Source organism: Williamsia sp. SKLECPSW1, from assembly GCF_054332755.1.
In genome coordinates this window covers 1,149,415-1,264,757 of record NZ_JBTGLI010000001.1, presented here as the reverse complement: position 1 = coordinate 1,264,757, position 115,343 = coordinate 1,149,415, and the positions used below count along the sequence as shown (strand labels likewise).

97 protein-coding genes, 1 tRNA gene, 1 pseudogene and 1 riboswitch (2 of these 100 only partly in view) are annotated in these 115,343 nt (G+C 69.8%); of the genes and pseudogenes, 47 read left to right on the top strand and 52 right to left on the bottom strand.

What is annotated here, in order from left to right; genetic code table 11:
* Positions 1–1,559 carry the 3' portion of an ABC transporter ATP-binding protein gene (locus tag ACXVUM_RS05665; RefSeq protein WP_458520863.1) on the top strand. The gene continues 202 nt to the left of window position 1, outside the view, so the window shows 1,559 of its 1,761 coding nt (coding positions 203–1,761); the start codon falls outside the window, past its left edge; its stop codon occupies positions 1,557–1,559.
* 9 nt (positions 1,560–1,568) lie between these two features.
* On the opposite strand, the gene ACXVUM_RS05660 is transcribed toward ACXVUM_RS05665, so the two are convergent.
* Positions 1,569–2,213 carry a VWA domain-containing protein gene (locus ACXVUM_RS05660; protein ID WP_458520862.1) on the bottom strand — a complete coding sequence of 215 codons (645 nt, stop codon included), beginning with the start codon at positions 2,211–2,213 and terminating at the stop codon, positions 1,569–1,571.
* Positions 2,214–2,312: 99 nt separating this feature from the next.
* Between ACXVUM_RS05660 and ACXVUM_RS05655 the strand changes: the two genes are divergently transcribed.
* A complete protein-coding gene (locus tag ACXVUM_RS05655; RefSeq protein ID WP_458520861.1) occupies positions 2,313–3,197 on the top strand; it encodes a polysaccharide deacetylase family protein in 885 nt (294 codons plus the stop codon).
* Between the two features lie 7 nt (positions 3,198–3,204).
* On the opposite strand, the gene ACXVUM_RS05650 is transcribed toward ACXVUM_RS05655, so the two are convergent.
* Entirely contained in the window at positions 3,205–3,420 is a 216-nt protein-coding gene (locus ACXVUM_RS05650; RefSeq protein WP_458520860.1) for a hypothetical protein, read from the bottom strand.
* 77 nt (positions 3,421–3,497) lie between these two features.
* Between ACXVUM_RS05650 and ACXVUM_RS05645 the strand changes: the two genes are divergently transcribed.
* Positions 3,498–4,337 carry an S-methyl-5'-thioadenosine phosphorylase gene (locus ACXVUM_RS05645; RefSeq protein WP_458520859.1) on the top strand — a complete coding sequence of 280 codons (840 nt, stop codon included), beginning with the start codon at positions 3,498–3,500 and terminating at the stop codon, positions 4,335–4,337.
* A complete protein-coding gene (locus ACXVUM_RS05640) occupies positions 4,337–5,362 on the top strand; it encodes an NAD-dependent epimerase/dehydratase family protein (protein ID WP_458520858.1) in 1,026 nt (341 codons plus the stop codon). The genes ACXVUM_RS05645 and ACXVUM_RS05640 overlap by 1 nt, the downstream gene beginning before the upstream one ends.
* A 441-nt stretch (positions 5,363–5,803) precedes the next feature.
* On the opposite strand, the gene ACXVUM_RS05635 is transcribed toward ACXVUM_RS05640, so the two are convergent.
* On the bottom strand, positions 5,804–7,159 hold the full coding sequence (locus tag ACXVUM_RS05635) for a hypothetical protein (protein WP_458522790.1): 1,356 nt from the start codon (positions 7,157–7,159) through the stop codon (positions 5,804–5,806).
* A 170-nt stretch (positions 7,160–7,329) separates the two neighbouring features.
* Here ACXVUM_RS05635 and ACXVUM_RS05630 point away from each other — a divergent pair, with 170 nt between their 5' ends.
* From ACXVUM_RS05630 to ACXVUM_RS05620, 3 genes are read left to right on the top strand one after another with little or no spacing between them, the layout of a single operon-like run.
* A complete protein-coding gene (locus ACXVUM_RS05630; RefSeq protein ID WP_458520857.1) occupies positions 7,330–7,998 on the top strand; it encodes a glycosyltransferase family 2 protein in 669 nt (222 codons plus the stop codon).
* Positions 7,995–8,675 (top strand): TIGR04282 family arsenosugar biosynthesis glycosyltransferase, encoded by a 681-nt coding sequence (locus ACXVUM_RS05625; RefSeq protein WP_458520856.1) that lies wholly within the window; start codon positions 7,995–7,997, stop codon positions 8,673–8,675. The genes ACXVUM_RS05630 and ACXVUM_RS05625 overlap by 4 nt, the downstream gene beginning before the upstream one ends.
* Positions 8,672–9,364, top strand: a complete 693-nt coding sequence (locus ACXVUM_RS05620) for a class I SAM-dependent methyltransferase (RefSeq protein ID WP_458520855.1) — start codon at positions 8,672–8,674, stop codon at positions 9,362–9,364. Before ACXVUM_RS05625 ends, ACXVUM_RS05620 begins: the two co-directional genes overlap by 4 nt.
* A gap of 37 nt (positions 9,365–9,401) precedes the next feature.
* Here ACXVUM_RS05620 and ACXVUM_RS05615 read toward each other — a convergent pair whose 3' ends face one another.
* Positions 9,402–9,719 (bottom strand): hypothetical protein, encoded by a 318-nt coding sequence (locus tag ACXVUM_RS05615; protein WP_458520854.1) that lies wholly within the window; start codon positions 9,717–9,719, stop codon positions 9,402–9,404.
* 5 nt (positions 9,720–9,724) lie between these two features.
* Complete coding sequence (locus ACXVUM_RS05610) at positions 9,725–10,042, bottom strand: hypothetical protein (protein WP_458520853.1); 318 nt, start codon at positions 10,040–10,042, stop codon at positions 9,725–9,727.
* A 275-nt stretch (positions 10,043–10,317) separates the two neighbouring features.
* On the opposite strand from ACXVUM_RS05610, the gene ACXVUM_RS05605 reads away from it, so the two are divergent.
* The 3 genes from ACXVUM_RS05605 to ACXVUM_RS05595 all read left to right on the top strand — a co-directional run bounded on the left by ACXVUM_RS05605 (position 10,318) and on the right by ACXVUM_RS05595 (position 12,893).
* A complete protein-coding gene (locus ACXVUM_RS05605) occupies positions 10,318–11,574 on the top strand; it encodes a hypothetical protein (protein WP_458520852.1) in 1,257 nt (418 codons plus the stop codon).
* 53 nt (positions 11,575–11,627) lie between these two features.
* Positions 11,628–12,404, top strand: a complete 777-nt coding sequence (locus tag ACXVUM_RS05600) for an SDR family NAD(P)-dependent oxidoreductase (RefSeq protein ID WP_458520851.1) — start codon at positions 11,628–11,630, stop codon at positions 12,402–12,404.
* Between the two features lie 114 nt (positions 12,405–12,518).
* Positions 12,519–12,893: a DUF1330 domain-containing protein gene (locus tag ACXVUM_RS05595; protein ID WP_458520850.1), complete on the top strand. Its 375-nt coding sequence runs from the start codon at positions 12,519–12,521 to the stop codon at positions 12,891–12,893.
* A 36-nt stretch (positions 12,894–12,929) separates the two neighbouring features.
* Here the strand turns inward: ACXVUM_RS05595 and ACXVUM_RS05590 are convergent, their stop codons facing one another.
* The 6 genes from ACXVUM_RS05590 to ACXVUM_RS05565 form a co-directional block, all read right to left on the bottom strand.
* Positions 12,930–13,319, bottom strand: a complete 390-nt coding sequence (locus ACXVUM_RS05590; protein WP_458520849.1) for a PPOX class F420-dependent oxidoreductase — start codon at positions 13,317–13,319, stop codon at positions 12,930–12,932.
* A gap of 355 nt (positions 13,320–13,674) precedes the next feature.
* Positions 13,675–15,507: an acyl-CoA dehydrogenase gene (locus ACXVUM_RS05585; RefSeq protein WP_458520848.1), complete on the bottom strand. Its 1,833-nt coding sequence runs from the start codon at positions 15,505–15,507 to the stop codon at positions 13,675–13,677.
* 197 nt (positions 15,508–15,704) lie between these two features.
* Positions 15,705–16,280 carry a NifU family protein gene (locus ACXVUM_RS05580; RefSeq protein ID WP_458520847.1) on the bottom strand — a complete coding sequence of 192 codons (576 nt, stop codon included), beginning with the start codon at positions 16,278–16,280 and terminating at the stop codon, positions 15,705–15,707.
* A 2-nt stretch (positions 16,281–16,282) separates the two neighbouring features.
* Positions 16,283–18,172 carry a ferrous iron transporter B gene (gene feoB, locus ACXVUM_RS05575; protein ID WP_458520846.1) on the bottom strand — a complete coding sequence of 630 codons (1,890 nt, stop codon included), beginning with the start codon at positions 18,170–18,172 and terminating at the stop codon, positions 16,283–16,285.
* Between the two features lie 65 nt (positions 18,173–18,237).
* On the bottom strand, positions 18,238–18,543 hold the full coding sequence (locus ACXVUM_RS05570) for a FeoA family protein (protein ID WP_458520845.1): 306 nt from the start codon (positions 18,541–18,543) through the stop codon (positions 18,238–18,240).
* Between the two features lie 112 nt (positions 18,544–18,655).
* On the bottom strand, positions 18,656–19,432 hold the full coding sequence (locus tag ACXVUM_RS05565) for a deoxyribonuclease IV (RefSeq protein ID WP_458520844.1): 777 nt from the start codon (positions 19,430–19,432) through the stop codon (positions 18,656–18,658).
* Positions 19,433–19,555: 123 nt separating this feature from the next.
* Here ACXVUM_RS05565 and ACXVUM_RS05560 point away from each other — a divergent pair, with 123 nt between their 5' ends.
* Entirely contained in the window at positions 19,556–20,959 is a 1,404-nt protein-coding gene (locus ACXVUM_RS05560) for a WS/DGAT/MGAT family O-acyltransferase (RefSeq protein ID WP_458520843.1), read from the top strand.
* 25 nt (positions 20,960–20,984) lie between these two features.
* Here ACXVUM_RS05560 and ACXVUM_RS05555 read toward each other — a convergent pair whose 3' ends face one another.
* The gene (locus tag ACXVUM_RS05555; protein ID WP_458520842.1) at positions 20,985–21,917 is read right to left on the bottom strand and encodes an alpha/beta fold hydrolase; all 933 of its coding nucleotides are present in this window, start codon (positions 21,915–21,917) and stop codon (positions 20,985–20,987) included.
* A gap of 122 nt (positions 21,918–22,039) precedes the next feature.
* On the opposite strand from ACXVUM_RS05555, the gene ACXVUM_RS05550 reads away from it, so the two are divergent.
* Positions 22,040–23,161: a phosphatase PAP2 family protein gene (locus ACXVUM_RS05550; protein ID WP_458522789.1), complete on the top strand. Its 1,122-nt coding sequence runs from the start codon at positions 22,040–22,042 to the stop codon at positions 23,159–23,161.
* Here ACXVUM_RS05550 and ACXVUM_RS05545 read toward each other — a convergent pair.
* Both ACXVUM_RS05545 and ACXVUM_RS05540 read right to left on the bottom strand, forming a co-directional pair.
* Entirely contained in the window at positions 23,116–24,177 is a 1,062-nt protein-coding gene (locus ACXVUM_RS05545) for a DUF4185 domain-containing protein (protein WP_458520841.1), read from the bottom strand. The genes ACXVUM_RS05550 and ACXVUM_RS05545 overlap by 46 nt on opposite strands.
* A 166-nt stretch (positions 24,178–24,343) precedes the next feature.
* On the bottom strand, positions 24,344–25,366 hold the full coding sequence (locus tag ACXVUM_RS05540) for an EamA/RhaT family transporter (RefSeq protein WP_458520840.1): 1,023 nt from the start codon (positions 25,364–25,366) through the stop codon (positions 24,344–24,346).
* Between the two features lie 137 nt (positions 25,367–25,503).
* On the opposite strand from ACXVUM_RS05540, the gene ACXVUM_RS05535 reads away from it, so the two are divergent.
* Positions 25,504–26,676: an ATP-grasp domain-containing protein gene (locus ACXVUM_RS05535; protein WP_458520839.1), complete on the top strand. Its 1,173-nt coding sequence runs from the start codon at positions 25,504–25,506 to the stop codon at positions 26,674–26,676.
* A gap of 15 nt (positions 26,677–26,691) precedes the next feature.
* On the opposite strand, the gene ACXVUM_RS05530 is transcribed toward ACXVUM_RS05535, so the two are convergent.
* From ACXVUM_RS05530 to ACXVUM_RS05520, 3 genes are read right to left on the bottom strand one after another with little or no spacing between them, the layout of a single operon-like run.
* Entirely contained in the window at positions 26,692–27,549 is an 858-nt protein-coding gene (locus ACXVUM_RS05530) for an alpha/beta fold hydrolase (RefSeq protein WP_458520838.1), read from the bottom strand.
* Positions 27,546–28,328 carry an acyl-CoA thioesterase domain-containing protein gene (locus tag ACXVUM_RS05525; protein WP_458520837.1) on the bottom strand — a complete coding sequence of 261 codons (783 nt, stop codon included), beginning with the start codon at positions 28,326–28,328 and terminating at the stop codon, positions 27,546–27,548. The genes ACXVUM_RS05530 and ACXVUM_RS05525 overlap by 4 nt, the downstream gene beginning before the upstream one ends.
* Positions 28,325–29,605 carry an MFS transporter gene (locus tag ACXVUM_RS05520; RefSeq protein WP_458520836.1) on the bottom strand — a complete coding sequence of 427 codons (1,281 nt, stop codon included), beginning with the start codon at positions 29,603–29,605 and terminating at the stop codon, positions 28,325–28,327. The genes ACXVUM_RS05525 and ACXVUM_RS05520 overlap by 4 nt, the downstream gene beginning before the upstream one ends.
* A gap of 35 nt (positions 29,606–29,640) precedes the next feature.
* On the opposite strand from ACXVUM_RS05520, the gene ACXVUM_RS05515 reads away from it, so the two are divergent.
* Positions 29,641–30,099 carry a GNAT family N-acetyltransferase gene (locus tag ACXVUM_RS05515; RefSeq protein ID WP_458520835.1) on the top strand — a complete coding sequence of 153 codons (459 nt, stop codon included), beginning with the start codon at positions 29,641–29,643 and terminating at the stop codon, positions 30,097–30,099.
* On the opposite strand, the gene ACXVUM_RS05510 is transcribed toward ACXVUM_RS05515, so the two are convergent.
* A complete protein-coding gene (locus ACXVUM_RS05510; RefSeq protein WP_458520834.1) occupies positions 30,081–30,626 on the bottom strand; it encodes a hypothetical protein in 546 nt (181 codons plus the stop codon). The two genes, ACXVUM_RS05515 and ACXVUM_RS05510, sit on opposite strands and share 19 nt — an antisense overlap.
* Before the next feature lie 155 nt (positions 30,627–30,781).
* Here ACXVUM_RS05510 and ACXVUM_RS05505 point away from each other — a divergent pair, with 155 nt between their 5' ends.
* Complete coding sequence (locus tag ACXVUM_RS05505; RefSeq protein ID WP_458522788.1) at positions 30,782–32,095, top strand: YibE/F family protein; 1,314 nt, start codon at positions 30,782–30,784, stop codon at positions 32,093–32,095.
* Positions 32,096–32,421: 326 nt separating this feature from the next.
* Here the strand turns inward: ACXVUM_RS05505 and ACXVUM_RS05500 are convergent, their stop codons facing one another.
* Together ACXVUM_RS05500 and ACXVUM_RS05495 are read right to left on the bottom strand one after the other, a co-directional pair.
* Positions 32,422–32,838, bottom strand: coding sequence for a PPOX class F420-dependent oxidoreductase (locus ACXVUM_RS05500; protein ID WP_458520833.1), 417 nt, complete (start codon positions 32,836–32,838; stop codon positions 32,422–32,424).
* 19 nt (positions 32,839–32,857) lie between these two features.
* Positions 32,858–33,061, bottom strand: a complete 204-nt coding sequence (locus ACXVUM_RS05495; protein WP_458520832.1) for a DUF2945 domain-containing protein — start codon at positions 33,059–33,061, stop codon at positions 32,858–32,860.
* Positions 33,062–33,103: 42 nt separating this feature from the next.
* On the opposite strand from ACXVUM_RS05495, the gene ACXVUM_RS05490 reads away from it, so the two are divergent.
* From ACXVUM_RS05490 to ACXVUM_RS05480, 3 genes are read left to right on the top strand one after another with little or no spacing between them, the layout of a single operon-like run.
* Positions 33,104–33,997, top strand: coding sequence for an aldo/keto reductase (locus ACXVUM_RS05490; RefSeq protein ID WP_458520831.1), 894 nt, complete (start codon positions 33,104–33,106; stop codon positions 33,995–33,997).
* Complete coding sequence (locus tag ACXVUM_RS05485) at positions 33,997–34,533, top strand: SRPBCC family protein (RefSeq protein WP_458520830.1); 537 nt, start codon at positions 33,997–33,999, stop codon at positions 34,531–34,533. Before ACXVUM_RS05490 ends, ACXVUM_RS05485 begins: the two co-directional genes overlap by 1 nt.
* A 10-nt stretch (positions 34,534–34,543) precedes the next feature.
* On the top strand, positions 34,544–35,092 hold the full coding sequence (locus ACXVUM_RS05480) for an HdeD family acid-resistance protein (RefSeq protein WP_458520829.1): 549 nt from the start codon (positions 34,544–34,546) through the stop codon (positions 35,090–35,092).
* A gap of 10 nt (positions 35,093–35,102) precedes the next feature.
* On the opposite strand, the gene ACXVUM_RS05475 is transcribed toward ACXVUM_RS05480, so the two are convergent.
* Entirely contained in the window at positions 35,103–36,056 is a 954-nt protein-coding gene (locus ACXVUM_RS05475; protein WP_458522787.1) for an alpha/beta hydrolase, read from the bottom strand.
* A 510-nt stretch (positions 36,057–36,566) separates the two neighbouring features.
* Here ACXVUM_RS05475 and ACXVUM_RS05470 point away from each other — a divergent pair.
* Positions 36,567–38,324 (top strand): beta-galactosidase, encoded by a 1,758-nt coding sequence (locus tag ACXVUM_RS05470; RefSeq protein WP_458520828.1) that lies wholly within the window; start codon positions 36,567–36,569, stop codon positions 38,322–38,324.
* A gap of 75 nt (positions 38,325–38,399) precedes the next feature.
* Here the strand turns inward: ACXVUM_RS05470 and ACXVUM_RS05465 are convergent, their stop codons facing one another.
* A complete protein-coding gene (locus tag ACXVUM_RS05465; RefSeq protein ID WP_458520827.1) occupies positions 38,400–39,803 on the bottom strand; it encodes a cation:dicarboxylate symporter family transporter in 1,404 nt (467 codons plus the stop codon).
* A gap of 114 nt (positions 39,804–39,917) precedes the next feature.
* Here ACXVUM_RS05465 and ACXVUM_RS05460 point away from each other — a divergent pair, with 114 nt between their 5' ends.
* Positions 39,918–41,501 (top strand): sensor histidine kinase, encoded by a 1,584-nt coding sequence (locus tag ACXVUM_RS05460; protein WP_458522786.1) that lies wholly within the window; start codon positions 39,918–39,920, stop codon positions 41,499–41,501.
* The gene (locus ACXVUM_RS05455) at positions 41,498–42,208 is read left to right on the top strand and encodes a response regulator (RefSeq protein ID WP_458520826.1); all 711 of its coding nucleotides are present in this window, start codon (positions 41,498–41,500) and stop codon (positions 42,206–42,208) included. The genes ACXVUM_RS05460 and ACXVUM_RS05455 overlap by 4 nt, the downstream gene beginning before the upstream one ends.
* Before the next feature lie 107 nt (positions 42,209–42,315).
* On the opposite strand, the gene ACXVUM_RS05450 is transcribed toward ACXVUM_RS05455, so the two are convergent.
* Complete coding sequence (locus ACXVUM_RS05450) at positions 42,316–43,515, bottom strand: lipase family protein (protein WP_458520825.1); 1,200 nt, start codon at positions 43,513–43,515, stop codon at positions 42,316–42,318.
* 373 nt (positions 43,516–43,888) lie between these two features.
* Positions 43,889–44,050, bottom strand: coding sequence for a calcium-binding protein (locus ACXVUM_RS05445; protein ID WP_458520824.1), 162 nt, complete (start codon positions 44,048–44,050; stop codon positions 43,889–43,891).
* Positions 44,051–44,099: 49 nt separating this feature from the next.
* On the opposite strand from ACXVUM_RS05445, the gene ACXVUM_RS05440 reads away from it, so the two are divergent.
* On the top strand, positions 44,100–45,140 hold the full coding sequence (locus ACXVUM_RS05440) for a tyrosine-type recombinase/integrase (protein WP_458520823.1): 1,041 nt from the start codon (positions 44,100–44,102) through the stop codon (positions 45,138–45,140).
* Between the two features lie 70 nt (positions 45,141–45,210).
* Here the strand turns inward: ACXVUM_RS05440 and ACXVUM_RS05435 are convergent, their stop codons facing one another.
* The 4 genes from ACXVUM_RS05435 to ACXVUM_RS05420 all read right to left on the bottom strand — a co-directional run bounded on the left by ACXVUM_RS05435 (position 45,211) and on the right by ACXVUM_RS05420 (position 48,471).
* A complete protein-coding gene (locus ACXVUM_RS05435) occupies positions 45,211–46,569 on the bottom strand; it encodes an SEFIR domain-containing protein (RefSeq protein WP_458520822.1) in 1,359 nt (452 codons plus the stop codon).
* A 54-nt stretch (positions 46,570–46,623) separates the two neighbouring features.
* The gene (locus ACXVUM_RS05430; RefSeq protein ID WP_458520821.1) at positions 46,624–47,175 is read right to left on the bottom strand and encodes a hypothetical protein; all 552 of its coding nucleotides are present in this window, start codon (positions 47,173–47,175) and stop codon (positions 46,624–46,626) included.
* A gap of 44 nt (positions 47,176–47,219) precedes the next feature.
* On the bottom strand, positions 47,220–48,197 hold the full coding sequence (locus tag ACXVUM_RS05425; protein ID WP_458520820.1) for a hypothetical protein: 978 nt from the start codon (positions 48,195–48,197) through the stop codon (positions 47,220–47,222).
* A 200-nt stretch (positions 48,198–48,397) separates the two neighbouring features.
* Positions 48,398–48,471: transfer RNA gene (locus ACXVUM_RS05420), tRNA-Gly, on the bottom strand.
* A gap of 80 nt (positions 48,472–48,551) precedes the next feature.
* On the opposite strand from ACXVUM_RS05420, the gene ACXVUM_RS05415 reads away from it, so the two are divergent.
* The 3 genes from ACXVUM_RS05415 to ACXVUM_RS05405 all read left to right on the top strand — a co-directional run bounded on the left by ACXVUM_RS05415 (position 48,552) and on the right by ACXVUM_RS05405 (position 51,921).
* A complete protein-coding gene (locus ACXVUM_RS05415; protein WP_458520819.1) occupies positions 48,552–49,598 on the top strand; it encodes a PHP domain-containing protein in 1,047 nt (348 codons plus the stop codon).
* A gap of 295 nt (positions 49,599–49,893) precedes the next feature.
* Positions 49,894–50,463: a dCTP deaminase gene (dcd, locus tag ACXVUM_RS05410; RefSeq protein ID WP_458520818.1), complete on the top strand. Its 570-nt coding sequence runs from the start codon at positions 49,894–49,896 to the stop codon at positions 50,461–50,463.
* A 123-nt stretch (positions 50,464–50,586) separates the two neighbouring features.
* Positions 50,587–51,921: a UDP-glucose dehydrogenase family protein gene (locus tag ACXVUM_RS05405; RefSeq protein WP_458520817.1), complete on the top strand. Its 1,335-nt coding sequence runs from the start codon at positions 50,587–50,589 to the stop codon at positions 51,919–51,921.
* A gap of 9 nt (positions 51,922–51,930) precedes the next feature.
* Here the strand turns inward: ACXVUM_RS05405 and ACXVUM_RS05400 are convergent, their stop codons facing one another.
* Complete coding sequence (locus ACXVUM_RS05400) at positions 51,931–52,731, bottom strand: MerR family transcriptional regulator (protein WP_458520816.1); 801 nt, start codon at positions 52,729–52,731, stop codon at positions 51,931–51,933.
* A gap of 34 nt (positions 52,732–52,765) precedes the next feature.
* Here ACXVUM_RS05400 and ACXVUM_RS05395 point away from each other — a divergent pair, with 34 nt between their 5' ends.
* From ACXVUM_RS05395 to ACXVUM_RS05375, 5 genes are all read left to right on the top strand, one after another.
* Positions 52,766–53,737, top strand: coding sequence for an alpha/beta hydrolase (locus ACXVUM_RS05395; RefSeq protein WP_458520815.1), 972 nt, complete (start codon positions 52,766–52,768; stop codon positions 53,735–53,737).
* Positions 53,718–54,602: an SDR family NAD(P)-dependent oxidoreductase gene (locus ACXVUM_RS05390; protein WP_458520814.1), complete on the top strand. Its 885-nt coding sequence runs from the start codon at positions 53,718–53,720 to the stop codon at positions 54,600–54,602. The genes ACXVUM_RS05395 and ACXVUM_RS05390 overlap by 20 nt, the downstream gene beginning before the upstream one ends.
* A 2-nt stretch (positions 54,603–54,604) precedes the next feature.
* The gene (locus tag ACXVUM_RS05385) at positions 54,605–55,522 is read left to right on the top strand and encodes a ferritin-like domain-containing protein (protein WP_458520813.1); all 918 of its coding nucleotides are present in this window, start codon (positions 54,605–54,607) and stop codon (positions 55,520–55,522) included.
* A complete protein-coding gene (locus tag ACXVUM_RS05380; protein ID WP_458520812.1) occupies positions 55,519–57,012 on the top strand; it encodes a flavin-containing monooxygenase in 1,494 nt (497 codons plus the stop codon). The genes ACXVUM_RS05385 and ACXVUM_RS05380 overlap by 4 nt, the downstream gene beginning before the upstream one ends.
* A gap of 75 nt (positions 57,013–57,087) precedes the next feature.
* Positions 57,088–58,671, top strand: a complete 1,584-nt coding sequence (locus ACXVUM_RS05375) for a hypothetical protein (RefSeq protein WP_458520811.1) — start codon at positions 57,088–57,090, stop codon at positions 58,669–58,671.
* A gap of 22 nt (positions 58,672–58,693) precedes the next feature.
* On the opposite strand, the gene ACXVUM_RS05370 is transcribed toward ACXVUM_RS05375, so the two are convergent.
* Complete coding sequence (locus tag ACXVUM_RS05370) at positions 58,694–59,269, bottom strand: TetR/AcrR family transcriptional regulator (protein WP_458520810.1); 576 nt, start codon at positions 59,267–59,269, stop codon at positions 58,694–58,696.
* 105 nt (positions 59,270–59,374) lie between these two features.
* Between ACXVUM_RS05370 and ACXVUM_RS05365 the strand changes: the two genes are divergently transcribed.
* Positions 59,375–60,979, top strand: a complete 1,605-nt coding sequence (locus ACXVUM_RS05365; protein ID WP_458520809.1) for an MFS transporter — start codon at positions 59,375–59,377, stop codon at positions 60,977–60,979.
* Here the strand turns inward: ACXVUM_RS05365 and ACXVUM_RS05360 are convergent.
* The 4 genes and pseudogenes from ACXVUM_RS05360 to ACXVUM_RS05345 all read right to left on the bottom strand — a co-directional run bounded on the left by ACXVUM_RS05360 (position 60,880) and on the right by ACXVUM_RS05345 (position 65,494).
* Entirely contained in the window at positions 60,880–62,031 is a 1,152-nt protein-coding gene (locus ACXVUM_RS05360) for a PDR/VanB family oxidoreductase (RefSeq protein WP_458520808.1), read from the bottom strand. The genes ACXVUM_RS05365 and ACXVUM_RS05360 overlap by 100 nt on opposite strands.
* Complete coding sequence (locus ACXVUM_RS05355) at positions 62,028–62,942, bottom strand: metal-dependent hydrolase (RefSeq protein WP_458520807.1); 915 nt, start codon at positions 62,940–62,942, stop codon at positions 62,028–62,030. The genes ACXVUM_RS05360 and ACXVUM_RS05355 overlap by 4 nt, the downstream gene beginning before the upstream one ends.
* Before the next feature lie 11 nt (positions 62,943–62,953).
* On the bottom strand, positions 62,954–64,720 hold the full coding sequence (locus tag ACXVUM_RS05350; RefSeq protein WP_458520806.1) for an SDR family oxidoreductase: 1,767 nt from the start codon (positions 64,718–64,720) through the stop codon (positions 62,954–62,956).
* A gap of 62 nt (positions 64,721–64,782) precedes the next feature.
* A pseudogene (locus ACXVUM_RS05345) lies at positions 64,783–65,494 on the bottom strand (MgtC/SapB family protein).
* A gap of 52 nt (positions 65,495–65,546) precedes the next feature.
* Positions 65,547–65,721, bottom strand: a riboswitch (M-box (ykoK) riboswitch).
* 238 nt (positions 65,722–65,959) lie between these two features.
* Here ACXVUM_RS05345 and ACXVUM_RS05340 point away from each other — a divergent pair.
* From ACXVUM_RS05340 to ACXVUM_RS05325, 4 genes are all read left to right on the top strand, one after another.
* Positions 65,960–67,576: a hypothetical protein gene (locus ACXVUM_RS05340; protein ID WP_458520805.1), complete on the top strand. Its 1,617-nt coding sequence runs from the start codon at positions 65,960–65,962 to the stop codon at positions 67,574–67,576.
* A 142-nt stretch (positions 67,577–67,718) separates the two neighbouring features.
* A complete protein-coding gene (locus ACXVUM_RS05335) occupies positions 67,719–71,135 on the top strand; it encodes a hypothetical protein (RefSeq protein ID WP_458520804.1) in 3,417 nt (1,138 codons plus the stop codon).
* Positions 71,132–72,658, top strand: a complete 1,527-nt coding sequence (locus ACXVUM_RS05330) for an O-antigen ligase family protein (RefSeq protein WP_458520803.1) — start codon at positions 71,132–71,134, stop codon at positions 72,656–72,658. Before ACXVUM_RS05335 ends, ACXVUM_RS05330 begins: the two co-directional genes overlap by 4 nt.
* Positions 72,655–74,031 (top strand): hypothetical protein, encoded by a 1,377-nt coding sequence (locus ACXVUM_RS05325; protein ID WP_458520802.1) that lies wholly within the window; start codon positions 72,655–72,657, stop codon positions 74,029–74,031. Before ACXVUM_RS05330 ends, ACXVUM_RS05325 begins: the two co-directional genes overlap by 4 nt.
* Here the strand turns inward: ACXVUM_RS05325 and ACXVUM_RS05320 are convergent.
* Genes ACXVUM_RS05320 through ACXVUM_RS05310 form a run of 3 tightly spaced genes read right to left on the bottom strand, consistent with a single transcriptional unit; the run spans position 73,997 to position 78,391 of the window.
* Positions 73,997–75,310: a GNAT family N-acetyltransferase gene (locus ACXVUM_RS05320; protein WP_458520801.1), complete on the bottom strand. Its 1,314-nt coding sequence runs from the start codon at positions 75,308–75,310 to the stop codon at positions 73,997–73,999. The two genes, ACXVUM_RS05325 and ACXVUM_RS05320, sit on opposite strands and share 35 nt — an antisense overlap.
* 4 nt (positions 75,311–75,314) lie before the next feature.
* Entirely contained in the window at positions 75,315–76,940 is a 1,626-nt protein-coding gene (locus ACXVUM_RS05315) for an oligosaccharide flippase family protein (protein WP_458520800.1), read from the bottom strand.
* Positions 76,937–78,391 carry a polysaccharide pyruvyl transferase family protein gene (locus tag ACXVUM_RS05310; protein WP_458520799.1) on the bottom strand — a complete coding sequence of 485 codons (1,455 nt, stop codon included), beginning with the start codon at positions 78,389–78,391 and terminating at the stop codon, positions 76,937–76,939. Before ACXVUM_RS05310 ends, ACXVUM_RS05315 begins: the two co-directional genes overlap by 4 nt.
* 113 nt (positions 78,392–78,504) lie before the next feature.
* On the opposite strand from ACXVUM_RS05310, the gene ACXVUM_RS05305 reads away from it, so the two are divergent.
* The gene (locus ACXVUM_RS05305) at positions 78,505–81,879 is read left to right on the top strand and encodes a glycosyltransferase family 4 protein (RefSeq protein ID WP_458520798.1); all 3,375 of its coding nucleotides are present in this window, start codon (positions 78,505–78,507) and stop codon (positions 81,877–81,879) included.
* Here the strand turns inward: ACXVUM_RS05305 and ACXVUM_RS05300 are convergent.
* Positions 81,861–83,174, bottom strand: coding sequence for a phenylacetate--CoA ligase family protein (locus tag ACXVUM_RS05300; protein WP_458520797.1), 1,314 nt, complete (start codon positions 83,172–83,174; stop codon positions 81,861–81,863). The two genes, ACXVUM_RS05305 and ACXVUM_RS05300, sit on opposite strands and share 19 nt — an antisense overlap.
* A gap of 80 nt (positions 83,175–83,254) precedes the next feature.
* Between ACXVUM_RS05300 and ACXVUM_RS05295 the strand changes: the two genes are divergently transcribed.
* Genes ACXVUM_RS05295 through ACXVUM_RS05280 form a run of 4 tightly spaced genes read left to right on the top strand, consistent with a single transcriptional unit; the run spans position 83,255 to position 89,674 of the window.
* Positions 83,255–85,402: an alginate lyase family protein gene (locus tag ACXVUM_RS05295; protein ID WP_458520796.1), complete on the top strand. Its 2,148-nt coding sequence runs from the start codon at positions 83,255–83,257 to the stop codon at positions 85,400–85,402.
* 42 nt (positions 85,403–85,444) lie between these two features.
* Positions 85,445–86,890, top strand: a complete 1,446-nt coding sequence (locus ACXVUM_RS05290) for a nucleotide sugar dehydrogenase (protein WP_458520795.1) — start codon at positions 85,445–85,447, stop codon at positions 86,888–86,890.
* 34 nt (positions 86,891–86,924) lie between these two features.
* Positions 86,925–89,141: a glycosyltransferase gene (locus ACXVUM_RS05285; RefSeq protein WP_458520794.1), complete on the top strand. Its 2,217-nt coding sequence runs from the start codon at positions 86,925–86,927 to the stop codon at positions 89,139–89,141.
* Positions 89,138–89,674, top strand: a complete 537-nt coding sequence (locus ACXVUM_RS05280) for a YdcF family protein (protein WP_458520793.1) — start codon at positions 89,138–89,140, stop codon at positions 89,672–89,674. Before ACXVUM_RS05285 ends, ACXVUM_RS05280 begins: the two co-directional genes overlap by 4 nt.
* A 42-nt stretch (positions 89,675–89,716) precedes the next feature.
* Here ACXVUM_RS05280 and ACXVUM_RS05275 read toward each other — a convergent pair whose 3' ends face one another.
* The 3 genes from ACXVUM_RS05275 to ACXVUM_RS05265 form a co-directional block, all read right to left on the bottom strand.
* Complete coding sequence (locus ACXVUM_RS05275) at positions 89,717–90,166, bottom strand: hypothetical protein (protein ID WP_458520792.1); 450 nt, start codon at positions 90,164–90,166, stop codon at positions 89,717–89,719.
* Between the two features lie 195 nt (positions 90,167–90,361).
* Positions 90,362–91,720: a glutamate-1-semialdehyde 2,1-aminomutase gene (locus ACXVUM_RS05270; protein ID WP_458520791.1), complete on the bottom strand. Its 1,359-nt coding sequence runs from the start codon at positions 91,718–91,720 to the stop codon at positions 90,362–90,364.
* Positions 91,717–92,814 carry a transferase gene (locus ACXVUM_RS05265; RefSeq protein ID WP_458520790.1) on the bottom strand — a complete coding sequence of 366 codons (1,098 nt, stop codon included), beginning with the start codon at positions 92,812–92,814 and terminating at the stop codon, positions 91,717–91,719. Before ACXVUM_RS05265 ends, ACXVUM_RS05270 begins: the two co-directional genes overlap by 4 nt.
* A gap of 56 nt (positions 92,815–92,870) precedes the next feature.
* Here ACXVUM_RS05265 and rfbC point away from each other — a divergent pair, with 56 nt between their 5' ends.
* Positions 92,871–93,428 carry a dTDP-4-dehydrorhamnose 3,5-epimerase gene (gene rfbC / locus ACXVUM_RS05260; protein ID WP_458520789.1) on the top strand — a complete coding sequence of 186 codons (558 nt, stop codon included), beginning with the start codon at positions 92,871–92,873 and terminating at the stop codon, positions 93,426–93,428.
* 39 nt (positions 93,429–93,467) lie between these two features.
* On the opposite strand, the gene ACXVUM_RS05255 is transcribed toward rfbC, so the two are convergent.
* From ACXVUM_RS05255 to ACXVUM_RS05240, 4 genes are read right to left on the bottom strand one after another with little or no spacing between them, the layout of a single operon-like run.
* Positions 93,468–94,496: an NAD-dependent epimerase/dehydratase family protein gene (locus ACXVUM_RS05255; protein ID WP_458520788.1), complete on the bottom strand. Its 1,029-nt coding sequence runs from the start codon at positions 94,494–94,496 to the stop codon at positions 93,468–93,470.
* Complete coding sequence (locus tag ACXVUM_RS05250; RefSeq protein WP_458520787.1) at positions 94,493–95,176, bottom strand: PIG-L deacetylase family protein; 684 nt, start codon at positions 95,174–95,176, stop codon at positions 94,493–94,495. The genes ACXVUM_RS05255 and ACXVUM_RS05250 overlap by 4 nt, the downstream gene beginning before the upstream one ends.
* Entirely contained in the window at positions 95,173–96,000 is an 828-nt protein-coding gene (locus ACXVUM_RS05245; protein ID WP_458520786.1) for a glucose-1-phosphate cytidylyltransferase, read from the bottom strand. Before ACXVUM_RS05245 ends, ACXVUM_RS05250 begins: the two co-directional genes overlap by 4 nt.
* Positions 95,997–97,253, bottom strand: a complete 1,257-nt coding sequence (locus ACXVUM_RS05240) for a methyltransferase domain-containing protein (RefSeq protein WP_458520785.1) — start codon at positions 97,251–97,253, stop codon at positions 95,997–95,999. The genes ACXVUM_RS05245 and ACXVUM_RS05240 overlap by 4 nt, the downstream gene beginning before the upstream one ends.
* 252 nt (positions 97,254–97,505) lie before the next feature.
* Between ACXVUM_RS05240 and ACXVUM_RS05235 the strand changes: the two genes are divergently transcribed.
* Positions 97,506–98,660, top strand: a complete 1,155-nt coding sequence (locus ACXVUM_RS05235) for an acyltransferase family protein (RefSeq protein ID WP_458520784.1) — start codon at positions 97,506–97,508, stop codon at positions 98,658–98,660.
* Positions 98,661–98,706: 46 nt separating this feature from the next.
* Here ACXVUM_RS05235 and ACXVUM_RS05230 read toward each other — a convergent pair whose 3' ends face one another.
* From ACXVUM_RS05230 to ACXVUM_RS05205, 6 genes are all read right to left on the bottom strand, one after another.
* Positions 98,707–100,350 carry a DUF222 domain-containing protein gene (locus ACXVUM_RS05230; protein WP_458520783.1) on the bottom strand — a complete coding sequence of 548 codons (1,644 nt, stop codon included), beginning with the start codon at positions 100,348–100,350 and terminating at the stop codon, positions 98,707–98,709.
* 80 nt (positions 100,351–100,430) lie between these two features.
* Entirely contained in the window at positions 100,431–101,684 is a 1,254-nt protein-coding gene (locus ACXVUM_RS05225; protein ID WP_458520782.1) for a pyridoxal phosphate-dependent aminotransferase, read from the bottom strand.
* Between the two features lie 34 nt (positions 101,685–101,718).
* A complete protein-coding gene (locus ACXVUM_RS05220; protein WP_458520781.1) occupies positions 101,719–102,948 on the bottom strand; it encodes an EAL domain-containing protein in 1,230 nt (409 codons plus the stop codon).
* Positions 102,949–103,102: 154 nt separating this feature from the next.
* Positions 103,103–106,399: a heterodisulfide reductase-related iron-sulfur binding cluster gene (locus tag ACXVUM_RS05215; RefSeq protein ID WP_458520780.1), complete on the bottom strand. Its 3,297-nt coding sequence runs from the start codon at positions 106,397–106,399 to the stop codon at positions 103,103–103,105.
* 116 nt (positions 106,400–106,515) lie between these two features.
* Positions 106,516–107,724 carry an acyltransferase gene (locus ACXVUM_RS05210; protein WP_458520779.1) on the bottom strand — a complete coding sequence of 403 codons (1,209 nt, stop codon included), beginning with the start codon at positions 107,722–107,724 and terminating at the stop codon, positions 106,516–106,518.
* Positions 107,725–107,904: 180 nt separating this feature from the next.
* A complete protein-coding gene (locus tag ACXVUM_RS05205; protein WP_458520778.1) occupies positions 107,905–108,972 on the bottom strand; it encodes an alpha/beta hydrolase family protein in 1,068 nt (355 codons plus the stop codon).
* Between the two features lie 247 nt (positions 108,973–109,219).
* Here ACXVUM_RS05205 and dnaK point away from each other — a divergent pair, with 247 nt between their 5' ends.
* From dnaK to ACXVUM_RS05180, 5 genes are all read left to right on the top strand, one after another.
* Complete coding sequence (gene dnaK, locus ACXVUM_RS05200; RefSeq protein ID WP_458520777.1) at positions 109,220–111,070, top strand: molecular chaperone DnaK; 1,851 nt, start codon at positions 109,220–109,222, stop codon at positions 111,068–111,070.
* The gene (gene grpE / locus ACXVUM_RS05195; protein WP_458520776.1) at positions 111,067–111,702 is read left to right on the top strand and encodes a nucleotide exchange factor GrpE; all 636 of its coding nucleotides are present in this window, start codon (positions 111,067–111,069) and stop codon (positions 111,700–111,702) included. Before dnaK ends, grpE begins: the two co-directional genes overlap by 4 nt.
* 119 nt (positions 111,703–111,821) lie before the next feature.
* On the top strand, positions 111,822–113,003 hold the full coding sequence (gene dnaJ, locus ACXVUM_RS05190) for a molecular chaperone DnaJ (RefSeq protein ID WP_458520775.1): 1,182 nt from the start codon (positions 111,822–111,824) through the stop codon (positions 113,001–113,003).
* Entirely contained in the window at positions 113,003–113,416 is a 414-nt protein-coding gene (locus ACXVUM_RS05185; RefSeq protein WP_458520774.1) for a heat shock protein transcriptional repressor HspR, read from the top strand. Before dnaJ ends, ACXVUM_RS05185 begins: the two co-directional genes overlap by 1 nt.
* Positions 113,417–113,533: 117 nt before the next feature.
* Entirely contained in the window at positions 113,534–114,790 is a 1,257-nt protein-coding gene (locus ACXVUM_RS05180) for a hypothetical protein (protein WP_458520773.1), read from the top strand.
* On the opposite strand, the gene ACXVUM_RS05175 is transcribed toward ACXVUM_RS05180, so the two are convergent.
* Positions 114,769–115,343 carry the 3' end of a LuxR C-terminal-related transcriptional regulator gene (locus ACXVUM_RS05175; protein WP_458520772.1) on the bottom strand. 1,861 nt of this gene lie beyond the right edge of the window, so the window shows 575 of its 2,436 coding nt (coding positions 1,862–2,436); its start codon lies beyond the right edge, outside the window — the gene reads right to left on this strand; its stop codon occupies positions 114,769–114,771. The two genes, ACXVUM_RS05180 and ACXVUM_RS05175, sit on opposite strands and share 22 nt — an antisense overlap.

Below are 115,343 nucleotides of genomic sequence, written 5' to 3'. Positions count from 1 at the left end.
CCGACGTCGTCGTGCCGGCCATCGTCATCGCCGTCACCGTGGTGCTCGGCGGACTCGGTACCGGCGTGGCGGGCTACCTCGTCCAACGCCTCGGCGAGACGTCTCTGGCCGACCTGCGCGAGACGGTGATGGACCGCGCGGTGCGACTACCCGTCGGCATGGTGGACGCCGCGGGTCGCGGCGACCTGCTCTCCCGGGTCGGCGCGGATGTGGCCGCGGTGACGCAGGCGGTCTCGCAGGTGCTCCCGACGATGATCAACGGGATCTTCCTCGGACTTCTCACGCTGACGTCGATGACCGGGGTCGACTGGCGACTGGGCCTCGCCGCGGCGCTGAGCATCCCGGCCTACGTGGCGGCCGCCCGGTGGTACCTGCCCCGGTCGGCGCCGATGTACGCCGACGAGCGGCGGGCGATCGGGACCCGCGCACAGTCGGTGGTGGAGGCGTTGCAGGGTCTGCCGACGATCGCCGCCTACGAGCGTCTCGACCATCACCGCAGGGAGATCCACACGTCGTCGGCGGCGGCCCGCGACATCTCGGTCGGTGTGTTCCGGCTGTTCACCCGCTTCGTCGGTCGCGTGAACCGGGCCGAGTTCATCGGCCTCGGCGCGATCCTGGTCGTCGGTTTCGTCCTGGTCCGCGACGACGCGGTGTCGGTCGGCGCGGTCACCGCGGCCGCCCTGTTGTTCCACCGGCTGTTCAACCCCATCGGCGCCGTGCTCTACGACTTCGACGAGATCCAGTCGGCGTCGGCGAGCCTGTCGCGGCTGGTCGGCGTCTGCGACCTCCCGGACCCGCCGCCACCGAGCGGAGCGCTCCCGGCCGACGCGACGGTGGAGCTGGACGGGGTCTTTCACTCGTACGTTCCCGGGCGCCCGGTGCTGCAGGACATCTCGCTCACGCTCGAACCGGGGACGACCACCGCCCTCGTCGGGTCGACCGGTGCCGGCAAGACGACCCTCGCGGCGATCGTCGCGGGCACGCTGACCCCGTCGAGCGGTGCCGTGCGCGTCGGCGGCGTCGCGCCGGACGCTGTGCCCCTCGACGGGCGGGGCGGTCACGTCGCCACCGTCACGCAGGAGGTCCACGTCTTCGCCGGACCCCTGGTCGACGACCTCCGGCTCGCGGCACCGGAAGCCGGCCTCGAGCAGGTGTGGGAAGCGCTGGACGTCGTCGGCGCTCGCGGCTGGGTGTCGGCACTGCCCGACGGTCTCGACACCGTCGTCGGGGAGGGCGGACACCCCCTCACCGCCGCCCAGGGCCAACACCTGGCACTGACACGGGTGGTGCTGGCCGATCCCGCGGTGGTGGTCCTCGACGAGGCGACGGCCGAGGCGGGCAGCGCCGACTCCCGCGGACTCGAGGACGCCGCCCGTGCCGCGACCGCGGGGCGTACCACGCTGGTGGTGGCCCACCGCCTCACACAGGCGGCCATCGCCGACGTCGTCCTCGTGATGGAGGACGGCCGGATCGTCGAGGCGGGACCGCACGCCCAGCTGGCGAACCGGCCCGGCGGACGCTACGCACGACTGTGGTCGGCGTGGATCATGCGGTCGTGAGCGCGGCGATCAGCGCGGCGCGGTGCTGTCGCGTTCGCCCGTGGTGAAGCCCTCGACCGGACGGCCGGTGCGGCGTGACTCCCGGCCGCGCGACTGCAGTCCGGCCACGGCCTCGTAGGCGTTGCGCACCTGGTCGGGCGCGGCCGCATATGTCAACGACCGATCGGCCGAGAAGCCCATGCTGGTGCCCACGTCGACGGCGTCCATGTTCGCGCCGAGGAACACGAAGGTCCATGCGTACTGCTCCTCCTGCTGCCGGATCAGGGCGCGGACGGCGTCGATCGTCCACTCGCGGCTGGAGTTCTCCATGCCGTCGGTCATGACGAGCACCGTGACGGCACCGGGCCGCTCGTCCTCGGGACGTGCGGCCAGGTCCTCGCCGATCGAGGTCACGAACCGACCGATGGCGTCGAGGAGGGCGGTCATCCCGCGGGGCTCCAGCGAGAGTGGAGGCACGTCGGCGATCGGCCGGTGGGTGTAGACGGTCTCGAACTCGGTGTCGAACCGGGCCAGCGACACCACCGACTCGACGTCGGCGTCGCGCTCGGTCGCGATGAAAGCGTCGAAGCCGCCGCAGGTGTCGTCGACGATGGACTGCATCGAGCCCGACCGGTCGAGCAGGGCGGCGACCAGGGAGAGATTCGGGTCGGTCATGGTGGGCTCCTCGGGGGTGCGTCGGACGGGGAGCCCGACCGTACAGGCGTCCACCGACAACATCGCGGGGAGACGAGACGCCGTCGGCATCATGGGCGCATGGCCCTCCCCACCCACGGCAGGTTCGATCACTCGGCGATCACCGACCGCCCCGACTTCGACTGGCCCGGCGGCGCGCGGCTCGCCGTCTACGTCGCGGTCAACTGCGAGCACTTCGCCTACGACGACGGTTCCACCGACCTCGGCTTCACACCCGGCATGACGCAACCGGACTCGTACAACTTCGGCTGGCGCGAGTACGGAAACCGCGTGGGCGCCTTCCGCGTCGCCGACACCCTGGAGCGCGTGGGCATCACGCCGACGGTGCTGGTGAACTCCGAGATCTACGAGCACGCCCCCGACGTGCCGGCGGCGTTCCGGGCGCTGGGCGCGGAGTTCGTCGCCCACGGCCGCACCAACTCGGTCCAGCCCAACACCCAGACCGCCGACGCCGAACGCGCCACCATCGACCGGGTCCACCGCACCATCGCCGACGCGGAGGGGTCACCGCCGCGCGGGTGGATGAGCCCGGGCGCCAACCCCAGTCGCATCACCGAGGACCTGCTGGCCGAGCGCGGGTTCACCTACACGCTCGACTGGCCGATCGACGACCAGCCGGTGTGGTTGTCCACCCGCGGCGGGCCGCTGCTGTCGGTGCCGTACCCGCACGAGGTGAACGACCTGCCGGTGTTCGTCCACCACCATCAGACCGCGGAGACGTTCGCACAGATGATCACCGACTCGTTCGACGAGCTGCGGGCGGACTCCGTGCACCAGCCGCTCGTCCTGTCGATCTCGCTGCACACTTTCCTCGCGGGCCAGCCGTACCGCCTGCGCCGGGTGCGCGCCGCGCTCGAGCATCTGCGCGCGCACGCCGACGGGGTCTGGTTCACCACCCCGGGGGCGATCGCCGAGCACTACGCGTCGGTGGTGCCGCCCTGCTGACCCACGCTCAGGGGATGCCGATGTCGCGGACGTCCTGCGCCGCAGCGCGTTCCTCCGCACTCAGGCCCTCGGGGTCGACGGGACGTGCGCGCTCCCAGCGATGGTGCACCGGGCAGCGTTGCAGACGGGACGTCCCGAGCCGCACGGCCTTGAACGACGCCATCGGGATCCAGATGGTCGAGTAGAGCGCGCCCGAGTCGCATCGGACGATCGTTCGTTTCACCCCGTCGATCTTTCGCCTCACGAACGGTTCTGGCAAGGGTCGGCGACCCGGAGAGGCGACCACCTAGTGTTGGCGCGGTGAGCAGCACCCCTCAGGACGACGCCCCCGCGATCGGTGTCATCGGTGGCACCGGCTTCTACTCCTTCTTCGACGACGAGGCGCGCGACGTCGTCGTCGACACCCCGTTCGGCGCCCCGAGCGCCCCGATCTCGATCGGGACGGTGAACGGCGTGCGCGTGGCGTTCGTCCCGCGCCACGGCCGCGACCACGAGTACCCGCCGCACAAGGTGCCCTACCGCGCCACCATGTGGGCGCTCCGGTCGCTGGGCGTCCGCCGGGTGCTCGCGCCCTGCGCGGTCGGCAGCCTCACACCCGACATCGGCCCGGGGGCCGTCGTCGTCCCCGACCAACTCGTCGACCGGACGTCCGGGCGCGAGCACACCGTCTTCGACACCAGCGCGGTCCACGTCAGCTTCGCCGACCCCTACTGCCCGGTCCTGCGCGGCCACGCCCGGGACGCCGCGAACGCGGCCGAGGCGAAGCCTCCCGTCGTCGACGGCGGCACCATGGTCGTCGTCGAGGGCCCCCGGTTCTCGACCCGCGCGGAGAGTCACTGGTTCGCGGCCCAGGGGTGGACGCTGGTGAACATGACCGGTCACCCCGAGGCCGTCCTGGCCCGGGAGCTCCAGATGTGTTACTCGGCAATCGCTCTCGTCACCGACCTGGATGCCGGTGTCACCGAGGGTGAGGGTGTGTCCGAGGCGGAGGTGTACGCGGTCTTCAAGGAGAGCCTGCAGATGCTGAAAGGCCTTCTGTCGCACGCCGTCGCACTCGTCGACGCCGATCCGGCCGCCGCCGACTGCGACTGCGCCGCCGGCGGACACGATCTCGAGGCGCTGATGGCGGGTTCCCGCTGATGCGCGTGTTGCTCACCGGCGCGGCCGGTTTCATCGGCACCGCGATCCGGCGACAGCTGGTCGAGCGCGATCATGAGGTCATCTGCGTCGACGGGATGATCCCCGCCGCGCACGGTCCCGACGCCACGCCGCCGGCAGGGGTGCGCGTGGAACAGTTGCGTGACGCCGACATCGACGCGCTGCTCGACGGCGTCGACGTGGTCTGTCACCAGGCTGCGCGCGTCGGTGCCGGTGTCGACGCCAACGACGCCCCCGACTACGCCGCCGACAACGATCTCGTCACGGCCCGGCTCCTCGCCGCGATGTATCGCACGGGCGTGACTCGCCTGGTGTTCGCCTCGTCGATGGTGGTGTACGGCGACGGCACCTACGTCGACGTGACCGGCGCCGTCGTCGATCCGCCGGAACGCACGCGAGAGGCGCTGGAAGACCGCCGTTTCGAGCGCTATCTCGCCGACGGCGCGGCTGCGCGATGGGCACTGACGCCCGAGGGGGCGGCGCTCGCACCGCGCAGCTACTACGCCGCGAGCAAGGCTGCGCAGGAGGGTTTCGCGAAGGCGTGGACGCTCGAGACGGGCGGTTCGGTGACGGCGTTGCGCTACCACAACGTGTACGGGCCGCACATGCCGAAAGACACCCCGTACGCGGGGGTCGCGGCGATCTTCCGGTCGCAGCTCGAGGCGGGGAAAGCTCCGACGGTGTACGAGGACGGTGGGCAGATGCGGGACTTCGTCCACGTCGACGACATCGCGCGCGCCAACGTCGCGGCACTGGAGAACACCCCCGAGGGTTTCGTCCCGCTCAACGTGTGCTCGGGACAACCGATCTCGATCGGCGAGGTGGCGGGCGTGTTGAGCCGCACCGTCGCCGGTCCCGAGCCGGTGACCACCGGGGCGTTCCGGCCCGGCGACGTGCGGCACATCGTGGCCGATCCGGCCCGGGCGCGTGAGGTCCTCGGTTTCCAGGCGCAGATCATGCCCTCCGAGGGCCTGGCCGAGTTCGCGACGGCACCGCTGCGCGACTGACGTGGCAACGTCGACGGCTCGCGCACGCTGCACGAACAACGGTCGCCGCGCGACTACGTTCCCTCCCGATAGCTGGTACCGCCACAGGCGGTGAGGGTTTCCCGGAGTCGGTGAACGTCTCAGACCGAATTGAAAGGTCGAAAGAGGCGTTTCCGCCGGCTGCGGGCATCTACGCTGCGCTGTGAGACGCTGTCCATCCAGGTATCGAGGCGCGTGCCACCCTCTGATCCCCGCCCGAACCCGCCGAAAAGAACTCTGCTCGTGCGGTTCTGGACAGATGACGTTCGAATGCGATCATCCCCGCCCACCTGCCTTGAAGCTGGCGGATCTCCTCAGACGGAGGTCCACAACCCACACGGATAGCCTGGACCGTGTGCACATTGCACGCGCCGCACTCAATAGGTGTCGGTTGTGGACGCAGGGCAGGAGATCACCCGCGTTCTACCAGTGCGTCCGCACGATGCTGTTGATGAGCAGGGCGGTGAGAACCTGTGCGGCGAGCCAGAACCGGGCCTGTCGGGGCGGCAGGAGCGCGGTGGTCGTGAGGATCCACGCGCCGAAGGGCATCCAGATGCGTTCGGTCTCGGCCTTGCTCAGGCCGCTCAGGTCGGCGAACAGCATCGCGAGGAACCCGGCGAGACCGAGCAGCACGACGGCCTCGCGTCGCCGGATGGCCCGCAGACGCAGCGTCCTGCCGAGACCCACCACGGCCGCCGGGCCGATCGCGCACATCGACGCCGCGAAGTTCGCCCACACCCAGTACGAGTAGGGCCGTTTGCTGGCGATGCCCTGGTAGTAGCGCTCGTAGACGAGGTGATAGCCGTCGACCCACCAGAACCCGGCGAGCGCGAAGGCGCCCACCACGACCAGCGCGGCGGGAACGGCCCACAGCAGGGGGCGCCAGCGGCGGGCGACGATGAGCGTGGCCAGGGCGACCACACCCATCAGCGTCAGCCCGTAGTTGCAGAAGATGCCCCATGCGAGCAGCGCCCCCGCGCCGATCCCGGTGATGGCGCGGACCCGCCCCGAGGTCGTCGTGGCGGAGATCGCGAGCAACGCGATGCCCCACGCCACCACACCGAGGAAGTAGCCGTCGGCCGAGACGCCGATCCACACGGCGGCGGGCGTGACCGCCGCGAACGGGGCGATCCGGCGGGCCGTCTCCTGCCCGGCCAGTGCGCGGACCGCCAGGAGGAGCGCGACCGCGGCACTCGTCCCGACGACGATGCAGAACACCCCCGCGCGGGTCCCGGTGCCCAGACCGACGCGGTCCAGCAGGACGAAGCTCAGCAACGCGCCTGCGGGGTGGCCGGACACGTGGGTCGGCCACGAGTTCGGCTGGAAGTCGAGGATGCGGGAGGAGAAGGTGTCCAGCATGCGGCCGATGTCAGAGACGCCCCGAGCGGTCGGCAGGTACTCGTCGGGGCGGTCGAGCTGCACCGAGATCCCGCGCGTCCACCCGTCGATGAATGCCAGGCTGAACGTCCAGGCGATGCCGACGATCCAGGTGACGGCCAGCAGGGGTCCCCAGCGCAGCGTGCGTGCGGCCCACGGGCCGAGAACGATTACCAGCAACCCGATCGCGACGGCGACGGCGGTGCTGTAGTTGTGATGCGGGTCGACGGTGCCGAACAGCGGCGGTGCCAGCACGAAGATGTTGAGCTTCAGTTCGGGCGACCCGTAGAACGGCACCAGGATCGACGTCAGCAACAACGCCGCAGCGACGAGGATCGAGGCGGTGTCGCGGAACCACCGCGCCTCGCCCGGCGGGGAGGCGGCGCCCGCGACGTCCGACATGTCCGACTGCTGGTCTGCGTCCGTCCGCGTGCCCGTCACGCGCACCACGGTAAGCAACCGGGATGGCGGGGGGCTGTCGACCCGCTCGGGCATTGCGACCGACGCCCTCGGGCTAGGGTTTGCGTTCATGAGCTTGACGCGATGCACCCGCGGGGGAGCGCACGACACCCGTGGCTGACGACACCCCTGCACGCGGGGTCACCGTCGTGATCCCGTGCCGAGACGAGGCGCAGGCCCTCCCCGGCGTCCTCGCGCGTGTCCCGGACGAGTACGAGGCACTCGTCGTGGACAACGGCAGCACCGACGGCACCGGCGACGTGGCCCGCGCACACGGCGCGACCGTCGTCGTGGAGACCGTGCCCGGATACGGCAGTGCCGTCGACGCCGGGGTCCGCGCCGCCTCCGGCGAGATCGTCTGCACCATCGACGGTGACGGATCCATGGATCCCGAGGATCTGCGGGACCTCGTCGACGAGGTCCGTCGCGGCGCCGACCTCGCCGTCGGTCGCCGACGCCCCTCGCGGCGCGGTGTGTGGCCACTGCACTCGCGGATCGGCAGCGGTCTCGTCGCGCGCCGCATCCGCCGCCTGCACGGCCTCGACGTCCACGACATCGGACCCATGCGCGCCGCGCGCCGCTCCCGGCTGCTGGAGCTGTCGGTGCGTGACATGCGCTTCGGCTACCCGGTCGAACTGCTGGTCCGCGCCGGTCAGGCGAACTGGTTGGTCGTCGAACGCGACGTCGTCTACAACCCCCGCGCGGCCGGGGAGTCCAAGGTGTCGGGCTCGATGATGGGGTCGGTCCGCGCGACCCGCGACTTCCTGGTGGCGCTGCGATGACGGCCGCTCGGGTGGTGCTGGTGGTCGCGAAGGCGCCTGTGCCGGGCCGTGTGAAGACCCGTCTGATGACGGTTCACACCGCCGAGGACGCGGCCGCCCTGGCGTCGGCGGCCCTGATCGACACCCTCGACACCGCGCTGTCCGTGCCGGACGCGACCGTGGTCGTGTCGCTGGCCGGTGTGATCGACGACGCGGTCGGTGCCGACGATCTGCACGAGCGTCTGTCACGAACCACCGTCGTGGATCAGCACGGCGACACACTCGGCGATCGTCTCGACCGCGCCCATCGGGACGCGGTCGCGGCGGCCGGTGCCGACGCCCTGGTCATGCAGGTCGGGATGGACACACCGCACCTGTCCGTCGAGCACCTCGAGGCCGGTCTCGACGCGGTCGTCGACGGTGGGGCCGCTCTCGGTCACGCCACCGACGGCGGGTGGTGGGGTCTCGCTCTGCGCGGCGCCGTCGGTTCGTCGACGCTGCCGGCGGTGCCCATGTCTCGGCCCGACACCGGCATCCGCACCGAGGAGGCGCTGCGTGCCGCCGGCCTGTCGGTGACGGTGCTCCCCGTCGTCGCCGACGTCGACCATCCCGAGGACGTCGCCGCCGCAGCCGCGCTGTGTCCGCCGACGAGCGCCTTCGCGCGTCTGTCGGCCCGACTGCTCCCGGCGGTCTCATGAGTGCCCCGGAGGGCCTGGAGCCCGAGGCCGGGCTCGAGGCCGACGAACGCACCCACTTCGACGAGGCGTTCCACGACGCACTGCGCGGGCAGAACAGCTGGCTGCGTCTCGCCGACGGCACGCGTACGCGCCTCCCGGTCACGCGGTGGCTCGGGACGAGCGGCGAGACCGACGACGCCGCGTTCGATCGGCACGTAGCGGAGATGTGCACCGGACCCACCGTCGACCTCGGATGCGGTCCCGGCCGCCTCGTCAGCGAGCTGATCGACCACGGCGTGTGCGCGCTCGGGGTCGACCGCAGCGCGCGAGCCGTCGACATGACCCGCAGTCGCGGCGGTATCGCCATGCGCCGCAGCATGTTCGAGGAACTGCCCGCCGAAGGTCAGTGGGGGCACGCCCTGCTCATCGACGGCAACGTCGGGATCGGTGGGGACCCCTTCGCCACCGTCGACCGGGCCGCGCGGCTCGTCGCACCCGGCGGCAGCGTCGTCGTCGAACTGGAGGCGGGTGTGCACGGCATCTGGACGGGCACGGTGCGGGTGGAGTCACCGTCGGTGATCGGCCCGTGGTTCCCGTGGGCGCGCGCGGGTGTCGGAGCGGCACGCGACCTCGCCGACCGCACCGGACTGGTCGTGGGGACGGCCCATGTGATCTCGGGTCGGCACCTGTTGGAGCTGCACCGCCCCTGACCCGCCTGGCGCCTCGCGTCGCCGCGCGGCGAACGGGTCACAGTGGTTCCCACTCGTCCCAGGCGATCGCGATGTCGGCGGCGTCGACGAGCGTCCACATCGCGAGAACGGCCTCGCGCCACGCGTCGATGGAGGGGAAGTCGATCAGGTTGGGGATGGAGACCGCACTGTCCGACCAGCGATGCACGAACCGGGTGGTGAGCAGTTCGACGACGGCGGCGCGGGCGCCGTTCTCGTCGACGTAGACGCCGTGGACGTGACGGGGGTCGGACGCGGTCTCGAGTTCGACGATCCACACCGGACTCGGCCGAGCCTGTACCGACGGCGTGTCGCGGCGGTGGGGATCGGTCTCCACCGCCGTCATCCCTCCGCCGGCCAGTCGGTCCGGGTGGGACGCGACAGTTCGAGCCAGCTGTCGACGAGCCGCTGGTGGTCGCCGAGCCCGTCGCCCACGGTGCCGATCGCCGCCACATTTCCGACGGCGTCGACGGTGACCGATGCGAACACGGGGACCCCGTCGACCGGGAACAGCTCGAGCAGCAGAGCCATCGCGGCGTCGGCGGAGTCGCGCCGGGCGTCCGGGAGATTCGCCGCCCGCCCGTGTATGACGCGCACGTCCGCGGGATCGCCGGCGGAGAACGCTGCGGTGGTCCACCGCACCACCGGGCTGGAGAACATCAGGGCGTTCCGTTCTTCGCGCGGCGCGGCGCGCCTCGCGGGGAGTCGGGAGGGAAGGCCCCGGGGACCGCTGCACCCAGGGGATGGGGGTTGGGTGCAGCGGTCACCCGGGACCGGACCGGGGAGTCGCGGCCGTGCGACACGGCCTGTCAACTGCCCCCAATCCACCGCCGACCTGCACTGTCACGCAACACCTGACGTGTGTACGCCGCGTGTTAACACGGCTTGTGCACCTCGTTTACACTGCGTCGCCGGTGCAACGAAGGAGCTGCCGCATGCCTGACGGTGACATGGATCACAAGCTGCTCGAGCATCTGGCGTCCGCTCGCGCCCGCAACGGGGCGCCGAGTTTACGAGCGATCGCCGAACGCACCGACTACAGCCACACCACCGTGGCCAAGGCGTTCACCCCGGCGGCCACCTCACTGTCCTGGCCGGTGGTCGAGCAGGTCGCCGTCGCGGTCGGTGCGGACGTCGCGGTCGCGCGGCGGCTGTGGACCGCCGACGGCCCGATGTCGGCGGTCGCGGGCCCGCAGGCACGGTCGCAGTGGCAGATGTCGGTGTTGGTGGTCTGGTGCGGGTTGCTGCTCAGCGGGGGCGTGGCAATCGCGGTCATGCAGTCGGTCGACCGCGACACCGCGCGCTCGACGATGATCACCGATCTGGTCCTCAGCATCGTCGCCGCGGTCGCGGCGGTGGCCTTCGTGATCCGGGCCCGCCGCGCCGCCGAGACCCGCACACGGCGCTACTTCCTCTGTCTGTCGGCGGGGATGGGCGCCTGGACCGTCGCGCAGGTGCTGTGGTTCGTCGAACGCGACGTCGCCGATCAACCGCTGCCGGCGAGCCATCTCCACGACGTCTTCTGGCTCGCGGCCCCCGTCGCCATCGGGATCGGGCTGCACATGCGCGCCGGCGACTACGGCCTCGCCCGGACCTACCGGATGTGGCAACGCGCGATGTCCCTGATCTGCCTGGCCGGCGCGAGCTACGCCGCGGTGACCCTGCTCCTCGTCACCGTCGGGTTCACGGTGCGCGGTGAGGTGCTCGTCTTCCTGCTCTACCCCGCCGCGGATCTCACGCTCGCGGCGATGGCGCTCATCCCGCTCGTCTGCGGTCATCGCGTGATCGGATCGATGCTGCTGGTGACCGCGTTCCTCGCCGCAGCGGCCTCCGACATCGGCTACGTGATGTTGCGCGCCGAGCCGAGCACCACCGACATCCCCGCGCCGACCGCGTTGGGATACATCGCTTTCGCGATCGTCATCACCATCTACGCCATCATCGCGCAGCCACTGCCCGATCCACCTCGGATCGCCATCCGGCGCTGGATACCCGCCCTGGAGGTCGCCGCGCTGCTCGACATCGCCACCGCCGGATGTGCTCTCACCGCCGTCGGATGTGGCCTCGCGATCCTGTGGACGCAACCCGACACGGTCCTCGCCGCACTCGCGGCGACGGTCGTCGCCCTGGCCGCCGGCGCCCTCGCCGTCAGGACGGTGGTCAGCTCGACGGCGTCCACCTCGCCGGGATGACGTCCCGGACCGGCTCAACCGAACGATCACTCGGTGCGTTGTAGGCTGCCCCCGTGGACATCACCGGAGCAAGTGCAATCGTCACGGGCGGCGCGTCGGGCATCGGCGCCGCGGTCGCCCGCCAGCTGGCAGCCAAGGGCGCGAAGGTCGTCGTCGCCGACCTGCAGGAGGACAAGGGGACCGAACTCGCCACCGAGATCGGCGGCGTCTTCGCCAAGGTCGACGTCACCGACACCGCGCAGATCACCGCCGCCGTGGACAAGGCCCTCGAGCTGGGTCCGCTGCGCGTGCTGGTGAACTCCGCCGGCATCGGCTCGGCGCAGCGCACGATCGGCCGCGACGGGTCCTACGACTCGGCCTTCGACCTGGACACCTACAAGAAGGTCATCGCGATCAACCTGATCGGCACCTTCGACGCGATCCGTCTGGCGGCCACCGCGATGAGCCGCGGTGAGGAGACCGACACCGGTGAGAAGGGCGCGATCGTCAGCATGGCGAGCGTCGCCGCGTTCGACGGTCAGATCGGTCAGGTCGCGTACTCGTCGTCCAAGGGTGGTGTCGTCGGGATGACCCTGCCCGTCGCGCGTGATCTCGCCGCCGCGAAGATCCGCGTCAACACCGTCGCCCCCGGCCTCATCGACACCCCGATCTACGGCGAGGGCGAGGACTCGGAGAAGTTCAAGGCGCACCTCGGTCAGAGCGTGCTGTTCCCGAACCGTCTCGGACAGCCCGACGAGCTGGCGTCGATGGTGATCGAGCTGGTCACCAACTCGTACATGAACGCCGAGGTCGTCCGCGTCGACGGCGGCATCCGGATGCCGCCGAAGTAGTCGGCCGGCAGCGACGCGACCGAAACCGCCTCCCCCGACCGCAGTCCTGGTCGCGGGAGGCGGTTCTGGTCGAGGACGTCGACGACGGATCGACGGGTGTGCGAGGCTGTGGTCATGGCTGTCGATCCCCGCGGTTCCGATCTGAAACGTCTGCTGGCCGAGGACCCCGGCGGTCCGGTCGTCATGCTGAACCTCCTGCGCTACGCCGAGGGTGGGCGGGAACTGTACGGCCGCTACGCCGAGGCGCTGCGCACGACGTTCCTGCCGCGGTACGGCGGCGAGGTCCTCTTCGTCGGCGACGGGTCGACGGCGCTCGTGGCCGAGGACGGGCAGGCCTGGGACACGGTGCTGCTGGTCCGGTACCCGTCACGACAGGCGTTCTGCGACATGGTCGCCGACCCCGAGTACCACGAGGTGACCGCCTGGCGCACCGATGCGCTCACCGAGGCCGTGCTGCAGCCGACGACGGAGTGGACGCCGGTCTCCTGATCGACGACGGAGTCGGCACGCGCCGATCGGCTCGATTCACCCGACGGTACGGGCAGAGATCGTCAGGTCGTGGGCCTCGGTGTCCGGTTCGTCGATCCCGAAGCTGATCACCCTGCGCGGGTGGATGCGGATCACCGGCGTCGAACCGTCGATCGCCTCTGCGGTGCCCCGGATCTCGACGCAGCGCACCCGCCACGGGGAGACCGACGCGACGTCGTCGACGACGAAGGCCACCCGCCCGTTGTCGCGGATGTTGCGGAACTTCTGACTCGCCTCGAGGTCGTATCCGACGATCTCGATCGTGTCGTCGTCCTCGAGCCGGAATCCCACCGGGCTCACCTGGAGGGAGCCGGAGGGCTGCACGGTCGCCATCCGACCGAGGCGTTGGGTGGACAGGTATGCGCGTTCACTCGCCGTGAAGATCATGCCGACAGCGTCGGACCTCAAGTGCGCTGGATGTCAAGTGCATGCGGGGATCGCATGGGGGACATGCGAGGTCAGCGCTGGGCGCACCCGGCGGTTCTGTCTGGCGTCGACATCGTCGATGTCCAGCGGCGGTGGCCACTGGAGCCGCCGGTTGTGCACTGGCGCTGCGGTCTCGGTCGCCCTGGCCCGGGCGGGTCTGCTCGATCTGGAGCAGGACCACATCGACACCTTCCCCTGTCGCGGGTCAACGACGCGGTCGCGCACGCCGACCGACCGTTCCCGCGACCGAAAATGCCTCCCGCGACCGGAATCCCGGTCGCGGGAGGCATTTCTGGTCGCGAGAGGTGCGAAACCGTCAGAACGCGGCTTCGTCGAGCTCCATGGGATCGTTGTCGATGTTCTCGAGGATGGCGCGGGTCGAGGTCAGGACCGGCAGCATGTTCTTGGCGAAGAACGACGCGACACCGACCTTGCCCTCGTAGAACGCCTTGTCCGAGTCGCTTGCGCCGGCATCGAGCGCGGCGATGGCGACCTCGGCCTGACGCAGCAGCAACCAGCCGATGAGCAGGTCGCCCACCGAGAGCAGGAAGCGCACCGAACCGAGGCCCACCTTGTAGAGCTCGGAGGAGTTCTCCTGGGCGCCCATGAGGAAGCCGGTCAGCGTGGCCGCCATGCCCTGCACGTCGTCGAGGGCGGTCTTCAGCAGCGCGCGCTCGGTCTTGAGCCGGCCGTTGCCCGCCTCCGACTCGATGAACGAGCTGATCTGTCCGGCGACGTGTGCGAGGGCCTGGCCCTTGTCGCGGATGATCTTCCGGAAGAAGAAGTCCTGCGCCTGGATCGCCGTGGTGCCCTCGTACAGGGTGTCGATCTTGGCGTCGCGGATGTACTGCTCGATCGGGTAGTCCTGCAGGAAGCCGGACCCGCCGAGCGTCTGCAGCGACTCGGTGAGGGTGCCGTAGGCACGCTCGGACCCGACACCCTTGACGATCGGGAGCAGCAGGTCGTTGACCTTGAACGCCATCTCCTTGTCGGCGCCGGACACGATCTGCGCGGCGGCCTCGTCCTGGTGCGACGCCGTGTACATGTACACCGCGCGCAGACCCTCGGCGTACGCCTTCTGCGTGAGCAGGGCACGGCGCACGTCGGGGTGATGGGTGATGGTGACGCGCGGAGCGGTCTTGTCCGTCATCTGCGTCATGTCGGCGCCCTGCACGCGCTGCTTGGCGTAGTCGAGTGCGGTGAGGTAACCGGCGGACAGGGTGGCGATCGCCTTGGTGCCCACCATCATCCGCGCGTGCTCGATGACGTCGAACATCTGCGCGATGCCGTCGTGCACCTCGCCGACGAGCCAGCCCTTGGCGGGGATGCCGTGCTGGCCGAAGGTGACCTCACAGGTGGCCGAGACCTTCAGGCCCATCTTGTGCTCGACGTTGGTGACGAAGACACCGTTGCGCTCGCCGAGTTCGCCTGTCTCGTGGTCGAAGTGGAACTTCGGCACGAAGAACAGCGACAGGCCCTTGGTGCCGGGACGCGCACCCTCGGGACGGGCCAGCACCAGGTGGAAGATGTTCTCGGTCATGTCCTGGTCGGCGGAGGTGATGAAGCGCTTCACACCGTCGATGTGCCAGGTGCCGTCGTCCTGCTGGACGGCCTTGGTGCGGGCCGCACCGACGTCGGAGCCGGCGTCGGGCTCGGTGAGCACCATGGTGGCGCCCCAGTTGCGCTCGGCGCAGATCTGGGCCCACTTCTTCTGCTCGTCGGTGGCGTTGTCGTAGAAGATCTGCGAGAAGCCCGCGCCGGCGGCGTACATGAACGCGGCGGGGTTGGCGCCGAGGATGAGCTCACCGATGGCCCAGTACAGGGTGCGGGGAGCGGGCATGCCGCCGAGCTCCTCGGCGATGCCGACCTTGTCCCAGCCGGCCTCGATCAGGGCGTTGTAGGACTTCTTGAACGACTCCGGCACGGTGACGGTGTGGTTCTCGGGGTCGAAGACCGGCGGGTTGCGGTCCGCGTCGGCGAAGGACTCCGCGATGGGCCCCTCTGCCAGCGTGCGCACCTCGCGCAGCATGTCCTGCGCGGTCTCCGCGTCGAGGTCGCCGAAGTCGCCGCTGCTCAGCACCTCGTCGAGCTTGAACAGCTCGAACAGGTTGAACTGCAGGTCGCGCAGGTTGCTCTTGTAATGGCCCATGACTGGTTCCTTTGTCGCCGGGTTGGTGTCGAGCGGGGCGAGGACCTGCCGCGGGCCGTCGTAGTTGGCCGCCCGGTAAGTTACTCACCAGTAATAATCCGAATATACCTGTCGAACTGGGCCCCGGACAACTACCGAGCGCACGGCTGTGACCTGCACCGCATCGCCGCGGAACTGTGTTCTGGGGCGTGCGGCCGTCAGGGCAACAGGGGGAGCAGACGACCGAACCGGCCGCGTTCGGTCGTCCGCGGCGCGGTGCGCACCTCCCGCAGGTGCGGAGCGCGGGTGCGGACGGCGTCGGCGAACCGGTCGGTGAGGGTGACGTCGGCGGCGGGGCAGTGGGAACACGCTCCCGCGAGGTCGACGGTGATCACCCCGTCGGCGACGTCGACGATCCGCAACGCGCCGCCGTGGGAGGCGACGAACGCACCGACGTCGCCGTCGAGCACCTCGTGTGCGGCCGCGCGGAGGATGTCGTCGGAGCCGGTGCGGTACTCGGGGGACCAGTCGGCCGGGCGGGCGAGGTCCTCGCCCAGCGCCGCGCGGACCCGCGCCCCCTCGGTGCGCCACGACCGATCGGGGGTGAGGGTCACGAGGACGGCGGCGGACTCGGCCACGACGGACTCGACGACACCGGCGTCGGCGAGCGCGGCGAGCGCCGGCGGCAACTGGGCCAGCGGACCGACGACGGGCAGGACACCCGCCGGCACCACCCAGCGGACGCTGCGCGGGTCGCCGACGACCTGTTCGGGGTGCACGGGGATCGCGGACACCCTCAGACCACCGCCGCGACGATGGTGCGGGCGACGAACGCCATGACCCAGGCGACCACGAAGAGATAGCCGAAGGCGAGGGCGGGCCACCGCCACGACCCCGACTCGCGGCGGAGCACCGCGATGGTCGACATGCACTGGAGTGCGTAGAGGAAGAAGACGAGCAGCGCGGTGATGGTCGGCGCGGTGAACAGGGGTTCACCGGCGTGTTCGCCGTCGGAGACCTTCAGCGACCGCAGCGCCTGCGCCGGGTCGTCGGGATCGGTGGCGGCGGCCACCTGACCGAGGGTGGCGACGAAGGTCTCGCGCGCCGACAGCGAGGCCAGGACGCCGATGTTGATGCGCCAGTCGAAGCCGAGGGGTTCGAACACCGGCTCGATGAACCGCCCGACCGATGCGGCCGCACTGTGGTCGATCACGTAGGACGACGTCGCCGCGTTGTCGGCGGGGTCGATGCCGGCGGCGCGGAACTCCGCGTCGGAGCGGGTCGGCAGGTTCAGCAGCAACCACAGCGCCACGGTGGTGAGGAAGATGATGACGAAGACCTTCCGCACGAACCCCTTGCACGCGTCGTACACGCTGAGCAGCACCGAGCGCACCGACGGCAGCCGGTAGGGCGGCATCTCCATGTAGAAGGGCAGCAGCGGTCCGGCGCCCTTGCGGAAGCGGCTGAACAGCCAGGCGCTGATCATCGCCGACACCGCACCCCCGAGGTACAGCGCGAACATCACGACGCCCTGGGCGCCGAACGGGCCGACGCGGGCGTCGCGGTCGACGAGGAGTCCGACGAGCAGCACGTACACGGTGAGCCGTGCCGAGCACGTCATCAGCGGCGCCGACATCATCGTCGCGATGCGGTCGCGCATCGAGGGGAGGGTGCGCGTGGCCATGATGCCGGGGATGGCACACGCCAGCGACGACAGCAGTGCGACGAACGCCCGCCCCTCCAATCCGGCCGTGGACATGATCTTGTCCATCAGGAACGCCGCCCGCGCCATGTAACCGACGCCCTCGAGCACGGCGATGAGGATGAACAGCAGCGCGATCTGCGGAAGGAACACCAGCACCGATCCGACGCCGCCGAGGACCGCGTCGGAGAGGAAACTCGACAGCCATCCGATGGTGACGTGGGCCTGGACCTGGTCGCCGAGGAACGTGAAGAAGGCCTGGACCTGGTCCTGCAGCGGGGTGGCGAGGGTGAAGATGATCTGGAAGAACGCGAACATCGTCACGAAGAAGACGAGCGTCCCCCACAGGGGATGCAGCAGGACGGCATCGATCCGTCGGGTGCGCCGGTCGAGTTCGGGCATCCGGTGGGACGCGGCCGTCAGCACCGACTCGATCCAGCCGGTGACCTCGTCGACCGCGGTGGGCGGGTCGACGACGGGCGCGGACCACGACGACGGGTCGGCGAGGAGGTCGCGCAGCGGTCCGAGCTGCGAACGGCGACCGCCGGTGACTGCGACGACGGGGACGCCGAGTGCCCGCGAGAACGCGGCGATGTCCAGCGATCCCTGCCGTCGGATCAGCTCGTCGGTGAACGTCAGCACCACGCATGTCGGGATGCCCGTGGCCACCACCTGGGCGAACATGCCGAGAGAGCGGCCGAGTGTCGTCGCGTCGAGGGTGACGACCACCGCGTCGGGCGTGTCGAACTCGGTGTGGTCGGGGTCGAGGACGTCGGCGACGATCTGCTCGTCGGGGCTGATCGCGTCGAGACTGTAGGTACCCGGGAGGTCCTCCAGCACGACGACGTCCTCGCCCGTGGGGGTGTCGACGGTGACCCGTCCCTCGTAGCGGGCGACGGTGACACCGGGGTAGTTGCCGGTCTTGGCGCGCAGCCCGGTCAGTGCGTTGAAGAGTGTCGTCTTGCCCGAGTTCGGACTGCCCACCAACGCGAGCCGGAGCGTGCCCGCCGGGGCGTCCGCCGTCGCCGACCCCCCGTGGTGGCCGTGACTCACCGGGGTGCGGGGGCCTGCGCGGGGTCGACCTTGATGCAGCGGGCCTGGTCGCGCCGCAGGGCGATCTCGTAGCCGGCCACGCGGACGACGACCGGCCCGCGGAGGGGAGCGCGACGCACGACACGGATCTGCGCGCCGGGGACGAGGCCGAGATCGAAGTAGCGGCGTGCGGTGGCGGCGTCGGCCTCGTCGCACAGGCGGCCGATGGTCGCGGTGGTGCCGGGCCGCAGGTCGGCGACGCAGGTCTCGATGTCGGCGGTCGGCGCCGTCGCGACGACGCGCGATCCGAGCTGCTCGGTCATCACCGACATGGTCACCCTCCGTCGCGGCCGGCAGGTTAGCCCTGCCTATCCGATCTCACTGAGGGGAGCATAACCACACACGAGCGCCTCGCGCTACGTCCGATTTGCCTGCTCAGAACGCTTCGCGCAGGTAGGCGAGGTCGTCGGCCATGCCGTCGCCGGGGGTCTCCAGGATGACGGGCGCGCCTGCGGTGCGGACGACCTCGACGAGGAGGTCGTTGTCGATCAGTCCGTCGGACAGGTTGGCGTGGCGGTCCCGACCCGAGTCGAACTCGTCGCGCGAGTTGTTCAGATGGATCAGGTCGATGCGACCGGTGATGCCCTTGACGCGCTCGACGAGGCCGACGAGATCCTCGCCCCCCGCCCACGCGTGGCACGTGTCCAGGCAGAACCCGGCGTCGTCGAAGTCGCCGACCTGCTCCCACAGTCGTTCGATGGCGTCGAGCCGGCGGGCCATGGCGTTGTCGCCGCCGGCGGTGTTCTCGATGAGGATCGGGACCCCGAAGCCGCCCTTGTCGGCCTGGCGTTCGAAGAGCTTGCGCCAGTTCACGAAGCCCTCACCCGCGTCCTCGCCGTCACGCAGGTGGCCACCGTGCACGACCAGGCCGATCGCGCCGAGGTCGGCGGCAGCCGTGGCCTGCTGCTCCACGGCCTTCCGCGACGGCATCCGCAGTCGGTTGTTCAAACTGGCGACGTTGATGATGTACGACGAGTGCACCACCACGTCGATGGGTGACGACCGGATCCGTTCCGCGTCGGGGTGTTCGGCCGGCTTCGGCATCTTCCGGTCCTGCGGGTCGACGACGAACATCTGCAGCAGGTCGGCCCCGAGCTCCTCTGCGGCCCCGATCGGATCGCTGTCGCTGCGCACGTGTGCTCCCAGTCGCATGGGCCCGACACTAGTCGGGCCGCCTTCTGTCCCGATCAGGTGACGAACGCCTCGCTGCGGAGGACAGTGTTGGGGTGGCGCCCACGATCCGGTGGGCACGGGTCTCGACGACAGGGGCGGTCCGTGGAGCGGTTGAGTGGTCTGGATGCGTCGTTCCTCTACCTGGAGACGCGGTCGATGCTCATGCAGGTGGTCGGTCTCATCGAGATCGACCCGTCCACGGTCCCCGGCGGCTGGTCCTTCGACCGGATGCTGTCCGAGATGGATCGGCGCATCACCGCGATGCCGACGTTCCGGCGGAAACTGCACGACTCGCTGTTCAACCTCGACCACCCGGTGTGGATAGAGGACAGGGCGTTCGACATCGAGCGGCACGTGCACCGCGTCGCGCTGCCCGACCAGGGCGGTGACGCCGACCTCGCCGACTTCTGCGCGCACATCGCCGGGGTCCCGCTCGACCGGAGCAAGCCGCTGTGGGAACTGTGGGTCATCGAGGGCCGCCCGCACGGCAACATCGCGATCATGCTGCGGATGCACCACGCGAGCGTCGACGGTGTGTCCGCCGCCGACCTCCTCGCACAGCTGTGTTCGCTCACCCCCGAGGCCCCCGATCTCGACGACGAGAGCGTGCGGGCGTCGGCGGGGCGTGCCTCGCTGCCGGCCCTGGTCGCGGACGGGCTGGTGAACTTCGCCGTACGCCGGCCCGTGTCGATCGCTCGACTGCTCCCGCAGACCGTCCGCGTCCCCTTCCAGTGGGCCAGCAGGTCGCGGAGTTCCGACGCCATGCCCACCCCGTTCAGCGCACCGCGCGTGGCGTTCAACGGCACGATCACCCCGCACCGGTCGATCGGGTTCACCCAGATCTCGCTCGACGACATCAAGAAGATCAAGAACCACTTCGGGGTGACCATCAACGACGTCGTGATGGCGGTGGTCGCGGGCGGTCTGCGGAAGTACCTGACCGACACCGACGACCTGCCGGACCGTCCCCTGATCGCCGCGGTCCCGGTGTCCACCCACGGCGAGGACGACGACCGGCTGGTGGTGGCGGGGACCAACAAGGTCACCGCGATGATGATGCATCTGCCGACCGACGTCGACGACCCCGTCGACCGGATCCGGTCGATGCGCGAGATGTCGACGACGGCGAAGTCGCACAACAGCGCGCTCGACGCGTCCCTGCTGCGCGGGTGGGCCCAGCTGATCCCGCCGATCACGATGGGTGCGCTGACGCGGCTCTACTCGAACTACCATCTCGCCGAACGGCATCCGGCGGTGGTGAACCTGATCATCTCGAACGTCCCGGGCCCGTCGTTCCCGCTGTACTTCCTGGGCTCGCGGATCCGCGCCCTGTTCCCGTTGGGTCCCGTCGCCCACGGCATGGGACTGAACGTGACCGTCATGTCCTGCGACGGTCAGATGAACTTCGGCGCGATCGCCTGCAAGGAGCAGATGCCCGACGCCTGGCCGCTGATGCGCGCGATCGAGAACGACGTGAAAGCACTGCTCGCCGAGTGCGACGGCTGATCCCGCGCGCGACGGCCGATCGGACTCAGGCCGAGGGGGCAGCGCGCCGGGTCGGATCGGTCGCCGCGGGATCGACGACCGAGGGACCGCTCACCAGTTCACACGCGCGCACGAACGGCCCGACGAACGCCTCGGGCTCGAGCACGCAGCATGCGTGGCCCGCGTCGACGTCCACCCGGACCGCTCCGGGGATGCCGTCGAGGAGCAGCTGCTGACGCGACGGCGGCACCACCCGGTCTGCGGTGGTGACACACACCGCGGTCGGGGCGGCGATGTCGCCCAACCAGTCCCGGGAGTCGAAGGCGCCGAGGCCGTCGCCGATCTCGTCCATCTTCGACAGCCGTCCCGACCGCACCTGCCGCAGTGCCCAGGCGCCGTCGGCGAGGCCGCGTTCGTCGAGGGCCTCGGTGGGGAGTCCGGGCAGACGGTGGACGAGGGTGCGTGTGACCAGTCGGGTCACGCCGTCGAGGGCACGATGGCCGCTGGTGCGGTTGCCGAAGTACGGACCTGTCGCGGCGAGCACCAGACCTGCGACCCGGTCGGGATGGCGGTGGGCGACGAGCTGCGCGATGCCGCCGCCCATCGAGAACCCGGCCGCCACGAAGCGGTCTACGCCGAGGACGTCGGCGAGCGCGACCACGTCGTCGGCGCAGTCGTCGAGGGAGAACCGCTCGGAGGCGATCCCCCGTCCGTGCCAGCGCTGGTCCATGGTGATCGCGCGGAAGCGACGCGTGAGGTCGGGAAGGGTCGGGTACCAGGTCAGCAGGCCCGTGGTCATCACCGAGTGCAGCAGCATCACCGGGACGGCGTCGGGGTCATCGGGACCGCTGTCGGTCACGAAGGTGGTCCCGCGGCCGGGGAGGTCCACCATGCGTCCCGACGGGACGTCCGCTGTCGGATACGTCGGGAAACGGCGACCGACCCGTGCCGCGATCCGGTCGATCATCGTCAGCGCCATCAGGCCGATGGTAGCGAGGTCGTGAGCGTGCCGGACATGACGTGGCGTGCGGCGTCCGTCAAGATGGGGTGGCCGACAGGTGAACAGAGGGCGAACCGCCGACGAAGGGTGCGCGTGTGACGATCTCCCGCGAACGGCGTGCTCCCGATCGCGAGATCGCCCCACCGGATGTCGTCCCGCCCGTCGAGGGGGATGCACCGCGCCCCGTGTGGTGGCGCTCGGCGCGGATCTGGCGTCGCGTCGCCGTCGTCCTCTGGCTCGCGGTGATGATCTGGCAGTTCAGCGTGCACGGGCTCGCTTTCGACCGCACCCGGCTGATCATCTGGATGTGTCTCGGGCTCGCGGCCGCGAGCATCGGCCGCCGACGGATCACCACCGTCATCGTCGACTGGCTGCCGTTCGCGGCCGTCCTCGTCCTCTACGACCTGACCCGCAACGTGGCGCAGTGGATGGAGATGCCGACGCAGTGGCATCTCGCACCCGACGTGGACCACTGGCTGTTCGGGGTCAACCCCACGGTGTGGCTGCAGTCGCACATCAAGTCGGCGAACCCACCGTGGTGGGAGGTGATCACCAGCGTCGTCTACGTCTCGTTCTTCGTGATCCCCTACGTCGTGGCGGGTGTGCTGTGGTTGCGGGACCGCCACGCGTGGCGCCGCTACGCGGTCGCGTTCGTCGCGACGACGTTCCTGGCGCTCGTCGGCTACACCCTGGTGCCGGCCGCCCCTCCGTGGGCCGCGGCACGCTGCACGGCCGCGCAGGTGCAGGACAACCCCCGTGACCCGCCGTGTATGGCGTCGGAGATCCCGCCCGCCTCCGGTGGGCTGCTCGGCCCGGTCCGCCCCGACGATCCCGCCGCCGCGCCCTACGTCGAGCGCATCTCCGCCCGCGGATGGGACGTCCTCCACATCCGTGCCGCATCGACGCTGCTCACCGTCGGACAGTCCAAGGCGAACCTGGTCGCGGCGATCCCGTCGCTGCACGCGGGCCTCACCATGCTGCTCGCGCTGTTCATGTGGCCCCGTGTGCGCGCGCTCGGGCGAACGCTGTTCCTCGGGTACGCCGTCACCATGGCGTTCACCCTCGTCTACACCGGCGAGCACTACGTCTTCGACATCCTGCTCGGGTGGGGTCTGGCGGCCGGGGTGCTGCTGACGCAGGCATGGGTGATGCGGCGATGGTCACGACGACGGTCGGCTCACCGGAGCGCGTCGAGCGGCACCTTCCAGAGCAGCACGTTGTAGATCTGGAAGAGGGACGCCGTGAAGTACAGGTCCTTGCCGTTCGACCACGGGTGGATGAACGGGGCATAGGCGCTGTTGATCTCGGAGGATTTGATCAGCGCCCGGGGTGCGCTCCACGGGCCCTCGGGTGACGGGGCGGTACGCGCGACGATCGTGTTCGTCGTGGCCAACGACACGTACTTCCCCAGGTAGGCGTTGTAGGCGACCGACATCTCGCCGGTCGGCGCGCCGATGATCGGGGTCGCGGCGTTGACGTCTCCGCGCACCCACCTCCCCTTCGAGAAGTACTCGTAGGCGCCCAGGTCGGTCAGCTTCGACGCCGGGACACGGGCGACGCGCACCGCGCCGAAGCGTCCCGACGGGGTGCCGTACACGTAGACGAGGTCACCGACCTTGAGCAGCGCGCTCATCTGGAAGTTGCTGTCGCCGCCGGTGTTCGGGCGGATCGCCTCGGGCGGCCGCACCCAGTTCTGACCGTCGTCGTCGGAGTACGCCACACCGGCGTGGTCGGTGACCCATTCGCCGGGTCCGCCCCATCGCTTCACCGCCATGTAGGTCATGTACTGCCGGCCGTCGGCGGAGATCCCGCCCGTGGGCAGGACGGTGATCTCGCGGCGGTAGTCCGGGACGAGGACCTGCTTGGCGAGACCCGGAGCGGCCATGACGCCGCTGTCGAAGTGCATGCCGTCGGCCAGGTCGTGGTCGGTGCTGCGCAGCAGCACGTTGGAGCGGAACCCGTACAGCTCGCCGCGCAGCAGCGACCGTCCGTCGAAGTTCGCGGTGTCACCGAACGCGGCGAGGATGCCGCCGCGACCGTCGTCCCATGTGACGCCGAGGTCGGTCCCCACCACGCCGAAGCGACGGACGGTGTCGTTGATGTCGCCGACGCCGGTCTCCTGCGCGACAGGTGTCGCGAGCCCCGTCGACCGCGGCAACCCCACCGACACCAGAGACGGAGTCGGTGGCCCGGCCGCCGCCGGACCGACCCCCGTCAACGTCGCTCCGACGACGGCCATCACCATCGCGGTCGTCGCACACCCCACCCGTCGAACATTCCCCCACAGCACAGTGCAAAAAGTAGCGCTCGACGAGTGCGCCGGACGCCGATCAGGCAACGGAAAGCGCAGTTCACAGCTATATCGGACACCGTTTGTGAGTGCCTACAGCCGAAGCCCGCCCCGGTCAGCAGTCGGCGTCTTGGCGCGCGGCCGAGTCCGCGGAGCCGCCCTGCGCGTCGTCGCTCGCGGCGGCCGTCGCGTCGGCCGTGCGTCGACTCTGCGAGCGGCGACGCCACCCGCCCTCGGTGGGCGGGGCCTCACCGAAGTGGTCGGCGTCGTCGGAGCTGTAGTAGGCGACCAGGACGGCCCCGACGACGGCACCGATGAACCCGACGATCGCCAACCACTCGAGTCCGGGCTCGGCCTTGTCGCCGAGGAACACCACGCCGACGATCCCGGGCGCCGCGGTCTCGCCGACGACGAGCACGGCGGTCACCCCGTTGACCGCGCCCAGTTGCAGGGCGACGGTGTGCACGTAGAACCCGACGGCGCCGGCGATGGCGATGGTCCAGGCCGCGGGGTCGGTGAGGATGGTGACCGGCGAGAACGGGTCGAATCCGCGCAGCACACGCACGGCGATCGCGATGACACCGAACAGCAGGCCGGCCGCGGCGCCGGCGAGGATCGAGCCCCTGGCGCCCAGGCGGTAGATGACCAGCAGCGCGATCGCGCACACCGCCAGCGTCGCGCCGAGAAGCCCCCAGTGGAAGCGGAACGACTCCGAGGTCTCGGTCGCGTGCCGGCCGGACGCGACGCCGAGCATGCACAGCGACGCGATGACCGCCACGATGGCGATCCAGTCGCGGGCGTGCAGGGTGATGCCGAGGACCACGGTCCCCAGCAGCGCCGTGACGATGAGGTTGGCCGAGACGATCGTCTGCGAGAGGAACAGCGGCAACAGGCGCGCCGCGATCGCGCCGCCACCGAACCCGAGGACGACCATCGCGGTGCCGACGAGGAATGCGGGATCACGCAGGGTGTCGGCCGTCGACTGCATGGACGGGCCGCCGGTGGCGGTGACCGATCGCGCACCGTTCTTCTGGTGGGCGGCGACGGCGGCGCGGCGTGCGCCGAGTGCCCGCAGCACCGACGAGAGCCCGTACCCGATGGCGGCGAGAGAGGCGAAGAGGATGCCGATCACGAACACGCCGCTGCACCTCCACCGCAGTCGAATTGGCCGGAACTGCCTGGTCTGGGCGCTGCGCGGCCGATCTGGCGGACCGTTGGTTAGGCTAGCATGTTCGCAGTTCAGATCCCGTCCCGCGGTGACACCTACGGAGTTCCATGGCATCCCCCGCGCGCAAGCGTGTCCTCATCACGTTCGGCCGTTCGTTCCTGACCCTCGACCTCGCCCGTCTGATGGCCGCGGGCGGCCACAGCGTGACCGTCGTCGACAGCATCACGCTGCCGGTGTCCCGGTTCTCCAACGCCGTCGACGCGTTTCTGCGCGTGCCCGCGCCGACGTTCGCGCCGCGGGAGTACTGCCGCGAGCTCGCTCGCATCGTGCGGGAGCGCGCCATCGACATGGTGATCCCCGTGCACGAGGAGACCGACATCATCGCGCAGATGCGGGAGGTCTTCCCGGACACCTGCGAACTGTTCCTCTCGGACTTCGAGACCGAGAACAACCTCCACAACAAGTACGAGTTCCAGCGTGTGCTGTCCGAGATGGGCATCCCCACACTGAAGTTCGCCGAGGTGCGATCCGAGTCGGACCTGCGTGCCCTCGACTTCGACACGCCGTTCGCGCTCAAGGAGTGCTACTCGCGTGGATCGCAGAAGGTCCGCAAGGTGACCCCCGGGCACCTCCCCGACGACATCGAGTTCTCGCCGACCAACCCCTTCATCGCGCAGGAGTGGTTCTCCGGCGACCAGTTCTGCTCCTACTCCGTGTGCCGTGACGGAAAAGTGCTGGCGCACACCGTCTATCCCGTCTGGTACGCGATCGACGGCAAGTCGTGCATCGCCTTCGAGGCGGTCGATCACCCCGCGATCACGGCGTGGGTCGAGGACTTCGTGAGCCGCGTCGGGTTCACCGGGCAGGTCGGGTTCGACTTCATCGTCGGCGACGACGGTGTCCTGTTCACCATCGAGTGCAATCCGCGGGGCACCAGCGGCATCATGATGTTCGAGCCGCACCACCGCGTCGACCGCGCGTTCTTCGGCGACACCGACACCGTCATCACCCCGGACATCGGCTCGCGCAAGATGATCGGGTTCGGTATGGGCCTCTACGGCTGGAAGAAGTCGTCGCTGCCGGGCAACACCCTGCGCGGCTTCGTGCGCGACTTCCGCTCCATCGACGACGTGATCACCAACCGCACCGACCCGCTGCCCGCCGTGATGATGCCGATCGCCTACATCGACATCGCCCGGATGTGTTGGAAGTACAAGGTCGGTCTGGCCGAGGCGTTCATGCACGACCACGAGTGGGACGGCATCCCGATCTCGCGGTGACCGCGACGCCGTCGGTCAGGCGTGTTCGCGACAGAAGTCGACGACCCGCGTCACGACATCGGTCTGGCCGGTGAAGAACCCGCCGTGGCCGACGCCCTCGACGACGGCGAACCGAGCGTCGGGGATCTGTTCGGCCGCCGCACGGCACCCCGCCGGCGGGAAGAAGAGATCGTGTTCGAATGCGAGCACCAGTGCCGGGATGTCGATGGCGGACAGACGGTCCGAGGTGGGTTCGCCGGCGGTGATCCAGTCGTAGGACGCCCTCAGATTGCCCATGAGTCCGACGTCGTCGGTCCACACCTCGCCCGACGACGCCAGGATCTCCGACCACCCGCGCACCGACGGGGGATCCTGCAGCAGGGCCGGGTGCAGGGTCGTCATCAACTGCTCGAACGTCATCACATCGGTCGGGATGGTGCCGTAGGTGTTCAGCAGGCCGATCTCCATGCGGCCGACCAGTTCCCCGATCGGCGACGGCTGGAGCCCGGCGACGAGCGCGGCCGCGCGGACCCGACCGGGATGGCGCCGGAGGATCTCCTGGGTGACGTAGCACCCCATCGAGTAGGCCACGACGACGACGTCCCGGATCGACAGTGCGTCGAGCAGGGCGACGGCGTCGTCCGCGAGATCGGCCGCGCTGTACGGACCGGGCGGCGCCGACGACGGTGACACGCCTCGCACGCTGTGGGCGACGGTCGAGAACCCCGCCGCGGTGAGGGCGTCGACCACCCCGGTGTACTCCCACACGCCTGCCGGTTGCCCGAGTCCACCGTTCAACAGCACCGTCGGACCGGAGCCGGACCGGTGCACCTCGACGGCGACGCCGTCGCCGACGTCGACGGTGGTCACCTCGGGGGATGTCGGCCCGGTCATCGCTGCGAGAAGTCGATCTGTGCGGCGGCGTTCGACACCGCGGTCACCATGCCGGTGCCGATCGGCCCGCGGGCGTCGAACAAGGTCGCGGTGCCGACGGAGAGACCGTCGGATGTGATGTGGGTGTCGGCCTGCAGTCCGATGCGGTCTCCCTCGGGCAGTCGTGAGATCGCCACCGTCAGATCGCAGTTGATGTATCCGATGCCCTCCGATCCCCAGTTGGTGAGCAGGCTGGTGCTCTCCGCCGCCATGACGACCTGCACGTAGGGACTCGGATCCTCGCCGGCGACGACGGGGATCACGGTGGCCCACACACGCTTCCGGCTCGCGTTCTGGTGCTCTGAGACATGGGTGGTCCATCCCATGTCGTCGCTGCCGTACCACCGGCGGTGCCCGTCGCCCTCCGGGGGGTCGAACGGGTGCGTCGAGTGCCATTCCTCCCCGGGTGGGGGCGACGAACGGTGCAGGGCGACCATCGTCGCGCGCGCCACCAGGACGTCGCCCTGGTGCAGGTCGACCTCGGCCACCCGGATCCGGCGACCGGCGCGCACCAGTCGGGTCGTCGGCACGAGTGGCACACCCCGCGCGGCCTTGAAGAGGTCGATGGTGGTGCGGACGGGCACGAACGCCTCGTCGCCGTGGTCGGTCTCGAGTGCGTGGGCCGCGGCCGCGCAGAGGGCCGGACCGTTCAGCATGTCGGGCCCCCACCGGCCGAATGCGTACTTCGCCGGGACGTATCCGTCCTCGGTCAGCGTGAACATGTGGACGGCGTCGGTCATCGGGAGATCCTGCTGCTCGGGGTGGAGGCGCGACGGTCGTCGTCGACGACCGCGCCGGGATCACGGTAGTCCGACAGCACCGCGACGAGACCGCCGACCGCCAGCACGACGCCCGCCGCGAAGAGCACCGGATAGGTGAGGTCGGGAAGCGCGTCGTGGATCAGGGACAACACGACCGGCGCCCCGAACCCGAGGTAGGTCAGCGAGTAGAACACCGCGGTGAGCCCCGCGAGCTCGGACGGCTCCGCGATACGGCCCACCTCCGACAGGCCGGCGACCAGGGCCATGCCGTATCCGGCTCCGAGCACCGCCCCCGCCACCAGGGTGAGCCACGGGTCGAGGACGTGCGCCGCGACGCCGCCGACCGCCATCCCCACCATCAGCAGCACCATCGCGACGACGGATCCGCGGGCCCGATCGGCGACGTCGATCCGTCGCGCCACCGACTGGACGGCGAACCCGGAGGCCAGGGTCACGAGGGTGACCGCGGCGGCGTAGGCGATCCGGACGTCGGCGACGCGGTCGGCCATCAGGGTGGGGAGCACCGCGTACGCGGCGGCGGCCGACCCGAAGACCCACGGCGCCACCGGCACGACGACGCGCACGAACCGACGCTGGGCGACCGCACGGATCCGCAGGTCCTCGACGAGGCGTCGGGGTGCGCGCCCGGGGGCAATGGTCTCCGGTACCGACCGGACCCACACCGCGGCGACGACGCACAGCACGACGTTGACGACGTACGTCAGCGAGTCCTGCAGCGGGGCCCACTGTGCCAGCACCCCGGCGACCGCCGCGCCGACCCCGAAACCGAACGTCAGACTCATCGCCGCGCGCCGCGCACCGAGGGTGGGGGAGGCGTCGGGCGTCCAGGGCGCCGCGGAGAGTTCCTTGATCCAGCTGCTGCCGACGGCCATCGCGAGACCGAGGCCGACGCCGCTGAGGACGCGTCCGACGACCAGCAACGACACGTGGTCGGCACCGACGGCGAGCACCGCCGAACCCGCCGCGGCGATCAGCGGGGCGGGGCGCATGAGCCGGACGCGGCCGAACCGATCGGAGAGCGGGCCGCCGATCAACAGCGCCGGGACGATCCCCAGCACGTAGGCGAACAGGAGTGCGTCGACGACGGGCCCGGGCAGTCCGTGCACCGACTCGTACATCACCAGCAGCGGCGTGAACTCGTTGCCGCCCCATGCGATGGCGGCCATCGCCGCGGCGACACCCCACCACACGCGGCGGTCGGGGGTCACAGCTCGCTCGGCACGCACGACGTCCATCCAAACACCCGGTGCATGGTCGCTAGCCTGCGGCCATGGACTCCCGATACCGACTCGTCGACGGTGTGCCCGCCGTCGACGACTACCGCCGACTGCGTGAGGTGTCCGGTCTGACGCCCGTGACCGACGACCAGGCACGTCCCGCGGTGGCGAACGCGTGGGGCGGGTGCCACGTCGTCGACGAGGCGGGGACACCCGTCGCGATGGGCCGCATCCTCGGCGACGGGGGCTGGTACTTCCACATCACGGACATCGCCACCGACCCTGCGCACCAGCGCCGCGGGCTCGGGCGAACAGTGCTCGACCGGCTGCTCGCGGTCATCGTCGCCGCGGCGCCGCCGCATCCGTACATCACGCTGATGGCGGATCCGCCGGGCCGGGCGCTGTACGCCTCGCGCGGGTTCGAGACGACGGCGTCGACGGGGATGGTGCAGACGGCGATCCGTCGAGGCGATCCGACGTGGGGGCGATCGGGTCAGGCCGGTGCGCGGTAGCCGTCCATGCTCAGCCACTCGGCGGGGACCGGCCGGTGGACGGTTCGTGCGGCGCGGGTGAGGTCGACGGCGTGGCGCAGACTGTCGAAGCACAGGTCCTGGCGTCGGGCGACGGCGGCGCCGAGCATCGCCAACGCCTGGTTCTCGTCGCCGCGACCCCAGAGGGCGTCGGCGACGGCGAGGTAGATCGTGACCGCCGGGTCGGTCTTGTCCAGTTGGACCAGCGCCCAGGCGTAGCGCTTCGCGGCGTCGACGGTCTTCGGCCCGGCGGGGCCGTCGGTGCGGATGTACTTCCCGTACAGCTCGCGGGCCAGCGGCTCGGACTCCGACCACTGCTGCAGATGGCACATGCAGCGGACGGCGTCGTGCAGGTTCGCGAGGTACTTGCGGGAGTACGGGCCGTCCTGACGGCCGCGGATCTCGCGGAGCACGCAGAACTCGGGGAGTGCGTGGGCGTAGTCACCGGCGGCCAGCAGGGCGTCGGCCTCGTGCTGCAACTCGTCGATCATCGAGTCATGATCGCCCATCTGCGGTCATCTCACCTGCGGAATCGCCGCGATTCCCCGGACAGATCGCCCCGATCGTCGGAGCCGGCGACCGGGCGAACACCTACAGTTGCGGCGTGCATCCCTCGGGTCCCGGACACGGGCACAGTCACAGCCCGTCGACGATCGCGGTCACCATGCGACCGATGGCCGCGCGGATCGTCGTCGGAGTGCTCGTCGCGTGTGCGGTCGCCGTGGCCGTCGGTGCGGTGGTGCTGTGGCCGGGGGAGCGTCCGCACTCGGTCCCGCTGCAGTTCCAGACCGCGGCTCCGAACGGCAAGATCGTCACGCAGACCGGCACGGTGATCGCGCAGGCGCGCTCGGAGTGCCTCAACCGGGCGGCCGGGACGGTGTTCGGCGCCGACGCGCCCGTCTCCGCCGAGGCCGACGGTCCGTGCATCGAGAGCACCGTCCGGATCACCTCGGGGCGGGACAAGGACGCCAACACCCTCATCGAGGTCCCGACGAACCGCGCCCAGTCCGGGCAGCAACCCGGAGGGTCGACGAGCCGCCCACCGGCCGACCAGCTCGACCGCCCGCAACCGGGCCAGCCCGACCTGAAGGTCGGCGACCACATCCGGCTCGTGCTGTCACCGAGCGGTCAGGGCACCTCCGCGTACTCGTTCTACGACTACAGCAGGGGGACGTCGACGATCATCTGGGCGATCGTCTTCGTCCTGGCCATCTCCCTGGTCGCGGCGTGGCGTGGGTTGCGATCGGTGATCGGCCTGGTGATCGCGTTCGGGGTGCTGCTGGGGTTCACGCTGCCGGCGATCCTCGACGGGAAGTCGCCCGTCGCGGTCGCGCTCGTGTCGTCCGCGGCGATCCTGCTGATCGTCATATACCTCGCGCACGGGATCAGCCTGCGGACCAGCGCGGCACTCCTGGGCACGTTGTCCTCGCTCGCGGTCGCGGCGGTGCTGTCGTACCTGTCGGTGGTGACGATGAACATCACCGGACTCTCCGCGGAGCAGACCACCAACCTGCAGGTCTATCAGAACGGCATCTCGACCAACGGGATCCTGTTGGCGGGCTTCATCATCGGTGCGCTCGGGGTGCTCAACGACGTCACCATCACGCAGGCGTCCGCCGTCTTCGAGCTGGCGGCGGGCGGGCGCAGCAGACGGGCCACGTTCGCGGCGGCGATGCGTGTCGGTCGCGACCACATCGCCAGCACGGTCTACACCCTGGTGTTCGCCTATGCGGGCAGCGCACTCCCGCTGCTGCTGCTGTTCTCCGTCGCGGGCCAGTCCTTCTCGTCGCTGGTCACGACCGACACCGTCGCCGTCGAGCTGGCGCGGTCGTTCGTCGGCGGCATCGCGATCGCGCTGTCGGTGCCGCTCACCACGGCCATCGCGGTGGCCCTCGTCCACAAGCACGAGGTCCCCGACAACCATCGCGCCCCCGCGGTCCGCACCGCGGGCGGCGGCCGTCACTCCCGCGCCGACTGACGGCGGGTTCCGGTGCAGATCGGTGTCGCTGAGCGACACCCACCTGCACCGGATCAGCGCACGGCGTGGCGGAGTGGTGGGCGAAACCGTCGATTACGACGATCAGCCGCACCGTGTCGACGATCAGGTCGGCCGCACGTGGCGCGCCATGGCGTCGTGGACACCGGGTGTGCACGTCGACGATGTCGTCGAGCGTCACGCGTCGACGGAGGAGGGCCGAGTCCAGACGGACGCCGGCACGTCGGATGCCGTGGCGTCCGCGCGGGATGCACACGGTGACGGCTGGTGTCGCCCACCGACACCAGGGTGCACCGGAAGGCGCGGGCCTACAGGGTCGGGGCCGCTGCGATGCCGATGGTCGAGGACTTGCCCTTGAACAGCGAGCTGGCCGTGGTCGCGAACCGTCCCACGAGGCCGTACTTGCCGTTGATCGCCTGCCGGACACGCGCCGTGCCCGCGTCGTCGAGCACGCGTGCGGTCCCCTCGACCGTGGGGCCGACGTTCTTGCCCACCCGATCGCATGTCGCCAGGGTGACGCGCGGGGTGGCGCGGATCCGCTTGACCTTCCACGACGACGCCTGCGTCCACATCACCAGCTCGCCGGCCTCGGGGCCGGCGTCGACGAACGCCGCCCAGATCGGGACGGGCTTGGCGCGACCGTCCTTGGTGTAGGTCGTCAGCTGGACGTACTTCGCTGTCGCGATGTCACCCAGTGCATGTCGTGACGCCTGCGGATCGGGCATGGTCGGTCGCCCCTCTCGCTCACTTCTCGGTGAGGCTGGATTCCTTGTGGGCCGCCTTCGACCCGGTCTTGTCGGACTCGACGATCCAGTACGGCTCGTCGTGGGAGGCCTTGAACGTCTGCCCCTCGAACTCGAACTCCGAGGTGCGCTTCTCCTTGGCGGTGCCGTGCGTCTCACCCTGCGGGGTGTTCCAGCTGACCGTGTCGCCTGTCGAGATCGCCATTTCCCCAACGTACCCGGGGGCCCGCTCCTCTAATCTGGGTTCATGACTTCCGCCGTGCCACAGGTCGAACTCACGTCCGGGACATCGATCCCCCAGCTCGGGCTGGGGGTGTGGCAGGCCGACGACGACGAGACCGAACGGGCTGTCACCCACGCCCTCGACGAGGCCGGCTACACCCACATCGACACGGCCGCCGCGTATGGCAACGAGGAGGCCGTGGGGCGGGCGATCGCCGCGGCGTCGGTGTCGCGCGACGACATCTTCGTCACCACCAAGCTGTGGAACTCCGATCAGCGCGGACACGAGGCGGTGCTCGCCGCGTGCGACACCAGTCTCACCAAGTTGGGTCTCGACCAGGTCGACCTGTATCTCGTCCACTGGCCCCTGCTCGACACCGAGCGCATGAAGCGGACATGGGAGGCGATGCAGGAGATCGCCGAGTCCGGCAAGGCCAAGGCGATCGGTGTCTGCAACTTCGAACCGCACCACCTCCAGGTCCTCCTCGGTCACGGCGACATCCCACCGGCGGTCGACCAGGTGGAGTGCCATCCGAACCTGCCGCAGAACGAGCTGCGCGCCTTCGCCGCCGACAGTGGGATCGCCGTCGAGTCGTGGAGCCCACTCGGGGGGACCCCGAACTCGGGGTGGGGCAAGGCATCCAAGGACAACACGCTGCTGTCGGACGAGACGCTCGGTGCGATCGCCGAGAAGCACGAGAAGTCCATCGCCCAGGTCATCATCCGATGGCATCTCCAGGGCGGGCTCGTCGTCATCCCGAAGTCCGTGACCCCGGAACGCATCTCGCAGAACATCGACGTCTTCGACTTCTCCCTCGACGACACCGACATGCTCGACATCGCCCGGTTGGCGAACGACCGACGCGTCGGTGTGCACCCGGACGAGATGAACGTCGGCGCCCCGGCCGACGACGAGTAGTGCGCATCCGAGACCTGCCCACGGTCGAGGTCAGCGCGCGACTCGACGTCGCCGCCGAAGTCGCCTGGGCAGCGGTCGCCGACATCACCCTGCCGACCCGCGCCGCAGGCGAGTTGCAGGCCGTCGAGTGGGCAGAAGGGCACGACGCGGTCACCCTCGGTGCGCGCTTCACCGGTCGCAACGGCAGTGACGTGCTGGGGGAGTGGACCACGTCCTGCGAGGTCGTCGACCTCGAACCCGGCCGCCGCTGGGTCTACGCCGTGTTCGGGCAGTGGGAGGAGCCCGATCCCTCACCGTCACGACCGGCCCCCGGCTCGGATCCGATGAGCTGGTGGGGATTCGAGGTCGATCCGTCGCGCAGCGGGTGCATCGTCCGGCAGTTCGCACGGCTGGGACCCGGCCCCTCGGGGATCTCCGCCGCAGTCGCGGACCGGCCCCACCTCGAGGGGCGGATCATCGAGAGTCGGCTCGACGCGTGGCGCGAGGCGATGACGGCGAACCTCGACCTGCTGTCACGGGAGGCGCGGTCGGCCTAGCCTGACCGTCATGACCACCATCGGCCCCGATCGTCTCGCCGCGGCCCGCGCACGTCTGCGCGGCCTGCTCGTCTCCGTCGCCGTCCTCGGCATCGTCATGGGAATCATCGCGCTCGTGTGGCCGGGGCCGACGCTGCTCGTCGTCGCTGTCCTGTTCGGGATCTCCCTCATCGTCACCGGTGCGTACCGACTGTCGGTCGCGTTCCTCGCGCCGGGGTTGTCGACCGGCGTACGCGCGGTGTTCGGTGTGCTGGGGCTGGTCATCCTCGTGGCCGGCGTGGTGTGTCTCGCCGACCCGGCGGAGTCGCTGGTGTTGCTGGCCGTCGTGATCGGTGTCGGCTGGATCATCCAGGGCGTGCACGATCTGGTGTCCCACCGCGTCGACACGAACGGTGTCCCGCACTGGGTGATGATCGGATCCGGGGTGGTGTCGGTGCTCGCCGGGGTCGTGGTCATCACCCTGCCCGGACTGGCGATCTCGACGTTCCTCGTCGTCGGCGCCATCCTGCTGATCGTGGTCAGTGCGATCAACCTGATCACGGTCCCGCGGCGGGTCTGAGCCCGCCCGGTCAGGACGTCTGCAGCGCCCGCGCCAGGGTCGGCCAGGCCCGCGGCAGATCCTGTGCCCAGTAGCCCCAGGAGTGCAGGCCCGGCCGGTAGTCGTAGGTCGCGAGGATCCCGGCGCGCGTCGCCTTCTGCTGGAAGGCCCGTGTGCACGACTCGGCGGCCGTCTCGAGGAATCCACCGACGGGTGACGCGAGCCCGTTGAGACCCAGACGCGGGTCGGGCAGGCCGTTGCCGACGGCGATGTAGATGGGTTTGCCCGCCAGCGCGGACAGGTGACGGGCCGGGTCGTGCGCGGCCCAGCCGGCGCCCTCGAACGGGCCCCACATGTTCATGTAGTTGCCGCCGCGGGTGGCGACGGTGGCGGCGACGGCCTGCTGGTAGGCCAGGGGACCGAGGTCGAAGCAGCCGCTGAGCGCCATCACGCCGCTGTACAGATCAGGGTGCCGGGTGGCGAGGACCATCGCCGACGTCGCGCCCATCGACAGGCCTCCGATGGCGGCACGACCGTTGCCGGCGTAGAGCTCGTCGATGAGCGGCGGGAGGTCGTGGGTCAGGAACGTCTCCCACTTGTTGACGCCGAGGACGGGGTCACGTCGACGCCAGTCCGTGTAGTAGGCGGCGGTACCGCCGATCGGCATCACGACGGTGACGTGCTTGTCCGCCATGAAGCGTTCGATGCCGGTCTGCTCGGTCCACCCGCTGCGCCGGTACCCGGTGTAGACGCCGGCGTCGATGCCGTCGAGCAGGTAGAGCGTGGGTCGAGGTGCGGTGTCTCGTGGGTGCAGCACCTCGAGGCGCACGATCTGACGGGTGTCGGGGTCATGCACGGTGATGATGTCGTGCTGCGGACCGAGGGCCGTCCGCGTCAGCAGCGTCGCGGTGGACGCGGCCGGCGCCGGTGCCTGCGTGGGCGTCCGGGCAGCGGCGAGGTTCGGGGTCAGTGCAGCGACGATCAGCGTCGCGAGCACCACGACGACCGCGCGCGGGACCGCCGAACGTCCCTCGCGGGAGCCCGGGCGGGCCGTACGGACACACTTCTGGGCACGACGGAACAAGAGAACCCCCCTCTGTTTCGCGGGGAACTGTATCCGAACACGCGGACGGTTGGGACCGGTGTCGCGATCCTGCTCGCCCCACCACCGCGGGAGCAAGACCGTTCGGGCGATTGATCATTGGGGTGATCGAGCGATATTTAGGCGGTTCAATTCGCGGTGCAAAAAACTCTTGGACGAATGATCGGTTGCCCCGTGTCGCTGTCGGCGAGCGTGGGCCGGCATCTGCTCCCGCACGAATTCGTGTCACGTGTAACGGAATTCGGTTGCCGCACTCCAGGTGAGGCAGATGTTACGGACGGGAAAACTTCACGGTGAGCGTGGGCGTAATTACCAAAGTTTATCGTCCATAAACTCTGGTGACGTGCTCTAATTGAGCCCGTCAAGGGGGGGCCCTGAAACGGAGTGCCACCCATGCGACGGTTCCTTCCCTCCCTCTCGCGGCCGTCCCCGACGGCGTTCGCCGCGGCGACCTTCGCCCTGCTCATGTTCTGCGGGGTCGCCGGTGCGGCCCTGTTGCCGAACTCGCGCGCGGCGATCGCGATCATCGACACCGCGTCGATCAGCGACTCGTCGACGACCGTCGGGATCTCCGACAACGACATGTACTTCGAGTCGACGGATCCGGCGGAGATCGCCAAGCGCCTCGACGAGATGCAGTCCCTCGGGGTGACGAACATCCGGCTCGCGATCCCCTGGGCGACCGTCGAACCGGCACCCGGTCAGTTCGACTGGACCCCGATCGACAACATGGTGAACGCCGCCGCGGCGCGCGGGATCGGTGTCCTGGGCGTCATCAACACGACCCCGACCTGGGCCCGCGGGACGTGGACCAACGTGTATGCGCCGCCGGACGATCCGGCGACCTTCGGGACGTTCGCCGGGGAGCTGGCCAGCCGCTACGCGGGCAAGGTCTCGGCCTACGAGGTGTGGAACGAGCCGAACGCCGCCTTCGCCTACCAGCCGGGTCCGGACCCGGCGGGCTACACCGCCCTGCTCAAGGCGGCGTACACCGCGATCAAGGCTTCCGACCCACAGGCGCAGGTCGTCGGTGCGGTCGTCGGGGCCACACTGACGTGGGGGTCGTGGACGCTCAACCCGGTCGACTTCGTGCAGCAGATGTACGCCGCCGGAGCCAAGGGCTACTTCGACGCGCTCTCCTTCCACCCCTACCAGTGGACCCTGCCGTTCTCGTCGGGTGAACTCGTCCCGAACTCGCCGCTCGACCAGGCCAACAAGATCTTCCAGCTGATGCAGGCCAACGGCGACGGCCTGAAGAAGATCTGGAGCACGGAGTACGGCGTGCCGACCGGCATCCCCGGCACCGGTGACCAGGCGTCGATGATCAACGACTTCCTCACCACGTGGAGCAACCTGTCCTACGCCGGCCCGACCTTCCTCTACACCCTGGTCGACCGGGACAGCTCGAACACCACGGACCCGGAGTCGACCTTCGGCCTGTTCACCGACTCGTGGGTCGCGAAGGCTGCGGCACAGGTGGTCAAGGACTTCATCGCGGCGCACCCGCAGACCCCGACGACCCCCACCCCGCCCCCGCCGGCGGCCAACCCGCTCGACGCGTGGGCGCAGGCGGTGCAGGCGGCGGTCCAGGCGTGGCTCAAGCAGCTCGCCGACGCCATCGCCGCGGCGTTCAACCCGACCCCCCAGACCGCGTCGACACCGACCGCATCCACACAGACCGAGGCCGTCGCCGCGACGACGTCCGCGACCGCCCCGTCGACGTCGGCGTCCTCGACGACCACCACGGAGCCGACCACCACGGAGCCGACCACCGCGTCGTCGGAGACCGACGCACCGTCGACCACCGGTGAGCCGGCCCCGTCGACCACCGGCGACCCGGTCGCCGCGGCTCTCGAGGCGCCCGCCACGACGTCCTCCGCCGTCGTGCCCACGACGACCTCGGCGCCCGTGTCGTCCTCGTCGGCTTCGTCGTCCGCCGGCTCCGATCCGTCGACATCGGTCCCGACCACCACGTCGGCCCCGACCACCTCGGCGACCGACGCGACATCGACGGCGGAACCGACGTCGACCGCGACCACCTCCGCGACCACTGCGACGTCCGCACCGTCGAGCACCGCCACGTCGGCACCGTCGAGCACGTCCTCGCCGGCGACGACGCAGCAGACGCCCGCGACGACCGCGGTGAGCTGACCCCGGGGAGACGGGAAACGGCCGGTGCTGCGACTTCGGGGTCGCGGCACCGGCCGTCTCGTGTCGGTCGGAGGTCTACTTCGTGACGCTCACCGGGACCTCCGTCGCGGAGGCCACCGACGGCTGGTCGTGCGGGTCGACCATCGACAGCTCGTCGAACGGGTCGCGACCGGCCAGCACCGTGTGCATCTTCTCCCGGTCGATGGTGTGCGTCCACGCCCCGACCAGCAGTGTGGCGACCGCGTTGCCCGAGAAGTTGGTGACCGCACGGGCCTCGGACATGAACCGGTCGATGCCGACGATCAGTCCGACGCCGTCGAGGAGCTCGGGGCGGTGTGCCTGCAGGCCGCCGGCGAGGGTCGCCAGCCCGGCGCCGCTGACGCCGGCCGCACCCTTGGACGCGACGATCATGAACACCAGCAGACCGATCTGCTCGCCGATGCTCAGCGGGTCACCGAGTGCCTCGGCCACGAACAGCGACGCCATCGTCAGGTAGATGGCCGTGCCGTCGAGGTTGAAGGAGTAGCCCGTGGGGACCACCACGCCGACGGTGGAGCGCTGCACCCCGATGTGCTCCATCTTGGCGATCAGACGCGGCAGGGCCGACTCGGACGAGCTCGTCGCGACGATGAGCAGGTACTCGCGGGCCAGGTAGCGGACCAGCTTGAAGATCGACGCGCCCACGGTGACCCGCAGCATCGCGCCCAGCACTCCGAAGACGAAGATCGCGCAGGTCAGGTAGAACGCGAGCATCAGGACCAGCAGGTGCGTCACCGCGCTCCACCCGGTCTGGCCGACGACGTTGGCGATGGCGCCGAACGCGCCGATCGGGGCGATCCACAGGATCATCGAGAGGATCTTGAAGACCAGCTTCTGGATGTGTCCGATGCCGCGGAGGACCGGCTCGCCGGCCGACCCCATGGCCTGGATGGCGAAGCCGACGAGGAGAGCCACGAAGAGGGCCTGCAGGACGCTGCCCGCCGTGAGTGACGAGAGCAGCGTGTCCGGGATGATCCCCTGGATGAAGTCCATGGTGCCGCCGGCCTTCTCGGCCTGGCCGGCGAGCTTGGCGCCCTGTCCGGCGCTCGCGGTGATGTCCAGGCCGGTGCCCGGCTGGATGAGGTTGCCGACCACGAGGCCGATCCCCAGTGCGAACGTCGACATCACCAGGAAGTAGACGAACGCCATGCCGCCGACCTTGCCGACGGTGGCTGCCTTCCGGACCGAACCGATGCCCAGGACGATGGTGCAGAAGATGACCGGAGCGATCATCATCTTGATCAGGCTGACGAACATGGTGCCCAGCACGCCGAGGTCCTTGCCGACCGAGGGTGCCAGGAGACCGACGGCCACACCGGCGACGACGGCGATGATGACGCCGATGTAGAGCCAGTGCGTGCGGTCACGCTTGGGCTTGTCCGCCGTGGGCGGCATGGGTGGTTCCGGCGTGGTGGGCGGCCGGTCGTCGGTGGCGGTCATCGTTCCTCCGGGTGTTCGTGTGGATCGCTCGTAGGTGATGATTGCGTGGAGGTGTGAGTCGGGTCACGCTTGGTTGCATTTCGTTCACAGGAGGTCGCAACGGTGAAGCGCCTGATGCCGCGCTCACTCGCAGGGCAGGCGTTCCTGCTGCAGATCGTGGCGATCGTCGTGCTGGTGGCGGCCGCGGGATCGCTGGCCGCGTGGGACGCCCGGCGCGACGAGGAGCGCGCTGCGCGCGAGGAGGTCGTCGCCGTGGCGGTGTCGCTGGCCGACGCGCCGTCGACCGCGCAGGCGGTCACCTCCGGTGCGGCCACCGCGCGGCTGCAGCCGCTCACCGAACTGGTCCGACGAGAGACGGGGATGGCGTTCATCACGATCATGGCGCCGGATCGGACGCGGTACACGCACACCAACCCCGCGCTGATCGGTGGACAGTTCGTCGGGACCATCGCGCCGGCTCTCGCGGGCCGCATCTTCACCGAGACCTCCACCGGCACACTCGGACCCTCGATCCGCGCGGTCGCGCCGGTGCGGGACACCGACGGTCGCATCGTCGGGCTCGTCGCGGCCGGGATCACGTTGTCGACGCTGGCCGATCGGTGGGTGCAGCAGCTGCCTCTCATCGGGTTCGTCGTCCTGCTTCTGCTCGTGGTGTCGTTGGCCGGGACGTGGGCGGTGCGGCGACGTCTCCTGCGCCAGACGCGCGGGCTCGCTCCCGAGGACCTGCGCGTCATGTACGACCACCACGACGCGGTGCTGCACTCGGTGCGGGAAGGGCTGGTCGTGATGGAGGGGGGTGTGCCGGTGCTGGTGAACGACGAGGCGCGACGACTGCTGCAGATCGCGGGGACCGACGCCGAGATGCCCACGTTCGTCACCGAGCGCCGGGAGATCCGCGACGAGGTGCACGTCGTCGGGGACCGCGTCCTGGTGGTCAACCGGGTCCGGATGGTGCATCGCGACGGTGAGCGCAGCGCCGTCGTGACGTTGCGCGACCGCACCGAATTGCAGGGCGCACTGGGCGAACTCGACTCGATGCGCGTGTTCGCCGAGTCCTTGCGGGCCGCCGCCCACGAGTCCGCGAACCGGCTGCACACGGTCATCGGACTCATCGAGATCGGACGGTCCGAGGAGGCCGTGCAGTTCGCGACGACGGAACTCGAACTGTCCCAACATCTCGTCGACCGGTTGACCGCGGCGGTCGCCGAGCCTGCGCTGGTGGCGTTGCTCCTGGGCAAGGTGGCCCAGGCCGACGAGCGGGGGGTGGCGTTGACGGTGACCGAGGAGAGCCGCCTCGACGACGCGGAGCACGCGCCGCTCACCGGCCACGAGATGATCACCGTCGCAGGAAATCTCATCGACAACGCACTCGACGCCTGCGACCGCGACGATCCCTGGGTGGAGGTCACCGTGCGCGAGGAGTCGGACGGGTTGGTGATCCGTGTCGCCGACAGCGGGCCCGGGATGGATGCCGAGGAGTTCGCTCGCGCGCGCACCCGCGGTTACTCGACGAAGCCTGTCGAGGACGGGTCGCCGGCGGGTGGTCGGGGACTGGGACTGGCGTTGGTGTCGCAGATCGTGGACAGACACGGCGGGACCATCACCGCCGAGGTCACCTACGGGTCGGTGGTGACCGTCGTCGTCCCGTCGGCGGCCGATCGGGCCACGCGGTCGGGTAGAGAAGCAGTGCGCGCGTGACCGATCCGATCCGGGTGCTCATCGTCGAGGACGAGCCGCTCATCGCGCAGGCGCATGAGGCCTACGTCGAACGGCTGTCGGGATTCGTCGTGGTCGGCGTCGCGGGCACGGCGCAGACCGCGCTGCGTGCGGTGGCGCGGTGCGCGGCGCAGGACACCCCGGTCGACGTGGTCCTGCTCGACATCGGTCTGCCCGACGCGAGCGGTATCGAGCTCGCATCGGCGTTGACGGGACAGCGCCCGGTCCCCGACATCATCGCCATCACCTCGGAGCGGGACCTGTCGGTGGTGCGGTCCGCGGTGGCACACGGTGTGCTGCTCTACCTGTTGAAGCCCTTCACGTTCGCGGCCTTTCGGGACAAGCTCGAGCGCTACCGCGAATATCGCGCCGCGCTGCCCGCCGGCACCGACGCGGTGGGGCAGTCGGAGGTGGACCGCGCGATGGCCGTGCTGCGGGGCGCGGACGAGCGTGCTGCCGCCCCGACCGGCGCCGCGGCCGCGACCGCCGAGCAGATCGGTCGTCGGGTGCAGGACAGCGCCGAGGGGTTGACCGCCGGCGAGGCCGCGACCGCGTCGGGGATCTCGCGGGTCACGGCCTGGCGGTACCTCGAACGCCTCGCCGACGACGGATTGGTCACGCGCACCACCGAATACGGCCGGACCGGCCGGCCGCAGATCCGCTACAGCTGGAAGGTCCGCAACCAGTAGCGCGTCCGCTCCCGATGTCCCGGGCGGTGTTCGCGCGGGGTCGCCCCATGACGCGCGACTGCCCCGACGCGATGGCGCCGGGGCAGTCGATCAGACGTGGGTCGGGGTCAGCCGAACGTGCACCCCTGCACCGGCGGCTTCCCGGCGAACCGGTCGGACAGCCAGTCGAAGGCCCGCTGGAAACCGCTGATCCCGCCGGCGACGTGGCCGAACGTGGACCCTCCGATGAGTCGGATCGGGAACGGGATCTCCTGGTACTCCAGGGACTCCGGGCCCTTCTCACACCACTTCGAGTACAGCTCGCGCCCCTGGACGACGGGGATCGTCGGGTCGTCGGGGTTCGAGGTCAGGAGCACGGGCACGGTCGGCTTGATGTTGCCGAGATCCTGCTCGTGCACGTACTTGCTGAGAACCGGGTCGGCCGAGACGATCTCACCGAACGACTTGTGCGAGACCGTCCAGTCGCGGGTGCTTGGCTTGCCGCGTGCGGAAGTCAGCACGATGCACTCACCGGATAGCTGCTGCATCGTCTGCTTGCCGTACGCGTTCAGGACGGTCGAGATCCGCTCCTTGAACTCGGGGTAGCGGTAGGACGCACCATTGAGGGCGTACCCGATGACCCCGCCGAGGCGGTTGCCGTCGAGGTAGTTCATCTCACGCAGCAGGTCGGCCGGGACGCCACCGGCGTAGACGCCGACGACCGGCAGCTCCGGGGCGTAGGTGCCGACGAGCTCGGCGGCGGACGCGGCGGCGCCACCACCCTGCGAGTACCCGGCGATCGCGACCTTCGCGTCCGGGGACACCTCGGGCAGCTTCAGCGCTGCGCGGGCGGCGTCGATGACGGCGTGGCCCTGGTCGACGCGGATGCCGAAGGTGTGGGTGCCGGGTGTGCCGCCGCCCATGTAGTCGCTGGAGACGACGCCGTATCCCTTGGCGACGAGGTTCAGCGTGATGACCTGCTCGATCTCGGCCATCGGGCCGCCGGGCAGGCTGAAGGTCACGCCCTCCTGGAGCAGCTTCGACGCCGCGCACTGGTCGCCCTGGCCGTGGAGCCCGCCGGCGTAGGAGACGACGGGACGCGCGCCCGGTCCGGTCCACGGTTTCGTGGGCTGCAGGTAGTAGCCGGTGACCGCGATCGGTGCGCCGTTGGCGTCGATCGACAGGTACATGATCCGCGTGGCCTTGGCCGGGATCGGGCCGGTCGGGCTCGGGATGGTGATCGCGGTGGGCAGCGGTTGCGATCGGATGATGTCGCCGGGCTTGCCGGCGGGCAGCGGGCTCGGCGGGGTGTAGAAGGACTCACTCACCGGTGATGCTGCAGGTGTCGGTACGGCCGGTGCCGGGGCGGCGTGCGCCGTCCCCACCGTCGCTGTGGCCACCACTGTCGCTGTCGCCACGCCCACACACACCGTGCGCAGGCGTCGCATGACTGATCGATCGAACTCCACGTTGCCCTGTCCCCCACGTAGTCAGCTGTTGCTCGCCGGAACTATAGGGGACTTCGCGGGCAGGAGTGTCCGGGGTCACGGTTCGTTGTGACGATGCCCGACATCACGCCTCATCCGTCGTGCTCCTGCGTCCTCGACGACCGCGCAAACCCGCCGAGCGGGCCACAACCACCCGCCGAGCGGACCACAACAACGCACCGAGCGGGCGGGAACCCGGCGTCGGCCCGTGCGGTCAGCAGGGCGACGGTTCACCGATCTTGACGGCACCCAGGTCCGCATCGCCCTCCCCGATGGGGGTGCCTGCCGCGGGACTCTGCTCGACGACGATCCAGTTGCGGTCCAGCACCTGTCGCCGTCCCTGCCCGGTCGCGTCGTGACTGCGGGAGAAGAACACCACCCGCCGTGTACGCCAACCTGCTCAGCCCGAAGAAGCGCGCGATCGAATGACAGACGAGTCGGCGGCGGACCGCTGCGTGGGCACGCTCGGCATCGACGCGATTCTCGGCGGCTACCCGCTGAACGCGATCCGTCGCGAGGACGTCTCGGACTGGGTCGACGCGCTGGTGCAGGCGGGCAAGAAGCCGAGCACCGTGCGGCACGCCTACTTCCTGGTGCGGATGGTGCTGGCGCAGGCGGTCGCCGACGGACGACTGACGGCGAACGCCGCCGACTACGTGCGGCTGCCCGGCGAGCACGCCGCGACCGGAGGCACGCCGGGCGTCGTCGACGACCCGGAGCAGTTCCTGACCTCTGCGCAGGTTGCCGCACTCGTCGCCGCGACGCCGCGCCCGTTCGACGTCTACGTGCACGTAGCGGCCTGGGCCGGACTGCGCGCGGCGGAGCTGGCCGGGCTGCAGGTCGGCGACGTCGAGCTACCCGCCCGTCCGATCAACTCGAATCTGCGCCCGAAGCCGGGCGTCTTGCGCGTCGAGCGCACCGTGCAGGCGGTCGACGGAACGCTGACCTACGCGGCACCGAAGACGCGCGGCAGCCGACGCCGAGTGCCCCTCCCGGCCGCGACGGTCGAGCTGCTCCGGGAGCACCTCGCCGCGCACCCGCGCGCCGACGAACCGGACGCGCCGCTGTTCCCGGCGGTGCAGCTCGTCGCCGAGCGACCGACCGGCGTCCGACGCAAGGGCGAGCAGACCGCGCAGGCGAAGGCCCGACGGCAGGCGGACGCACTGGCCGGCCTGGACCGAGCCGACGCGGAAGAACGGCTGCAGCTCGACTGGTCGCAGCCGCTGCGGCACCAGACGTTCTACAAGAATGTCTTCCGGCCCGCGGTGCTGCGCGCGAACCGCACCACCGACCGACGGACCGCCCTGGCCGACGACCTACGTTTCCATTCCCTCCGGCACACCTACGCGAGCCTCTGCGTCGCGGCGGGCATCTCTCCGCTGGAGATCGCGAGGTTCATGGGGCACTCGAAGGTGACGACGACGCTGACCGTCTACGCGCACCTTTTTCGAGGACGACCACGCTGACGCGATGGGGGCTCTGGGTGCGGTCAGCTGACGGCCGGTTCTACGGCAAAGGCGGCAGGGGCCCTCACCATTACAACGGGTCGTTTGGCTGTCGAATCGTATTTCCTTCAAGCGGAAATTTGTCGAAAGTAGGCGGCCACCCTGGCTTAGCGATTCGATCATTGAATCCTGCGTAAAACCACTTTCGAAGCTTCCGGCGCATAATTAGGACCACGGATTCGACTTCGGAACCTGGCTCCCATGTGAAAGCCTCGCCGCGAGTCGGCATCAGGATCACCATCTCGTATTCAAGGTTGTGACGACGGATCTTCTCTGCCGCGCCCCAATCTTCCACGTCCACTGCGACGAACATCGCCTGCAGCTCACCCAAAGTGGTGGCTAGGAAAGCATCGGCGAGAGGTCCACGCGGGTCGAGCCCTGAAAGCGATGTGGCGAGCTCGTCGTGATCCAGCCCTACCAGATCTGCATGTTGGGCATTTGAGCTTATCCAGGCCTGCGCAAGGGTGAGGCGCATGTCGCGGTCAATCCTTGTCCAGGCCTCACGAATGTCTCCTGCTTGGATTAATCCAATAAGCTCGTACGACGCCGCCACGGCACTGTCGGGTCCAAAATGTGATTGCAGAACGGTGAGAACATTTGCCATCTCGCGCTTGGTGTCCTCGTACACAGCACTGCTCGGGCCATACTCCAGTGCAACCTGAAGCGCTTCCAATGCGCGGTTGTATTGAGCCGAGTTGAAGAGAACCATTCCGAGATTGAACGCGGCGCGCGCAGCGAGGCGCGGGTTGTCCGACGATGCAAGAAGCGTCAGTTCCGTTACCGCGGCCTCCTCATCAGCATGCGCCTTCTGTACTGCGGCAGAGATCGAGTCTACATTTGGCTCTGCGTCGGAGTGGTGATCTGCGTCAGAAAGCCCGCTGCCTACTGGGACTGGCAAGACTAGCGGTACCCGTTTCAGCTGATGTAGAAGCTGCCGCAATTTCTCTTGAGAAAAACCCGTAACCTGATGATAATTTGTTTCGCTCAGCGGAAACGGAATAAAACTTTGATCGTCCTTATTGAAAATCACCGGGATAAACTTCACATGGCCGCCAAACGAGTTGTAAACCTGGCTCGTTATGACAGCGCCCTCCCAGGCCGCGCCCTTCCCGCGGCCAGCCTCTTCGCGCTGCTTAAAACGGCGGGCATACGTTTCGGTAACTACAACTAGTACGAAGTCGCTCTCTTCGATTTGTTCGACCATCCAAGACGGCCAATATGCGGGCGGGTTGTGCATCACAAACTGATCGAAGTGTGCGTCGATACCGTAAGCGCGTAGCGCTTGGACGAGGTCGAGCACCGCCTGCTTGTGTTCACTGGAGTCATGGCTGTAGGAGACAAAGCAGGTAGGAGGCCTACTTGCACCCCCGTCGGACGCGTTCACACTCACGTGATCCCTCCTGAGGTGACACGAGTAGACGTGCCGGCGAGTTCTCGGTTGTGTCTACAGTGAGCCGCGTCGGACAAAGCCGTTCACTCCATTCGGCACTCGATTGACCTGAACGTAGGCGGCATACAGTCGAATTATTGTCGCTACAAAGAGAACGGCAACGAAAGTGAGCAGTGCTGCAATTATGCCACTAAATGCACGATTTATAGTTTGACTGCCGGGGCAGATTGGGTAGTTCATTGCGATAATTATGGTTATTGCGCTAAGAAGCGATGCCAGAGCAGCGGTAAGAACATGTGGGACTGCCTCATCCAGATTTCGCTTGGCATCCTCCGCTGCCTGGTGGGCCTCATCTCTGTCTGTGAGTTTGAGCCGGAGATTCATCAGCACACCCGCCGTGCTTAGAAGGCCTCCCATGAGCAGTGCGATACCCGATAGAACCGCGGATGGGGCGACGAAACGCCAACCCAAGGCAAGTGAGAGCGCCCCGATTGCGATAGGTAGGCCCCACATGACTAGTCGTGCGATCCAGTCGATCTGCTTGCCGTTCACGAGCGTCTTGGCATGCCCACGCAGAACCGGTAGCGGGTTCGTCCTCGCGGTCATCGCTGGCTCCCTCGATCTACCACCCGGTTACGCAGACCACTACCTCACGACGTCGTCGAGAGAAGAGCCGGAAGGCCGGTGGGCCAACCTGACAGGTTCAGCCCCATCCCAGACTGCAAGCCTAGGCTCACCATCTTATCGTGCACCTTGCGGTAGAACTCGTCGGTTTGTCGCTGCTCAGTGGTGTTGTCGTAAGTGAAGAGCTCATCGTAGGCATCCGGTGCGACATGTTGGACCTGGCCCTCGTGCCTGACCTTGATGTAGCAGTCGTCGAAGTGGACGTCGTCGATCTCCGGCCCCACGAGCGCTCGCGCCTCTTGGATCCCGTCCGCCTTGGTCCTTCGTTCTCGGGCCCACACGCGCGCGATGCCAAGCGCCTCTTCTTTGCGCCAGATAGGCGCATTGAGCCGATATGCAACGGCGTCAGGCAGTCCATTTCCTGGAGAGAAATGCTCAGTTAGCACCAATTCAGTCGGATCGCCGCTCCTCAAAAGACTGCTTACTTGGGCACTATCTGTCATCTGGTCAAAACGCATGCGGCAATGCTTTGAGTCACGCCCGGCAGCGGCGTCGATTTGTGCCTGCTGCTCTGACCACCGGCTGCTCCAATGGCGCAACGGTTGTACCGGACAGCTACGTGATATCACTTCAAGCGCGAGCACGCCTTCGAGTTCACTGGGCGGTAAAACAAAAACGCCTCGGAATTGTCGCCGGGGGGCGAGGTGCGTGATGGATACGTCCGCCGCCCCAGGCGCGGCGCTCATTGCGTCGCGAAATCCGTCGTTCTTACCGGAAGAAAGGCCGAAGAATAGCGCCATTCCTTGTGCGCGCACCCAGTCAAGACGAACTATTCGACTATTGGGGTCGAGTGGAAGTGGATTTCCTGCATCATCAAATGCGTCGCGCGGGTTCTCGTGATGCTTAATTCCTAGCTGGCGCTCAAAGGATCGCAGCAGATGACTTGGGAAGTGGCCCCACGTTGGGTCGTCGAAAGCAACCGGGGTGTTGCCCGTGCCGTTCATTCTCTCAGCCTTGTGAAGTCTGTATCCGTACTGCGCCATTATTTCCCCGCCTCGTGGCCGCCACGCATCTGAACACAACCTCTATCACGGACAGCACGTTAGGCGCGGCAACACGCCTACAGGCGGCCGAATCGTGCGGCCCCTGTGCGGCCCCGAATGCGCCGCGATACTTCGGAAGGAGGCATTTGCCCTGGTAGGCGTGGAGCCGATGACGGGAATCGAACCCGCGTATTCAGCTTGGGAAGCTGATGTTCTGCCATTGAACTACATCGGCGTGCGCCCTCGAGCGCGTCGCAAGACTAGCAAACCGCCGGTCAGGACCGTACGACCGACGTCGTCGTCCACACTGGTCGCATGCGTGCAGCACCAACCCCGCAGGCACCGATGTCGCCGCGCGACGCACTGCGTCGTATTGCCTTCCTGCTGGAACGCAACCGGGAGAGCAGCTATCGGGTCGAGGCGTTCCGAAGGGCGGCTGGCGCCGTCGAGCAGCTCGGTGAGGACGAGGTGGCCGACCGGGTACGGCGTCGCACCATCTCGTCGGTGTCGGGTATCGGGAAGACGACGGCCGCGGTGATCGAGCAGGCGGTGGCGGGGGAGGTCCCGTCGTACCTGGCGTCGCTCGCGGAGTCGGCGGGTGCGCTGACCGATGGTGGCGACGATCTGTATGCGGCGGTCGTCGGCGACCTGCACGCGCACTCCGACTGGAGCGACGGCGGGGCTCCCATCGACGAGATGGCGGCGGCGGCGATCCAGCTCGGTCAGGAGTGGCTCGCGATGACCGACCATTCGCCGAGACTGCGTGTGGCGAACGGTCTGTCGGTCGAACGGCTGACTCGACAGCTCGACGTGATCGACGCTCTGAACGCCGATCTCGACGGCGAACTGACCGTGCTCACCGGGATCGAGGTCGACATCCTCTCCGACGGGGCGCTCGACCAGACCGACGAGATGCTCGACCGCCTCCAGGTCGTCACGGCGTCGGTGCACTCCGAGCTGAAGATGGACGCCGGCCCGATGACCCGCCGGATGATCGCCGCGGTCCGCGATCCGCGGGTACGGGTACTCGGGCACTGCACCGGCCGCCGGGTGACGGGTGGCCGCGGTCAGCGCCCGCAGTCGAAGTTCGACGCGGAGGCGGTGTTCACGGCGTGCGTCGAGTCGAACACCGCGGTCGAGATCAACTCCCGCCCCGAACGCGTCGACCCGCCCGACGAGCTCATCGAACTGGCCCGTGACCTGGGGTGCCTCTTCGCGATCGACTCCGACGCGCACGCCCCCGGTCAACTCGACTTCAAGCACCTCGGGTGCGAACGCGCAGAACGCCTGGGCATCGACGCCGACCGCATCGTGACCACCTGGCCGCTCGACCGGATCACGGAGTGGCTCGCCGATCGCTGACGGGCGCGCCCACGCCTGCGGGAGACGCTCCGCTTCTGGCGCCATCGCTCCACGTGCAGGGCGACCGTCGGACAGTCGCTCCACTTGTTGAAGGACGCTCCGCCTGCAGACGGAGCGTTCTTCGACAAGTGGAGCGGGAACCCTGGAGGTGGAGCGTCGCCCCTGTGGCTGGAGCGGGAACCCTGGAGGTGGAGCGTCGCCCCTGTGACTGGAGCGGAAAGCCTGGAGGTGGAGCGTCGGCCCCGCAGGTGGAGCGGGAACCCTGGAACCGGAGCGCTCGACTAGCGTGCAGTCCATGCTTCTCTCCGACCGCGACATCCGCGCCGAACTCGGCAGCGGTCGCCTCGCCGTCGAGCCGTTCGACGCCGCGCTGGTCCAGCCGTCGAGCATCGACGTCCGGCTCGACAGCCTGTTCCGGGTCTTCAACAACACCCGCTACACCCACATCGACCCGGCGCAGCAGCAGGACGAGCTGACGACGTTGGTCGAGCCGCCGTCGGGGGAGCCGTTCGTGCTGCACCCGGGTGAGTTCGTCCTCGGATCCACCCTCGAGGTGTGTTCGCTCCCCGACGACCTCGCCGGCCGCCTCGAGGGCAAGTCGTCGCTCGGTCGCCTCGGCCTGCTGACGCATTCGACGGCGGGGTTCATCGACCCCGGGTTCACCGGTCACATCACCCTCGAGCTGTCCAACGTGGCGAATCTCCCGATCACGCTGTGGCCCGGCATGAAGATCGGTCAGCTCTGCCTCATCCGCCTCTCGAGTCCCGCCGAGAACCCCTACGGCAGTGCGGGCGTCGGTTCGAAGTACCAGGGGCAGCGCGGGCCCACGCCGTCGAAGGCGTACCTGAACTTCGTTCGCGACTGATCCAGGATCGGCAGGACCGTGTCACGTGCTCGTAACGTGATGCTCGACGGGCGTTCATCCGACCGGCTGACGTGAGGCTCTCTGGTTGACCCTCAACCGCTTTCATCGCGTACGGTACGGCTCATGAAGGTGACGGTCTTCGGCTGCGGATACCTGGGGGCCACCCACGCCGCGTGCATGGCAGAGCTGGGTCACGAGGTGCTCGGTGTCGACGTCGACGCCGACAAGATCGCGATGCTGTCCGACGGGCGCGTCCCGTTCTACGAGCCCGGCCTGCCCGAGGTGCTGCAGCGCAACCTCGACTCGGGGCGTCTGCACTTCACCTCCGACTACGACGAGGCCGCGGCGTTCGCGTCCGTGCACTTCCTCGGTGTCGGGACCCCGCAGAAACGCGGTGAGTACGCGGCCGATCTCCGCTACGTCTTCGCCGTGGTCGACGAACTCGTGTCCCGCCTGCAGGGTTCACACCTGCTGATCGGTAAATCGACTGTGCCCGTGGGTACGTCGGTGGAGATCAAGAAGCGGATCGCCGCCTCGGGCACCGACGCCGACATCGAGGTGGCCTGGAACCCGGAGTTCCTGCGCGAGGGGTTCGCGGTCAAGGACACGCTCCATCCCGACCGCATCGTCCTCGGACTCGACCCCGAGGGCGACACCGCCGCGGTCACCGCGCAGGTGGAGGAGATCTACGCGACGATCCTCGCGGAGGAGACGCCGTTCCTCACCACCGATCTCGCGACCGCAGAGATGGTCAAGGCCTCGGCCAACGCCTTTCTCGCGACGAAGATCTCGTTCATCAACGCGATCAGCGAGGTGTGCGAGGCGGCAGGCGCCGACGTGTCGGTCCTCGCCGACGCGATCGGGTACGACCAACGCATCGGACGCAAGTTCCTCAACGCCGGACTGGGTTTCGGCGGCGGCTGCCTCCCCAAGGACATCCGGGCGTTCATGGCGCGAGCCGGCGAACTCGGCGCGGCACCGGCATTGACCTTCCTCCGCGAGGTCGACTCCATCAACATGCGACGACGCGCCCGCATGGTCGAGTTGGCGACGAAAGCCTGCGGCGGAAGCCTTCTCGGGTCGAACGTGGCCGTCCTGGGATGCGCGTTCAAACCGGAGAGTGACGACGTCCGCGACTCGCCGGCCCTGAACGTCGCCGGCCAGTTGCAGCTCCAGGGTGCCGGTGTCAGCGTCTACGACCCCAAGGCGATGGACAACTCGCACAAGCTGTTCCCGACCCTCGGTTACTCCGACTCGGTGTCGCAGGCATGCGAACTGGCCGACGCGGTGCTCGTACTCACGGAGTGGAAGGAGTTCGTCGAACTCAAGCCCGCGGATCTCGAGCCGGTCGTGCGCAAGAAGGTCATCGTCGACGGACGACGCTGTCTCGACCCGGCGGTGTGGATCCACGCCGGCTGGGAGTACCACGGCCTCGGCGGCACCCCGCGGGTCGTCTGACGACCCTGCTCAGCTCGCGGCGTCGTCCGGCGTCTGCGTGAGGTAGTCCTTCAACTCCATGCGCAGCGCGCGATCGAGGGCGCGGTTGAGCGCGTTGTGCGCGGCCTTCGTCGCCGTGGCACGCATCTCGGTCATGAGAACCGCGGCCCACTCCGATTCCTCGTCGCCCTGCGGGACCCAGCCCTCGCCGCGGCGGGAGACGAACTCGTCGCGAGCCGCGGAGATCAGCGTGCCGGCCGCCCCGTCGACCTGGTCCTCGAGCTTGCCGAACACCTCGATGATCGACGTCAACGACAGGCCGAGGTCCACCAGACGCCCGATGCCGTGCACGGTGTCGCGGTCGAGGATGACGTAGTCCGACCCACGGCCGACCTTCTTCACCAGGTTGATGCGCTCGAGGCCGGCCAGCGCCTCGTCGTCGGCGGTCCCGACGATGGTGCGCAGCTCGTCGGCGGTGACCTTCTCCGACGTCGCGGTGGACCACGGTTCGGCGAGGATCTCGTCGACGCCCAGCACCTGCGCGAGATCGTCACCGCGCTGCATCCCCCGGATGAAGTCGGCGATGTGGCGCGCGGTGAACCCCCGCTTGAGGAGGTTGTTGATCATGGTCAACCGCGCGAGGTGGAGATCGGTGTAGATCGCGATGCGCCCACGCTTGACCGGCCGGGGCAGCAGCCCACGGTCCTGGTATCCGCGCACGTTGCGGGTGGTGGTCCCGGCCGCGCGGGCGAGGTCGTCGATCCGGTACTCGGTCATGGCAGAGGAGAACGATACCGACAACAGGCCGTGCTCCATCCCTGATTGTGCCATTGACAAATGGCACTGTGAATGATGGTGTGTCCCGGTGAGCCCATCTCAACGATCGCGGTGGCTCGCCGCGTCGACAGCCTTGTGGCTGCGTCCCCTCGCCCAGGTCATCCCGGCCAACCGCCCGGGCGTGCTCCTCGCCCGCGGTGTCGTCGCCACGGCGATGCGCATCGGCGGGGGCCTTCCCGCCGGGACGCACATCGACCGCGTCGACGCCACCGGCCCCGACGGTTCCCGCGTGCGGGGCGAATGGGTCCGGGCGGCGGCGACGTCGGGTGCGCGGCCGGTCATCCTCTACGTGCACGGCAGCGCGTTCTCCATCTGTTCGCCCGCGACCCACAGGTCGATGGTCGCGCGCCTGTCCCGTGAGACGGGACTGCCGGCGTTCACCGTCGACTACCGGTTGGCCCCCGAGCACCGCCATCCCGCCGCCTCCGACGACGTCGCCGCGGCCTACCGGTGGCTGATGTCCCTCGGCTACACACCTGCCGACATCGTCCTGGCCGGCGATTCCGCGGGCGGCCATCTCATCCTGGAACTGCTGTCGGACAACGCCCGATCGGGTCGACCGCAGCCGTCGGCGGTGGTGATGATGTCGCCGTTGATCGACCTGACGCTGGGTCTCGCGGAGCAGCGCGAACGCATCCGGCGTGACCCGATGATCTCCGCTGCGGCGGCTCGGGCCCTCGTCGACCACTACATCCGCGACGTCCGCGACGACCCCCGCCTCGTGCTGAGGGTCGATCCCGCGCACCCGCTGCCGCCGACGCTGATCCAGGCCGGCGGAGCCGAGATGCTCTGTGCCGACGCTGAACACGCCGCCGAGATGATCCGACGGGCAGGTGGCCCCTGTCGGCTGTCGGTGTGGCCGGGACAGATGCACGTGTTCCAGGCGTTCCCGCGCCTCGTCCCCGAGGCCGACCGCGCGCTGGCGGAGGCCGCGCAGTTCATCACCCGGGTTCTCGCCGAACCCAGAGAGGACGTCGCCGATGTTCGGCTCGCCAACTGACCGACGAACCCAGGCCGCACGCGCCGTCGTCACCGGCGCCGGCAGCGGCATCGGCCGCGCGTTCGCCGTCGAGCTCGCCCGACGCGGCGGCACGGTGATCTGCGCCGACATCGACGCCGACCGTGCGAAGGAGACCGTCGCACTGATCGAGAAGGGCGGACAGGGATCCGGCCATGCCGTCTTCTGTGACGTCTCGCGGACCGAGGACATCGACGCGCTCGCCGATCTCGCAGAGGACCACTTCGGAGCCCCGACGTCACTGATGATCAACAACGCCGGCGTCGGCATCGGTGGCCGCCCGGTCGGCGAGATCGGACTCGAGGACTGGCAGTGGGCCCTCGGCATCAACCTCTGGGGCATGGTCTACGGCTCCGAACGGTTCCTGGCCCAGTTGCGGCGTTCGGGCCGAGCGGGTCTGATCAACGTCGCCTCCACCGCGGCGTTCTCCGCAGCGCCGTCGATGGCGGCCTACAACGTCGGCAAGGCGGGGGTGCTCGCTCTGTCGGAGACCATCGCCGCCGAGTCCGGTGGATCCGATCTCGCCGTCACCGTGTTGTGCCCCACCTTCGTCAAGACCAACGTCGCCGTGGACGGCCGGATCGCCGGTGGCGCATCGCAGCTCGCGCAGAGCGTCATGCGGTGGACGGGCATGTCGGCGGACAAGGTGGCCCGCACCACCCTCGACGCCCACGACCGCGGTCGGCTCTACGTCGTCCCGCAGCCCGACGCCCGACTGATCTGGGCGGCGAAACGTCATCTCCCGCGCACCTACACCGCAGGCCTCGGGGTGCTCAACCGCGCCCTGCCGGCCCTCGATCGACTGTCCGGACCATCGACCCCCGCACCGACCAGAACTGGAGTGTGACCATGCCCATCGTTCTCGAGGACATGCTGCAGACCATCAAGGACCGCCAATGGGCCCTTGCCGACATCGATTGGGACGCACCGGGTGCGGAACTGATCACCGAGGAGATGAAGCCGAAGCTCAAGGCGTTCATGGCCGACCTCGTGTGGATCGAGAACGTCGGCGCTCGTGGATTCGCCGCGCTCGCGAAGAAGGCGCCGGACCCGACTCTCGCTGAGATCTACCGCTATTTCCACGCGGAGGAGCAGAAGCACGCCAACGCCGAACTCGCGTTGATGCGCCGGTGGGGGATGCTCGACGACGACGAGGTCCCCGAGCCCAACATCAACATCCGACTGGCCATCGAGTGGCTCGACCGCTACTCGGACTCGGTGTCGTTGTCGGTGCTGGGCACCGTCATCCCGATGCTCGAGGTCGCGCTCGACGGCGCCCTGCTCAAGTTCCTGCTCGAGGAGGTCGACGACCCGATCTGTCACGCCGCCTTCAAGAAGATCAACAACGACGAGTCGCGCCACCTCGCTGTCGACTTCTTCGCACTCGACATGATCGGTCAGGCGCGGGCCCGAAAGCTCCTCATCGAATCGGTCGGCGCCGTCGTCAGTCCTGCCGTGCTCGTCGGCGCGCTCATGTACATCCCGTTGCTGAACAAGATGCGCGACAACATCGTGGCGATGGGCCTCAAGGAAGAACGACTGTACGACGCGATGAAGCGTTTCAAGAACAACGGTGAGCGTGGCGCCGCCAAGAAGGTCATGACCTACCAGGTGCTGAAGGTGCACGCAGGCTGGGTCATCGACCGCGGACACCCGTACCACCTGTTCGCCGACGCGATGGTGAAGATCACCGACAAGTATCCGCGTCGACTCCTTCGGCCACAGCCCACGTGGTCGAAGGAACTCACCTACGAGCCGATCGCATGACCGGCCACATCTATCAGGCGGCGATCGTCGGCGCCGGCTTCGCCGGTATCGGCACCGCGATCCGCCTGCAGCAGGAGGGCATCGACGACCTCGTCGTGCTCGAACGCTCCGACCGGCCCGGCGGGACCTGGCGCGACAACACCTATCCCGGTGCGGCGTGCGACATCCCGTCGCGGTTGTACTCGTACTCCTTCGCCCCCAACCCGGGGTGGAGCCGGACCTACTCGGGCAGTGCAGAGATCCTCTCCTACATCCAGAGGATGGTCGACGACCACGATCTGGACAGCGTGATCCGCTACGGCGCCACCGTCACCGACCTCACGTTCGACGAGCCCGCGGGCCTGTGGCGGATCTCGGTGGGCGGCGCCGAGCCCGTGCTGGCACGGACCGCCGTCGTCGCCTCGGGACCCCTGTCGACGCCGGGATACCCGGACATCCCGGGGATCGACGAGTACACCGGCAAGCGGATGCACAGCGCCGCATGGGATCACGACTACGACTTCACCGGGAAGAAGGTCGGTGTGATCGGCACCGGCGCGAGCGCGGTGCAGATCGTGCCCGAGCTCGTCGAGAAGGCCGCGTCGGTCGCGGTGTTCCAACGGACACCGGGATGGGTGCTGCCGCGGTTCAACCCCGAGGTCGGTGAGACCACGAAAGAGCTCTACCGCAGGGTGCCCGCCCTCCAGTCGCTCGCACGGGCCGCCTGGTTCGCCGGACACGAGTCGGTGGCCCTCGGTGTGGTCTGGAAGTCCCCGGCGACCCGCCTCGTCGAGGCGGTGTCGAAGCTGAACATGCGTCTGCAGGTGCGTGACCCGTGGATGCGCCGCCAGCTCACACCCGACTTCCGCGCGGGGTGCAAGCGGCTGCTGATGACGAGCAGGTACTACCCGGCCCTGCAGGCGTCGAACTGCACGCTGATCACGTGGCCGATCGCGAAGATCGTGGAGCGTGGCGTCCGGACGGTCGAGGGGATCGAGCACCGCTTCGACTGCCTCGTGTTCGCGACGGGGTTCGAGGTCTCCAAGCAGGGCTCGCCGGTCCCGATCACCGGTCGTGACGGCCGTGTGCTGTCCGACGAGTGGAGCCGGGGTGCGTACGCCTACAAGAGCTTCGCGGTGTCGGGGTACCCGAACCTCTACATCACGTTCGGGCCGAACTCGGGTCCCGGCCACAGTTCCGCGCTGGTCTACATGGAGGCGCAGATCGAGGCCATCGTCACCGCGGTCCGCACCGTCGTCGACCGGGACCTCGCTGTCCTCGACGTCGAGCAGGGCGCCCAGGACCGCTACAACGAGACGATCCAACGTCGACTGCAGCGCACGACGTGGAACTCGGGGTGCCAGAGTTGGTATCTGACCGAGGACGGGTTCAACGCCACGATGTATCCCGGGTTCGCCAGTCAGTACGTGGCGCAGATGCGGACGGTCGACTTCGGGCGCGATTTCACCGCGGTGGCCCGGCGGGAGGTGGCGGTCGCCGCGAGCGGATGATCCGCCGTGACCGCCGTGTTACCTTGGCGGCGGGTGCGAGCCGGGGGGATGGTCCGTACCGCTTCCAGGGGGGTCATGTCCAGCGGGGTGAAGCAGCCGCGTTCCGGCGCGGTCATGCTCGAGGAATCGTTGCAGCGAGACATCCGACGCGCGCTCGGCGCCGCCGGGGTCGAGCAGTGCGCGGGCTTCGTGCTCGTCGAGTTCGGCGACACGGGGTTGCGTGCATCCGTCGTCGACGCGGCGACCGGCACCAGCCTCGTCGAGCACGGCAACGGTCGTCTGTGCCCACACATGATCGACCTCACACTCGCCGATCACCTGGTCCGCATCGGGCGGGTCACCCGCCCGGAGTCGACGCAATGGGCAGCCGAGCTGATCGGTCTGATGCCCGAGATCCGCGGTCGGCTGGCCGTCGCCGACGGCGCCTTCGCCATGGGTACCGACAACGTCGCCATGTTCCGCATGTCCCGCGTGGACTGCATCACCGCGCTGGAGTCCGAACTGACCGACGCGGCGACCGTCATCACGACGACGGTGCGCGAGGCCACGCTCCCCGTCGACGCGGTCGTCGTCATGCCCGACCACGAGCTGTGGCCCGGCCTGGTCGCGGAACTGTCCGACCGGCTGCCGTTGGCCGTCGTCGCGCTCGACGCCGCCACCTGTGCAGATGTCGATGTCGACGACCGTGGCCGGCACACGGCCGGTGCGGACGGGTCCGAGGACCCGACCGCGGACGAGGCGGTCGAGCCCGCTCCGGACGAGGCGGACGAGCCGACCGAGGCAGATCAGGTCGACGAGCCCGCAGCCGACGAGGCGGACGAGCCGGCGACCGATGAACCGGACGCGCCCGGGGACCCTGCGGCGGCCGCCGACGCGCCCACGGACGACACCACGACCGAGGCCGCGGACGTCGAGACGACACCGGCGGTCGCCCCGCCCGACCCGGCGACCGACGTCACACAGCCCATCTCGGTCGTCCGACCGAGACAGCCCACGGCTGATGCGGTAGAACAGGGCGGTGCAGGCTTTTTCACCGGATCACCGCTGGTGCCGGCGGACGGCCGGCGGTCTGCGATCCCGACGCCCGGGGCGCCTGTCATCGATCGACCGACGGCCGTCCGGGAGGCGGAGGCCCGTGTCGTCGCGACCGGCGATCAGGACGTCGTCCGGACCGATCCGACCCTGTCTGAGTTCCCGATGACCGGGCCGCGGAGCTACGCGCCACCGGGGGGCGTGTCGGGACGGGCCACCGGACCCGGGGCGCGCCGTCGTCTCGCCCTCGGTGCCGTCGCGGTCGGGGGTGCGGTGGTTCTCGGTGGGGTCATCCTGGCCGTGCCGTGGATGATCACCGGTTCCGCGTCGGCGCCCGCCGCGGTCGGCTTCACCACGGCGCCTGCGTCCCCGTCCACCCCCGCCGCGTCGGCGGCCTCGGGTCAGCCGACGCCGGCACAGCCACCCGCCGCGTCGCAGTCGATCCGTCCGCCGATCGACACCCGGGCGGCCCGGGTACCGGTGGTGCCGTACATCGCGCCTCCACCGGTGACGTCGGACTACGTCGCACCCGCGCGGCCGGGCCGTCCGGCCCCGAGGCCGGCACCTCCGCGGCGACGCACGATCCCCAACCCGATCCCCGGCCTGCCGCCGATCGTCCTGCCCTGAGCAGAGCCGATCGCCGCGCGGATCACACCGCCGCGCAACCCCGTTCGATCATGTCCAGCACGGCCTCGAACACCTGCTCCCCGCCGACGGACACCGACGGGGGAGACGAACCGTCGATCTCGAGGCTCACCGCTCCGTGGACCGCGGACCAGACCACCATCGTCAGCTCCATCGGGTCGTCGTCGCGGACGATCCCCGCGGCCTGGCCGTACCGGATCAACTCGGTGAGCGCGCCCAACGCCGCGTCGCCGGCGTCGCCGGGGTCGCACTCGCCGGAGAACATCAGGCGGTAGAGGGTGGGGTTCGCGAGCGCGAACGTGCGGTAGTTGCGACCCGCCGTCCGCAGGCGGATCACGGGATCGGAGTCCGGCGAGGCGACCGTGGCCGCGCGGAGGCGTTCGAAGCCGTCGGCGACGAGCGCGCTGAGCAGACCGTCCTTGCCGTCGAGGTGGTTGTAGACGCCCATCGGGGCGACCCCCGCCTCTGTCGCCACGGTCCGCACCGTGAGTGCCTTCACGCCCTGTGTGGCGAGCACATGGTGTCCCGCCGCGATGAGCGCATCCCGCACGTCGGCCGCGGGCGTCCGTCTCACTGCCACGGTTGACAGCGTACTAGAACAATGTTCTTCTGAATTAGAACAACGTCCTACAACTCTGGCATGACGTTCCACCGCCGCGACGTTCGACCGAACCGAGGAGACCCGATGACCACCTCCCGACGCTGGGCGGCCCTGGCGAGCCTGTGTCTCGCCACGCTGCTGGTGATGATCGACAACACCATCGTCAACGTGGCGCTCCCGAGCATCAGCCGCGACCTGTCCGCCACGATGTCCGACCTGCAGTGGGTGGTCGACGCCTACACCCTGGCGTTCGCCGGTCTGCTCATCACCGGCGGGCACCTGGGCGATCGCTTCGGCCGCCGGCGGATGCTGCTGGTGGGGGTCGCGGGGTTCGCGGCGATGTCGATCCCGGCTGCGCTCGCCGAGTCCACGGCGACGCTCATCGCGGCGCGCGTCGGGCTCGGTGTGTTCGCCGCGCTGGTCTTCCCGGCGACGCTAGCCCTGCTCTCCTCGGTGTTCACCGATGCCCGCGAACGGGCGGCCGCGTTCGGGATCTGGGCCGCGACGGCCGGGGTCGCCGTCGCGATCGGGCCGGTCCTGGGCGGCTGGCTGATCGAACACAGCTCGTGGGCATCGGTCTTCTGGATCAACCTGCCCGTGGCGGCGGTGGTCGCCGTCGCGATCGTCGCACTCGTCCCCGCGCCCCGACCGGCCGCGACCGGGCGTGCCGACGTGTTCGGTCTGGCGACCAGCGTGGGTGCCATGGGGCTGCTCATCTGGGCTGTCATCGAGGGGCCGCGGTACGGGTGGACCGACCTGCGCACCCTGGGCGGATTCGTCGTCGCCGCAGTACTTCTCGTCGTGTTCGTACGGCGACAACTCCGGTCGGCGCATCCTGTCCTCGATGTCCGGGTCTTCACCGACCGGCGTTTCGCCGCGGCGTCCGGGCTCATCGCGCTGGCCTTCTTCTGCCTGTTCGGCTTCATCTTCCTGGTGACCCAGTACTTCCAGGCGGTGAAGGGCTACGGGACCTTCTCGGCCGGTCTGCACACCCTCCCGTTCGCGATCGTCATGGCGGTGATCTCACCCTTGGCGATGCAGCTCGTCCGTCTCGTGGGGATCGCGCCGGTCGCGGCGGTCGGATCCCTCTTGATGGCAGGCGGTTTCGCGCTGGTCGAGATCTCGGACGCGTCCTCGTCGTACTGGGGTCTCATCGTCTGGTCGATGTCGGCGATGGCTGCGGGATTGGCCTTGATCTCCGGGCCGTGCACCCACGTCGTGATGAACTGCCTTCCCGAGGACAAGGCGGGGGCCGGCGCGGCGGTGAACGACACGACCCGCGAGTTCGGTGGGGCGTTGGGTGTCGCTGTCCTCGGGTCGGTGCTCAGTTCGGTCTACAGTGCGGGCGTCGCCGACTCGCCGGTGCTGCAACAGCTCCCGCAGGACGCACGCGAGATCGCGGGTACGTCGGTGATGGCCGGTGTGGAGGTCGCGCAGCGGACACCGGCGCAGTTCGCCGGTCCCGTCCTCGACGCTGTCCGCGACACCTTCGTCGACGGGTTGCACCACTCGGTCTGGGTGGCGGTCGCGGTCGCCGCGATCGCGGGACCGGCTGCCTACCTGGGCCTGCGGGGGACCGCGACCACCGATCAGATGTCGACGGTCAGCGAGTCCCCGTCCGCGCGGGACACGCAGGACAGCATCCAGCCCGCCTCCCGTTCCGCGGCGGTGAGCAACGTGTCCCGGTGATCGACGGCGCCGTCGAGCACGCGGGTGCGACACGTCCCGCAGAATCCCTGACGGCACGAGTACGGGACGGACGGCCGTTCCCGGCGGAGCGCGGCGAGGGTGGTCTCGTCGGCGCCCACCGGGACGGTCGTCCCCGTGGAGGCGAGGGTCACCGTGAAGGGGTGACCGTCGACGACGGGTGGTGGCGAGAACCGTTCGTGGTGCAGTTCGACGTCGCGGACGTCGCGCAGGCGATCCACGAGGGCGTCGAGCATCGGTATCGGGCCGCAGCTGTAGACCGCGGTCCGGGGCGACACGTCGGGACCGAGCAGTTCGTCGGCCGTGGGGATCCCACCGTCGTCGTCGGTCCGGACCGTCACACGGTCACCGTGCGCGAGCACCTCGTCGACGAACGGCAGCGAGTCGCGGCTGCGACCGGTGTAGACCATCGACCAGTCGAGGTCGAGACGGTCGGCGAGCTGGATCATCGGCAGGATCGGGGTGATCCCGATGCCGCCTGCGACGAACCGGAGGTGTTCGGCGCGTGAGCCGAGTCCGGGTAGTGCGAGCGGGAAGGCGTTGCGCGGCCCCTTGACCGAGAGCAGGTCGCCGACATGCAGGTCGTCGTGGACCTCCTTCGACCCACCGCCGCCGTCGGGGATGCGTCGCACCGCGATGCGGTAGTAGGTGCGGTCGGTCGGGTCGCCGCACAGTGAGTACTCGCGCATCCGGCCCGACGGCAGCATCAGATCGAGGTGGGCTCCGGCGTACCAGGGCGGCAGCTGCTCACCGTCGGCCGCCTCGAACCGCAGGGCGACGACGTTCTCGTCCTCGGCCACGACGGTCCGGTCGACGAGACGGACCTGTGTCACACCGGTGTTGACCGCGTGGTCGTCGGAGACGTGCAGACGCCGCACCACCCGTGGGTACAGGTGCGAGAACGCCGCACCGACCATCCGCATGACGGGGTCGTGACGGAACCGGCCGTACAGGTGCGGCGGGGGCGTCTCGATGTCGAGCGTCTCCAGGTCGGCGCGGCCGCGCTCGGACCGTGACGTCTCGGAGCTCGTCATCGAGTGGTCGCGCGTGTCGCCGGTGACGACGCGAGGTAGGCGACCGCCTGTGCGGTCGAACCGATCTCCTCCGGGCGGAACGACGGCCGGAAGTACGAGAACGTCGCGAGGATGATGGACCGCAGACTCGGCAGTACACCCGCCTTCGCGCCGCGGCGGTACTCGGTCCACATCGCGAGGTAGGAGTACTTGCGGTACGGGTCGCTCTTGGCGATGAAGCGGCTGCCGCGGTGCAGCAGCATGAGCAGGCCGAAGAGCGCGACGGCCATCGCCCGGGCGCGGCGGATGTAGCCGTCCCCGAAATAGGTCGCGACGTCGTGGGCGACGCTGCGGTGCTCGACCTCCTCGGCGCCGTGCCAGGTGAACAGGTCGGTCATCGCCGGGTCGGCCCCGTGCTCTCGCCAGGTGTTGTTCAGCGCGAAGTCGCCGAGGATGGCGGTGTAGTGCTCGATCGCGGCGATGAGCCACAGGCGCTCGACGAGGTCCTTGCGGCGGGCGTCGTCCTCCCAGTTCTCCTTGGGGGCCAACGCCTTGCGGAACAGCCAGCGCATCTGACGCTCGAAGGGGCGCGGGTCGACACCCTCGCGGTCGAGGAACTCCCACAGCGCCTTGTCGTGCGCCTCGGCGTGCATCGCCTCCTGGCCGATGAAGCCGCGCATGGTGGCGGCGAGTTCCTCGTCGGCGACGAGCGGCAGTGCCTCGTTGTAGGTGGTGACGAACCACCGTTCACCTTCGGGTAGCAGCAGGTTCAGCACGCTGATGACGTTCGACGCGATCGGGTGATCGGGGATCCAGTGCAGCGGTGTGTGTTCCAGATCGAAGGCCACGTTCCGGGCGTGCAGGTGCACGGGGCCGGGATCGGCGACGGCTGCGGGATCGATCGGTGTGGAGGTGGTCTTTGACACGGACATCGGTGAACTCCTCAGACCAGTTGGGTGCGGGCCATGCGGCGCGAGAGCGCCGGGACGAATCGGTAGATGCGGTATCCGACCGCGGCCTCCGGGGTCACGGGGACGACGGCGCGGTTCGTCAGGACCGCGGCCAGGATCCGGCGGGCCACCCGGTCGGGGGTGTACCCGCGACGACGGTAGGCGGCATCCATCCGGTCTTGACGTCGCTTCTGTTCCGCACCGGTCGATCCGGCGAACTCGGTGGTCGAGACGATCTTGGTGTCGACGATGCCCGGGCAGATCGCGGACACCCCGATCCGTGCGCCCGCCAGCTCGGCGCGGAGGGACTCGCTGAGCAGCAGCACACCGGCTTTGGTGGCGGCGTAGGCGCCGAGTCCCCGCTGCGGGGTGAACGCGGCCGCCGACGCGAGGTTGACGATGTGCCCGCCCTCCCCGCGGTCGACCATCTGCCGCCCGAACAGGCGGCTGCCGGTGGTGACGCCGATCAGGTTGATGTCGACCAGACGCCGGATCTGGGCGTCGGTCGCGTCGAGCAGGGAGCCGGCCAGCCCGATGCCGGCGTTGTTGACGACGATGTCGGGTACGCCGTGGTTCTTCGCGACCTCCTCGGCGAAGCTCGCGAACGCGGCGTCGTCGGAGACGTCGAGTGGGTACGCGTGCGCAGTGCCGCCGGCCGTCTCCACCGCCTCGACGGTGGTGCGGACACCGTCGAGATCGATGTCGCTGCAGACGACCTCGGCGCCGGAACGGGCGAAGAGGATCGCGGTCTCCCGGCCGATGCCGCTTCCGGCGCCGGTGATCACCGCGAGTCGACCGGCGAGCGGACCCCGGGGCCCGCTGACCGCGAGCCGGTCCAGGCTCGCCGGTGCGGATCCGGACTCGATGGCCTCGATGAACTCGGTCGCGCGGTCGGCGATGAGCTCCGGCCGTGCGTAGGGCAGCCAGTGGCCGTTGGGGAGATCGCGCCGCCACAGTCGGGACGCGTACCGGGCGGTGTTGTCGAAGATGGGTGCGCGCAGGGCGATGTCGCGGGTGTTCACCAGCTCGAGGACGGGGACATCGGTCGACCCGGGGGTGGGGTGGAACAGTCGCGGGCGGATGTTGGCGCGGTAGTACCGCAGTCCCGAGATCATGTCGCGGTGCAGCGTCGGGGAGACGGTGATCGCCGACGGCGGGGTCCCCTCCACCGCCGACAGGAACCGCCGCCACACCGGGGCCCACCCGAGGGCACCGAAGAACATCTTCGGCACGACGGGCAGCTGGAACATGACGGTGTACGCCGACGAGGCCACCTGGGACAGTGCCTGGCCGACGTTCGTCGGGGTGGGCCGCGACAGCTTCTCCCGCGCCCAGGAGCCGAGGTGGTCGAGGTTGGGTCCGGAGATCGACACGAACGACGCGATGCGCTCGGTCGCACCGGGCGTGGTCACGGCCTCCCAGGTCTGCACCGATCCCCAGTCGTGTGCGACGACGTGCGCGGGCCGGTCGGTGACGGCATCGATGACGGCGAAGAGGTCCGACGCCAGCTCGGGCAGTGCGTACGGCGCGTCACCGGCAGGGGCGTCGCTCTCGCCGTACCCCCGGGTGTCGTAGGCGACGACGTGGAACCGCTGCGCCAGCAGGGGCGCCACGTGGTCCCAGAGGTGGTGGGTGTCGGGCCAGCCGTGGACGAGGACCACGGTCGGGGCGTCGGGCACGCCCGCCTCGACGACGGCGAGCCGCACGTCACCGTTCTGCACGGTCCGAGGGCGCCAGTCCACAGGTGTTCGGTCGGTCACACAAGTAGACGTTACCAACTGTCACACCAACATGGGAAGCCCTGTCGCATTCGAGACGCCGCTCACCGGTCGCTCTCCTGCAGCACGCGCGTGTCGCGGTCCCAGCGGACGGAGCGCACGGCCGGCTCCACACCCAGTCGGGTGACGGCGGCGTCGATCCGGCCGTCGTCGCGGTGCTCGGTGGTGACCTCGACCACGATGCGGGCCGCACCGTCGCACTCCGAGACGTCGACGGCGCGGATCCGGGTGTCGCCGCCGGAGACGCCGTCGACCAGCAGCGAGCGCACCGGTCGCGCCCCGTCGGGGTCGGCGGTGACGGTGATCGTGTAGGCCGACGGTGTCTCGTCGCCGGACTCCGGGTGGCGGTCCACCGCACGGCCGAGCCGGCGGAGGACGACGTTCACCGCGACCACCGCGACGGTGCCCATCGCGGCCACCGCGTACAGGCCCGCACCGGCGAGGGCGCCGACGGCCGCCGAGCACCACAGAGTTGCCGCGGTGTTCAACCCGCGGACACCCAGACCGTCGCGGAGGATGACCCCCGCGCCGAGAAAGCCGATGCCGCTGACGATCTGGGCGGCGACCCGCGTCGGATCCGCGGTGCCGCCGGAGAACCCGTGGGCGGAGAGGACCACGAACTCCGGTCGCGCCGGTCGCGACCAGGGCGTTGGTCCGCAGCCCGGCCATCCGGGCCCGGTACTGCCGTTCGAACCCGATGAGGGTTCCCAGGCCGAGCCCGCACAGCAGGCGCAGAGCGGTGTCGAGTGTGGACATGACGGAACCTCCGTGGAGTGTCGGTGACTCACCACGTGCCGGAGCGGAAGGAGTTCGCCCCCTCGTAAGACCTTTGGCACTTCACGGCGTGGACCTCGACAGCTGTCGAGGAGCCAATCGGGGTCAACCCTTAAGCCGGGAAGACCTGTCCTGACCCGGGGCGTCTCTGGACGTTTGGGGTCGCTGGCGTGTTTCCGTTGAAGGAGCCTCAGCGAACGATGGCACCTTGCGGAGCACAGTGAACCCCACCCGCCGCGGGTCCGCAAGGTCGTTGTGAGCGTGTGACCACCACGGGCAGAACGGGTCTGAGCCCGGATTGCCGCCTTCACGGATACGTCGACGCCGCGTGGTGCCCGCTCACGGCGTGCCCGGCGTCGCGTCGGGGCCGACGTCGACAGGGGTGTTCTCTCAGGTCCGATCGGTAGCATCCGCGGCCGGGGAGGACGCCGACCAGGGGGAGATGACGTGCGGCGACGGATGGTGGCGGTGCTGGTGTGCGCCGTCCTCGCGACAGCAGGCCTCGCGGCCTGCTCGTCCGAGCGAGAACCGCGGGTGGTCGGTGACGTGCCGACGGCGTCGACGACCGTCGCCGTCCCGGCATCGACCACGGCCGGGGATCTCGTCGTGGTCGCGGTCTCCTGGAACGGCCGCGGACGAGTGTTCGCCCGGGGCGGGGTACAGGCGTGGGCGGCCGGTGCGCGGCCGGTCGCCGTGACGGGCGCGCGGGGATGGAACAGCCAGGTCATCTACGGGATCGCCGACGGCAGTGCCACGCCGATCGAGGTGGAGGTCACCGACGGGACGACCGTGCGCGCCGATGCCGCACGCTGGTCCGGCGTCAGCGCCGCCACCCCGCTCATCGCACGGTCGAACGGCGCGCTCCCCCCGGTGCCCGGCGCCGGTCGGGTGCTCGCGGTGTCGGTGAGCGGATCGGCCACCGGTCGCGCGGCCATCGCGGGGCGGATGGTCGACGCGTCCCAGCGGACGGCGCCGGTGGTGTCGGACTCCGGTGGTCGCCGGGTGCAGACCTTCCTGTTCGCGACGGGTCCGTCGACCCGACCCGACCGCGACCCGCTCCGACGACCCTTCGCGCCGACGAGCATCTGGAACACAGCGATCGGTGCCGATGCGGACTACGTCGACGCGCAGATGCCGGCGCGACCGGGCGGCGACCGTTTCGCACCGATGCCGCAGAACGACGAGACCTCCATCATCGAGACCCCGGACGCCCCGCTGACCGATCTGCGCTACAGCGACGCCGGCTGGACCGGTCGTGACCGATGTGTCCCCACCGGGCGCACCTTCTTCCGCGTGCCCATGCCCACCGACTACGTCATCCCGCAGTCGACCAACAACGAGAACGCCAGCTGGCTGCTCCCGGACGGCCGGACGGTGCTGCAGAGTGCGCCCCTGGCCCGATGCGCACCCGGGTCGGTGGCGACGAGTCTCGCGGTCTCCGACCCGGTCGATCTCCGCGGCGACGGCATCTCCCGGGGGCTCGGTGGGTCGGGCCTGAGCGGGCTGGTGGGCGCGTTGCGTCTCGGTGAGCTCCGGCCGTCCACCGCCGCGACCGGGCCGCGGCACGCGCTGCGCGTCAACATCGACACCGCACGCCAACTGGTGCGGTGTCCGAGCGGCGACTGCTTCCGATGGCCCGCGTCCACCTCGGACAGCGACGCCGAGGAGACGTACGGTCGTCAGGGGTCGGCACCGTCGGCCATGAAGCTGGGGGCACTGCTCGCCATCCCCCTCGACGTCGACATCGACAGCCTCGGCCTGCAGACCGTGCCGGGCCGCCAGATCGCGTGGACGCTGCAGAACTACGGCGCCTACGTCGCAGACTCCGCAGCCTGCGCGTGCTTCGCGATCGTCACGGAGAAGGGTCCGTCGGGACGATTCGCCGACCAGTTCCGTCGGGACTACGGGTATCCGTTCGAGCAACGCATCGCGACGGGGTCGCCGTGGACCCGGGACATGCAGCGCATCCAGCAGGTCCTCGCGGTGGTCGACGACAACTCGCCGGGTGACATCGGGGGCGGTGGACTGCCTGCACAACCGGCACCTGCACCGCTGGCGCCATGACGCCGGAGTTGTGCGCGCGTGCGGGTGAAGTATAGTCAATTTCGTTGCGATGGTAGAAAGCCTGCCGCCACAACGTCACCGGCCTGGGAACCGGTGACGGGCAGGGGATCGATCTCGCACGATGGTTCGTCAAGGGGGGGCCTTGATCTATTTCGTCAACCAGTTGCTGCGTGTCCGCCGCCGCTGGTACATCGTCGTGGCGATCACGCTGGTCACAGTGCTGGGTGCGTTCGTCGCCGGCATCGGTGACCGCACCACGTACTCGGCCAAGGCGGCGCTGTCCGCGAGTTCGCCGACGTCGGAGAACTCGCCGTACGCGCTCGCTCTGGCATACATCTACTTGTTCAACGATCCTTCATTCCAGGGTGCTCTGGCTCGCAAGGCGAACGTGCCTGCGGGGGTGACGAGTGTCGCGGAACCGGCCACGGTCGGCAGCATCTTCTACATCGACGCCACGGCGTCGACCCCGGAGGCCGCTCGATCGGCCGCCTCGGCGCTGGCGAGCACGTTCCGCACCGAGATCAACGGCGCACTCGACGACGCGAAGAAGCAGACGATCGACTCGGTCGAGGCGCCGTTCGAACAGCGATACGCACAGCGGCTCGAGGTCCCGGGTGACGAGCGCGCCGGACTGCAGGACCAGATCAACACGATCAACGCCAACACCAACGGGATGATCAACTCCGTCGGCCTGGACTCGGCTGTCACCGCCACGACACCGAACCGGACGACGACGCTGCTCACCGCGCTCGCCGGCGGTCTGGTGGTCGGTGTCCTCATGGCTCTCGGCGTCGACATCGGATCCCGGCGCGTCCGTACCGGTTTCGACGTCACGGACAAGACGGCCTTCACGACCGCGCTGGTCGTCGCCGATCCCGACGACGCGGGCGGGTCCGCTCGTGCCTCGGATCTCGCGCATCTGGCGAACCGGGTCATGTCGGGGTCGGACACCACCCCCCATGTCATCGCGGTCGTCGCCGCGCAGTCCGGTGCGGCTGCCGCCGCGCGCCAGTTGTCGGAGACGTTGGCCTCGTCGCTGGGGACGGTCGACGTGCCGTCGTTGCTGGTGCGCACCGACGCCCGCCGGTCGGGCGGAGGGCCGGGGCGGCCGGGGTTCGTCGACGCCCTCGTCGACCCCGACGTCCACCTCACCGAGCTGGTCTCCGCCGAATCGGGCGGTGTCTGCACCGTCGACGTCGGCAATCGAGTCCTCGACCCCGTCGGCGTGGTCACCCGCACCAGCGTCGCGCGATTCCTCGACGCTGCCCGCAAGCAGGCCGAGGTGGTCCTTCTCGAGGCGCCGATCGTCGTGGAATCACCGGAGGCGCAGATCATCTGCGCCCAGGCCGACATCGTCATCACCGTCGTCGACCCGACCACGGCCACCGTCGGCGACGTGTCCGAGACGTATCGCCTCCTCGCCGAGGTCAAGGCCAGGGTCGGTCCCGCGGTGGTGATGTCGGCGCCGCCGGTGCCTGCGCCGCCCACGCCGACCAGCCTGACCCAGGGGTTCGTCGGGTCCAACGCCGACGACGGAGTCAGCCCGGAGGACGACCCCGCCGACACCGTCGACGAGAACGCCGACATCGTCGGGGCGACCGAGGACGAGAACGTCGCGGCGGGAGACGCCCCGACCGACGAGCCTGCGGTCGACGAGTTCGAGTCCGACGAGATCGACGCGGGAGCAGCGGTGGACGAGCCTGCTGCCGATGTGGAGCCCGAGGCCGAGGTGGACGCAGAGGACGTGGACGCACAGGACGTGGACATGGAGAACGTGGACACAGGCGTGGTGGACACAGACGTGGTGGACACAGACGTGGTGGACACAGACGCGGAGACGTCGGACGCGCCGGAGGCCTCGGTCCAGGAGGCCGTGTCGCCGCCCGTCGAGCCTGTCGTGCGGCGCCCACTGCGGTCGGTACCGACCGCGCCTGCCGCCGAGACGCGACTCAGCCGCGCGATCCGTCGTGCCGCCCGGTGGCGTGAGGAGGCGACGGCACGCCGAACACCTCCGCCGCCGCCCCGACCGCGGCCGGCGCAGCCCGTCACCGTTCCGGTCGCCCCGGTCGACGAGGAGTCACAGCCGGAGGAGTTCCTGCCGTACCGCTCGCTGCGGTCGCCCGTCCCGGATGTCCCCGCCGAGCTGCGGGCCGCCGACATCGCACCTGTGGCCGCTGAGCCGGTCGTTGAGCTGGTCGTCGACGAGGCTGCCGAGGCCGAGGCCGTCCGCGAGGACGATCCGGCGCAGGTGAAAGCGCAACCGGACGCGCCCGTCACGGACGACGACATCGAGGCGCAGGCTGAGGTCGCCGAGACGGATGCGGACGACATCGAGGCGCAGGCCGAGGTCGACGAGGAACCCGACTTCGACGTGGAGTCCGTCGAGCCCGAACCCGAGCCCGAACTCGAGCCCGAACCGGTGGAGGTTGGCGAGCCCGAGGTTGCTGAGGCCGAGCCCGGGGTTGCCGAGGCCGAGGTCGCCGAGTCGGAGGACGACGAACCGGCCGAGGTCGACGTGGAGCCCGAGGTCACCGAGGCCGAACCCGAACCCGAACCCGAGCCGGTGTCGCCGGCCGCGGGTGTGGCGCCCGATGCACCGCTGGTCCCCGCGGCGGCGGGCGAGAACGCCGTCCCGACCGATCGATTCCCGGCTCTCCGGTCGGTTGTGGCGCAGGGTGATCCGTTCGCCCTGGAGCGTCACGCGGCCGCTGAACGCGCCGCGCACGAGGAGTTCCTCCGGGAGCAGTCCGTGCGGCAGCGGTGGGAGCGGGAGCTGATCGCCCGCCAGCAGTGGGTGCGCGAACAGCAGGCCCACGAGCGTCGCGCGCGGGAGCGCCGTGCGCAGGAGGAGATGGAGCGCCGCAAGGCGATCCAGGAGCGTCTGGCCCGCCAGCAGTGGGCGCGTGAGCAGGCCGCCCGTGAGGACGCCGAGCGCCGCGAGCGGGAGCGCGTGGACCGCGAACGCGTGGAGCGGCTCGAACGTGAACGGGTCGCGCGCGAGCGGGCCGAACGCCTGCACCTGGAACGGATCGAACGCGCCCGCGCCGCACACCTCGAGCGTGAGCGCATCGCCCGGGCGGAGGCAGCCCGTGAGCGACTGGCCCGCGAGCAGCGCGAGCGGGAGGAGCGCGCAGCCGCCGAGGCCGCCGTCGCCGAACGGGTGAAGGCCGAACGTCTCGCAGCCGAGCGTCTGGAGGAGGAGCGTCGCGACATGGAGCGACGGCTCGAGGCCGAGCGCGTCGCCCGTGCGCAGCTGGAGCGGGAACTCGCGATGCAGCAGCAGGTCGCCCGTGAGCGTCTCGCGCAGGAACAGTGGGCGCAGTACCGGCTGGCGCAGGAGCGGTGGCTCGAACAGCAGTGGTCGCAGTATCGCGCCGAGCAACAACGGTGGATGCAGCAGCGCGCTGCCGGGATCGACACCCCGCCGCCTGTTCCGCCGGCGCCGAATGCGACGCCGCCGCAGTCCATCTCACCGGGTGAATCCGCATACGCGGAGCAGGTGGCTGATGGTCGGGTCGTCGAGGGGGCCGTCGAACGACGCAGCGACGCGCGCGGATGACCACCGGCCTGTGGTCGACGGGCGGGCAGGTGCTGCCCGGCCGACGCGTGCTCGCCACGGCTGCGGCCGTGGCACTGGGAACGGCGATCGTCGCCGCCGCGATCTCCCGCGGCTCGGTGCTCGTGGTGGTCGGTGCGCCGATCGCTGTGGTGGTCGCCGGCGTCATGATCTGGACCGGCCTGCGACACCCGCTCGTCGCGCTCGGCTACTTCCTCGTCGCGTTGTTCCTCCGGCTGGCCCTGCCTCGCATCCTGCCGGTGGACGCATTCCTCCCGGCGTTCGTCGGACTCGTTCTCTCGACGGCGATCTGGGCGTGGGGTCACCGGGATCGCCTGCCGCGACCCGGTGCCCTGGAACTGCTGATGGCCGTGTACGTCGGGTACAACATCCTCTCGGCGGTGCTGCCACACGAGTACTCCGCCGGCGCGTACATCCCGACGGCCGAACCGATCAACCTCTTCCGGATGATCCTGTCGTCCACCGTGATGCCGTTCGTGCTGTACGTGATCGGGCGGACGCTCGGCGACGACGAGCGGCGGGCGAGCGTGGTGTTGTGGATGATCGTGGGACTCGGCGCCTACTCGACGGCGGTGAGCATCGGGCAGTTTTATGCCCCCGGTCTGGTGTGGCCCAGCTACATCGTCACCGACCCGAACTGGGTGGGCCGCGCCAACGGCGTTCCGAATCAGCCCGTGGTCAACGGGATCATCATCCTGCTCGGCTTCGTGTGCGCCATGTACCTCGCGTCCGGCCATGACCGGAACCGGTACGCCCGCGTCGCCGCCGGACTGGTGGCCGTCGCCTCGGTGTACGCGGTCTTCCTCACCCACACGCGCGTCATCTACCTCGGACTGCTCATGGTGATCGTGGCGGGCGCGGTGATCGCACGGGGCTACCGGACGGGATTCGTCGTCACCGGCGTGCTCGGTGCCGCGGCCGTCGTCGCCAACTGGTCCACCTTCACCAGCTCCGATCGGGCGAAGGGCGGCGTCGGCTCCACGAGCGAGGTGTTCGACCGGCTGAACACCGCGGCCACCACGTTCTGGGGTTTCGACGAGAAGCCGCTGTTCGGTTGGGGTCTCGGCCGGTTCATCTCCCTGAACACCGTGCACCACCAGCAGTGGTCGCCCAGCACGCCGTTCGACCGGGGACTGGGGATCGCGCCGCACTTCAACGAACTCGGCATCCTCTCCGACCTGGGACTCGTCGGGCTCGTCCTGTGGCTCGTCGTCCTGGTCGGCATGTCGGCCCGCCTGGTGGTGGCATACCGCGCTCTCGCGGCGGACCCGCGTACAGCGCACGACCGCACGCGGACGGCGGTGGTGGTGACGGGGATCCTCGCCCTCGTGGTGATGGTCACGGCCGGGACGACGGTGGACCTGAGATTGTTCGACCTGCCCGTCGTGGCGACCCTGCTCCTCGTCGGTGTGGCGACCGGGGCGACCGACCGTGCTCGACGTGTCCGCCACCCGTCGCTGCCGGAGACCACCACCGTCCCGTCCAGGGAGGAGATCCCCGCATGATCGACGTCCGCGACCGCATCCTCCGCCGATGGTGGGTCGTCCTCGCCTGCGTGCTCGTCGCCGTCGCCGTCGCGCTGATCACCGGCGCCGGTGCCCAGACCACGTACTCGAGCAAGGCGGCTCTGACCACGTATTCGGCGAACCGTGCGCCGGAGCAGGACGCCGTGCTCATCCAGAGCTACGTCGACCTGTTCAACACCGACTCCGGCAAACAGACCCTCCGGGACACCGCCCGTGTCCCCGACGACGTCACGCTCACCGCGACGCCCGTCGCGACCGGACCGATCATGTTCATCGTCGCCACCGGACCCGACGCCGCGGAGGTCCCGCGTGCGGCGCAGGCGGTCGCGAACGCGTTCCGCGACAGCATCAACGCCGGCGTGCGGAAGACACGACAGGCCGCGATCGACGCGTTGCGGCGACCGTTCCTCGAACGACAGGCCCGCAACGACTTCATCCTCCAGCAGGAACGGATCCAGCTCCAGCAGTCGATCGACCGCCTCAACGGTGACAGCAGCGGCCTGCTCCAGGACCTGACCGCGGCGAATCCGCCGACCGCGCAACGGCCCGCGGTCGCCGCCCGGGTGTCGGTGTCCGTGGTCGCCGGTCTGCTCGTCGGACTCGTGCTGGCGTGGCTGCTGGGCGGTCTGTCCCCGCGCCTTCGACGACCCGCCGAGGTCCGCGAGGCCGTGGGCCTGAGGACCTTCGACGCCTCCGGTGACGGCGGGATGGACCCACGGACACAGATGCGGCACGTCGTGAACGCCCTGGCGTTCGACGACCTGCCCGTGCCCTCCGTGGTGTCGGTCGTCGGTGTCGCCCGACGATCCGGGTCGGCGTGGGCGGCAGGTGAGCTGGCCCGGATCCGCGCCGCGCAGGGTGCCGAGGTGGCGCTGGTGCGGACCGCACGTGACGGCGAGTTCGCCGGCGCCGGTATGGCCGACGTGCTGCGGACGTCCGACGGCGACTCGGTCGACCCGACGCGCCTCGACGAGGTCCTGCGGGAGAGCGCAGACCTCGGCCGCGGTGTGTCGGTCCTCGGGGCGGGTGAGCCGGGCGTGGGCGGTCGCGGCGCGGACCCGTACGACGTCATGACACGGCAGAACGTCGCCGAGCTGATCGGTCTGCTGCGCAAGCGGTTCGACGTCGTCGTGGTGGAGTGTGCGCCGGTCGACGAGGCGGCCGAGGCGCAACTGCTCTGCAGTGTCTCCGACCGGACGCTCGTCGTCGTGCCGAGCGGCGTGGTGAGTCCCACCCGCGCGCGCCGCGCCTCGGATCTGTTGCGTCAGTCGGGGATCGACGCGTTCGGTGCCGTGCTCGTCGCCGGTGACGGCCCGATCAGTCTGCCGCGGGTGCCGGCGCGGGCGCGCTGACCGCCCAGATCTCCACCATCCCCGGCGGGCGGCCGCATGCGGCGCCGTCCAGGGACGTCTCGTGGCGCAGGCCGGCGACGTCGGCCACCCGGGCCGCCCGGGCATCGGTCGGGGCGACCGTCGTGGAGATCCGGCGGAGGCACAGGACTCGGACGGCCTCGCGGAGCATCTCGCGCACCGCGTGGCCCACCGCCCGGTCCGACGCCGCGGGCGCAGCGCGGTCCAGGCTGACCGCGAGTTCGGCGAAGCCCTGACGTCGGTTCACACCGACCAGGGAGATCCGGCCGACCCTGCGCCGGGCGTGCAGGACGTCGTAGACGACGTCGGCGTCGTCGGTGTCGAACCAGGCGCCGTTGCGGATCGGCGTGCAGACGTCGTCGAACCTGGCTGCCCGCCGCGCACCGGTGGGGATGGCGTCGATCAGGGGACCCGGTCGTCTCCGCAGACGCAGCGCCGTCCCGTCGACGTCGATGCGCGCCGGTACGGGCGGCGGGACCAGATGGAGGGCCCGCACACGGAGCCGACCGGCGTCGTAACGCAGGACGGCGACGATGTCGTCGAGACGACGGGGGACCGTCGCCGACCGGGCCGGGCGCGTGTGGGCGACGATGTCGACCGCTGACGTGTCGGGATCGGTGCGTCGGAGGCCGACCGTGGTGAGTCCGCCGGGCCCGAGGTCGTCGCGACCGATCACCCACAGGTCGTGGGCGACCACGTCGTGACCGCCGGTCGGTGCCCACCCCGGCAGCGTCGCCTCGCGACGGAATCCCGCCCGGGACATGGCCCGGGCCGCGGCGACGTTGTGGGCGGCCGAGGGCGCCACGACCCGATCGACACCCAACTGCGCCAGCGCGTGGTCGACGATCATCCCGCCGGCCACGGTCACCACCCCCGACCGTGCCAGGTCGGAACTGATCCAGACACCCAGTTCCGCGGTGCGCGAATCGGTGTCGATGGCGGTCAGGCCGATCTGACCGGCGAGGTGACCGTCGACCTCGATGACGCACGGCAACGCACGACCGGACGCGACCGAGCGTCGTGCCGCCATCACCTCGCGCACCCACTCGTTGCGGCTGTGTCGGTTTTCCCAGCTCTGTCCGCTGCGCGACCAGAACGGTTCGATGGCGGCGCGATCGCGGAGGCGGAGCGCCCGCCAGCGGGAGTGGTCGTCGAAGGTCGGGGGGCGTAGCCGGATGACGTGACCGCCGGCGTCGAGTGGACCGAGCACGACCGGTCCCCGCGACGTGCCGCGATGCGGCAGGCCGGGAATCGCGATCACCCGATCACCTCCGAGACGCACCGCCGTCTCCATCCGTGTCGGCGGCATGGTCTCCGGCGTCGCCCGGCGCGGAAACGGTGTCACCCGAGCTGCGTCGCCCGGTCGCACGCCGGGCGATCGTCACCGCGACGCGTAGCAGACTGCCCGCCGAGGACGGGGCGAACACCCCGAGTGCGAGCAGGTAGACGGCACCGAACGCGAGGGTCTCGGCGACGAGGCAGCCGACGGCGGGGACCAGCCCGTGGGCGGCGCTGTCGAGGACATGACGGTCGAGTACCCAGGCCGCGGCGGTGGCGACTCCGGCGGCGGGCAGCGGCGGGAGGACCGCTCGTGCCACGTCGGCCCATCGGACGGAGACGAGCGGGATGGCGAGGCCGGTGACGACGACGCCGACGACGAGCGCCGTGATCGACAGCGACAGCGCGGCACCCGGCAGCTGGAACTGCGAGACCAGGAGTACGAGTGTCCCGACACCGAGGAGCACCTCGGCGGCGGTGTACCAGTTGAGCAGGGGCGTCCGGTCGCAGGCCTTGATGACCTCCTCGCCCACGCTGATGAGGGCCTTGCCCACACCGAGGCCGGCCATGAGTGCGACAGCGACGCCGGCCGCGTGCCAGGGCGCACCGAACACGATCGTCACCGCGGGCGTCCCGAGGGCGATCATCAGGCCGGACAGGGCGGCCGCGCCCACGATGACCCATCGCAGTGCGCGCAGGTACGCGGCACGCATCCGGCTGCGGTCACCCGCCATCTGAGCGAATGCGGGGAACAGCGAGACCGCCCCGATCTCGATGATCGCGCGGACGGGCATCTGTGAGATGCGTTGTCCGTAGCGGAAGTTGCCGAGGGCGAACTGGGTGAGCCCACGGCCCACGACGACGGTCTCCATGGCGTTCTGCACCCGCGCGCCGATGCCGCCGAGCACGAGGGGCAGCCCGTACCGGGCGAGTTCGCGCCACAGCCGGATCGACGCGGTGCCATGACCCGGACGCCAGTCGGTGATCGCCCAGATGGTGACCGCCCACGCGACGAACGAGGCGTACATGCCGATGACGAGACTCCACACCCCGAATCCGAGCGCGGCGAGCGACACGGCGACCACCGCGTAGGCGACCGCGACCGACGGCCCGACGATCAGTCGTCGTCGCACGCTGAACGCGCGCTGCAGCATCGACTCCGGGACGTTGGTCACCGAGAAGATCAGCAGTGTGCCGGAGGTGACCGCGGCGATGATCCCGGCCGTGCTGCTGTCGAAGACCATCCCGACGACGGGCGCCGCGGCAAGGGCACCCAGCGACATGACGACACCGCCCGCGAGGGTGGCCCAGAAGACGGTCTCCGCGGCGTCACGGATGTCGCCCCCGCGCTGCACCAGCCCCGCCCGCAGACCGCCCTCGACGAACTCGCCGAGGAAGCTGGTGATGACCGTGCCGGAGACGAAGATCCCGACCTCGGCCGGCGACAACAGACGCGCCAGCGCGATGGTCTGCACCAGGGTGAGCACCTCGCCGAACACCAGTGCCACCGCCGACGCGACCGCGACCCTGCCGATGCGACCGCGCAGCGACGGCCCGCCGCCGACCTCGCCGTGGGGTCGGTCGTCGGCGTCGGTGTGAGTCGTCGCGGTCATCGACCGGCCGACCCGGCCGAGCCGTCGGGTCCGGCCCTCCGCTCGGCGATGGCGAACACCTCGTCGAACGCGGCGCGGCTGCGCGCGATCTGTTCCCGCGCCGCCGCGCGCAAGGGGGCACGGAACCCCGGTGCGCCCTCCCACGCCTCCGCGATGGCCGCGGACAGGCGCCCGGACAGGTCGGGGTCGTCGAGTTCGATCATCGTCAGGCCGGTCCCGAACATGTCGCCGAGTCCGAGGAACTTGTCGTCGTAGTACTCCGACGACGTGAGCGCGACGACCGGGATGCCCTGCGACAGCGCGAAGACGGCGAGGTGGTAGGCGCCGGTGACGAGGACACGACAGTCCGCGACCCTGCGTGCGACCTCCGACGGGTGGACGTACCGCGGGAGCGGCGGCACCACCCGGTTGGCGCCCGCCACCAGGGGCAGCGTCGACCGGCGGTCCTGGTCGCGGTACTCGGCGATGATCAGGGGCAGCAACGGTGCGTGGAGTCGCTCCGCCGAGGTCCGCACCGCGGATCCCACTGCGGCCCGGGCGGATTCGTCCACCGGGGAGTACCCGGCGACCCGCAGGCAGAACCCGATCCCGGCGCCGAGTGTGTCGCCCCCGGGGCGACCGCCACCACCGGGCGGGTCGATGATGCTGTGCGCCAACTCGATCGCGTCGTCACCGGTGACCCGGACACGGTCCGGGGCGATCCCGAGACGGTCGGCGACGGTCGGTCCGCGACGCCGCTCGCGCAACGCGAGCATCCGCACATCCTGCAGGGACTCCCGGCCCATCGCGACCAGCGTGGGGTCGTCGAGCGGCCCGAGTCCCTGGCCGATCATCGCGACGGGGACGTCGTGGTCACCCGCGACCCGGATGAGTGAGAACACCCGACGGCATTGCGCCGCATCGGCATCGGTGAGGTACCCGCCGCCGAGGACCACGAGCATCGACGATTCCATGACGGCCCGACGGGATCCGACGTGAGGTCGCGGACGCGGTGTGATCGGCGGGACGGTGGTCCGGATCACGGCACTGCGCAGGCGACGACGCGCCCCGCGCGCCTTCTGGGGAACCCAGGTCCGCATCCGCAGCCACGCCATCACGAACGGGCCCACGGTCGACGGACCGAGGCGGCCTGCGAGCTCCTCCAGCCGCGTCGGCGGTGCCCACGGGTCGTCGTCGAACACCGTGATGCCCTCGGCCGTCGGGAAGTACGCACGGAGGAGAACGGGCGAATCGGTCAACACGCCGATCCGCGCGTCCGGCCACCGCTCCCGTAGTCGGTGGACGGTGACGGCCAGCATCGCCAGGTCACCGTTGTTGCGCAGCCAATACTCGCTGTTCTCGACCAGGATCCGGACCTGCCGGGCCCCCTGTGTCGCGACCGCCCCGTCGGCACCCCCCGGTGCCCGGTCGCTGTCGAGAACGCCTCGAGTGCCGCTGTTCTGAACAGACACGTCGGACTTCCTCCCCGCGGTATAGGATTGCACGGCTGTCCCGGGTCCGCCACGTCGGGCCGGTCGTCGGGGAGGACGACCGCGGACGGTTCGTGATCGAGGGGGATTCTGCGATGGGGCGATCGACGGCGCGCGGACCACGGGTCCTGTGGGCGTCGACGAGCACCAGCACACGGGGCGGCGTCGCCACGACGGTGTCGGCGGTGCTGTCGACCGAGTTGACCGATCACTGGCGCATCACCCATGTCGCCACCCACCGCGACGGATCCGCGGCGCGCAAGATGCTGACCTTCGTCCTCGGCGCGCTCCGCTTCGTCGCCGAACTGCTCATCCGACGTCCGGCGGTGGTGCACCTGCACACCGCGTCCTACGGCAGCTTCGTCCGCAAGGCGGTGCTCGCGAGCGTCGCCCGGGTGTTGCGGGTACCGGTCGTGCTGCACGTCCACGGCGCCGAGTTCCACCTGTTCGTCGCGCGGTTGCCCCGTCCGGCGCGTGCGGTCGTCGCCGACGTGCTGACCGCGGCCGCCGCCGTCGTCGCCCTCGGCCCGGGATGGGCGCGGCGCCTGTCGGAGATCGCACCCGATGCGCGGGTCACGGTCGTCCCCAACGCGGTTCGGGCTCGGACGGTGTCCGAGCGTTCCGCGGACGGGACGGTCCGCGTGCTGTTCCTGGGACGGGTCGGTGAGCGCAAGGGCACCTTCGAGTTGCTGCGCGCCTGGGCCGCGTCACCCGGTGCGTGTGAGGCGCACCTGACCGTCGCGGGCGACGGCGCCGTCGACGCCGCGCGGCGACTCGTCACGGAACTGGGGCTGACCGAGTCCGTCGACGTCCTCGGGTGGGTCGGGCCCGACGTCGTCGACGACCTGCTGCGGCGATCCGACGTGCTGGTGCTCCCGTCCCACGACGAGGGCCAGCCCATGGCCGTGCTGGAGGCGATGGCTGCCGGCCTGTGCATCGTCGCGACACCGGTCGGTGGCGTCCCCGACATCCTCGACGACGGCTGCGCGGTGCTCGTGGAACCCGGTGACGTCGACGGTCTGCGGGACGCGCTCGACGCGGTCGTCACCGACCCCGAGCGCCGACAGCACCTCGCGACCGCAGCACACGTCCGGTTCCGGTCCGAGTTCGACGTCGACGCGGTGTGGCGGCGCATCGATGCGCTCTACCGCGACATCACGCAGCGCGCCGAGGACCCGTCGCGTCCACTGCGGGTCCTCCACGTCGTCCCCGACCTGCGGATCGGTGGCGCGGAGCGTCATGTCGCCACCCTGATGCCCGCACTCGACCGGACCCGGTTCGCGCCGTCGGTGGTCTGCATCGGCGAGCCGGGAGCGCTCTTCGACGATCTCGCCGCCGGTGGGGTGCCCGCCGTGGCGCTGCGCCGCACACGCCGTGACGCGGTTCGCGCCCTGTGGGATCTGGTGCGGCACATGCGTGCACATCGTCCCGACATCGTTCTCACCCGCGGTTACAACGCCGACGTCCTCGGGCGCCTCGCGGCGGTCATCGCTCGCGTCCCGCACCGTGCGGTGTGGATCCACCACGTCGCCACCGCCGACGACCGCCCCCGTGCCCGTCGCGTCGTGGACCGTCTCCTGGATCGCTGGACGGACCGCTACCTCGGGGTGGCCCACGCGCAGGTGCCGTTCCTCGTCGACACGCTGCACCACCCCGCCGAGAAGGTGGTCGTGGTGCACAACGGCGTCCCCGTCGACGACTTCACCGACCTGTCGGCGACACCCCGCGGCCCGGTCCCGCTGCCCGGGATCGACGGCACCGGCCCGGTGATGGGCACGGTGTCGGCCATGCGGCCGGAGAAGGACCACGAGACCTTCCTGCGGGCCGCCGCGCGGGTCGCGCGCACCGTCGAGGACCTGCGGGTTCTGGTGGTGGGTGACGGGCCGGAGCGTGCGCGGGCCGAGGGCCTGGCGCGTCAGCTGGGGATCGCGGAGCGGACGGCGTTCGTCGGTGCCAGCAGCGACGTGCCGCGGCTCCTGGCGGCGATGGACGTGTTCGTCTTGTCCTCCGACTCGGTGGAATGCCTCCCGATGGCGCTGCTGGAAGCCATGGCGTCCGGGCTTCCCGCGGTCTGCACCGACGTCGGCGGACTGCGGGAGATGGTGCAGGAGGGTGTCACCGGCCACCTCGTGCCGATCCGTGAGCCCGACGTCCTCGCCGACGCCGTCGTCCGTGTCCTCGCCGACCCCGAGCACGCCCGCGCGATGGGGTCTGCCGCCCGGGCTCGTGCGCGAGCACTGTTCGACCGGTCGGTGATGGTCGACACGACACAGGAAGTGTTGTCCGCCATCGCATCCGGACGAGCCGTGCAGGTCCGTCGGCCGGTCGCGACGACCGTCGTCATGGATCTCACGTTCGTGGGCGGTGCGGAGCGGTTGCTGGTGTCGTTGTGCGCCGCCGTCGATCGGTCGGTCCTCGCGCCCCGCATCGTCTGTCTCCGCGAGGAGGGACCTCTCGCCGGGGAGTTCCGCGCGCTCGGCGTGCCGGTCGACGTGGTGGACGGGTACGCCGGTCGCGACCCGCGACGGGTCCTGGGTCTCGCGCGGCACCTCCGACGTACCGGGACCGACGTGGTGCTCGTCGCCCACCACCATCGCGCCGCCCTGGCGGTCGGGCGACTGGCAGCCGCGGTCGCCGGGGTGCCCAGCGTGGTCGCCGCACACGACATGGACCTGACCGCGGTCGGTGGTCGCGTGCTGCCCCGATCGGCCGTGGCGACGCTCGGCCTGTCGCGGGCGCTGGTCCTGCTCTCGCAGGCGCAGGGGGAGTACCTGCACCGCGCGGAGGGCGTCGGCGCCCGTGCATGGTCACGGACCCGGGAGGTGGTGATCGGCAACGGGATCGCGCTGCCGCCCCCGCCCACCGCGGATCGGCGGCGACGTGCACGCGATCTGCTGGGCCTGCACGAGGACGACCTCGCGATCGGGATGGTGGCGCGGCTGTCGTCGCAGAAGGCGCACGAGGTGGCGTTCGCCGCGTTCGCGAAGGTGCTCGCCGATCGCCCGGCGGCGCTGCTGGTGCTCGTCGGGACGGGGCCGCGCGAGGAACACCTCCGTCTCCTCGCCGACGACCTCGGCATCGGTTCGCGGGTCCGGTTCCTGGGTGTCCGTGACGATGTGCCCGACCTGCTTCCGGGACTGGACATCTCGTGTCTGTCCTCGGTGCACGAGGGGGTGCCGCTGGTGCTCGCCGAGTCGATGGCCGCCGGGGTCCCGATCGTGGCCACCGACTGCGGATCCGTTCCAGAGATGGTCACCGACGGCGTCGAGGGCTTCGTCGTCGGTGTCGGCGACCACGCCGGGTTCGCGGATCGGCTGATCGCGCTCGCCGACGACGACGAGCTGCGCCACCGCCTCGGCTCGGCAGGTCGGGCGCGGGCGTGCCGCCAGTTCGACATCGCCGGCACGGCCCGGGGATACGAGCGGCTGATGGTTGCGGTCGCGCGGGGGTCTCAGACCCCGATCACGTAGGCGGACTTGACCTTGCCGCCCGCAGGTGCGGGCAGTGCGTCCACCGTCGTGATCGTGACCTGCTGACCCGGACCGAACATGCGGTCGACGTTGCGGCGGATCTGGGTGTCGGTGACGGTGGCGTCCCATCCGCCGCCGGGTACCACGCGGACCTCGAACTCACCGGCCCGGTGCTGGACGATCTGCACACCACGCACGCCGACGAGGTCGTCGACGACCGTCGACGGCAGCGGGAGGGCGCGGCCGTCGGCCGCTGTGAAGACGTCCTCGACCCGCCCGGCGATCCGGCCGATCCGCCCGAACGGCCGTCCACACGGGCACTCCTCGCCCGACGCGGGCCCGACCTGGTCGCCGGTCCGGTAGCGCAGCAACGGGAATCCCCGGTTGTGCAGGCTGGTGCCGACGATCTCCCAGCGGTCGGGGACGCCGGGCACCTCGACGAGTTCGAGCACCCCGTAGTCGTCGAAGACGTGATGGGTCCCGTGCTCGCAGTTGCCGGTCATCACGACACGTTCGGTCTGGCCGTAGTGGTCGACGATCGGCGCGTCGAACACGGACTGCATCAGGGCGCGTGCCGGGCCGCCGATCACCTCCGAGGAGGTGATGATCCCGCGCAGCGGCAGGGTGCGCCCGGCATCGGCCAGCAGACCGGCGAGCACCGTGATGCTCGACGGCCACCCCTCGACGGCCTCGGGGCCGAAGTCGTCGATCGCGGCGAGGATGGTCGGGAGGTGGTCGGGGGTCAGGTGGAAGCTCGACACCATCAGCTGGTGGTTCCCGGGCAGCGTGCGCACCGGCACGCCGTCGGTGTCGGCGGCGAAGTCGCTGCCGCGCACCACGATCCGTGGCGTGGTGGAGTCCAGGCCGAACCAGCGCCACTGACGTTCCTGCGCGCACAGCTCGTACACCGACGACGACGGTGTCCGCATCACCGTGACCGGCCGTCCCGATGTGCCCGACGAGCTCGCCGCCCACATCAGACGCTGCGGCAGCGCGCAGAAGTCCGCACGGCGGTCGGTGACACTCGCACGGTCGGTCGTCGGCAGCTGCGCGAGATCGGCAGCGGTGCGGATGTCGCGCGGGTCGAGGCCGAGCTCGGCGAACATCTCCCGGTAGAACGGTGACCGCCGTGCCGCCCACCGCACCTGTGCGCGGAGGCGCCGATCGCGGCGGCGCGCGAACTCCTCCGGTGTGGCGGTCTGCGCCCAGGCCAACTGCCTGCGGGCGACCGCCCGATACGGATGTGCGCGACGCAACCTGTGTTTGACGTCGACGCCCGCCCCCCGCGGTGTCATCGCACTCCCCCTGTCGTCCTTCTCCCCGTCACGATCATGACATCGGTGATGCGCCGATCGCGAACGCTAGGGTCACCGACGTGGACAAGCTCACCTGGTACCGGCGCCGTCTGGCGACGATGTCGGTACCCGAGATCGCCTGGCGGGTCCGCACCACGGTGGCCGGTCGGGCGCGTCGGCTGACCGCGGAGAGCGGGCCCCGTGACCTGCCACCGGGCTGGACGGCGGCGACCGCGGACTCCGCGCTGGCACGGTTGCGGTCGCCGGAGCGTCGGCCGGCGTTGATCACCCGTGCGCGCGCCGAGGACATCGCCACCCGGCATCCCGCACTCGTCCGCGACATCGTCGAGGCCGCGGACGACGCGCTGGCGATGCGGGTCACCTACTTCGGATACCCCACCGTCACCCTGACCCGTCCGATCGACTGGGGGCACGACCCCGTCCGGGACCTGCACTGGCCCGACCTGCCCGCCGACCGTATCGACCACCGCACCGTCGACGGCGACGTGAAGTGGATCTGGGAGCTCAACCGGCTCCAGCATCTGACGCTGCTCGCGCAGGCGTGGCTGTTCACGCGTGATGACCGGTATGCCGAGGCCGCGCTCGACGACCTCGACTCGTGGATCGCCGCGAACCCGCCCGGTCACGGGATCGCCTGGCGCGGTGCGTTCGAGGCCGGGATCCGTGCCCTGTCGGTGGCCGTGACCGTCGTCGCCCTGGCCGATGCCCCGCAGCTGACCCCGGGACGCTTCGGGTCGATCGCAGCCGTGCTCGACGCGTCCGCGCGGTACTGCGTGCGCGGTCGGTCCCGGTTCAGTTCGGCGAACAACCATCTCGTCGGTGAGCTCGCGGGACTCGCCGCGGTGGCGCTGCTGATCCCGGGTCTCGACGACGCGCCGCGGTGGGAACGGCTCGCGCTCGACGGCCTCGCCGCCGAGGCCGACCGCCAGATCCTGCCCGACGGGATCGGCGCGGAACAGGCTGTCGGGTATCAGATCTTCACCGCCGAACTCCTCGCCGTCGTCGCCGCGCTCGTCGCCGACCGGGACGGTTCGGCACCCCGGGGGCTGGTCGCGGCGGTGCTGCGGGGCGGTGACTTCCTGCGGGGGTTGGGTGTCCCGACACCCCGTGTCGGTGACGACGACGAGGGGTTCGCTCTGCGCCTGTCGGGCGAGCCGGTGCGCACCGTGGCCGGCCACCTCGATCTGCTGGCCGCCTTCACCGACGGTGCCGCGCCTGCGGGGACGCCCACCAGTGCAGCCCGGGAGTGGTTCGCGGCGGCGCTCGGCTCCGCCGGCCGTCCGCGGACGGTGACGACGACCGCGCGGCGCGGGCCCGGCGGCTCGGCCTGGTACCCCGACGGCGGGCTCGTCGTGCTGCGGGCACCCGGACGGCGTGTGACCGTCGACGTCGGACCGCTCGGGCACCTCGCGATCGCCGCGCACGGTCACGCCGACGCGCTCGCGGTGACCGTCGCCGACGACACCGGCGAGATCGTCGAAGATCCCGGGACGGGCAGCTATTACGGTCACCCGGCCTGGCGGCGCAGCCTGCGCGGGACGGCGGCACATGCCACGGTCACCGTCGACGGGCGGGATCAGTCGGAGATGGGCGGCCCGTTCCTGTGGACGCGTCACGCCCGGACGCGGGTGCGGGCGGTGGACCTGCGGGCCGGCGTCGTCGACGCCGAACACGACGGGTACACCGACGGGGGCGCCGGCGTGGTGCACCGGCGATGGGTCGTCGCGCCGGCCGATCTGCCGGGGGTGCTCGTCGTCGACCGGCTCACCGGGCCCGGGAGGCACGACGTGACGACGACGTTCCCCCTCGCCGGCGACATCGGGATCGAGACGGTCGGTCCGTCGACCGTGCGACTGTCCCGCGGCGGTGACCACGTCGCCGACCACGTCACCGCGGCGACCGCACCGGTCCGCCCGTGGTCGGTCCGCGGCGACGAGGAGACCCATCGTGGCTGGTCCAGCCACCGTCTGGAGCAGCGGTCACCCGCGTGGTGGATCGGTGTGCACTCGTCCGAGCAGACCACACCGGTCACGCTGGCCACCTTCATCACCGTCACAAAGGAATTTGCGCTAGGCTGCGATCTGTCCCTGAAGGATGAAGGATCCGCGATCCGAATCCGGCTGCTGTGCGAGGGGGTACAGCGGTGGTGCGTGGTCGACACGCACGGGGACGGGCGGGTGTCGTTCGAGGTCGAGGCGGCGCCGTAAGCCCGGGGAGGAAAATCGATCTCGCAGTGGGGGGAATACTGCATGAGCACGCTTGCGTCGTACGAGGCTGTCCGGAGTACCGGCGGCACCGACGATCCCGGTGTCACCCGTGTGACGGGTGACCCGACGGCACACCACCACCCGCCCTCGGACGACAGGTCCCGGGCCGCGGTCCTGAGCGTCTTCGGACTCGGGTACGTGGGATGTGTCTCGGCCGCCTGCTTCGCAGCACGCGGACATCGGGTGATCGGTGTCGACGTCAACCCGTCGAAGACCCAGTTCCTCAGGGAGGGCAGGGCGCCCGTCATCGAGGAACGCATCGGTGAACTGACCGCGGGGGTGGTCGAGTCCGGCATGCTCGGTGTCGCCGACGACGCCCGCCAGGCGGTCCTCGACAGTGACATCACCATCGTCTGCGTCGGCACCCCGTCGGGGTCCGGAGGCGGACTGTCCACGGTCCACCTGCAGGGCGCCAGCGAGGAGATCGGTGCCGCCCTGCGGGACAAGGACGATTGGCACGTCGTCGTCTACCGCAGCACCATGGTCCCCGGCACCTGCGAGGACCTGCTGATCCCGATCCTCGAACGTGCGTCGGGCAAGCGCGTCGGCGTCGACTTCGGCGTCTGCGTCAACCCGGAGTTCCTCCGCGAGGGGAGCTCGGTGCGTGACTTCATGACCCCGCCCAAGACGGTCGTCGGCGAGACCGACGAGCGCAGCGGCGCGATGGTGATGGATCTCTACGACGGCCTGTCGGGCAAGCGTTTCCGGGTGCCTCTGCGTGTCGCGGAGATGACGAAGTACGTCGACAACAGCTTCCACGCGCTGAAGGTCGCGTTCGGCAACGAGATCGGCACCATCTGTGCGCGTCTCGGGCTCGACTCGCACGCCGTGATGGAGATCTTCTTCGCGGACACCAAGCTCAACATCAGCGACGCCTACCTGCGACCGGGTTTCGCGTTCGGCGGCTCGTGTCTGCCGAAGGATGTGCGCGCGTTGATGCACACCGCGCGGCAGAACGACCTGGAGATCCCGGTCATCGCGAACATCATGGTCTCCAACGAGTCCCAGATCCGTCGTGTGATCGACATGATCGTCGCGACCGGCAAGCGCCGCGTCGGGCTGTACGGACTGTCGTTCAAGTCCGGCACCGACGACCTGCGGGAGAGTCCGCTCGTCGAGCTCGTGGAACGGTTGCTGGGCAAGGGATTCGACGTCCGCGTCTACGACGCCAACGTCACCCTCTCCTCGATCGTCGGGGCCAACCGCGAGTACATCACCCAGCACCTGCCGCATGTCGTTGAGCTGCTGGTGTCGTCGGTGGAGGAGGTGATGGACCACGGGGACGTCGTCGTCGTGGCCGGCGCCGATCCCGAGATCGTCGCCGCCGTGGACGTCGCCCCGGCCGAGACCCTCGTCATCGATCTGGTGCGGCTGCCCGGCGCGGAGTTGCGGCGCCTCGGCGAGAACTACAGCGGCATCGGCTGGTGACGGCGTCGTGCCCGATGACCCGCATCGTGGCGGGGTGTCCGACCTGCGCCCCACCATCAGTTTCCTGACGACCGCCTACGGTACGGAACACCTGATCGGCGAGACCATCGAGTCCGTCCTCGTCCAGACCCGCGGCGACTGGGAGCTGGTCGTCGTCGACAACGGCAACTCCGACGCGATGGCCGACGTGGTCGGGAAGTACCTGGGCGACCGACGGATACGCCTGGTCCGTCAGGAGAACGCCGGGTACGCCGGTGGCGTGATGGCAGCGGCGGCGGTCGCCCGGGGACGCTTCCACTGCGTCCTCGACAGCGACGACCACCTGCTCCCGGACTTCTGTCGCCGCGTCGGCGAGGTCATCGCCACCCAGCCCGATGTCGCCGCGGTGTGCGTCGACGCCCATCGCTTCGCCGAGGGGCCCGACGACCTCCCGGTGGACTACCTGCGGTCGGTCGGCATCGATCGGCCGGATCCCGGCCGGCCACTGCGCTTCCGGGACGTGCTCGGCGGCACCGTGCCCTACTACTGCGCCGCGATCCGGGCCGATGCCTGGGATGCCGTCGGCGGGTATCACCCCGGTCTCGACGGGGTCGACGAGTCGGTGGTGATCTGGCTGCGGCTGACCCGCGAGCACGACGTCCGCATGCTGCCGGATGTGCTGGCGCGCTACCGCATCCGTGAGGACTCCCTGTCCCGGGACGCGGCCAAGGTCGAGGGGTTCGAGGATGCGCTCGAGCGGTCCTTCCTCTCGGCCCGTCCGCTCGACGACCGTGACGACGAGCGGGCGCTGACGCAGAACCTCGCGCGGATGGGCGCGATCCGTGAGATCCGCCGTGCCCGGTGGTCTCTCGTGGAGGGTGACACCGCAGCCGCCCGGCGCGCCGCGATGGCGTCGTTCCGGCATCGCCGCACGACCCGGGCCGCGCTGCTCCTCGTCGGGTTGACGCTCGCGCCCGGACTGCTGCGACGGGTCCGGCCGGCGAAGAACGCGGTGCAGGATCGGCTCACTGCTCTCGCCGAACGTGCGCGGAACCGGACGGACCGCACCCGTCGACGGCACATCCTGATCCTGGTCGAGAACCTCTCGGTCCCGATGGATCGTCGTGTGTGGCAGGAGAGTCGCGCGCTCGTGGAGGCGGGACACCGCGTCACGGTGATCTGTCCGAAAGGCGCCCACGCGGACACCGCGGCCGAGGAGACACTCGACGGCGTCCGCATCCTGCGCTATCCGTTGACGGCGGCCACCGGCGGGCCGGCGGGATACCTGCAGGAGTACCCGGTGGCGCTGTTCCACACCGTGCGCCTCGCCCTGCGGGTGGCGGCGCGGTCACGGGTCGACGTGGTGCACGGCTGCAACCCGCCGGACTTCTTCTTCCTCGTCGGACTGCTGCTGCGTCTGCGGGGTGCGCGCTTCGTATTCGACCAGCACGATCTGGTCCCCGAGCTGTTCGCGTCACGCTTCGCCGCTGGGGGAGTGGCCGGTCGGGTCCTGTCGGGCATGACGCGCCTGCTCGAGCAGCTGACCTACACCACTGCCACCGGGGTGATCGCGACCAACGAGAGCTACCGACGCACTGCGATCGAGCGGGGCGGGTGCGCCCCGGAGGACGTCACCGTCGTCCGCAGCGCACCCGACCTGTCGCGGTTCGTGCCGCGCACACCCGACGACTCGCTGCGTCGCGGACGCAGGCATCTCGCGGCCTATCTCGGGGTGATGGGTCCGCAGGACGGCGTCGATCACGCGCTGCGCGCCCTCGCACACGTCCGTCACGGCCTCGGCCGCGACGACCTGCACACGATCGTGATGGGGTCCGGGGACGAGTTCGACTCGCTCGTCGCGTTGGCGCGCGACCTGCGCATCGACGACGTCGTCGAGTTCACCGGTCGTGTCCCGGACGAGTTCGTCCAGCGGTGCCTGTCGACGGCCGACGTGTGCCTGTCGCCGGATCCGCTGAACCCGCTGAACGACGTGTCGACCATGAACAAGGTCGTCGAGTACATGGCGATGGGGCGGCCGCTGGTGTCGTACGACCTGCGTGAGGCGCGGGTGTCCGCAGGAGACGCGGCCCTGTACGTCCCGGGCAACGACATCGAGGCGTTCGGACGGGGGATCGTCACGCTCCTCGACGACCCCGAGCGCCGCGAGAAGATGGGCATCCTCGGGCGTGAGCGTGTCGAACGCGAGCTCTCGTGGGAGAATTCGACCCGGGCACTGGTCGCGTTCTACGAGAGGATCCTGTCGCTCGGGTGAGGAAGAAGCTGACGATCGCCGGGATCGTCGCGGCGGTGATCGTCGCCCTGGCCGTCGCCGGGTTGCCGGTGTACGTCTATCCGCAGGTCGACGGACCGCGACATGCCGACGCGATCGTCGTCCTCGGCGGCGCCGGGGGCGAGACCCGGTATCGCTACGGACTCGAACTCGCCCAGCAGGGGTACGCCTCGACCGTCCTGATGAGCAATCCCGAACACTTCCTCGACGACACCGGTCTGTGCGCGGCGCGTCTCCCCGGGGTGCGCGTGGAGTGCTTCGCACCGGATCCCTCGACGACCCGTGGCGAGGCGCAGCACCTCCGGACCGTCGCCCAGCAGCGCGGGTGGCGTTCCGTCGTGGTGGTCACGTTCCGGCCGCACATCTCCCGCGCCCGCTACATCGTCGAACGATGCTTCACCGGGCGGATCTCGATGGCGGAGAGTCCGCAGAGCATCTCCTGGTACTACTGGCCGTTCGCGTACGTCTACCAGACCGCCGGCTACGTCCGCGCGTGGTTGCAGAGCGGCTGCTGACCGCCGAGCGTGCCGACACCACCCGCCGAGCGGGCGTACACGTCAGCGGAAGATGTCGTTGATGATGTCGTCGCCGATCCCGAAGCCGGCGCCCATCGCGACCGAACGTCCGAAGTTGCTCCCGAGGAAGCGACCGAGCATGCCCGGCTGCTGCTGCTGCTGCTGCTGCGGCTGGGCGTACGGCACCGGCACCGACTGGGCGTACTGAGGAGCCTGGGCGTACTGGGGAGCCTGGGCGTACTGGGGCAGGTTCCCCTGGACGTGGTCGTCGACCATCGCGTGGATGGACTGCAACAGCGACGCCATCTGCCCCTCCTCGTCGCGGACCGCGAGCGCGATCTCACGCAGATCGAGGGCCCACTCCCGGGCGTCGGTGTTCCCGGCAGACGCAGCGGTCTGCAACTTCTGAGCGAGTGACGCCACGGCGTCAGCTGTCTGCCGGCCCTGCTGGGTCAGCTGGTCGTAGGCCCGGTCGATCTCCGCGTCGTTCACGTCTGCGACTCCTCTCACACAGGCCGTCCGCGGACCGCGGGCGGTGCCTCACCGTCCAGAGTCGGCGGATTCCGACGTCGGCGCAAGCAAGTCTCAGCCGCTTCTCATGTCCGGAAAAGGAAGTGCGCGTGCAATGTTCGGGGCGCAAAGGGACGACATCCGCCCGCTCGGTGGGTGGTGTGTGCCCGCTCGGGGTCAGAGGCGGCGGGGTGCCGCGGTGCGCCGCAGGGCGGGGGCGACGGGCCGTCCGCGCAGGAGCCCGTCGACGCTTCCGCGCTCGAGCGCCTCGCGGTACACGACGACGGCACCTGCCACCGCGTCGAGCGTCGCGCGCAGATCGGCGGCGGTGTGTGCCGCCGACGGGACGAAGGACTGCCCGAGCACCCCGCGGTCGAGCAGCTCCTGCAGGAAGAGGGTGCGGAACGCCTGCGACGGGTTCCCGTCCGCGTCGGCGGTACCGAACAGCAGCGCGGCGGGGCGACCGAAGGCGCGCACATGCGGTGCGACGCCGGCGTCGGCGGCGAGCGCGTTCACCCCGGCTGCGAGCGCGGTGCCGTGATCGGTCATGGCGCCCACCGGATCACCGTCGGCGTAGGCGGCGACCACGGCGCGAAACGCCGCCAGCGACGCCGTCTCGGGACCGTGTGTGGTGGACAGCAGGAAGACGCGATCGGCGTCGGTGTCGAGCCCGCCGAGTTGCATCAGGTCCCGACGACCGGCGAGCGCGGCGATCGGGAATCCGTTGCCCATCGCCTTGCCCCACGTGGAGAGATCCGGCGTGACGCCGTACACCGACTGTGCACCGTGCTCGGACCACCGGAAGCCGGTGATCATCTCGTCGAACACGAGCACGACGCCGTGGCGATCACACAGCTCGCGGACCGCCTCGAGGTAGCCGGGCGCGGGTTCGGCGGACGCGGTCGCGGCCTCCAGGATCACGCACGCCAGATCGTCGCCGTGTGCGTCGAAGAGGGAGCGCGTGTCGTCGATGTCGTTGTAGCGGAACCGCAGTGACTTCGCGGTGACGTCGGCGGGGATCCCGGCATCCATCCCGGTGGTGCCGATGAACCAGTCGTCGACGGAGAAGAACGGGTGGTCGCAGACACCGACGAGAGTGCGACCGGTGGCCGCCCGCGCCAGTCGGACCGCGGCGGTGGTGGTGTCGGAGCCGTTCTTGGCGAACTTCACCATGTCCGCGGTCGGGACGAGTCGCAGGAAGTCCTCGGCCGCAGCGGCTTCGAGGACCGTCGGACGCGAGAAGTTGACGCCGTCGGCGATCGTCCGGGTCACGGCGTCCACGACGCCGCGGTGGCCGTGTCCGAGTGTCACCGACCGCAGACCGATGCCGTATTCGACGAACTCGTTGCCGTCGGCGTCCCAGACACGCGCGCCGACTCCGCGGACGAGGACGGGCGCCATCCCCTCCGGGTACTGGTCCGAGCCGCGTGCGTAGGTGTGTGCACCCCCGGGGACCATCCGGTGCAGTGACTCCTGCAGTCGGGTCGATTCGGTGAAGTCCCGCCGCGTGGTCGATCGCTCGTGGAGTGAGGTCATGAGGTCCCTCCCTGCTGCTCGGCCGGCGTCCGCGCGGCCGGTTCGGTGACGAACACGTCGGCGAGCGTCGGGAAGTCGCGGCGCACCTCGTCGAGGAGGTCGGGCACCGTGACGAGGACGGCCGTCGGCTGCGCCGCGACGAGCGAGTCCGGGTCGATGATGGGGACGTCGGTGCCGGGCATCCGCAGCCCCCACTTGGCGGGCGAGGCGTCGGCGACACCGGCGAGCAGGTCCCTGGTGACGCCCGCGCAGCCCAGGAGCGCCACCGCCCGGGAGGCGGCGGCGTAGGCGTAGACACGTCCACCGGCGCCGACGGTGTCGGTCAACCAGTTGCGCAGGTCGGACCATTGGCGTTCGGCTGCGGCCTGGAGCGCGGACACCGCGGCGACGTCGGACATGCCGGCCGCCTGCTCTGCCGCCAGGACCGCGACGACCGACGCGTCCGGCTCGTGCACACCGTGACGGACGGCGACGAGGACTGTCCCGCCGTAGAGGTCATAGGTCCATGCCGACGTGACCGACATCCCGACGGCGTCGAACAGCGACTGCACCGCGGGGAGGGAGTAGTAGGCGAAGTGTCCGTGCCGCAGCGCGTTCCACTGTCCGTCGGCGACGATCGTCGCCAGCGAGTGGAACTGGAAGAGGAGCACACCGTCGCGCGATGTCGCGCGGGCTCGACGCGCGACGGCGGCGGCCTGGTCGGGCTCGTGCATCATCCCGAAGCAGTCCAGCACGACATCAGCGGGCCCGCCGGCGCCCGCATCGCGCGTGGTGAAGCCGCGCTCGGCGAGCAACGGGAGCCAGGTGCCGCCGTGCGGGCTGCCGAACTCCGTCGCCGTCGCGCCGACGAGCAGGTCGGCTGCTGCGACGTCGGCGAGAGCGGCCGCCGCCTGGTCGCGCAACGCCTGTGGTTCGACGCCGCGGGGTTCGTCGGTGACGGTGTCGTCGTCGACGAGCTGGGCCAGAGCGCACGTCCGGCACAGCGCCATCGACAGCGGATGCCCCGTCTCGTCGGGCGCGACAGGGCTGTCGGCGGGGGGGAAGTGGTCGGCGGCGGCGACGGCCCCGACGTCGAGCACCGTCTCGAGTCGCATCGACCCACACGCCCGGCACGTCATGCGGCGACCGCCGGGTGGTGCACAATCGCGACGTGCACATCGAGACCACCGACCTGGCCGACGTCCTCGTGCTGACGCCCGAGCCGCATCGGGACGACCGCGGACTGTTCACCCGGACGTTCGACGCCGACGAGTTCGACAGTCATCTCGGATCGCCTGGTGCTGCAGCCCGTTTCGTGCAGGACTCCCAGTCGCGATCGCATCGGGGCGTGATCCGTGGCATGCACGGCCGTCTCGGGCGGGGTGAGGCCAAGTTGGTGCGCTGTGCGCACGGCGCGGTGCACGACGTCCTCGTCGACATCCGTCCGGGGTCGCCGACGTTCGGTGCGCAGCAGGCGTTCCGGCTCGACGACGAGACCTTCCGGCACCTGTTCGTCCCCCCGGGTTTCCTGCACGGGTTCCAGGCTCTGACCGACGTCGCCGACGTCTGCTACCGCATCGACCGCCCGCACGACCCCAGCGAGGACATCGGGGTGCGATGGGACGACGCGCATCTCGCGATCGCGTGGCCGCAGCCGCCGACGATCATCTCGTCGCGGGATGCCGGTGCCGGCGACTGGACGGCATTGCTCGCCGCGCTCGACCGCTGAGGCGGCGCGCATCGTCGTGACCACGGTCGAGGTGTCGTGTCAGGCCGGGGTGACAACCCGACGCATCGATGCGTCGAGCAGACCGGCGTCGATGGACCGCTGCAGGTGGGCGAGACGGGTGAAACGCTGGGCGAAGTCGTCGGCGTCGAGACCGTCGGCGACGTAGCGACCGGCCAACTCGTGCGCACCGTCCATGACCGACCACGACGCTTCGTATCCGAGGACCCGTCGCGCCTTGGTGAAATCGACGCGGTACGACCGAGGATCGCCCCCGAACTCGCCGGTGATCAGCAGTTCCGATCCGGGCACCGCCTGCACGACGGCCTCCGCGATCTGGGTGACGGTGAGGTTGTTGGTCTCGGTGCCGACGTTGAACGCCTCCGACCGGACGAGGTCGGCGTCGGCGACGAGGCACGTCGCGAACGCCTCCGCGATGTCGCGGGCGTGTACCAGCGGTCGCCAGGGCGTCCCGTCGGACATGACCCGCACGGTGCCCGTGAGCACGGCGTGGCCGACGAGGTTGTTCAGGACGATGTCGGCGCGCAGCCGCGGGGAGAACCCGAACGCGGTCGCGTTGCGCAGGAACACCGGGACGAAGCGGTCGTCCGCCATCGCGGCGACGTCTCCCTCCACGCGCACCTTGCTCTCCGCGTACGGGGTGACCGGCCGGAGTTCGGCGTCCTCCGCGACGAGCCCGTCGCCGGCAGCGCCGTACACCGAGCACGTCGACGCGTACAGGAAGCGTGTGACGCCTGCCTCTTTCGCGAGACGTGCCAGCCGCACGGAGGCGTGGTGGTTGATGTCGTAGGTGATCTGCGGCTCGAGCGCGCCGAGTGGGTCGTTGGACAGGGCGGCGAGGTGGATGACGGCGTCGAAGCCGCGGAGATCGTCGACGGTGACGTCCCGCAGGTCGCGGGTCAGGGTCGGCGGATCCGCGGGCGGCGCGCCGAGGACGCAGTCGGCGAAGTAGCCGGAGTCCAGCCCGACGACCTCGTGGCCGGCGGCGGTGAGGACGGGGACCATGACCGTCCCGAGGTAACCCTGATGGCCGGTGACGAGAACCTTCACGACGTGACTCCTGCGGGTGAGATGGATCGATGGGCGGTACCGAAGGCGATGTGCGCCTTCTCGACGACGAATGCCTCCGCGTGCGGCGCTCGACACATGACCCCGCGCAGTCGCGACAACCCGAGGAACGTCTCGTCGTCGAACCAGTCGCGGCCCACCTGCGACGGGTAGTGGTCGTGCAGCAGGCGCGACTTCTCCTGTGCGACGGCGGTGTCCAGCGGATGGAACACGGTGGGGGAGGGCAGGTCGCCCTCCCACTTGGGGATCTCGTAACCGAGGACCAGGTGGTCGCGGAACTCGGTCGGCACGATCTCGGCGAGCAACCGGTGGTCCTGGTGCGCGTCATGCCGTTGCGGCGCGAGGACGACCTCGGGGGAGCAGGTGCGCGCGAAGGCACGCACGTTCTCCTTCACCGCACCCCAGTGCGCCGGTGCCATCCCGTCCGGGATGTCACCGATCGTCACCTGCAGCGGCATGGGGCCGCAGAACGCGGCCAGCGCGGCACGCTCCTCGGCCTCCCGTGGTGTCCCGCGCCCCCCGAGGACGAGCGCGTGCACCCGGGTGTCCGGGTGGGTCTTCGCCAGCGTCAGCAGCGTCCCACCGACTGCGATCGCGATGTCGTCGCAGTGAGCACCCAGGACGGCGATCTCCGTGAGATCACCGGTCTGAAGGTCGATCACGGCAACGACCCGACCGGCTGCTTCGACTCGACCGCGGTGGGCTCCACCCGGGGGCGGTCCCAGACCATCCACGGCCGGTCGCCGCGGTGGAACGACGCCTCGAGGTCCGCCCGCTCCTTGAACGTGTCGGCAGGCTTCCAGAAGCCGGTGTGACGGTATCCGTGCAGACGCCCCCGCGCGGCGAGGCCGCCGCATGCGTCGGCCACGAGATCCCCGCCGGGCGGGAGGTGGTCGAACACTTCCTGCGTGAGCACGAAGAAGCCGCCGTTCTCCCAGATCGGGAACTCCGACACCGGCGTGATGCCGGTGACGGTCCCCGAGTCGGAGACGTCGACGCAGTGGAACGACGACTGCGGTGGCACCAACATCATCGACGCCGCGGCGCCCGAGGTGACGACCGTGTCGATCATCGTGTCCAGCGGGGCGTCGGTCAGCACGTCGGCGTAGTTGGCGAGGAAGTACTCGTCGTCGCCGAGGTGGGGACGCACACGCCGAAGACGTTCCCCGATGGGCGATTCCAGCCCGGTGTCGGCGAACGTGATCGTCCAGTCGCTGATGTCGGAACCGAGCAGGTCGACGCGTCCACCGCGGAGGACGAAGTCGTTCGACTCGGCCTCGTGGTAGTTGAGGAAGTAGTTCTTGATGTGCGAAGCACCGTAGCCGAGGCACAGGATGAACTCGGTGTGCCCGAAGTGCGCGTAGTACCGCATCACGTGCCAGATGAGCGGTCGGGGACCGACCATCTGCATCGGCTTGGGGATCATGTCGTCGGAGCTGTTGCGCATCCGCATCCCGTAGCCACCGCAGAACAAGACGACCTTCATGCCCGACTCCCCTCGAAGAGTGCCGCGTCGACGTCGGCGGTGTGCAGGTCGGGCAGCGGGTAGACGAGTTCGCCACCCCACTCGCGGACGTGCGCCAGTTGGCGCGTCAGCTCGGTCTCGAGGTTCCACGGCAGCACCAGGACGACGTCCGGACGGTCGGCGTCGATGCGTTCGGGTTCGACGATCGGTATCCGCGTCCCGGGTGTGAAGCGCCCGTGTTTGTAGGGGTTCCGGTCGACGGTGTACTCGAGCAGGTCCGGGCGGATGCCGCAGAAGTTCAGCAGGGTGTTGCCCTTGCCCGGTGCCCCGTACCCGACGACCCGCTTGCCCTCGGCCTTGCAGGCCAACAGGTATCGCAGGAGATCCTGACGGACGGCCTCGGCACGGGCCTGCATGCCGGCGTATCCGGCGACGTGGTGCAGACCGGCGGCCTCCTCGTCGGCGAGGACCTCCGCCACCCGGGGACTCGGCTCGCCGGCAGCCGCGGACGGGCGCGCCCACACCCGGATCGAGCCGCCGTGGGTACCCAGCACCTCGATGTCGACGACGGACAGGTCCGCGGTCGCCAGCGCGCGGATCGCGGACAGCGCTGTGTAGTACTGGAAGTGCTCGTGGTAGATCGTGTCGAACTGTCCCAGCGTCACCAGGTTCAGCGCGTGGTGCACCTCGATGCTGACCCACCCGTCGTCGGACACGAGCCGTCGCAGCGAGCGGGTGAACCCGAGCAGGTCCGGGATGTGCGCGTAGACGTTGTTGGCGACGACGAGGTCGGCCGGGCAGAAGGCCGTGGTCACCTTGCGCGCCAGGTCCTCGTCCAGGAACGCGGTCTCGGTGGGCACACCGCGTTCGCGGGCGGCGACGCCGACGTTGACCGACGGCTCGATGCCGAGGCACGGGATCCCCCGCGCCACAGCATGTTGCAGCAGGTAGCCGTCGTTGCTGGCGACCTCCACGACGAACGAGTCGTCACCGAGTCCGACGCGGTCCACCGCCTGTTCGACGAACTCGGCGGCGTGTTCGACCCAGCTGTCGGAGTACGACGAGAAGTACGCGTACTCGGTGAAGGTGTCCTCCGGCGTGATGAGCGCCGGGATCTGCAGCAGCAGGCACTCGCGGCACAGCCTCAGGTGCAGCGGGAACGTCGGCTCCGGAGCGTCGAGCTCCTCGGCCGTCAGGAACTTCTCACATGGTGGTGTCGCGCCGAGATCGACGACACTGACCAGATCTTCGGATGCGCACAGACGACAGCGCATACCGCCCCCCTCGAACGGTTCGTGCTCACCAGGGGGCCAGACGACCCCCGGGCCGGAGACGGTCCGCGTCCTCCCCAGGTACGGATCCGTCGCCGCCATTCAAGCACGACTTCACGCTGGTGTCAGATCGGATCGTCGTCGCTGCTGCTCGATGTCGCCCGATCTGTCCACCTCCGGCCGATCCGGTGTCGAGTCGTCGGTGCGCGACTCCTATCCTCTCGACCACAGCAGCGCGATCTGGGGGGAGAGGCTGTGGGTTCGACGGTTGCCGCGGGGGCGGGTGAGCGCCGGCTGCATCATCTGGACGGGGTGCGCGCGGTCGCCGCGCTGTACGTGCTGGTCTTCCATGCGTTCGTGTCCGCGCGTCTGCTGGACACGTCGGGTGAGCTGCACGGGTGGCGGTCCGTCGCCTTCGGGTGGGCGCAGTGGGGGCACTTCGGGGTGACGGTGTTCATCGCGCTCGCCGGGTTCTCCCTGGGTCTGCCCGTCGGCCGGTCGGGTGCGCTGCCCGACGGGTTCCGGGGCTACCTGTGGCGGCGGGCGCGGCGGATCGTCCCGCCGTACTGGATCGTGCTCACCGCCACGATCGCGCTGGCGCTGGTCCTCGCCGCGGCACAGGGGCATCCCGATGCGCGGCTGCCGATCACACCGTCGGGATGGGCTGCGGACTATGTGCTGCTGCAGGATCTGATCCCCGTCCGGGACGCGACCTACACGCTGTGGTCGGTGGCGGTGGAGTGGCACATCTATCTGGTGCTGCCGCTCCTGGTGGTGCTGTGGCGCCGATTCGGGCTGGCTGTCGGCGTCGTCACCTGCGCGGGATGCGGGGCTGTCGGGATGCTCGCCGACGCGTTCGTCGACGACAGGTTCGGGCGCTTCTACCCGGAGTACTACCTGGTGTTCGCCGTCGCCGCCGGTGCGGCGATCGCTCTCCGACGTGCCCCGGGATTCGTCGACCGTGTCGCGTGGCGACCGATCGTCGCGGTCGCCGTCGGCGTGATCGTCGCCGTCTGTTGTCTCGAGTCGACTCGGTGGATCATCGCGAACACACCGTGGCTCGACGTGGTGCTGGGCGTCGGGGTGGTGTCGCTGCTGACCGCGATGACGACGGGTCGTGCGCCGCGACTGCGGGCCCTCTTCTCGTGGCGACCGCTCGCCGCAGTCGCCGGGTTCTCCTACACGCTGTACCTGATCCACGCCCAGCTGCTGCAGGTGTTCCACCTGGTGGTCGTCGAGCCGCTCCACCTGTCGCCGGTGCTACAGCTGGCGGTGTACTGGCTCGTCGGATGCCCGCTCATCGTGCTGCTCGCCTGGGCGTTCTCCCGGGTCGCGGAGAGGCCCTTCCTGCCGGCACCCCGGAAGGCGGCCACCGACGTCACGCCGGCCCGTGAGGGCGCCGGCCTCTGATCCCGGCCCCGCGCGCTGCGATCGTCCGCGTCAGGGCGCCGTCGCGTCAGAACGGTGGTGGGTTCGCTTCGTCGTGGCGTTCGATGGCGCGGAGGTGTGCTGCTCGGTCGCGGTGGCGTTTGTGGGCGAGTGTGGTTCTGGCGGGGTGGTTCTCGGGTTGGCCGGGTGGTCCGAGGGCGGGGAAGATGTCGAGGGCGGTGTAGGCGTTGCCCAGGAACATGTGTCCGGTGGGGGACTGGAAGAACGCTTCGCCGAGGGGCCCTTGGTAGTCGCGCCACGCTCGGTTGAATGTTTTGGTGCGGTGGTGGAATCGGCACAGCGGTTTGAGGTTGTCGCGGCTGGTCTGCCCACCGGCGTCGGGGTCCTGGTGGTCGAACGGGGTGGTGTGGTCGAGGTCGATGTTCCAGGCGGGTGCGGAGCAGCCGGGGAAGGTGCAGCAGATCTCCGAGGCGCGGATCAGGGCGGCGAGTTTCTTCGACGGCACGTAGGTTGCTGCGGCTGCGGCTGCGGCTGCGGCGGCGGCGTGGGTGGGGTCGTCGTGGTGGAGGAAGTCGCGTTCGGCGTCGGCGAGCAGGGCGCGCATGGTGTCGGCGTCGATGATGCCGCGGCCGTCGAGGTAGCCGGGCTGATCGTCCAAGCCGAGCAGGGTCGTCAGGTTGACCACGATGTGGAAATACGGCCGCGCTGCACCCACGGGCGGGGCGATCGGTTGCGCGTCCGCGGGATCGACGGGTTCGGGCGCGTCGGTCGGGGGCGCGGGATCCACCTCGGCGTCGACATCCAGACCGGTGGTCATGTCCGGATCAGCGGCGGCTTGGTCGGAAACGGCGCAGGTCTCGCAGCCGCAGACGAGGTGGTCCAGTCCGGCGGCCAACGCGACCAACGCATCGGCGCGGCGTTGGGCTCGGGTGCGGGGGTCACCGGAGTGCAGGGCGTCGGCCATCGCGGTCAGGCGGGTGTCGATGGTGGTGGCGTCGATCATGGGTAGCGACGCCGAGACCCGCGAGGCGCCGGGCTGGAACCGGTCGGGGCGGATGGTGACGTCCCGATCGGCGGCGGCCCGCTCCTTGCGCCGGATCAGGGCGTCGGGGTCGATGGTGGCGACGAGGTGATCGACCATCGCGATCAGTCGTGCCCGTGACACCGGTGGCCGGTCGAAGAGGGCTTGGGCGATGTGGGTGTCGAGGATCGTGGTCAACTCTGGGTCGACCACCAGTTTGGTGCGGGCGCAGATGAGCAGGAACCCGGCGAGATCGATGCGTCCGACGGCCAGGGCGTGGCCGGTGAACACCAACCGGTAGCGGGCGATGTCACCGGCGGTGATGACCTCCCGTGCTTTCGATGCCGCGATGTTGAGTACGGCTCCGACCTCGGCGACGGCACGCTCCATCCCGTCGGGCCCGTACTCCGCGCGGGGATCGCGTCCGGCGATGCGGTCCACGTGATCGGCCACCAACTCGTCGAGCGAGGCCTTCTGTCCGGAGTCGTGGGCGGCGACCTCGACCAGATGGTCCTCACAGCGGGCGTCGTGGATCAGCGACGCCGCAGACAGCAACCGGTAATCCGCCGAGGCGGTGATCGACCGGCAATGCGCGAGCACCTCGACCAACTCCTCAGCGGAGAGGCGTTCGTCGGCGGCCAGCGACGCCACGACACCCGAGGTGTCGAACGCGGTGACCGTCTCGCTCATGACATCGAACATACATTCGACCACCAACAGAAACGAGAGGTACAGCCGAGCCTGTGGACAACCTCAGGCGGCTCCGCTGGCTACTGGCGGTAGCCGGCGAGGAAGTTGCCGAGCCGCTCGACGGCGTCGACGATGTCGCGGGTCCAGGGAAGCGTGACCAGCCGGAGGTGATCCGGACGCGGCCAGTTGAAACCGGTGCCCTGGACCAAGAGGATCTTCTCCCGCAACAGCAGGTCCTGGACGAGCAGTTCGTCGTCGTGGATGTCGTGGTGTTCGAGGTCGATCCTGGGGAACGCGTAGAGCGCACCCATCGGCTTGACGCAGCTGACACCGGGGATCTCGTTGAGCTTCTCCCATGCGGCGTTGCGCTGTTCGAGGAGTCGGCCGCCGGGGAGCACCAGGTCGTCGATGCTCTGGTAGCCCCCGAGCGCGACCTGGATCGCGTGCTGCCCCGGCACATTCGAGCAGAGGCGGGTCGACGCCAGCAGAGACATCCCCTCGATGAACCCGCGCGCATGGTCTTTCGGGCCGGTGATCGCGACCCAGCCCGCGCGATAACCGCACACACGGTATGCCTTCGACAGGCCGTTGAACGTGAGACACAACAGATCCGGCGCCAGCGACGCGATCGAGATGTGCTTCGCGTCGTCGTAGAGGATCTTGTCGTAGATCTCGTCGGCCATGATGAGCAGCGAGTGCTTGCGCGCCAGATCGGTGATCTGCGTGAGCACCTCGCGCGAGTAGACCGCGCCGGTCGGGTTGTTCGGGTTGATCACGACGATCGCCTTGGTGCGCGGCGTGATCTTGGACTCGATGTCGGAGATCGACGGGTTCCAGTCGTTCTCCTCGTCACAGAGGTAGTGCACGGGTTGACCGCCCGACAGCGCCGTCATCGCCGTCCACAGCGGATAGTCGGGTGCGGGGATGAGGACCTCGTCGCCGTCGTCGAGGAGGGCCTGCATGGTCATCGTGATGAGCTCGGAGACGCCGTTGCCCAGGATGACGTCGTCGACGTCGAAGTAGGGGAAGTCCTCGACGGTCTCGTAGCGGGTCACCACGGCGCGCCGCGCCGACAGCACCCCGGCGGACTCGGAGTAGCCCTGCGAGTACGGCAGCGCGTGGATCATGTCGCGCATGATCACGTCCGGCGCCTCGAACCCGAAGAGTGCAGGGTTGCCGATGTTCAGCTTGAGGATCCGGTGGCCCTCGGCCTCCAGTCGGGCTGCGTGTGCATGTACCGGCCCGCGGATCTCGTAACAGACGTCGCGCAGCTTGGCGGACTGCTCGAGCGGCTTGAGGGGGGTCGACACATGGGACACGTGCGGTCTGCTCACGCCTCCATGATCGCACCGCCCCGCAATCGGATTCTCAGCCGCCGGGCGGGACGATGTCGGCGGCGGGTTGTGGCCGCCCGAACAGGAACCCCTGGGCATGGGTGAAGCCGATGTCCCGCAGCAGGTCGACCACGGCGGCGTCCTCCACACCCTCGGCGACCGATCGGATGTCGAGGTCGTCGGCGAGTCGGCACACGGTCTCGACGATGCTCCGGCTGAGTCCGCTGTCGACGCCCTGGACGAGTGATCGGTCGATCTTGGCCACGCTGACGGGCTGTTCGACCATGTACCGCAACGCCGCGTAGCCGGTTCCGAGATCGTCGACGGCGATCACGCAACCCAAGGCGGCGAGCTCGCGGATCGTCTGCGCCGCAGGCGAATCCGAGGTGATCAGGTCCCTCTCGGTGACCTCGATCCACAGCGCCGTCGCAGGGACCTCGGCGCGGGCGAGGGCGTCGGCGATGTGCCCGGTGAGCGCCCGGTCGACGAGCTGTTGGGACGAGAAGTTGACGGTGACGAACAGTCGGTCGTCGCCCGTCCGTCTGTGCCATGTGCCGAGTTGGCGGATCGCCTCCACCACACCCCACCGGCCGATCGGGACGATGAGCGACGTCTCCTCGGCGGCGTCGAGGAACTCTCCGGGCAGCCGGACCCGGTCGTCGACCGTCCAGCGGAGCAGCGACTCGTAGCCGACGATCTCGAGGGTGTCGATCCGGACGATCGGCTGGTAGTGCAGCGTGAACGCCTCGCCGACCGCGTTGGCCAGCTCCGCGGCGAGTTCGATGTCCTCACGGAGCCGGGCGATCGAGATGTCCGCAGCCCAGGCCAGATGCGACCCGCTGGTGGTGGCGTGGTGGACCGCGGCGATCGCCCCCTGCAGGACGTCGCGGACGTCGTCACCGAGGCCGTCCCCGGGCAGCGCGACCCCCATGTGCGTCTGCACGAAGTAGTCGACACCGTCGACGGCGACGGTGGAGGCCAGACGCTTCGAGACGTCGGCGACGACGCGCTGTGGATCGACCAGGTCGACGTCGAGGATGACCACACCGAGGTCGGCGGCTCCCGCGAACACGATGCCCTGGTCGCCGATGAGGTCGGCCAGTGCCACCAGGGTCGCCTGACGCGCTGCGAGACCCGTCGCACGGCCGAACGCTGCTGCGATCCGGTCCGATGCCTCCATCTTCACCGCGATGGCGGCCAGGGATCCCGGCGCGATGTCACCGACGACCGCTGCCACGTCGGAGTCGGAGAGAGCGGAGAGCAACGAACCCGGTGTATCGGGTCGAGTGACCACCCCGTGCCTCCCGTCGCCGCGTCCGCTGTCGACCCTGACAGCGATCCGTCAGCGTGGATCATAACCACGTCGCGGTGCGCACGGCCCGCGACGTGGTCACCCGCTGGGCGGGGTGACAGCCGGTCTAGCTGCGACCTGGACGCTTCTTGCCTGCGGCGATGCCGAATCCGGCCGACTTCGCCGGGGCGGTCTCCTCGACGACACGATCGGATGAGCCGTTGCCGTTCGACGCCTCGCTGCCGTTCGACGACTCCGTGGTTGCGGTGTCGGCGGCGTTGTCCCCGTTCGGCTGAGCGGACGCCTCCGTGGTGGCGGTGTCCTCCGTCGAGTCGACTTTCTCCGCGGACGCACCTTCGTCCGCCGTCGCCGAATCGTCCGCCGTCGCCGAATCGTCCGACTGCGCCGAATCGTCCGACTGCGCCGAACCGTTCGACGATGCCGAGCCGTTCGACGACGGGGCCGTCGACGCCGAGCGCTGACCCGGACGCTTGGCGGCGCCCATGCCGAACCCGGCCGACTTCGCTGGGGGAGCGGGCTTCTCGGACGCAGCCTCGGTCGTCGTCGGTTCGGCCGCGGGCGCGGAATCCGCTGCAGGCTCGGATGCCTGCGCGGGGGCGGGCTCGGACTTCGGTGCCGCCGACGCCTCGGCCGGCTCCGATGCCGCGCTCGACGCTGCCTTCTGGCCGGGCCGCTTGGCCGCACCCATGCCGAAGCCCTTGGCCTTCGGCTCGGCTGCCGGGGCCGGGGCCGGGGCGGCCGATTCGCTCGTCGGGGCGGCGGACTCGGCGCTCGCCGGGGCCTGCCCCGCGGTGTCCGAGGTGGCGGCCTTCTGGCCGGGCCGCTTCGCGCCGCCCATGCCGAAGCCCTTGGCCTTCGGCTCGGCCGGTGCCGCGGCGCTCGCCGTGGTCTCCGAGGTGTCGCCGGACGCCGTCGTCGCCGGTGTGCCACCGGTTCCCTCGGACTTCTGCCCGGGCCGCTTCATGCCCTTGGCCATACCCAGGCCGACGGTCGGCTTGGGTGCCGCCGGTGCGGTCCCCGTCGCCTCTGCCGCCGCCTCCGCGGGCTCCGCCTCGGTGGTGGTGGCGGTGACCGCGTGTGCGGCCGGATCCTTCTGGCTCTGGTCGGACACATCACCGCCGGCGGTGATCACCGGACCGAGATACCGTCCGCCGCGGCGGATCTCCGGGGCACCCCGCGTGACGGACTCGAGCAGCAGCTGCGAGACGTCGACGACCTCGACGGTGTCCTCACGGTCGGTGCCGCTGGTCTGGGCGGTCGCGCCGTCGCTGAGCATGACGCGGCAGAACGGGCAGCCGGTCGCGATCTTCTGCTTGTTGTCGGTGTCGCCACCCGCACCGAGCGTCGAGAGGGCCTCGTCGACGCGGTCGATGTTGATGCGCTTGCCGATCGACTCCTCCATCCACATGCGGGCACCACCGGCGCCACAGCACATGGACCGCTCACCGTGCCGCGGCATCTCCCGCAGCGCCGAGCCGGACGCGGCCATCAGGGCGCGTGGCTCGTTGTAGACCTTGTTGTGGCGGCCCAGGAAGCAGGGATCGTGGTAGGTGACGTCCTGTGCGACGGGGGCGACCGGGATCAGGCGCTTGTCGCGCACCAGCCGGTTCAACAGCTGGGTGTGGTGGACCACCTCGTACTTCGCGCCGAGCTGCGGGTACTCGTTGCCGAGGGCGTTGAAGCAGTGCGCACAGGTGACGACGATCTTGCGCTTCTGCTCGGGTGCGGTCGCGAAGACCTCACCGATGGTCTCGATGTTCTGCTGCGCGAGCACCTGGAAGAGGAACTCGTTGCCCGCGCGGCGGGCCGAGTCGCCGGTGCAGGTCTCGCCCTGCCCGAGGACGAGGAAGTTCACGGCGGCGATGTCGAGCAGTTCCGCGACGGCCTTGGTGGTCTTCTTCGCGCGGTCCTCGAACGCGCCGGCGCAGCCGACCCAGAAGAGGTACTCGAAACCCTCGAACGTGTCGACGGTCTCGCCGAAGACGGGGATCTCGATGTCCATCTCGTCGATCCAGTTGTTGCGGGTCGACGCGTTCTGACCCCAGGGGTTGCCCTTGTTCTCGAGGTTCTTGAACAGGCCGGCGAGCTCGCTGGGGAAGTCGGACTCGATGAGCACCTGGTAGCGGCGCATGTCGATGATGTGGTCGACGTGCTCGATGTCGACGGGGCACTGCTCCACGCACGCACCGCAGTTGGTGCAGCTCCACAGGGTGTCCGGGTCGATGACGCCACCGGCGCCGACGCCCTCGCTCGGGCCGACGAGAGGCCGGGCGGCCTCCGCGCGGGCCTTCTCCGAGATGGCCGCGATCCGCGCCTCGTCGGGGTTGCCGTCGGCGTCGACGAGACCGATCTCGTCGCCGCCCATGTCGGTCTTCCCGCCTGCCAGCAGGTACGGGGCCTTGGCGTTGGCGTGGTCACGCAGCGACGTGATGAGCAGCTTCGGGGACAGCGGCTTGCCGGTGTTCCATGCGGGGCACTGGCTCTGGCAGCGACCGCACTCGGTGCACGTCGAGAAGTCCAGCCAGCCCTTCCAGCTGAAGTCCTCGACCGCGCCGGCGCCGAACGTGTCGACGTCGGGGTCGGCCTCGTCCATGTCGAGGACCTTGCCGCCCGATGTCATCGGCTTGGCCGCGCCGAGCGCGACCGAGCCGTCGGCCTCACGCTTGAAGTAGATGTTGAAGAAGGCCGAGAACCGGTGCCACGCAACACCCCAGGTGATGTTCCGGCCGACGACGGCCAGCCACACCATGCCGGACATCAGCTTGATGACGGCGGCGATGGACACCCAGATCGGGTCGATGCCGTCGAAAGCCATCGCGAAGTAGTGGGTGAAGAACGACGTCCAGATCGGCGGGTCCTCGAGGCCGGCGGCGATCTTGAAGGTCTTCACGAAGATCATGCCGAGGCCCTCGAGGAGGACGACGATCTCGACGAAGTACGCGGCGCCGAACGCGGACCCGGAGAACCGCGACAGGCGCTCCGCCCGGCGCGGGTGATTGCGCTGGCGGATGAACATCAGCACGAGGATGCCGATGACGGTGCCCAGGCCGAGCACCTCGTCGGCGAAGATGTAGATGTCCCAGGCGCCGACGACGGGCCAGTGGAAATCGGGGTCGAAGGTCTGCCCGTAGGCCTCGAACCACAGGACCGAGCCGAGCAGGAAGCCGACCATCACCAGCCAGTGCGCCCAGCCGACGGTGCGGAACTTCACCATGCGCGTGTGTCCGGCGAACTCCTTGACCATCGTCAGGAAACGTGGGACGACGGGTGTGAACCGGTTGGTCGCCTTCTGTCCGAGCAGGATCTGGCGGACGGTGTGCCAGACGCCCTGCACGAAGAATGCCCAGCACACGATGCTGAGTGCGGCAGCGACGGTCCCGATGGTGATTGTCGTGGCGTTCACGGCGGGTGGGCCTCTCTGTCAGGGCTCGCTGGCCAGGGCTCATCTCGAGAGAGTGCCCGGGTTACCTGTCAGTAAACGGTACGACCCGGACGCCTCGCCACGCAGTGAAGGTAAACCTAAGTTGCCTGGGCAGAGGGGCGAAACGGCACGCGGGGGCGACCTGTGAGATACAGCGCACCGGGCGCCCGCCGCAGGCCTTCGGCGACCACGAGTGTGATCGAGACCGTGAGGACGTAGACGACGATCGTGGCCCAGGGGGACCCGAGGTGGTCCTGGAACCAGCCCGTGCCCCGGCCCGGGTTGCCGCGCGGGAGCATCAGCAACTGCAGCACGAACACGTGCGACAGGAAGATCGCGAACGACCGGTTGGATGCGTAGGCGACCACGCGGTTGAACCGCGGCGTCCGGTCCCGGTTGTCGGCCCACCAGACGGCCGACGCGTAGAGGGCGGCGATCGCGCACAGGATGAACGGCTGCAGGGTGGGCTGCAGGGCGAAGCTCGCGTCGATCGGGCGTTCGCCGTCGTCGAGGCGCATCAGATAGGTCACCAGGGCGAATGCGGCGGACAGCGTCAGCGCGCCGACGATCCACCAGCCCCGGCCGCGGAGGAACGCGTCGACGCGGTCGCGGTGGACGGCGCACACCGCACCCAGGAACACGAAGAACTGATACGGGAGGAACGTGGCGTACGCATGCCACCAGTTCTCGGCGAGCCAGCTGTTCGGCGGGGGCGCGTAGTGCCGGAGCACCATCAACACCGTCATCTGCACCGCCGCGCTCGCCGCGAGCAGCAGCACGTGGTGGTTCCGGGTCGCCCGCACGATCCACAGGATCACCGGGAACAGCAGATAGACCTGGATGATCACGAAGATGAAGTAGAGGTGGAAGCCCGACGTGCCCCAGGCCAATCCCTTTCCCAGCGTCGACAGCGAGAAGGGGAGTGCGCTCCAGCCCGACGTCTGGACGACGCTGAACGCCCAGTAGACGACGGACCAGATGAGGTACGGGATCGCGACCAGCTTGAGCCGCCGCGACCAGAACTGCCGGGAGGAGAAGTCCTGCTTGGCGTAGTTGCCGTACATGAGGACGAAGCCGGTGAGGAAGAAGAACGAGTTGCGGGTGAAGTGACCCGCCATGCCGAGTGCGTTGGTGACGACGCCCGTCTGTTCGTCGTTGGTGTTGCTGAGCACGTGCGCGAAGATCACCAGCAGGAACGTCGACCCGCGGACCATGTCCAGGTGGTGCAGGTGGGCCCGCCGAGGGCGCGCGGGAGCCGCCGTCGCGGTGGTCGCGGTCGGCGCGGTCGTGCGCAGGGCCGAGGTCATCGTGCAGCTCGAGTCGTCGGGGGCGGTGTGCGGACGAAGCTACCAACCCCGGTTGCCAACACCCATTCGCGTGACCTGCGCCACTTCGGCCCGGCGGCGCGCGACGGCGCTGTCGTGGACATGTGACCACCGTCTCCCACGATCCTGTGAGAAACCTGGACGCGCCCTGGGCGGTGCCGATCAGGACCGGGAGAGGGCTGCCCGCGTGATGAGGTCGAGGACGGTGGGGAACGCCGCGGATCCCGGCGTCACCAGTGCGGCATGGGACTGGCCGGGCAGCAGTCGGAGGGCCACCCGGCCGCCCGCGCGTCGTACCGCGTCGACGTAGGTCGTCGACTGCGCGGGGGAGACGACGGTGTCGGCGGTGCCGTGCACCACCAGCACCGGCATCGTCGGGTCGATGTTCTCGATCGGGTCGACGGTGCGGTAGCGGCCGGGGACCTGCGCGGGGGTCCCGCCGAGGATCCGCACGACGCGACTGTCCCCGCGCTCGGCGGCCAGTCGCATGTTCAGCGGACCGGCCAGCGACACGATGCGGTTCGGCAGCCACAGCGGTTCCGACCCGACCTGGAGGGAGCGGAGCCGCCCTCGTGTGCCCACCCACACCGCGAGCTGCGCGCCGGCCGAGTGCCCGACCACCACCGACGACGACACGTCGATGGCGGGGTTCTCGCGGTCCAGGGTCGGCACGAAGTCGGTGGCGGCGGCGACGTCGGTGAACGTCGTCGGCCACCCGCCGCCGGATCCGAGGCGGCGGTACTCGATGTTGAAGACGGCGAGGCCACGGACGGCCAGTGCGCGGGCCAGCGGGTCGAACGTCGCGGCGCTGTACCGCGACGTCCACCCGCCGCCGTGGATCAGGACCACGAGCGGCAGGGAGTCCCGCCGGTGTGCACCCGCGGGGAGATAGAGGTCGCCGTAGTTCTGACGCGGGTCGGGTGGGGGCGGCATGTCCACTGCCGGTCGGGGGATGGTGGCGCCACCACCGGCGACAGGCGCGGCCAGGTAGTCGTAGCGATGGACCGTGACCGCCGGTGCCGGCCGTGACGGGGCGGCGATCCCGGTCTCGGCGGCGGGCTGCGACGGCGGGTCGTCGCGCCGGACCACGACGACGATCGCGGCGAGACAGATGACGATCACGACGGCGAGGGCGCCGATCACAGGCCCACGACGACCCCGCCGGAGTGCCGGCCGGTGCGGGACCGGGCTGTCGGGGACCGAGCTGGACGTGCGGGGGACGCGTCGCATCGGCGCCGACATTACGCGCGGCGCAGGAGTGCCGCCGGGTCGCCGGGCCGGGCCGAGCGGCCCGGGAACAATCCGGCGGACCGGCCCGTTGGACCCTCTGAAACCTGAGTGAGATCGACTCAAGTGGTTTGACGGCCGATCCGGTCGCGAGTATTACTTGAGTCGTCCACGCTGAGGTTCACACGACCATCGCACACAGGGTCGTCGAGGACTGACTCGGCGACACGCAACACAGGAGGCAACAGGAATGGCACGTGCTGTCGGTATCGACCTCGGCACCACGAACTCGGTGGTGTCCGTGCTCGAGGGCGGCGACCCCACGGTGATCGCCAACGCCGAGGGTTCGCGGACCACCCCGTCGGTGGTGGCGTTCGCCCGCAACGGCGAGGTTCTCGTCGGGCAGCCGGCGAAGAACCAGGCGGTCACCAACGTCGACCGCACCATCCGGTCCGTCAAGCGCCACATGGGCGAGAGCGACTGGACCACCTCGATCGACGACAAGAAGTACACCCCGCAGGAGATCAGTGCGCGCACGCTGATGAAGCTGAAGCGCGACGCGGAGGCGTACCTGGGTGACGAGGTGACCGAGGCGGTCATCACGGTCCCCGCGTACTTCAACGACTCGCAGCGTCAGGCGACCAAGGAGGCCGGCCAGATCGCGGGTCTGGACGTGCTGCGCATCGTCAACGAGCCGACCGCGGCCGCGCTGGCCTACGGGCTCGACAAGGGCGAGAAGGAACAGACCATCCTCGTCTTCGACCTCGGTGGCGGCACGTTCGACGTGTCCCTCCTCGAGATCGGCGACGGTGTCGTCGAGGTCCGCGCGACCTCCGGTGACAACAACCTCGGTGGTGACGACTGGGACCAGCGGATCGTCGACTGGCTCGTCGAGAAGTTCAAGGCGCAGAACGGCATCGACCTGACCAAGGACAAGATGGCGCTGCAGCGTCTGCGGGAGGCCGCGGAGAAGGCGAAGATCGAGCTGTCCAGCGGACAGAGCACCTCGATCAACCTGCCGTACATCACCGTCGACGCGGAGAAGAACCCGCTCTTCCTCGACGAGCAGCTCTCGCGCAGCGAGTTCCAGAAGATCACGTCGGATCTGCTCGAGCGCACCCGTGCGCCGTTCCAGGCGGTCATCAAGGACGCCGGCATCTCCGTCGGCGACATCGACCACGTGGTCCTCGTCGGTGGCTCGACCCGCATGCCGGCCGTCTCCGACCTGGTGAAGGAGCTGACCGGTGGTCGCGAGCCCAACAAGGGCGTGAACCCGGACGAGGTCGTCGCCGTCGGCGCGGCCCTGCAGGCCGGTGTGCTGCGCGGCGAGGTCAAGGACGTGCTCCTGCTCGACGTGACCCCGCTGAGCCTGGGCATCGAGACCAAGGGCGGCGTGATGCACAAGCTGATCGAGCGCAACACCACGATCCCGACCAAGCGCAGCGAGACCTACACCACGGCCGAGGACAACCAGCCGTCGGTGCAGATCCAGGTCTATCAGGGTGAGCGCGAGATCGCCTCGCACAACAAGCTGCTCGGTTCGTTCGAGCTGGCCGGCATCGCCCCTGCGCCGCAGGGTGTCCCGCAGATCGAGGTGACGTTCGACATCGACGCCAACGGCATCGTGCACGTCACCGCGAAGGACAAGGGCACCGGCAAGGAGAACACCATCCGCATCCAGGACGGTTCCGGCCTGAGCAAGGACGAGATCGACCGGATGGTCAAGGACGCCGAGGCCCACGCCGACGAGGACCGCAAGCGCCGTGAGGAGGCCGAGACCCGCAACCAGGCGGAGTCGCTGGTCAACCAGACGGAGAAGTTCCTCAAGGAGAACGAGGACAAGGTCCCGGCGGAGGCGAAGGAGAAGGTGGAGTCCGCCATCTCCGAGGCGAACGAGGCGCTCAAGGGCACCGACCTCGCCGCCATCAAGTCGGCGGTCGAGAAGCTGTCGACCGAGTCGCAGGCCCTGGGGCAGGCCATCTACGCCAACGCCTCGGCGGATGCCGGTGCGGCGCAGGACGGCCCGAGCGCCGGCGGTGCCGACGACGTCGTCGACGCGGAGGTCGTCGACGAGGCCGACGACTCCGGTGAGAAGAAGTGACGGCACAGGAACCGGGCACGCCCGAGGAGCCGGTGACCGTGACCGATCGGCGCCGCATCGACCCCGAGACGGGGGAGGTGCGGGCCGACGGGTCCGACACCGGTGACGCTCAGGCCGACCCGGGACAGGAGACCGACACCGCTGACGGTGACGTGACCGTCGACCCGGACGGCCCGGCCGTCGAGGAGGCGGATCCCGCTGCCGCGCAGTCGGAGAAGGAGGCCGAGTTGTTGGCCGACCTGCAGCGACTGCAGGCCGAGTACGCCAACTACCGGCGTCGTGCCGAGCGTGAGCGGCAGGGCGCCGTCGAGTCGGGCAAGGCGACGTTGATGAACGCGCTGCTGCCCGTCCTCGACGACCTCGACCGCGCGCGTGCGCACGGCGATCTCGACTCCGGTCCGCTCAAGGGCGTGGCCGACAAGATCGCCGACACCCTGACGAGCCAGGGCCTCACGGCCTTCGGCGCCGAGGGGGATGCGTTCGACCCGGCGCTGCACGAGGCCGTCCAGCACGACGGCGACGGGGCCGAGCCGGTCATCGGGCAGGTGTACCGCCAGGGCTACCGCCTCGGCGAGCGACTGCTGCGGACCGCCATGGTCACCGTCACCGACTCGGGCGCCGACGCGTCCTGACACGAGACGGCGTCGACCCCGTGACGGCTCTCCGCCTGCGACACTTGCGGAGACCGGCACGGGGTCGTCCCCGTCGACAACCACAGACATCGATGAACACAGACAGGAGGTGACGCCCGATGGCCCCCCAACGGGAATGGTTGGAACAGGACTTCTACAAGGATCTGGGCGTCGCTTCGGACGCCTCGGCGGACGAGATCAAGAAGGCCTACCGCAAACTCGCGCGTGAGCTCCACCCCGACGCCAACCCGGGTGACGCAGCTGCCGAGGCACGGTTCAAGCGCGTCTCGGAGGCGCACAGCGTCCTCGGCGACCCGGCGAAGCGCAAGGAGTACGACGAGACCCGGCAGGCGTTCGCGGGCGGCGCGTTCCGCGGAAACGGCGGAGCGAACGGTTTCCCCGGCGGCTACACCCGCACGACCGATTTCGGCGGTGGCGGGTTCGACGTCAGCGACCTCTTCGGCGGCGGCGGTGGTGCCGGTGGCGCGGACATCGGAGACCTCTTCGGCGGCCTGTTCAACCGCGCGCCCCGCACGTCGTCGCGCCCGAAGCGCGGCAACGACCTCGAGGCGGAGACGACGCTCGGATTCCGCGACGCCGCACGCGGCACCACGGTGTCGTTGTCGCTGACGTCCCCGTCACCGTGCACCACCTGCCACGGCAGCGGCGCCAAGCCCGGCACCAGTCCGCGGGTCTGCCCGACGTGCAACGGCGCCGGCGTGGTGAGTCGCAACCAGGGCCATTTCGGGTTCAGCGAACCCTGTTCGGACTGCCAGGGGACCGGCTCGAAGATCGACGAGGCCTGCCCCGACTGCGCCGGCAACGGCGTGACCGTCCGCACCCGCACCATCAACGTGCGGATCCCGGTCGGTGTGGAGGACGGGCAACGCATCCGGCTGGCCGGCCAGGGTGAGGCCGGCCTGCGCGGCGCGCCGTCGGGTGACCTCTACGTCACCGTGCACGTCGGTCAGGACAAGGTGTTCACGAGGTCCGGCAACGACCTGAAGGTCGAGCTGCCCGTCAGTTTCGGCGAGATCATGCTCGGCGCGACGGTCTCGGTGCCCACGCTGGACGGCACCGTCGGTCTCAAGATCCCACCGAACACCGCCGACGGGCGGACGTTGCGGGTCCGCGGCCGCGGTGTGCCCAAGCGATCGGGTGGCGCCGGTGACCTCCTCGTCACCGTCAAGGTGGCCGTGCCGAGTTCGTTGGGACCCGACGCGCTCGCGAAGCTCCGTGAGTACGCCGACGCCGAACGTGCGGACGGGTTCCGCCCCCGCGAGGGATGGGGTGACCAGTGATGCCCGGCAACCGTCGTGACACCCCGCCGGACGGCGCGACGTTCATGATCTCGGTGGCGGCCGAGCTGGCCGGCATGCACGCCCAGACGCTGCGGACCTACGACCGGCTCGGGCTGGTCCGTCCACAACGGGCTGCAGGCGGAGGCCGTCGCTACTCGCAGCGCGACGTCGAACTGCTCCGCGAGGTGCAACGTCTCTCGCAGGACGAGGGCGTCAACCTCGAGGGCATCAAACGCATCATCGACCTGACCAACCACGTCGACGCGCTGTCCGCGCGCGTCCGCGAGCTCGAGGCCGAGCTCGCCGCCGCGCGTGCCGACACCCGTCGCCGACACAGCGGTGAGCTGGTGCCGGTGCCCCGGACCAGCGCACTGGTCGTGTGGCAGCCCCGCCGCAAGCGCGCGGACCCGTAGCCTGCAGTCAACGATCGCGAATTCGCCACGCGCAGCACCATTGTGGTGATCCCGCGCACGACCGGCTGATATCTTTCCGCGCGGTGGTCACGGCGACCACCGGGTCGGGGGTGCGGGATGACGGTCGTCGGGCGTGCTGCAGGTGGGGCGGCGGTCGCCGTCGGGGTGACGTCGGCGGCGCTCGTCGCGGCGATCCCCGCCGTTCCGGTCGCCGCGGCGGCCCCCTACACCGTGCTCGCCCACTGCACCGCGGGCAGTGGGACGGTGACCGCCTCGGTCGACTGCCGCGACGCGGACACGCCCCTGGTCGCCGATGCTCTCGCCGCGGCCGCGCCGCAGATCGTGTCGCTACTCGGGTCGATCGGTGTGCAGCCCACCAGCACCGCCGCGGTCATCCTCGGAGACGGCACGGCGCGCATCCACGGAACGGGACTCGCTGTCGGCGTGCAGACGGGTTCCGCCGGGCTGCTGGGGATCCCGGGTGGATCCGCGGACGCGAACGCCGTCACCCCGCTGTCGGGCGCCGTCGCCGGCGCGTTTCTCCGGGGGTCTGCCCACGCCACGGCGGTGTCGGGTGTGTCGGTGGCGCTCAGCGGTTCCGGTACCGCGACCGCCGTCGCCGTCGGCGGATCGGCCACCGCGCTCGATGCTCTGGGAGCCAGAGCCGTCCGATGTGTCGCGCTCTACGCCTCGGCCTCGGCCGACGGGGTCGGGTCGTGCACCTCGGTCCTCGTGGTGTTCACGGCGGAGAACACCGCCGGATCACCGGTGTGGACCTACGCACTGGTGGACCCGACGTCGTTCCGCGTCACCACCATCGGCGTGGTCCCCGTCCCCGAGTTCACCCGCGACCTGGTGCGCGTGTCGGTGGGCGGGCCTTCCGGGGTGACATTCGGGTCCGACGTGATCCCGGGTGGCCCGGTCACCATCCCGACCGCGGTCCCGACCACGGTGTCCTCGCGTGCCGTGTCGTCGCCTGCCGTGTCCGCGCCCGCGGTGACGGTGTCTGCCCGAACAGCTCTGGCGAAGGAGCCCGCTCCGGCGGATGCCGCGCCGACACTCCCCGACGCGACGATCACGCCCACCGCGGTGGCGTCGCATCGATCCACCGAGCGCTCGTTCCCGACGACGACTCCGGCGGCGACACAGCCGATCTCGTCACCTCCCGCCTCCACCGACCCGGTCGCGGTCGCGGTCGGGACGACGAGCCCGGGGACGACGACCGCTGGGACGACGACCGCTGGGACGACGACCTCGGGCACGACGGCCGGCAGGCACGCGAAGGACGACAGCGACACCAGCGCCGGGTTCAGCGTGCGGTCACACGATCGGGTGAGCCCGGCGTCCGGATCTCAGTCCGTCGACGAGCCGTAACCCGCCGCGCGCAGCACCGACAACAGTTCCGACCGCGACTGGGCGCCGAGGCGTCGACGGATCCGCGCGACGTGGTGCTCGACCGTCTTCGCCGAGATGTACAGCGCTGCACCGATCTCCCGGTAGGTCTCGCCGAGGACGAGACGCTCGGCGACCTCGGCCTCCCGCTCCGACAACGCCGACGCGCCGCCCTGCGTGGCGTCGCCCGCCGGCCCTGCCGTCCCGATGGTGCGTGCGGTCTGCAGCAGTGCGGTCGCGGCCCGGGTGTCGCCGATGCGCATCGCACCCTCCGCGGCCAACCGGGCCCCGTCGAACGCATGTCCCCACGCCTGTAGTTCCGTGGCGGCGCGGTGGATGTCGGACTCCGACAGGGGCGCGTCGGCCACCTCGTCCCCCTGCAACACGCGCAGCCAGACGCGTCCGGCGCGAGCGAGGGCAGCCGCGTACGGGGTGGAGTCGGCTGCGGCCCCGAGTGCCCGCGCATGGGGGACCAGAGCCGCGGGTTGGTCGGAGAGGATCGCGGCCTGCACGCCGTACCAGTGCCAGGTCGTCG

What these genes read in the sequence shown, in the direction of transcription:
- ACXVUM_RS05660 (WP_458520862.1), bottom strand. Translation starts at nt 2,213, where the DNA reads ATGACCGACCCGAATCTCTCCCTGGTCGCCGCCCTGCTCGACCGGTCG.
- ACXVUM_RS05655 (WP_458520861.1), top strand. Translation starts at nt 2,313, where the DNA reads ATGGCCCTCCCCACCCACGGCAGGTTCGATCACTCGGCGATCACCGAC.
- ACXVUM_RS05640 (WP_458520858.1), top strand. Translation starts at nt 4,337, where the DNA reads ATGCGCGTGTTGCTCACCGGCGCGGCCGGTTTCATCGGCACCGCGATC.
- ACXVUM_RS05635 (WP_458522790.1), bottom strand. Translation starts at nt 7,159, where the DNA reads ATGTCGGACGTCGCGGGCGCCGCCTCCCCGCCGGGCGAGGCGCGGTGG.
- ACXVUM_RS05625 (WP_458520856.1), top strand. Translation starts at nt 7,995, where the DNA reads ATGACGGCCGCTCGGGTGGTGCTGGTGGTCGCGAAGGCGCCTGTGCCG.
- ACXVUM_RS05620 (WP_458520855.1), top strand. Translation starts at nt 8,672, where the DNA reads ATGAGTGCCCCGGAGGGCCTGGAGCCCGAGGCCGGGCTCGAGGCCGAC.
- ACXVUM_RS05610 (WP_458520853.1), bottom strand. Translation starts at nt 10,042, where the DNA reads ATGTTCTCCAGCCCGGTGGTGCGGTGGACCACCGCAGCGTTCTCCGCC.
- ACXVUM_RS05605 (WP_458520852.1), top strand. Translation starts at nt 10,318, where the DNA reads ATGCCTGACGGTGACATGGATCACAAGCTGCTCGAGCATCTGGCGTCC.
- ACXVUM_RS05595 (WP_458520850.1), top strand. Translation starts at nt 12,519, where the DNA reads ATGGCTGTCGATCCCCGCGGTTCCGATCTGAAACGTCTGCTGGCCGAG.
- ACXVUM_RS05590 (WP_458520849.1), bottom strand. Translation starts at nt 13,319, where the DNA reads ATGATCTTCACGGCGAGTGAACGCGCATACCTGTCCACCCAACGCCTC.
- ACXVUM_RS05585 (WP_458520848.1), bottom strand. Translation starts at nt 15,507, where the DNA reads ATGGGCCATTACAAGAGCAACCTGCGCGACCTGCAGTTCAACCTGTTC.
- ACXVUM_RS05570 (WP_458520845.1), bottom strand. Translation starts at nt 18,543, where the DNA reads ATGACCGAGCAGCTCGGATCGCGCGTCGTCGCGACGGCGCCGACCGCC.
- ACXVUM_RS05565 (WP_458520844.1), bottom strand. Translation starts at nt 19,432, where the DNA reads ATGCGACTGGGAGCACACGTGCGCAGCGACAGCGATCCGATCGGGGCC.
- ACXVUM_RS05555 (WP_458520842.1), bottom strand. Translation starts at nt 21,917, where the DNA reads ATGGCGCTGACGATGATCGACCGGATCGCGGCACGGGTCGGTCGCCGT.
- ACXVUM_RS05545 (WP_458520841.1), bottom strand. Translation starts at nt 24,177, where the DNA reads ATGGCCGTCGTCGGAGCGACGTTGACGGGGGTCGGTCCGGCGGCGGCC.
- ACXVUM_RS05535 (WP_458520839.1), top strand. Translation starts at nt 25,504, where the DNA reads ATGGCATCCCCCGCGCGCAAGCGTGTCCTCATCACGTTCGGCCGTTCG.
- ACXVUM_RS05530 (WP_458520838.1), bottom strand. Translation starts at nt 27,549, where the DNA reads ATGACCGGGCCGACATCCCCCGAGGTGACCACCGTCGACGTCGGCGAC.
- ACXVUM_RS05525 (WP_458520837.1), bottom strand. Translation starts at nt 28,328, where the DNA reads ATGACCGACGCCGTCCACATGTTCACGCTGACCGAGGACGGATACGTC.
- ACXVUM_RS05520 (WP_458520836.1), bottom strand. Translation starts at nt 29,605, where the DNA reads ATGGACGTCGTGCGTGCCGAGCGAGCTGTGACCCCCGACCGCCGCGTG.
- ACXVUM_RS05515 (WP_458520835.1), top strand. Translation starts at nt 29,641, where the DNA reads ATGGACTCCCGATACCGACTCGTCGACGGTGTGCCCGCCGTCGACGAC.
- ACXVUM_RS05510 (WP_458520834.1), bottom strand. Translation starts at nt 30,626, where the DNA reads ATGGGCGATCATGACTCGATGATCGACGAGTTGCAGCACGAGGCCGAC.
- ACXVUM_RS05505 (WP_458522788.1), top strand. Translation starts at nt 30,782, where the DNA reads ATGCGACCGATGGCCGCGCGGATCGTCGTCGGAGTGCTCGTCGCGTGT.
- ACXVUM_RS05500 (WP_458520833.1), bottom strand. Translation starts at nt 32,838, where the DNA reads ATGCCCGATCCGCAGGCGTCACGACATGCACTGGGTGACATCGCGACA.
- ACXVUM_RS05495 (WP_458520832.1), bottom strand. Translation starts at nt 33,061, where the DNA reads ATGGCGATCTCGACAGGCGACACGGTCAGCTGGAACACCCCGCAGGGT.
- ACXVUM_RS05490 (WP_458520831.1), top strand. Translation starts at nt 33,104, where the DNA reads ATGACTTCCGCCGTGCCACAGGTCGAACTCACGTCCGGGACATCGATC.
- ACXVUM_RS05480 (WP_458520829.1), top strand. Translation starts at nt 34,544, where the DNA reads ATGACCACCATCGGCCCCGATCGTCTCGCCGCGGCCCGCGCACGTCTG.
- ACXVUM_RS05470 (WP_458520828.1), top strand. Translation starts at nt 36,567, where the DNA reads ATGCGACGGTTCCTTCCCTCCCTCTCGCGGCCGTCCCCGACGGCGTTC.
- ACXVUM_RS05465 (WP_458520827.1), bottom strand. Translation starts at nt 39,803, where the DNA reads ATGACCGCCACCGACGACCGGCCGCCCACCACGCCGGAACCACCCATG.
- ACXVUM_RS05460 (WP_458522786.1), top strand. Translation starts at nt 39,918, where the DNA reads ATGCCGCGCTCACTCGCAGGGCAGGCGTTCCTGCTGCAGATCGTGGCG.
- ACXVUM_RS05440 (WP_458520823.1), top strand. Translation starts at nt 44,100, where the DNA reads ATGACAGACGAGTCGGCGGCGGACCGCTGCGTGGGCACGCTCGGCATC.
- ACXVUM_RS05430 (WP_458520821.1), bottom strand. Translation starts at nt 47,175, where the DNA reads ATGACCGCGAGGACGAACCCGCTACCGGTTCTGCGTGGGCATGCCAAG.
- ACXVUM_RS05425 (WP_458520820.1), bottom strand. Translation starts at nt 48,197, where the DNA reads ATGAACGGCACGGGCAACACCCCGGTTGCTTTCGACGACCCAACGTGG.
- ACXVUM_RS05415 (WP_458520819.1), top strand. Translation starts at nt 48,552, where the DNA reads ATGCGTGCAGCACCAACCCCGCAGGCACCGATGTCGCCGCGCGACGCA.
- dcd (WP_458520818.1), top strand. Translation starts at nt 49,894, where the DNA reads ATGCTTCTCTCCGACCGCGACATCCGCGCCGAACTCGGCAGCGGTCGC.
- ACXVUM_RS05405 (WP_458520817.1), top strand. Translation starts at nt 50,587, where the DNA reads ATGAAGGTGACGGTCTTCGGCTGCGGATACCTGGGGGCCACCCACGCC.
- ACXVUM_RS05400 (WP_458520816.1), bottom strand. Translation starts at nt 52,731, where the DNA reads ATGGCACAATCAGGGATGGAGCACGGCCTGTTGTCGGTATCGTTCTCC.
- ACXVUM_RS05390 (WP_458520814.1), top strand. Translation starts at nt 53,718, where the DNA reads ATGTTCGGCTCGCCAACTGACCGACGAACCCAGGCCGCACGCGCCGTC.
- ACXVUM_RS05385 (WP_458520813.1), top strand. Translation starts at nt 54,605, where the DNA reads ATGCCCATCGTTCTCGAGGACATGCTGCAGACCATCAAGGACCGCCAA.
- ACXVUM_RS05380 (WP_458520812.1), top strand. Translation starts at nt 55,519, where the DNA reads ATGACCGGCCACATCTATCAGGCGGCGATCGTCGGCGCCGGCTTCGCC.
- ACXVUM_RS05375 (WP_458520811.1), top strand. Translation starts at nt 57,088, where the DNA reads ATGTCCAGCGGGGTGAAGCAGCCGCGTTCCGGCGCGGTCATGCTCGAG.
- ACXVUM_RS05365 (WP_458520809.1), top strand. Translation starts at nt 59,375, where the DNA reads ATGACCACCTCCCGACGCTGGGCGGCCCTGGCGAGCCTGTGTCTCGCC.
- ACXVUM_RS05360 (WP_458520808.1), bottom strand. Translation starts at nt 62,031, where the DNA reads ATGACGAGCTCCGAGACGTCACGGTCCGAGCGCGGCCGCGCCGACCTG.
- ACXVUM_RS05355 (WP_458520807.1), bottom strand. Translation starts at nt 62,942, where the DNA reads ATGTCCGTGTCAAAGACCACCTCCACACCGATCGATCCCGCAGCCGTC.
- ACXVUM_RS05330 (WP_458520803.1), top strand. Translation starts at nt 71,132, where the DNA reads ATGACCACCGGCCTGTGGTCGACGGGCGGGCAGGTGCTGCCCGGCCGA.
- ACXVUM_RS05325 (WP_458520802.1), top strand. Translation starts at nt 72,655, where the DNA reads ATGATCGACGTCCGCGACCGCATCCTCCGCCGATGGTGGGTCGTCCTC.
- ACXVUM_RS05315 (WP_458520800.1), bottom strand. Translation starts at nt 76,940, where the DNA reads ATGACCGCGACGACTCACACCGACGCCGACGACCGACCCCACGGCGAG.
- ACXVUM_RS05305 (WP_458520798.1), top strand. Translation starts at nt 78,505, where the DNA reads ATGGGGCGATCGACGGCGCGCGGACCACGGGTCCTGTGGGCGTCGACG.
- ACXVUM_RS05300 (WP_458520797.1), bottom strand. Translation starts at nt 83,174, where the DNA reads ATGACACCGCGGGGGGCGGGCGTCGACGTCAAACACAGGTTGCGTCGC.
- ACXVUM_RS05290 (WP_458520795.1), top strand. Translation starts at nt 85,445, where the DNA reads ATGAGCACGCTTGCGTCGTACGAGGCTGTCCGGAGTACCGGCGGCACC.
- ACXVUM_RS05270 (WP_458520791.1), bottom strand. Translation starts at nt 91,720, where the DNA reads ATGACCTCACTCCACGAGCGATCGACCACGCGGCGGGACTTCACCGAA.
- ACXVUM_RS05265 (WP_458520790.1), bottom strand. Translation starts at nt 92,814, where the DNA reads ATGCGACTCGAGACGGTGCTCGACGTCGGGGCCGTCGCCGCCGCCGAC.
- ACXVUM_RS05245 (WP_458520786.1), bottom strand. Translation starts at nt 96,000, where the DNA reads ATGAAGGTCGTCTTGTTCTGCGGTGGCTACGGGATGCGGATGCGCAAC.
- ACXVUM_RS05240 (WP_458520785.1), bottom strand. Translation starts at nt 97,253, where the DNA reads ATGCGCTGTCGTCTGTGCGCATCCGAAGATCTGGTCAGTGTCGTCGAT.
- ACXVUM_RS05230 (WP_458520783.1), bottom strand. Translation starts at nt 100,350, where the DNA reads ATGAGCGAGACGGTCACCGCGTTCGACACCTCGGGTGTCGTGGCGTCG.
- ACXVUM_RS05210 (WP_458520779.1), bottom strand. Translation starts at nt 107,724, where the DNA reads ATGACCTCGGCCCTGCGCACGACCGCGCCGACCGCGACCACCGCGACG.
- ACXVUM_RS05205 (WP_458520778.1), bottom strand. Translation starts at nt 108,972, where the DNA reads ATGCGACGCGTCCCCCGCACGTCCAGCTCGGTCCCCGACAGCCCGGTC.
- dnaK (WP_458520777.1), top strand. Translation starts at nt 109,220, where the DNA reads ATGGCACGTGCTGTCGGTATCGACCTCGGCACCACGAACTCGGTGGTG.
- dnaJ (WP_458520775.1), top strand. Translation starts at nt 111,822, where the DNA reads ATGGCCCCCCAACGGGAATGGTTGGAACAGGACTTCTACAAGGATCTG.
- ACXVUM_RS05185 (WP_458520774.1), top strand. Translation starts at nt 113,003, where the DNA reads ATGCCCGGCAACCGTCGTGACACCCCGCCGGACGGCGCGACGTTCATG.
- ACXVUM_RS05180 (WP_458520773.1), top strand. Translation starts at nt 113,534, where the DNA reads ATGACGGTCGTCGGGCGTGCTGCAGGTGGGGCGGCGGTCGCCGTCGGG.